General features: G+C 43.0%; 132 protein-coding genes, 3 tRNA genes, 4 pseudogenes and 2 other annotated features (1 of these 141 cut by a window edge). Of the genes and pseudogenes, 118 read left to right on the forward strand and 21 right to left on the reverse strand.

Annotated features, from left to right (window positions below; all coding sequences use genetic code 11):
• Positions 1-111: 111 nt before the first annotated feature.
• From LJE72_RS08680 to LJE72_RS08760, 21 genes and pseudogenes are all read left to right on the forward strand, one after another.
• The gene (locus LJE72_RS08680) at positions 112-1,257 is read left to right on the forward strand and encodes an IS3 family transposase (protein WP_229247224.1); all 1,146 of its coding nucleotides are present in this window, start codon (positions 112-114) and stop codon (positions 1,255-1,257) included.
• A gap of 282 nt (positions 1,258-1,539) precedes the next feature.
• Complete coding sequence (locus LJE72_RS26195) at positions 1,540-2,358, forward strand: xanthine dehydrogenase family protein molybdopterin-binding subunit (RefSeq protein WP_312038908.1); 819 nt, start codon at positions 1,540-1,542, stop codon at positions 2,356-2,358.
• 17 nt (positions 2,359-2,375) lie between these two features.
• A complete protein-coding gene (locus tag LJE72_RS26200) occupies positions 2,376-3,161 on the forward strand; it encodes a molybdopterin cofactor-binding domain-containing protein (protein WP_396390710.1) in 786 nt (261 codons plus the stop codon).
• A gap of 136 nt (positions 3,162-3,297) precedes the next feature.
• Positions 3,298-3,417 (forward strand): annotated as a pseudogene (locus LJE72_RS26720) (helix-turn-helix domain-containing protein); the annotation flags it as partial.
• Between the two features lie 75 nt (positions 3,418-3,492).
• Positions 3,493-3,957 carry an IclR family transcriptional regulator gene (locus tag LJE72_RS08690; protein ID WP_229247225.1) on the forward strand — a complete coding sequence of 155 codons (465 nt, stop codon included), beginning with the start codon at positions 3,493-3,495 and terminating at the stop codon, positions 3,955-3,957.
• Positions 3,944-4,018 carry a hypothetical protein gene (locus tag LJE72_RS26725; RefSeq protein WP_396390779.1) on the forward strand — a complete coding sequence of 25 codons (75 nt, stop codon included), beginning with the start codon at positions 3,944-3,946 and terminating at the stop codon, positions 4,016-4,018. Before LJE72_RS08690 ends, LJE72_RS26725 begins: the two co-directional genes overlap by 14 nt.
• A 153-nt stretch (positions 4,019-4,171) precedes the next feature.
• Entirely contained in the window at positions 4,172-4,624 is a 453-nt protein-coding gene (locus LJE72_RS26205; RefSeq protein ID WP_312038913.1) for a nucleotidyltransferase family protein, read from the forward strand.
• A gap of 214 nt (positions 4,625-4,838) precedes the next feature.
• Complete coding sequence (locus LJE72_RS08700; protein ID WP_229247227.1) at positions 4,839-6,467, forward strand: ABC transporter substrate-binding protein; 1,629 nt, start codon at positions 4,839-4,841, stop codon at positions 6,465-6,467.
• An 11-nt stretch (positions 6,468-6,478) separates the two neighbouring features.
• Positions 6,479-7,441 (forward strand): ABC transporter permease, encoded by a 963-nt coding sequence (locus tag LJE72_RS08705; RefSeq protein ID WP_229247228.1) that lies wholly within the window; start codon positions 6,479-6,481, stop codon positions 7,439-7,441.
• Entirely contained in the window at positions 7,438-8,238 is an 801-nt protein-coding gene (locus LJE72_RS08710; protein ID WP_229247229.1) for an ABC transporter permease, read from the forward strand. The genes LJE72_RS08705 and LJE72_RS08710 overlap by 4 nt, the downstream gene beginning before the upstream one ends.
• A gap of 12 nt (positions 8,239-8,250) precedes the next feature.
• Positions 8,251-8,880, forward strand: a complete 630-nt coding sequence (locus LJE72_RS08715; RefSeq protein ID WP_229247230.1) for an ATP-binding cassette domain-containing protein — start codon at positions 8,251-8,253, stop codon at positions 8,878-8,880.
• Positions 8,881-8,935: 55 nt separating this feature from the next.
• Entirely contained in the window at positions 8,936-9,742 is an 807-nt protein-coding gene (locus LJE72_RS08720) for an ABC transporter ATP-binding protein (RefSeq protein ID WP_229247231.1), read from the forward strand.
• Positions 9,708-11,309, forward strand: a complete 1,602-nt coding sequence (locus LJE72_RS08725; protein WP_229247232.1) for an aldehyde ferredoxin oxidoreductase N-terminal domain-containing protein — start codon at positions 9,708-9,710, stop codon at positions 11,307-11,309. The genes LJE72_RS08720 and LJE72_RS08725 overlap by 35 nt, the downstream gene beginning before the upstream one ends.
• Positions 11,310-11,469: 160 nt before the next feature.
• Complete coding sequence (locus LJE72_RS08730; RefSeq protein ID WP_229247233.1) at positions 11,470-12,237, forward strand: MFS transporter; 768 nt, start codon at positions 11,470-11,472, stop codon at positions 12,235-12,237.
• Positions 12,238-12,312: 75 nt separating this feature from the next.
• Positions 12,313-12,450: pseudogene (locus LJE72_RS08735) on the forward strand (group II intron reverse transcriptase/maturase); the annotation flags it as partial.
• Positions 12,436-12,663, forward strand: coding sequence for a hypothetical protein (locus tag LJE72_RS08740; protein WP_229247234.1), 228 nt, complete (start codon positions 12,436-12,438; stop codon positions 12,661-12,663). The pseudogene LJE72_RS08735 and the gene LJE72_RS08740, both read left to right, overlap by 15 nt.
• Before the next feature lie 231 nt (positions 12,664-12,894).
• Positions 12,895-13,071, forward strand: coding sequence for a rubredoxin (locus LJE72_RS08745; RefSeq protein WP_229247235.1), 177 nt, complete (start codon positions 12,895-12,897; stop codon positions 13,069-13,071).
• A 291-nt stretch (positions 13,072-13,362) separates the two neighbouring features.
• Positions 13,363-13,557: a hypothetical protein gene (locus tag LJE72_RS08750; protein ID WP_229247236.1), complete on the forward strand. Its 195-nt coding sequence runs from the start codon at positions 13,363-13,365 to the stop codon at positions 13,555-13,557.
• Between the two features lie 18 nt (positions 13,558-13,575).
• Positions 13,576-13,689, forward strand: a pseudogene (locus LJE72_RS26210) (molybdopterin-dependent oxidoreductase); the annotation flags it as partial.
• Between the two features lie 10 nt (positions 13,690-13,699).
• The gene (locus LJE72_RS08755; RefSeq protein WP_282437883.1) at positions 13,700-13,924 is read left to right on the forward strand and encodes a molybdopterin-dependent oxidoreductase; all 225 of its coding nucleotides are present in this window, start codon (positions 13,700-13,702) and stop codon (positions 13,922-13,924) included.
• Between the two features lie 44 nt (positions 13,925-13,968).
• On the forward strand, positions 13,969-14,229 hold the full coding sequence (locus LJE72_RS08760; RefSeq protein ID WP_229247372.1) for a molybdopterin-binding protein: 261 nt from the start codon (positions 13,969-13,971) through the stop codon (positions 14,227-14,229).
• A 201-nt stretch (positions 14,230-14,430) separates the two neighbouring features.
• Here LJE72_RS08760 and LJE72_RS08765 read toward each other — a convergent pair whose 3' ends face one another.
• Positions 14,431-14,823 carry a nucleoside triphosphate pyrophosphohydrolase family protein gene (locus tag LJE72_RS08765; protein WP_229247237.1) on the reverse strand — a complete coding sequence of 131 codons (393 nt, stop codon included), beginning with the start codon at positions 14,821-14,823 and terminating at the stop codon, positions 14,431-14,433.
• Between the two features lie 183 nt (positions 14,824-15,006).
• On the opposite strand from LJE72_RS08765, the gene LJE72_RS08770 reads away from it, so the two are divergent.
• The 77 genes from LJE72_RS08770 (at position 15,007) to carB (ending at position 74,733) form a co-directional block, all read left to right on the forward strand.
• Complete coding sequence (locus tag LJE72_RS08770; RefSeq protein WP_073032235.1) at positions 15,007-15,489, forward strand: CarD family transcriptional regulator; 483 nt, start codon at positions 15,007-15,009, stop codon at positions 15,487-15,489.
• 227 nt (positions 15,490-15,716) lie between these two features.
• A complete protein-coding gene (locus tag LJE72_RS26215) occupies positions 15,717-15,845 on the forward strand; it encodes a hypothetical protein (RefSeq protein ID WP_282437884.1) in 129 nt (42 codons plus the stop codon).
• 61 nt (positions 15,846-15,906) lie between these two features.
• Positions 15,907-17,076, forward strand: a complete 1,170-nt coding sequence (locus tag LJE72_RS08775; RefSeq protein ID WP_229247238.1) for a PIN/TRAM domain-containing protein — start codon at positions 15,907-15,909, stop codon at positions 17,074-17,076.
• A complete protein-coding gene (ispD, locus tag LJE72_RS08780) occupies positions 17,069-17,758 on the forward strand; it encodes a 2-C-methyl-D-erythritol 4-phosphate cytidylyltransferase (protein ID WP_229247239.1) in 690 nt (229 codons plus the stop codon). The genes LJE72_RS08775 and ispD overlap by 8 nt, the downstream gene beginning before the upstream one ends.
• Before the next feature lie 159 nt (positions 17,759-17,917).
• Positions 17,918-18,400 carry a 2-C-methyl-D-erythritol 2,4-cyclodiphosphate synthase gene (gene ispF, locus LJE72_RS08785; RefSeq protein WP_229247373.1) on the forward strand — a complete coding sequence of 161 codons (483 nt, stop codon included), beginning with the start codon at positions 17,918-17,920 and terminating at the stop codon, positions 18,398-18,400.
• Positions 18,400-19,863: a glutamate--tRNA ligase gene (gene gltX, locus LJE72_RS08790; RefSeq protein ID WP_229247374.1), complete on the forward strand. Its 1,464-nt coding sequence runs from the start codon at positions 18,400-18,402 to the stop codon at positions 19,861-19,863. Before ispF ends, gltX begins: the two co-directional genes overlap by 1 nt.
• Positions 19,864-19,944: 81 nt before the next feature.
• Positions 19,945-20,157: a binding site (T-box leader), on the forward strand.
• A gap of 95 nt (positions 20,158-20,252) precedes the next feature.
• Positions 20,253-20,945 carry a serine O-acetyltransferase gene (cysE, locus tag LJE72_RS08795; protein WP_229247240.1) on the forward strand — a complete coding sequence of 231 codons (693 nt, stop codon included), beginning with the start codon at positions 20,253-20,255 and terminating at the stop codon, positions 20,943-20,945.
• Positions 20,896-22,341, forward strand: a complete 1,446-nt coding sequence (gene cysS, locus LJE72_RS08800; RefSeq protein ID WP_229247241.1) for a cysteine--tRNA ligase — start codon at positions 20,896-20,898, stop codon at positions 22,339-22,341. Before cysE ends, cysS begins: the two co-directional genes overlap by 50 nt.
• Before the next feature lie 3 nt (positions 22,342-22,344).
• Complete coding sequence (locus tag LJE72_RS08805; RefSeq protein ID WP_229247242.1) at positions 22,345-22,722, forward strand: Mini-ribonuclease 3; 378 nt, start codon at positions 22,345-22,347, stop codon at positions 22,720-22,722.
• Between the two features lie 134 nt (positions 22,723-22,856).
• Positions 22,857-23,687: a thymidylate synthase gene (gene thyA / locus LJE72_RS08810; protein WP_229247243.1), complete on the forward strand. Its 831-nt coding sequence runs from the start codon at positions 22,857-22,859 to the stop codon at positions 23,685-23,687.
• 12 nt (positions 23,688-23,699) lie between these two features.
• Positions 23,700-24,191: a dihydrofolate reductase gene (locus tag LJE72_RS08815; RefSeq protein WP_229247244.1), complete on the forward strand. Its 492-nt coding sequence runs from the start codon at positions 23,700-23,702 to the stop codon at positions 24,189-24,191.
• Positions 24,192-24,281: 90 nt separating this feature from the next.
• Complete coding sequence (gene rlmB, locus LJE72_RS08820; protein WP_248286284.1) at positions 24,282-25,022, forward strand: 23S rRNA (guanosine(2251)-2'-O)-methyltransferase RlmB; 741 nt, start codon at positions 24,282-24,284, stop codon at positions 25,020-25,022.
• A gap of 298 nt (positions 25,023-25,320) precedes the next feature.
• Positions 25,321-25,971, forward strand: a complete 651-nt coding sequence (gene sigH, locus LJE72_RS08825) for an RNA polymerase sporulation sigma factor SigH (RefSeq protein ID WP_143187687.1) — start codon at positions 25,321-25,323, stop codon at positions 25,969-25,971.
• A gap of 103 nt (positions 25,972-26,074) precedes the next feature.
• A tRNA-Thr gene (locus LJE72_RS08830) sits at positions 26,075-26,150 on the forward strand.
• A gap of 113 nt (positions 26,151-26,263) precedes the next feature.
• Positions 26,264-26,338, forward strand: a tRNA-Met gene (locus tag LJE72_RS08835).
• A 321-nt stretch (positions 26,339-26,659) separates the two neighbouring features.
• Complete coding sequence (gene rpmG / locus LJE72_RS08840; RefSeq protein ID WP_045575441.1) at positions 26,660-26,809, forward strand: 50S ribosomal protein L33; 150 nt, start codon at positions 26,660-26,662, stop codon at positions 26,807-26,809.
• Between the two features lie 81 nt (positions 26,810-26,890).
• Positions 26,891-27,112: a preprotein translocase subunit SecE gene (gene secE / locus LJE72_RS08845; protein ID WP_073032218.1), complete on the forward strand. Its 222-nt coding sequence runs from the start codon at positions 26,891-26,893 to the stop codon at positions 27,110-27,112.
• 41 nt (positions 27,113-27,153) lie between these two features.
• Positions 27,154-27,681, forward strand: a complete 528-nt coding sequence (gene nusG / locus LJE72_RS08850) for a transcription termination/antitermination protein NusG (RefSeq protein WP_073032216.1) — start codon at positions 27,154-27,156, stop codon at positions 27,679-27,681.
• Positions 27,682-27,715: 34 nt separating this feature from the next.
• The gene (gene rplK / locus LJE72_RS08855; protein WP_073032247.1) at positions 27,716-28,144 is read left to right on the forward strand and encodes a 50S ribosomal protein L11; all 429 of its coding nucleotides are present in this window, start codon (positions 27,716-27,718) and stop codon (positions 28,142-28,144) included.
• Positions 28,145-28,196: 52 nt separating this feature from the next.
• A complete protein-coding gene (gene rplA, locus LJE72_RS08860; protein ID WP_073032214.1) occupies positions 28,197-28,889 on the forward strand; it encodes a 50S ribosomal protein L1 in 693 nt (230 codons plus the stop codon).
• Between the two features lie 45 nt (positions 28,890-28,934).
• Positions 28,935-29,068: a sequence feature (ribosomal protein L10 leader region), on the forward strand.
• Between the two features lie 25 nt (positions 29,069-29,093).
• Positions 29,094-29,621, forward strand: a complete 528-nt coding sequence (gene rplJ, locus LJE72_RS08865; protein ID WP_229247246.1) for a 50S ribosomal protein L10 — start codon at positions 29,094-29,096, stop codon at positions 29,619-29,621.
• Positions 29,622-29,674: 53 nt separating this feature from the next.
• Complete coding sequence (rplL, locus tag LJE72_RS08870; protein WP_073032210.1) at positions 29,675-30,052, forward strand: 50S ribosomal protein L7/L12; 378 nt, start codon at positions 29,675-29,677, stop codon at positions 30,050-30,052.
• A 396-nt stretch (positions 30,053-30,448) separates the two neighbouring features.
• Positions 30,449-33,820 carry a DNA-directed RNA polymerase subunit beta gene (gene rpoB, locus LJE72_RS08875; RefSeq protein ID WP_229247247.1) on the forward strand — a complete coding sequence of 1,124 codons (3,372 nt, stop codon included), beginning with the start codon at positions 30,449-30,451 and terminating at the stop codon, positions 33,818-33,820.
• A 26-nt stretch (positions 33,821-33,846) separates the two neighbouring features.
• Positions 33,847-37,296 carry a DNA-directed RNA polymerase subunit beta' gene (gene rpoC, locus LJE72_RS08880; RefSeq protein WP_282437885.1) on the forward strand — a complete coding sequence of 1,150 codons (3,450 nt, stop codon included), beginning with the start codon at positions 33,847-33,849 and terminating at the stop codon, positions 37,294-37,296.
• A 49-nt stretch (positions 37,297-37,345) separates the two neighbouring features.
• Positions 37,346-37,597: a L7Ae/L30e/S12e/Gadd45 family ribosomal protein gene (locus tag LJE72_RS08885; RefSeq protein WP_229247376.1), complete on the forward strand. Its 252-nt coding sequence runs from the start codon at positions 37,346-37,348 to the stop codon at positions 37,595-37,597.
• A gap of 102 nt (positions 37,598-37,699) precedes the next feature.
• Positions 37,700-38,119 carry a 30S ribosomal protein S12 gene (rpsL, locus tag LJE72_RS08890; protein ID WP_229247248.1) on the forward strand — a complete coding sequence of 140 codons (420 nt, stop codon included), beginning with the start codon at positions 37,700-37,702 and terminating at the stop codon, positions 38,117-38,119.
• Between the two features lie 57 nt (positions 38,120-38,176).
• Positions 38,177-38,647, forward strand: a complete 471-nt coding sequence (rpsG, locus tag LJE72_RS08895) for a 30S ribosomal protein S7 (RefSeq protein WP_229247249.1) — start codon at positions 38,177-38,179, stop codon at positions 38,645-38,647.
• A gap of 39 nt (positions 38,648-38,686) precedes the next feature.
• The gene (fusA, locus tag LJE72_RS08900) at positions 38,687-40,765 is read left to right on the forward strand and encodes an elongation factor G (protein WP_229247250.1); all 2,079 of its coding nucleotides are present in this window, start codon (positions 38,687-38,689) and stop codon (positions 40,763-40,765) included.
• A gap of 93 nt (positions 40,766-40,858) precedes the next feature.
• Positions 40,859-42,061, forward strand: a complete 1,203-nt coding sequence (tuf, locus tag LJE72_RS08905) for an elongation factor Tu (RefSeq protein WP_073032197.1) — start codon at positions 40,859-40,861, stop codon at positions 42,059-42,061.
• A gap of 244 nt (positions 42,062-42,305) precedes the next feature.
• On the forward strand, positions 42,306-42,611 hold the full coding sequence (rpsJ, locus tag LJE72_RS08910; RefSeq protein WP_007778414.1) for a 30S ribosomal protein S10: 306 nt from the start codon (positions 42,306-42,308) through the stop codon (positions 42,609-42,611).
• 179 nt (positions 42,612-42,790) lie between these two features.
• Positions 42,791-43,420, forward strand: a complete 630-nt coding sequence (gene rplC / locus LJE72_RS08915; RefSeq protein ID WP_312038909.1) for a 50S ribosomal protein L3 — start codon at positions 42,791-42,793, stop codon at positions 43,418-43,420.
• Positions 43,421-43,443: 23 nt separating this feature from the next.
• Positions 43,444-44,067 (forward strand): 50S ribosomal protein L4, encoded by a 624-nt coding sequence (gene rplD / locus LJE72_RS08920; protein ID WP_229247252.1) that lies wholly within the window; start codon positions 43,444-43,446, stop codon positions 44,065-44,067.
• Positions 44,067-44,354 carry a 50S ribosomal protein L23 gene (gene rplW / locus LJE72_RS08925; RefSeq protein ID WP_073032191.1) on the forward strand — a complete coding sequence of 96 codons (288 nt, stop codon included), beginning with the start codon at positions 44,067-44,069 and terminating at the stop codon, positions 44,352-44,354. The genes rplD and rplW overlap by 1 nt, the downstream gene beginning before the upstream one ends.
• Before the next feature lie 33 nt (positions 44,355-44,387).
• Positions 44,388-45,215, forward strand: coding sequence for a 50S ribosomal protein L2 (gene rplB, locus LJE72_RS08930; protein ID WP_073032190.1), 828 nt, complete (start codon positions 44,388-44,390; stop codon positions 45,213-45,215).
• A gap of 18 nt (positions 45,216-45,233) precedes the next feature.
• A complete protein-coding gene (gene rpsS / locus LJE72_RS08935) occupies positions 45,234-45,515 on the forward strand; it encodes a 30S ribosomal protein S19 (protein WP_040411748.1) in 282 nt (93 codons plus the stop codon).
• 21 nt (positions 45,516-45,536) lie between these two features.
• Complete coding sequence (rplV, locus tag LJE72_RS08940) at positions 45,537-45,878, forward strand: 50S ribosomal protein L22 (RefSeq protein ID WP_073032186.1); 342 nt, start codon at positions 45,537-45,539, stop codon at positions 45,876-45,878.
• A 3-nt stretch (positions 45,879-45,881) separates the two neighbouring features.
• Entirely contained in the window at positions 45,882-46,544 is a 663-nt protein-coding gene (gene rpsC / locus LJE72_RS08945; RefSeq protein ID WP_073032184.1) for a 30S ribosomal protein S3, read from the forward strand.
• Positions 46,545-46,982, forward strand: a complete 438-nt coding sequence (rplP, locus tag LJE72_RS08950) for a 50S ribosomal protein L16 (RefSeq protein ID WP_073032182.1) — start codon at positions 46,545-46,547, stop codon at positions 46,980-46,982. It abuts the gene before it with no gap.
• On the forward strand, positions 46,972-47,175 hold the full coding sequence (gene rpmC / locus LJE72_RS08955) for a 50S ribosomal protein L29 (protein WP_014901242.1): 204 nt from the start codon (positions 46,972-46,974) through the stop codon (positions 47,173-47,175). The genes rplP and rpmC overlap by 11 nt, the downstream gene beginning before the upstream one ends.
• A 23-nt stretch (positions 47,176-47,198) precedes the next feature.
• Positions 47,199-47,459: a 30S ribosomal protein S17 gene (rpsQ, locus tag LJE72_RS08960; RefSeq protein ID WP_229247253.1), complete on the forward strand. Its 261-nt coding sequence runs from the start codon at positions 47,199-47,201 to the stop codon at positions 47,457-47,459.
• A gap of 35 nt (positions 47,460-47,494) precedes the next feature.
• Entirely contained in the window at positions 47,495-47,860 is a 366-nt protein-coding gene (gene rplN, locus LJE72_RS08965; protein WP_073032178.1) for a 50S ribosomal protein L14, read from the forward strand.
• A 27-nt stretch (positions 47,861-47,887) separates the two neighbouring features.
• Positions 47,888-48,241, forward strand: coding sequence for a 50S ribosomal protein L24 (gene rplX, locus LJE72_RS08970; RefSeq protein WP_312038910.1), 354 nt, complete (start codon positions 47,888-47,890; stop codon positions 48,239-48,241).
• Positions 48,242-48,261: 20 nt separating this feature from the next.
• On the forward strand, positions 48,262-48,801 hold the full coding sequence (gene rplE, locus LJE72_RS08975) for a 50S ribosomal protein L5 (RefSeq protein WP_073032174.1): 540 nt from the start codon (positions 48,262-48,264) through the stop codon (positions 48,799-48,801).
• A gap of 20 nt (positions 48,802-48,821) precedes the next feature.
• Positions 48,822-49,007 carry a type Z 30S ribosomal protein S14 gene (locus LJE72_RS08980; RefSeq protein ID WP_045574846.1) on the forward strand — a complete coding sequence of 62 codons (186 nt, stop codon included), beginning with the start codon at positions 48,822-48,824 and terminating at the stop codon, positions 49,005-49,007.
• Between the two features lie 28 nt (positions 49,008-49,035).
• On the forward strand, positions 49,036-49,434 hold the full coding sequence (gene rpsH / locus LJE72_RS08985) for a 30S ribosomal protein S8 (RefSeq protein WP_073032173.1): 399 nt from the start codon (positions 49,036-49,038) through the stop codon (positions 49,432-49,434).
• Positions 49,435-49,458: 24 nt separating this feature from the next.
• Entirely contained in the window at positions 49,459-50,013 is a 555-nt protein-coding gene (rplF, locus tag LJE72_RS08990) for a 50S ribosomal protein L6 (protein WP_073032170.1), read from the forward strand.
• Positions 50,014-50,067: 54 nt separating this feature from the next.
• Positions 50,068-50,436: a 50S ribosomal protein L18 gene (gene rplR, locus LJE72_RS08995; RefSeq protein WP_229247254.1), complete on the forward strand. Its 369-nt coding sequence runs from the start codon at positions 50,068-50,070 to the stop codon at positions 50,434-50,436.
• Between the two features lie 56 nt (positions 50,437-50,492).
• A complete protein-coding gene (rpsE, locus tag LJE72_RS09000; protein ID WP_373887458.1) occupies positions 50,493-50,963 on the forward strand; it encodes a 30S ribosomal protein S5 in 471 nt (156 codons plus the stop codon).
• Positions 50,964-50,975: 12 nt separating this feature from the next.
• On the forward strand, positions 50,976-51,158 hold the full coding sequence (gene rpmD, locus LJE72_RS09005) for a 50S ribosomal protein L30 (RefSeq protein ID WP_073032164.1): 183 nt from the start codon (positions 50,976-50,978) through the stop codon (positions 51,156-51,158).
• A gap of 18 nt (positions 51,159-51,176) precedes the next feature.
• Positions 51,177-51,617: a 50S ribosomal protein L15 gene (gene rplO, locus LJE72_RS09010; protein WP_229247255.1), complete on the forward strand. Its 441-nt coding sequence runs from the start codon at positions 51,177-51,179 to the stop codon at positions 51,615-51,617.
• Between the two features lies 1 nt (position 51,618).
• The gene (gene secY, locus LJE72_RS09015; RefSeq protein WP_229247256.1) at positions 51,619-52,905 is read left to right on the forward strand and encodes a preprotein translocase subunit SecY; all 1,287 of its coding nucleotides are present in this window, start codon (positions 51,619-51,621) and stop codon (positions 52,903-52,905) included.
• A 14-nt stretch (positions 52,906-52,919) separates the two neighbouring features.
• Positions 52,920-53,561: an adenylate kinase gene (locus LJE72_RS09020; RefSeq protein WP_229247257.1), complete on the forward strand. Its 642-nt coding sequence runs from the start codon at positions 52,920-52,922 to the stop codon at positions 53,559-53,561.
• Between the two features lie 5 nt (positions 53,562-53,566).
• On the forward strand, positions 53,567-54,313 hold the full coding sequence (gene map, locus LJE72_RS09025; RefSeq protein ID WP_073032156.1) for a type I methionyl aminopeptidase: 747 nt from the start codon (positions 53,567-53,569) through the stop codon (positions 54,311-54,313).
• Positions 54,314-54,353: 40 nt separating this feature from the next.
• Entirely contained in the window at positions 54,354-54,572 is a 219-nt protein-coding gene (gene infA / locus LJE72_RS09030) for a translation initiation factor IF-1 (protein WP_007778476.1), read from the forward strand.
• Between the two features lie 21 nt (positions 54,573-54,593).
• On the forward strand, positions 54,594-54,707 hold the full coding sequence (rpmJ, locus tag LJE72_RS09035) for a 50S ribosomal protein L36 (RefSeq protein ID WP_007778480.1): 114 nt from the start codon (positions 54,594-54,596) through the stop codon (positions 54,705-54,707).
• A gap of 93 nt (positions 54,708-54,800) precedes the next feature.
• Positions 54,801-55,172, forward strand: coding sequence for a 30S ribosomal protein S13 (gene rpsM, locus LJE72_RS09040; RefSeq protein ID WP_073032155.1), 372 nt, complete (start codon positions 54,801-54,803; stop codon positions 55,170-55,172).
• Between the two features lie 18 nt (positions 55,173-55,190).
• The gene (rpsK, locus tag LJE72_RS09045) at positions 55,191-55,580 is read left to right on the forward strand and encodes a 30S ribosomal protein S11 (RefSeq protein WP_007778485.1); all 390 of its coding nucleotides are present in this window, start codon (positions 55,191-55,193) and stop codon (positions 55,578-55,580) included.
• Between the two features lie 13 nt (positions 55,581-55,593).
• Positions 55,594-56,223 carry a 30S ribosomal protein S4 gene (rpsD, locus tag LJE72_RS09050; RefSeq protein WP_229247378.1) on the forward strand — a complete coding sequence of 210 codons (630 nt, stop codon included), beginning with the start codon at positions 55,594-55,596 and terminating at the stop codon, positions 56,221-56,223.
• Positions 56,224-56,292: 69 nt separating this feature from the next.
• Positions 56,293-57,240, forward strand: coding sequence for a DNA-directed RNA polymerase subunit alpha (locus LJE72_RS09055; RefSeq protein WP_073032151.1), 948 nt, complete (start codon positions 56,293-56,295; stop codon positions 57,238-57,240).
• 26 nt (positions 57,241-57,266) lie between these two features.
• A complete protein-coding gene (gene rplQ / locus LJE72_RS09060; RefSeq protein WP_073032149.1) occupies positions 57,267-57,605 on the forward strand; it encodes a 50S ribosomal protein L17 in 339 nt (112 codons plus the stop codon).
• Positions 57,606-57,696: 91 nt separating this feature from the next.
• On the forward strand, positions 57,697-58,482 hold the full coding sequence (gene truA, locus LJE72_RS09065; RefSeq protein WP_229247258.1) for a tRNA pseudouridine(38-40) synthase TruA: 786 nt from the start codon (positions 57,697-57,699) through the stop codon (positions 58,480-58,482).
• Between the two features lie 153 nt (positions 58,483-58,635).
• Positions 58,636-59,067, forward strand: a complete 432-nt coding sequence (gene rplM / locus LJE72_RS09070) for a 50S ribosomal protein L13 (RefSeq protein ID WP_073032145.1) — start codon at positions 58,636-58,638, stop codon at positions 59,065-59,067.
• A gap of 17 nt (positions 59,068-59,084) precedes the next feature.
• Positions 59,085-59,480 (forward strand): 30S ribosomal protein S9, encoded by a 396-nt coding sequence (gene rpsI / locus LJE72_RS09075; protein ID WP_045574862.1) that lies wholly within the window; start codon positions 59,085-59,087, stop codon positions 59,478-59,480.
• Positions 59,481-59,744: 264 nt separating this feature from the next.
• Positions 59,745-60,476, forward strand: a complete 732-nt coding sequence (locus LJE72_RS09080; protein WP_229247259.1) for an N-acetylmuramoyl-L-alanine amidase — start codon at positions 59,745-59,747, stop codon at positions 60,474-60,476.
• A gap of 101 nt (positions 60,477-60,577) precedes the next feature.
• Positions 60,578-61,087, forward strand: coding sequence for a helix-turn-helix domain-containing protein (locus LJE72_RS09085; protein WP_229247260.1), 510 nt, complete (start codon positions 60,578-60,580; stop codon positions 61,085-61,087).
• Between the two features lie 2 nt (positions 61,088-61,089).
• The gene (locus tag LJE72_RS09090) at positions 61,090-61,518 is read left to right on the forward strand and encodes an ABC transporter substrate-binding protein (protein WP_229247379.1); all 429 of its coding nucleotides are present in this window, start codon (positions 61,090-61,092) and stop codon (positions 61,516-61,518) included.
• A gap of 112 nt (positions 61,519-61,630) precedes the next feature.
• Positions 61,631-61,969 (forward strand): hypothetical protein, encoded by a 339-nt coding sequence (locus tag LJE72_RS09095; protein ID WP_229247261.1) that lies wholly within the window; start codon positions 61,631-61,633, stop codon positions 61,967-61,969.
• A 150-nt stretch (positions 61,970-62,119) separates the two neighbouring features.
• Positions 62,120-63,022, forward strand: coding sequence for an arginase (gene rocF, locus LJE72_RS09100; protein WP_229247262.1), 903 nt, complete (start codon positions 62,120-62,122; stop codon positions 63,020-63,022).
• A gap of 198 nt (positions 63,023-63,220) precedes the next feature.
• Positions 63,221-63,784 (forward strand): RNA polymerase sigma factor, encoded by a 564-nt coding sequence (locus LJE72_RS09105; RefSeq protein ID WP_229247263.1) that lies wholly within the window; start codon positions 63,221-63,223, stop codon positions 63,782-63,784.
• On the forward strand, positions 63,753-64,223 hold the full coding sequence (locus tag LJE72_RS09110) for a hypothetical protein (RefSeq protein ID WP_229247264.1): 471 nt from the start codon (positions 63,753-63,755) through the stop codon (positions 64,221-64,223). Before LJE72_RS09105 ends, LJE72_RS09110 begins: the two co-directional genes overlap by 32 nt.
• Positions 64,224-64,297: 74 nt before the next feature.
• Positions 64,298-65,470, forward strand: a complete 1,173-nt coding sequence (locus tag LJE72_RS09115; protein ID WP_229247265.1) for a M20 family metallopeptidase — start codon at positions 64,298-64,300, stop codon at positions 65,468-65,470.
• Between the two features lie 157 nt (positions 65,471-65,627).
• Entirely contained in the window at positions 65,628-66,653 is a 1,026-nt protein-coding gene (argC, locus tag LJE72_RS09120; protein ID WP_229247266.1) for an N-acetyl-gamma-glutamyl-phosphate reductase, read from the forward strand.
• Between the two features lie 75 nt (positions 66,654-66,728).
• On the forward strand, positions 66,729-67,988 hold the full coding sequence (gene argJ / locus LJE72_RS09125) for a bifunctional glutamate N-acetyltransferase/amino-acid acetyltransferase ArgJ (RefSeq protein WP_229247267.1): 1,260 nt from the start codon (positions 66,729-66,731) through the stop codon (positions 67,986-67,988).
• Between the two features lie 111 nt (positions 67,989-68,099).
• Positions 68,100-68,996 carry an acetylglutamate kinase gene (gene argB, locus LJE72_RS09130; protein ID WP_229247268.1) on the forward strand — a complete coding sequence of 299 codons (897 nt, stop codon included), beginning with the start codon at positions 68,100-68,102 and terminating at the stop codon, positions 68,994-68,996.
• 137 nt (positions 68,997-69,133) lie between these two features.
• Positions 69,134-70,339 (forward strand): acetylornithine transaminase, encoded by a 1,206-nt coding sequence (locus LJE72_RS09135; RefSeq protein WP_229247269.1) that lies wholly within the window; start codon positions 69,134-69,136, stop codon positions 70,337-70,339.
• A 109-nt stretch (positions 70,340-70,448) separates the two neighbouring features.
• A complete protein-coding gene (carA, locus tag LJE72_RS09140) occupies positions 70,449-71,549 on the forward strand; it encodes a glutamine-hydrolyzing carbamoyl-phosphate synthase small subunit (RefSeq protein ID WP_229247270.1) in 1,101 nt (366 codons plus the stop codon).
• Positions 71,539-74,733: a carbamoyl-phosphate synthase large subunit gene (gene carB, locus LJE72_RS09145; RefSeq protein WP_229247271.1), complete on the forward strand. Its 3,195-nt coding sequence runs from the start codon at positions 71,539-71,541 to the stop codon at positions 74,731-74,733. Before carA ends, carB begins: the two co-directional genes overlap by 11 nt.
• Positions 74,734-74,813: 80 nt before the next feature.
• Here the strand turns inward: carB and LJE72_RS09150 are convergent, their stop codons facing one another.
• Both LJE72_RS09150 and LJE72_RS09155 read right to left on the reverse strand, forming a co-directional pair.
• On the reverse strand, positions 74,814-76,043 hold the full coding sequence (locus LJE72_RS09150; RefSeq protein WP_229247272.1) for a cation:proton antiporter: 1,230 nt from the start codon (positions 76,041-76,043) through the stop codon (positions 74,814-74,816).
• Complete coding sequence (locus LJE72_RS09155) at positions 76,043-76,543, reverse strand: cation:proton antiporter regulatory subunit (protein WP_229247273.1); 501 nt, start codon at positions 76,541-76,543, stop codon at positions 76,043-76,045. Before LJE72_RS09155 ends, LJE72_RS09150 begins: the two co-directional genes overlap by 1 nt.
• Positions 76,544-77,210: 667 nt before the next feature.
• Between LJE72_RS09155 and argF the strand changes: the two genes are divergently transcribed.
• From argF to LJE72_RS09185, 6 genes are all read left to right on the forward strand, one after another.
• On the forward strand, positions 77,211-78,158 hold the full coding sequence (gene argF / locus LJE72_RS09160; RefSeq protein WP_229247380.1) for an ornithine carbamoyltransferase: 948 nt from the start codon (positions 77,211-77,213) through the stop codon (positions 78,156-78,158).
• 113 nt (positions 78,159-78,271) lie between these two features.
• Positions 78,272-79,480, forward strand: a complete 1,209-nt coding sequence (locus LJE72_RS09165; RefSeq protein ID WP_229247274.1) for an argininosuccinate synthase — start codon at positions 78,272-78,274, stop codon at positions 79,478-79,480.
• 83 nt (positions 79,481-79,563) lie between these two features.
• The gene (gene argH, locus LJE72_RS09170) at positions 79,564-80,946 is read left to right on the forward strand and encodes an argininosuccinate lyase (RefSeq protein WP_229247381.1); all 1,383 of its coding nucleotides are present in this window, start codon (positions 79,564-79,566) and stop codon (positions 80,944-80,946) included.
• A 656-nt stretch (positions 80,947-81,602) separates the two neighbouring features.
• Positions 81,603-83,075, forward strand: a complete 1,473-nt coding sequence (locus tag LJE72_RS09175) for a nicotinate phosphoribosyltransferase (protein WP_229247275.1) — start codon at positions 81,603-81,605, stop codon at positions 83,073-83,075.
• Positions 83,062-83,835 (forward strand): NAD(+) synthase, encoded by a 774-nt coding sequence (gene nadE / locus LJE72_RS09180; RefSeq protein ID WP_229247276.1) that lies wholly within the window; start codon positions 83,062-83,064, stop codon positions 83,833-83,835. Before LJE72_RS09175 ends, nadE begins: the two co-directional genes overlap by 14 nt.
• 1 nt (position 83,836) lies before the next feature.
• Positions 83,837-84,400: a 5' nucleotidase, NT5C type gene (locus LJE72_RS09185; protein ID WP_229247277.1), complete on the forward strand. Its 564-nt coding sequence runs from the start codon at positions 83,837-83,839 to the stop codon at positions 84,398-84,400.
• A gap of 68 nt (positions 84,401-84,468) precedes the next feature.
• On the opposite strand, the gene murC is transcribed toward LJE72_RS09185, so the two are convergent.
• From murC to LJE72_RS09205, 4 genes are all read right to left on the reverse strand, one after another.
• Entirely contained in the window at positions 84,469-85,821 is a 1,353-nt protein-coding gene (gene murC, locus LJE72_RS09190; protein WP_229247278.1) for a UDP-N-acetylmuramate--L-alanine ligase, read from the reverse strand.
• A 91-nt stretch (positions 85,822-85,912) separates the two neighbouring features.
• Positions 85,913-86,569: a cytochrome b/b6 domain-containing protein gene (locus LJE72_RS09195; protein ID WP_312038911.1), complete on the reverse strand. Its 657-nt coding sequence runs from the start codon at positions 86,567-86,569 to the stop codon at positions 85,913-85,915.
• Between the two features lie 96 nt (positions 86,570-86,665).
• On the reverse strand, positions 86,666-88,069 hold the full coding sequence (locus LJE72_RS09200) for a nickel-dependent hydrogenase large subunit (protein WP_229247280.1): 1,404 nt from the start codon (positions 88,067-88,069) through the stop codon (positions 86,666-86,668).
• A 10-nt stretch (positions 88,070-88,079) separates the two neighbouring features.
• Positions 88,080-89,198 (reverse strand): hydrogenase small subunit, encoded by a 1,119-nt coding sequence (locus LJE72_RS09205; protein ID WP_229247281.1) that lies wholly within the window; start codon positions 89,196-89,198, stop codon positions 88,080-88,082.
• 128 nt (positions 89,199-89,326) lie between these two features.
• Between LJE72_RS09205 and LJE72_RS09210 the strand changes: the two genes are divergently transcribed.
• Positions 89,327-89,401: transfer RNA gene (locus LJE72_RS09210), tRNA-Thr, on the forward strand.
• Positions 89,402-89,462: 61 nt separating this feature from the next.
• Here the strand turns inward: LJE72_RS09210 and LJE72_RS09215 are convergent.
• Complete coding sequence (locus LJE72_RS09215) at positions 89,463-90,842, reverse strand: tyrosine-type recombinase/integrase (protein WP_229247282.1); 1,380 nt, start codon at positions 90,840-90,842, stop codon at positions 89,463-89,465.
• A gap of 31 nt (positions 90,843-90,873) precedes the next feature.
• Entirely contained in the window at positions 90,874-91,050 is a 177-nt protein-coding gene (locus tag LJE72_RS09220) for a helix-turn-helix domain-containing protein (protein ID WP_229247283.1), read from the reverse strand.
• A gap of 955 nt (positions 91,051-92,005) precedes the next feature.
• Between LJE72_RS09220 and LJE72_RS09225 the strand changes: the two genes are divergently transcribed.
• The 5 genes from LJE72_RS09225 (at position 92,006) to LJE72_RS09245 (ending at position 95,613) form a co-directional block, all read left to right on the forward strand.
• Positions 92,006-92,458, forward strand: coding sequence for a helix-turn-helix domain-containing protein (locus LJE72_RS09225; RefSeq protein ID WP_229247284.1), 453 nt, complete (start codon positions 92,006-92,008; stop codon positions 92,456-92,458).
• A gap of 126 nt (positions 92,459-92,584) precedes the next feature.
• Positions 92,585-92,722, forward strand: a complete 138-nt coding sequence (locus LJE72_RS09230; RefSeq protein ID WP_229247285.1) for a hypothetical protein — start codon at positions 92,585-92,587, stop codon at positions 92,720-92,722.
• A gap of 595 nt (positions 92,723-93,317) precedes the next feature.
• Positions 93,318-93,830, forward strand: a complete 513-nt coding sequence (locus LJE72_RS09235) for a hypothetical protein (RefSeq protein WP_229247286.1) — start codon at positions 93,318-93,320, stop codon at positions 93,828-93,830.
• Positions 93,820-95,439 carry an AlwI family type II restriction endonuclease gene (locus LJE72_RS09240; protein ID WP_229247287.1) on the forward strand — a complete coding sequence of 540 codons (1,620 nt, stop codon included), beginning with the start codon at positions 93,820-93,822 and terminating at the stop codon, positions 95,437-95,439. The genes LJE72_RS09235 and LJE72_RS09240 overlap by 11 nt, the downstream gene beginning before the upstream one ends.
• Before the next feature lie 18 nt (positions 95,440-95,457).
• Positions 95,458-95,613, forward strand: coding sequence for a hypothetical protein (locus LJE72_RS09245; protein ID WP_229247288.1), 156 nt, complete (start codon positions 95,458-95,460; stop codon positions 95,611-95,613).
• Between the two features lie 54 nt (positions 95,614-95,667).
• Here LJE72_RS09245 and LJE72_RS09250 read toward each other — a convergent pair whose 3' ends face one another.
• From LJE72_RS09250 to LJE72_RS09260, 3 genes are all read right to left on the reverse strand, one after another.
• A complete protein-coding gene (locus LJE72_RS09250) occupies positions 95,668-96,780 on the reverse strand; it encodes a DNA cytosine methyltransferase (protein WP_229247289.1) in 1,113 nt (370 codons plus the stop codon).
• Between the two features lie 489 nt (positions 96,781-97,269).
• Positions 97,270-97,458 carry a plasmid mobilization protein gene (locus tag LJE72_RS09255; protein WP_229247290.1) on the reverse strand — a complete coding sequence of 63 codons (189 nt, stop codon included), beginning with the start codon at positions 97,456-97,458 and terminating at the stop codon, positions 97,270-97,272.
• 17 nt (positions 97,459-97,475) lie between these two features.
• On the reverse strand, positions 97,476-97,631 hold the full coding sequence (locus LJE72_RS09260; protein WP_229247291.1) for a hypothetical protein: 156 nt from the start codon (positions 97,629-97,631) through the stop codon (positions 97,476-97,478).
• Between the two features lie 323 nt (positions 97,632-97,954).
• Here LJE72_RS09260 and LJE72_RS09265 point away from each other — a divergent pair, with 323 nt between their 5' ends.
• Positions 97,955-98,290 (forward strand): nucleotidyltransferase domain-containing protein, encoded by a 336-nt coding sequence (locus tag LJE72_RS09265; protein ID WP_229247292.1) that lies wholly within the window; start codon positions 97,955-97,957, stop codon positions 98,288-98,290.
• 705 nt (positions 98,291-98,995) lie between these two features.
• Here the strand turns inward: LJE72_RS09265 and LJE72_RS09270 are convergent.
• The gene (locus tag LJE72_RS09270) at positions 98,996-99,232 is read right to left on the reverse strand and encodes a DUF2651 family protein (protein WP_229247293.1); all 237 of its coding nucleotides are present in this window, start codon (positions 99,230-99,232) and stop codon (positions 98,996-98,998) included.
• Between the two features lie 419 nt (positions 99,233-99,651).
• Here LJE72_RS09270 and LJE72_RS09275 point away from each other — a divergent pair.
• The 6 genes and pseudogenes from LJE72_RS09275 to LJE72_RS09300 all read left to right on the forward strand — a co-directional run.
• Positions 99,652-99,866: pseudogene (locus tag LJE72_RS09275) on the forward strand (IS1595-like element ISDess1 family transposase); the annotation flags it as partial.
• Positions 99,867-99,918: 52 nt separating this feature from the next.
• Positions 99,919-100,362: a DUF4362 domain-containing protein gene (locus tag LJE72_RS26035; RefSeq protein ID WP_229247294.1), complete on the forward strand. Its 444-nt coding sequence runs from the start codon at positions 99,919-99,921 to the stop codon at positions 100,360-100,362.
• A 287-nt stretch (positions 100,363-100,649) separates the two neighbouring features.
• Complete coding sequence (locus tag LJE72_RS09285; RefSeq protein ID WP_229247295.1) at positions 100,650-100,883, forward strand: hypothetical protein; 234 nt, start codon at positions 100,650-100,652, stop codon at positions 100,881-100,883.
• A gap of 314 nt (positions 100,884-101,197) precedes the next feature.
• A complete protein-coding gene (locus tag LJE72_RS09290; protein ID WP_229247296.1) occupies positions 101,198-101,563 on the forward strand; it encodes a GNAT family N-acetyltransferase in 366 nt (121 codons plus the stop codon).
• Between the two features lie 25 nt (positions 101,564-101,588).
• Entirely contained in the window at positions 101,589-101,996 is a 408-nt protein-coding gene (locus LJE72_RS09295) for a C-GCAxxG-C-C family protein (RefSeq protein ID WP_229247297.1), read from the forward strand.
• 135 nt (positions 101,997-102,131) lie between these two features.
• A complete protein-coding gene (locus LJE72_RS09300; protein WP_229247298.1) occupies positions 102,132-102,683 on the forward strand; it encodes an ATP-binding protein in 552 nt (183 codons plus the stop codon).
• A 434-nt stretch (positions 102,684-103,117) separates the two neighbouring features.
• On the opposite strand, the gene mazF is transcribed toward LJE72_RS09300, so the two are convergent.
• From mazF to tig, 8 genes are all read right to left on the reverse strand, one after another.
• On the reverse strand, positions 103,118-103,456 hold the full coding sequence (mazF, locus tag LJE72_RS09305) for an endoribonuclease MazF (protein ID WP_229247299.1): 339 nt from the start codon (positions 103,454-103,456) through the stop codon (positions 103,118-103,120).
• Complete coding sequence (locus LJE72_RS09310; RefSeq protein WP_229247300.1) at positions 103,450-103,683, reverse strand: AbrB/MazE/SpoVT family DNA-binding domain-containing protein; 234 nt, start codon at positions 103,681-103,683, stop codon at positions 103,450-103,452. The genes mazF and LJE72_RS09310 overlap by 7 nt, the downstream gene beginning before the upstream one ends.
• Positions 103,684-104,421: 738 nt before the next feature.
• Positions 104,422-105,063, reverse strand: a complete 642-nt coding sequence (yihA, locus tag LJE72_RS09315; protein WP_248286288.1) for a ribosome biogenesis GTP-binding protein YihA/YsxC — start codon at positions 105,061-105,063, stop codon at positions 104,422-104,424.
• 45 nt (positions 105,064-105,108) lie between these two features.
• The gene (locus tag LJE72_RS09320) at positions 105,109-105,354 is read right to left on the reverse strand and encodes a hypothetical protein (protein WP_229247301.1); all 246 of its coding nucleotides are present in this window, start codon (positions 105,352-105,354) and stop codon (positions 105,109-105,111) included.
• A 227-nt stretch (positions 105,355-105,581) separates the two neighbouring features.
• Positions 105,582-108,002 carry an endopeptidase La gene (gene lon / locus LJE72_RS09325; protein ID WP_229247302.1) on the reverse strand — a complete coding sequence of 807 codons (2,421 nt, stop codon included), beginning with the start codon at positions 108,000-108,002 and terminating at the stop codon, positions 105,582-105,584.
• A 79-nt stretch (positions 108,003-108,081) separates the two neighbouring features.
• Positions 108,082-109,830 (reverse strand): ATP-dependent protease LonB, encoded by a 1,749-nt coding sequence (gene lonB, locus LJE72_RS09330; protein WP_229247303.1) that lies wholly within the window; start codon positions 109,828-109,830, stop codon positions 108,082-108,084.
• Positions 109,831-110,098: 268 nt separating this feature from the next.
• The gene (gene clpX, locus LJE72_RS09335) at positions 110,099-111,364 is read right to left on the reverse strand and encodes an ATP-dependent Clp protease ATP-binding subunit ClpX (protein WP_229247304.1); all 1,266 of its coding nucleotides are present in this window, start codon (positions 111,362-111,364) and stop codon (positions 110,099-110,101) included.
• Positions 111,365-111,408: 44 nt separating this feature from the next.
• A complete protein-coding gene (tig, locus tag LJE72_RS09340) occupies positions 111,409-112,692 on the reverse strand; it encodes a trigger factor (RefSeq protein ID WP_229247305.1) in 1,284 nt (427 codons plus the stop codon).
• 260 nt (positions 112,693-112,952) lie between these two features.
• Between tig and LJE72_RS09345 the strand changes: the two genes are divergently transcribed.
• Positions 112,953-113,260, forward strand: partial view of a DUF421 domain-containing protein gene (locus LJE72_RS09345; RefSeq protein WP_229247306.1) — the beginning only. The gene runs 400 nt beyond the window's last position; 308 of the gene's 708 nt are visible here — the first part of the coding sequence; the start codon lies at positions 112,953-112,955; the stop codon falls past the right edge of the window.

A 113,260-nucleotide genomic window follows, 5' to 3' on the forward strand; every position in this document is an offset into this window, starting at 1 on the left:
GCTATTTAGAGGCCACTCCTGCAGCCCATTTTATTCACAGTTACTCAAAGAAGGGTATACTGAACCCCATAGGCGAGACAGTAAATTGAAGAATTAGGTTATACTGGTAACATGAGTAAAACGAGAAAAACCTTTACCCTAGAATTTAAAGCCCAAGTTGTTCTTCAATTACTGCGGGAGGAAACTACGGTTAATGAGCTAGCTGCCACGCATCAGATCAGTCCCGTCGTAATTGGTCGCTGGAAGACTCAGTTTCAGGAACGAGCGTTTGAAGTGTTTAAGAAAGGCCCCTCTGACGCCGAGCAGGTCCTTGTAGAGAAGGAAGATCAAATTGCAGAACTTGAGCGAAAAGTAGGCCAATTAACGATCGAAGTTGATTGGATGAAAAAAAATCTAGAGAATTACGGGGCAGATAGTAAGCGTATGGAACTTGTTGAACACCATCACGAGCATTTGACGGTGAAGCGTCAGTGTGAACTATTATCGGTTAATCGTAGTAGCACTTACAGGAAACCGAAGGTTACCGGTCCGGATGAGGAAACCATTGGAATAATGCACAAGATTGATGCGATCCATACCGCCCATCCCACGTTTGGGTATCGCAAAATTACGGATATCCTTTGTAAGGATGCGATAATCAATCGTAAGAGTGTACGTCGGTTAATGAAAGCAATGGATATTATTACAATTTATCCGAAACCCAATCTCAGCAAACGTTACCATGCCCAATATGTTAAACCCTATCTGTTGAGAAATCTTAAGATAGTACGACCGAACCAGGTTTGGGGCGTGGATCTAACGTACGTAAAGATGGAAAAAGGATTTATGTATCTTTTTATAATTATTGATTGGTACAGTAGGCTGATTGTGGATTATGAGCTGTCGAGCACTCTGGAGAAGGGGTTCGTTATGACCTGTCTAAAACGAGCCTTTAGTCGAACCAGGCCAGAAATCATGAATAGCGATCAGGGTAGTCATTTTACCAATCCGGATTATATCAAGCTTCTTGAGGATAACGGAATCAGAATCTCGATGGATGGCAAAGGCCAGGCCTTGGACAATGTCAGGACAGAACGGTTCTTTCGCAGTATCAAGTATGATGATATCTATATCAACGACTATCTCAACCCAAGAGAGCTGCGAAAGGGCATTAACGAGTACATAGTTATGTATAACACTTATCGTCCACATGATTCTCTTGGAGGTGAAATTCCGGTAAATGTTTATTATGGAAAGTCATCAACAGAAGTTGCCTAAATTTCGTCGTCTCTTGACCCAAAATCAAGGCTTTACATGGGGGCGGCGGATGCTACCCTTAATCAGGGAATGGGGCAACCCCAAAGGAATACATCATTATGAGCCTCATTCCTCGACCCATATAAGCATCCGACGTAGGGTCCCATGTCAAGCCTAACCCCAGAGGTCTATTCTCGAAATCTAACCTCAAACGTCCCTTAGTCAAACTCGATAAAATTTAATTGGAAAGGAGATAACTTAAATTTCGAAAATCGTGTCTTGACAATGGGGAACGGTATAATCGTGTATGCGAGTACTCAAACGGTTCATTATCTCCAACATTATCTAGCTAAGATATTTGATCTGAAAGAGGGAGATGTGCGGGTACTCAAAACAAATATTGGCGGTGGCTTTGGAGCTAAAATGGATCCATCCGGCCTTGATTTTGCCGCGGTGGCTCTTGCCAAGAAGACCGGTCGGCCGGTAAAAATGTTTTTTGACAGGGAAGATATGTTTTTTAATAACCGTGGCCGTCACCCCATATTTATGGAAGTTAAGAGCGGGGTGACCAAAGAAGGTAAACTATTAGGGGTGCATTGCAATTTTGTCATGGAAGGAGGGGCTTATACGGGTCTTGGAGTCGTTTCCGCCTATTATGCAGGGACATTGCTCACAGTTTTATACGATTTTGATAATTATAAATTTGATATGCTGAGGGTTGTAACCAACCTTCCGCCAAACGGTGCCCAGCGCGGTCATGGGCAGCCGCAGCCCAGGTATGCTTTCGAAAGCCATCTGGATAATATAGCCAAAGAACTGGGGATTGACCCCATAGAAATACGCTTCAGAAATGCCCGCCGTCCCGGCACGGTAACAGTAAACGGTTTTAAAGTGGATTCCTACGGTTTGAAGGAATGCCTGGAAAAAGCCCGTGACATTTCAGGCTGGCGGGAGAAAAAGGGCAAGTTGCCCTGGTGCCGGGGCATGGGGATAGGAAATGGCGGTTTTGTTTCAGGAGCAGGTTATGCCATCTACCGGACAGACAAACCTCACTCAATGGCTATGATTAAGGTAATGATGACGGAACTTCAGCGATTCTATACATTGGGGCTGTTGAAATAGGACAGGGTAGTGATACGGTGCTTGCTCAAATGGCAGCCGAGGCCATGGGCTACCCCTATGAGTGTATGAAAGTTGTGGCTGCTGATACAGACTTGGCGGCCCACGACTTGGGAGCCTACGCCAGCAGGCAGACCCTGATGAGCGGCTGGGCCGTAAAGCGGGCAGGGGACGAAATTAAAAAGCTTATTTTGGAAACTGCCGCGGGTATGATGGAAGTTAAGCCCGAGGAACTGGACTGCAGGGAAGCGATTGTGTTTGTTAAGGAAAATCCCGAAGTTACAAAAACCTTTGCCGAGGTAGCACAGAAATATTTTGCAACTACGGGCCAGCTCATAGGACAAGGTTCGTACAAACCGCCAAAGCTTGGGGGAGTTCATAAAGGTTCTGCAGTGGGGACGTCCCCGGCATATAGTTGCGCTACTCAGATTGCAGAGGTTGAGATCGATGAGGAGAGCGGAGAAGTGGAAGTCATAGGGGCCTGGGACGTTCATGACAGCGGGATGGTAATTAATCCGGCGCTGTTGCACGGGCAGGTACATGGTGCCTTTTATATGGGCATAGGTGAATCCATTTGGGAAGAAGTCCTTTTTGATAAGAATGGGAAGCTCTTAAACGGGAACCTTGCTGAATACAGATTGCCTACGGCGCTGGATATGCCTCCGGTAGCCTCGGAACTGGTCGATACTGTGGACCCTAATGCCCCTTGGGGAGTAAAAGAGGTTGGAGAGGGAGCTACTACTCCGACGCTTGGTTGTATATCCAACGCTATCTTTGATGCCATTGGAATCCTGCTGTTGCAATAGTGAGGAGAAATAATTTGTGGGGGCGGTAATTCGCCCCCGTATTAAGAGCAAGCATTGAATAAAACTTGTCAGTTGGGACGGAGAATTATGATTAAACAAAACCTACAATGCACCGGTTGTATATAAAACTTTTCTCATTTTAGAAGAAATCGCTAATTCAGATAACGAGCTGGGCATTAGTGACCTATCCCGCAGGCTAAATATCCACAAGAGTACTGTTCTAGGGATTACTCAAGCCTTAACCAAAGTTAGGGCGCTACACCAGAATACGAACAAAAAATTTAGGCTGGGTTCTGCCCTGGCCCGGTTGGGTTACCAGGTCAAGTTGGGGTTGGATTTAAGAACAATTACCTGCCCATTTATGAATGAACTTTGCAGAAAATATCAGGAAACAATACTTTTGGGCGCTTTTGATGAACAGGGCATCACCATTATCGAAAAGGCCGAAAGTCCAGTAGAATTTAAAATTACAGCACAGGTAGGTGCAAGGATCCCCTTATTTGCTGGGGCGACAGGAAAAGTTTTTCTTTCTGGATTACAGGAACTGGTGATCAGGGAAGTCATTAAGGAAGACACCTTGCCCAAATTTACCGAAAATTCCATCACCAACAAAGATGATTATTTTAAAGAGTTGCTAATGGTACGCGAAAAAGGTTTTGCCACTGATTTTGAAGAGTATATACGGGGAGTAAATGCCATCAGCGTTCCGCTCAACGGTCCATTGGAACGACCGGTAGCAGCATTGTGGATGGTGGGTTTTAGCCGCGGGCTATTCGTCCAGGATGGGAGCGTTTAAACCTTTATTGCCTTTGGGGAGACCACGGTTATTGAAAAGGCGGTTAGCAGTTTTCTGGTAGCAGGTATTCAAGATATAAGAGTGGTTGTTGGTCACCGGGCTGATGAGGTTATCCCCTATTGGACCGCCTGGGAGTAAAAAGCATCATTAATGATTGTTATTCCAGTGGAATGTACTCGTCGATAACGGCCGGGGTAAGAAGTTTGAACCTGAGGTGCAGGCGGTTTTTCTCCTGCCCGGGGATAACCCGCATGTTAAACCACAGACTATCTTGGAGCTAATTAAGTTCTATAAGGAGAGTAAGGCGGGGATTATATATCCATGTTTCAAAGGATTGCGGGGACACCCACCGCTCATCTCTGCTAGGTATATAAAAAGTATACTTGCTTGGAATCAGCCGGGAGGGTTAAGGGTGCTGCTGAGTAATTATGCAATGGATGCCCTGAAAGTGGAGGTGGCGGACCAGGGAGTAGTGCTAGACATGGATAATCCCACGGACAGAAGGTGTTGGAAAACTGCACCTATTAGGGAAAAATCTAATATTGCGCACCACCTCTTCCCCGGTTGGATTGAGTATTACAGGGAAAGAGAGCTCGATTTCGGGCTCTCTTTTATTACGCTTATATTACGGCTTGAACGTGCTGAGCAGATTTTCCGAAATGGGTAAAGTCCTATTTCTCGTTTGACTCCACCAAATACATAACTATCTAATTATTAAAATGCATATGTTTACACTTATAATAATGTATAATATAATTCAAGAAAGATGAAGGAAAGGAGGAAAATGCCAAATGCCTTAGATAAAAATGTACATAATCTAGAGGAGATATACCTAGATAGAACTTACGGAGAGTAATCGTAGGATGGGAGAGTAGCTCAATATGAGAAAAGATTTTCGTCACTTTACAGCTGTACTTATTATTATATTATTATCCTTGTCTTCAATGGCTTGTTCAACAAACACGGTTCAAAACCAATCTCAACCTAAATCAACAGAAGAAAAAGTCCTGCGTATGGACGAGGAAAACTTGGGTTATCCCTCTGTATACACTGTATCTTCACGGGGCAGAGGGTATTTAATGATGAGCTTTATTTTTGACACTTTGACTTGGAAAGATGAAAAGGGAGTTATCCCACTGTTGGCAGAAAAGTGGGAGGTGACGCCTGATCAGAAAACGTGGACCTTCCAGCTTGTTAAAAATGCCAAGTTTACGGATGGTAGGCCACTCACTGCTGAAGATGTTAAGTTTTCCTTTGACTACATAAAACAACACCCTCACCCTTGGGTCTATCTAAACATGCTTGACGAAGTCAAGGTGATCGACGAATACACGATCCAAATCAGTCTTAATCAGATCTATGCACCCTTTATTACGGATGTGGCTGGAAACGTCCCCATTATACCAAAGCATATTTGGCAGGATATCAAAGAACCTCAAAACTTTGATACCCCGGAAGCGGTGATCGGTTCAGGACCTTTCACGCTAGCGAGTTACGACAAAACGGCAGGGACTTATATCTATCAAGCGAATAAAGATTATTTCTATGGTGAGCCTGTTGTCGATAAGCTCATTTTTAGTCTTAGCCAAAATCCGAAAGAGGCTCTTAAAAAAGGCGAACTCGATGTTGCCCAGAGAACGAAATACGGTGAGGCCATCCAGCTTCAAAAGGAGGGAAAGTTTAAAGTTATCGAAGGACCGGGTCTGTGGGTTGGCAGGATGTATTTTAACTTTGGAGTACCAGAGTTTAACCAACGTGAGCTGAGACAGGCTTTATATTACGCCATCAACCGTCAAGAGTTGGTCGAAAAAGCGTCTAAGAATAGTGCCATAGCGGGCAATCCTGGGCATATTCATCCCGATTCTGAATGGTATTCTAAAGATGTAAAGCAGTATGAATTTAATTCTGATAAAGCGAAACAACTCTTGGATGTAGCGGGAATGAAGGACGTCAATCAAGATGGCACGAGGGATTTCCTGGGTAAATCCATGGAGTACGAATTCATCGTCACGGATGATCGGGTTAATGAAGCAGAAATGATTAAAAATTATTGTTCTGCAGTAGGGATTAAAATAAATGTTAAAGCCATGGATGGGCAGAGCCTAGATTCCTTAATGAAGGAAGGGAAATTTCAGTTAGCCCTCAATGGGCATGGTTCCTTTGGTGGAGATCCGGTGTTACTTGCCAGGTTTGCTTCGGAAAAAGTTACTCAAGGGTCTACGCCCAAAATAACAACTCAGGGCGGAAAAGGTTGGTCTAATGATGAATTTGATCAACTCTTTACTGAGCAGTTACGGGAAAATGATCACTCTAAGCGCTACCAAAAGGTTGCCGAACTGCAAAAAATTATTGCCGAGGAACTGCCGACGTTAACCTTATATTATAAGAAAATTACCTTTGCCTACAATCAGAATAAATTTGACGGTTGGTTCTTCACGAAAGACGGGGTCGCTATCGCTGTGCCCACGACACAAAACAAGCTGGTCTATATTAAGGGACAGTGGAAATAGTACGGGGATCAATGATGAAGATTCTAAAGAAGACGATTATTTATGTAGTTCTGGTAGCTTCCATAAGTTTTTTACTGCCCAGGTTAATCCCGGGTAGTCCTTTCTTTTTTTTCCATTCGGATATGTATGTGCTCAATACCATGATGCCGGAAGATAGCTTTAACTCCTTTGTCCAATACTATCACCCAGACAAACCTGTACCAGAGCAGTTTTTGGTGTATCTCAAAGATCTCTTGAAGTTTGATCTGGGGAGGTCCTTCTATTATAAACTGCCTGTTGCTGAGTTATTGACGGGGTGCTTGGGTTGGACAATTTTCTTATCCTTTGTATCCATTGGAATTTCATCCGGTATAGGAATACCTTTAGGCTTATTTTATGCGGTTAGGAAGGGTGGAAAAAGGGCAGTTTGGCTGAACGTTTTTACTGGGCTAAACTCTGTGCCGGTTATTGTAATAGCTATCCTTATACAAATGTTGTTAAGTTATAAGTTTGACCTGTTTCCTTCGAGTGGAGCATACACTCCGGGAATCAGCGTTAGTGACCCTGGTTGGATACTGGATGTAATAGGGCATGCTATTTTACCTTTATGGGTACTTGTTTTGGCTGAACTGCCTCCAATTTTTATCTTGACTTATAATACCTGTTCTAGAACCAAGAACCAACCCTTTGTGGAAATGGCCCAGTATCTTAATATTCAAGAGCACGTTATAAATTTTAAGTACATCTTGAAGAACACCTTACCCGAGATTCTGAGCAAGATAAATATTCAGTTTCTCTACGCTATCTCGGGAGTCTTATTTGTCGAAGTGGTATTTTCGTATCCGGGTATCGGAACCCTGCTCAAGACCGCCGCCTACAGCAGGGACTACCCACTCTTGCAGGGAATTCTGCTGGTCACGGGTATTTACGGAATTGTGATTAATTTAATCTTTGAACTAATCATCAAAAGGTTAAACCCGAGGGTACAGGCATGATAATTTTTCGTTCAAATAAAGGATCCTGGATTATTATACTGGTCATGGCTCTGATAGGATTAACCTACCCGTTGATTTCTCCCTACGAGGCCGGTGATTTTAGTTTTGATTCCTTAGTGTCCCCATCTTTCGATCATTTTTTGGGAACCGATGAAATGGGCCATGATATTTTATCCATGCTCCTCGTCGGCTTCAGGGTATCGATCGGAATTGCAATAGCTGCATCAGTATTAGCCACGTTAATCGGGACAGTCCTAGCGATCATAGCCGCTTACTATAAAGGCTTAGTCGATCGGATGATTGTGAGGATGACGGAAGTGTTTATTCTTGTCCCGGAAATTGTGGTCTTGCTTTTTATTACGGCGATTGCCAAGCCAACGGTTTATAACAGCATTCTGGCGATTGTTTTTTTTTCCTGGAGTAAAATCACTAGGATTATCCGAGCCAAAGCTCTCAGTGTTATTGAGCTGGAAAAGGTTCAATACACCCTGCTTTTGAAAGGCAACATCTTTGATATTACTCTAAAAATGTGGCGAGAATTGTATCCTGCAGTTGCCACGATGTTTGTTTTCCTGTGTGGGAAAGCGGCTGTGTATGAATCCACCTTGGCCTTTTTCGGGATAGGAGACCCTCTGGCCAAATCCTGGGGGCAGATTATGCGGAATGCTTTAGATTATGAAGGGATTTTTAGTGGCAATACCTATTTATGGTATCTTCTGCCGCCGCTCCTTTGTATTTTGATTTTCGTGTTGGCTATTTCTAGGGTTGCCTATAACGTTGATGAAATTAGAAGTTAGAAGTGAAACATAATGATTTTGAAGGTTAGTAAGTTTAAAGCAAGGTATTCTAGTAATTTTTCCTGGTGGAGTTATCCAAAACTTGAACTGAGGAAGGGTATGTGTTTGGCGATCATGGGCAAAACCGGGTGTGGTAAGACCACCTTGTTAAATGCCCTTTTTAGTCATTCTTTCACAGGCATGGTGGAATACGACCTTGCTGAACTAATGGGGAAGGATCTGCGGGTCTGGGGGAGGGAGCGGTATCAAGCCATCAGTTATATGCCCCAATATGCCCAAAACGGCTTAAACCCGACATTAACCATCGGAGAACAAATTGAGCTGGTTAAAAGAAGCTGCAAGGTACCTGACTCAAGGCTGGACTTATTTTTTCAAGATCTAGGCTTAGAGAAAGAGATCAGTCGTTTATACCCTTTTCAGATTAGTGGGGGAATGAAGCAAAGAGTGATCATTTTAATGGGATTTATCAAACAGCCTCAGCTCTTTATCTTGGATGAACCTTCCTCTGCCTTAGATTTTATGACCTTATCTAAGACCATGGATTTTCTTAAAAAGCGAAAACATGAGGGAGCGGGCCTAATTGTTGTGTCCCATCATTTAGGGTTTGCAACGAGTATCGCTGACAAGGTGATTGAGCTGTAGCATACTCTCTAACCAATGGAAATTGAGTAGAGCTGAACTCTATCAGGAGGTTAAAATGTCTGAACTGTTAAAAGGGAGGAACCTGAGCAAATCCTTTGACACTCCTTTTGGGAGAGCGGTGATCCTGAACGGAATAAACCTGAAGCTAGAGGAAGGGAGTATTATTGCCCTAATCGGGGAGAGTGGCGGGGGCAAAACCACGCTTTGCAGAATCTTGATGGGTTTGGAAACAGCAGATTCAGGCAGTGTATTTTTGCAGGGAAAAGAGGTAGGAGGACTTAGAAAGCGCAGTTTTGCAGAATGTGCGTCTATTCAGTATGTCTTCCAGGATCCTTACGCCTCCATGGCGGATGAAGCAACGGTTATTAGCACCCTGTCTGAGCCGGCAAGACTCTGTAAACGAAATCATCGAGATTACTTGGAACCTGAGGAAGCACTTGTTTTAGCAGGGCTTTCTGGGGAAGAATTTATGGACCGGAAAATAAAGAGCCTTAGTGGCGGGCAAAGGCAAAAAATCGCCATAGCCCGTGCCTTGATTACACGTCCTCAAATTATTATTGCGGATGAAAGCACGTCTATGCTTGACGAAGGTTCTGCGCAGGAAATGAGTTCGATTTTTAGCAGAGTAAATAAACTGCTGGGGATTAGCTTTATTATCGTGACTCATAACAAAAAGATATTGTTTGATTTATGCACCTTCATACTTGTCCTTTATCAAGGGAAAATCGTAGAAGCAGGGCTGAAAGAAAAGGTCTTGACCTCACCCCAAGCGGAATATACGCGTCAATATTTGGAGTGCATGTTAAATATTGAAGGGAGAACTGACGTTGAGCAAAGTAATGTACGTAAATCTTACGGCTGAAACCTTGGAAGAACGGGAATGTAATGATGCAATCAGTCAATATTATGGCAGAGGGCTGACTTCCTACCTTGTTAAAGAAAATGTGCCTCCACATGTAGGGAGACATAGTGCGGAAAATTGTCTTATTTTAGTGCCGGGGCTTCTATCGGGAACCTTTGCGCCAAGTACTGGGAGATTGAGTATTGCAGCAAAGAAAGCTCAGGATTCCGGAATACAATACCTGAACTTAGCGGGGCCTTTTTCACAAAAGATGGCTTGTTTGGGCATTGTGGCCATTGTGATTACGGGTAAAAATCTAGAAGCTATTCCAGCTGTTATAAGCTTCGACGAAGGTGGGGGGCAGATCCTAAAGGTCACTTGTTTAAAGGAAAGAGAAATATCTGAGACCATCAGCTATATTCGGAATAATATCGGAAGGGGAAAGGACACAGCGGTCATCGGGATTGGTTCTGCAGGGGAACATTTATTGCCGATTGCTTCTGTGTTCACTACCTATCCCGAAGGTAATCCCCTCTTTAACTGTGCCAGGGGCGGAATGGGAGATGTTTTTGGCTCCAAAGGCTTAAAGGCAGTGGCAGTCACGACGAAAGCTAACTTTACCAGCAAGGTCGTTAATGTCACTGAAATGGAAAGAGCATCTAAAAGGCTGGCCAGAATCATTATCGATCATCCGGTATGTGGGGGAGCTCTGCCTGCTTATGGTTCAATTACTTTAATGAAAATGATGAAGAGTAACAAGTTAAATCTTAGTTCGATCAAAGAGACTCCTCAGAGTAAGATCATAGCAGAGAACCAGAGGGTTGATCGGCCTAAAGTGGGTAGCCCCAGAATCAACCGCACTTGTGCCCCGTTATGTGTTGTGGGCTGTCTAAACCGTCATGCCCGCGGCAATGAAACCCTGTTGGCATCCCCAGCTGAGAGTGAGGTTTCGGCAGCCCTGGAGGATTTTGGTATAGAAGACGCTACATTTGCCTCGAAGTTTAATAGAATAGCCTTTGAACAAGGGATTGATTCAGTTGAATTTCTATTTTGTTGCACCTTATATTACAAAATCAAGGATATCAAGGCAGGTAAAGATGAATTATTAGCGGCTCTCAATGAAGTGAAAGAGCTAACCGATTTGGGCAGAATTCTGGCTTCCAGGACGGAAGGATTATATCAGCTATATCATGATCACACCAAGTTGTTGCCGATGGTCACCCGGCCCTCCATTGCTGAGGAACATAACTTTAATATAAAATTAAATTTTAAAGTTGCAGGGTGTGAGGATTTAGAGGACAAACAATATCTATATGCCAATATGCTGACCTTAGGCAATCTGGGCATTTGTCTTTTTACCTCATTTGCGATTATAGAAAGTCGTGAGGCCATGGACCTGCTTGCGGTCTTGTTTCAGGCTAAAACAGGACGTAAGCTTGTGGCCAACGATCTGATCAGGTATTCTGTTGATTGCCTTAAGGTTGAGGAGGACTATGAAAAACAAGCCAAGCTACTAAGTCTGCAAAAAGAAATACCTGAGTTCGTTAAGGTCCTCCATAGGTATTTTGGCAAAGGCGTGAACGAATGAAGGATAAGCTATCCGTTGCGATTCTGCCAATGGCTCTCGGCGCTTTTTCTGCAGCCTTGGACAACAATGTCTTAAATATCTGTCTGCCCCTATTAGCCAAGGAATTTGAAACAGATCTGGGTACGGTCCAATTTGTGTCATCTTCTTATGTATTCGCTATTTGCAGTTTATTGTTGTTTTTTGCTATCTCTCAGCATCCAATGGCAGAAAATACGTTTTTAGTACAGGGACTACTTTGTTTTCACTGGGGAGCTTGGCCGCGGCCTTTTCTCCTAATATTTTTATGCTTATTCTCTTTAGGATAATTCAGGGGATGGGTGCTGCTATGTTCATGGCCAACGGTATGGCCTTGATAAACTCCCATTTCAGTAACGAGGTGAAGGGAAGAGCGTTTGGGATTATCTTTACTGCCACATCTGTTGCCAGTATTATAGGTCCAGTTGCAGGAGGGGCTATTGCCAAAATCTGGGGTTGGCGTGCAATTTTTTTCTCAATAACCCCGATGGGTGCTTTAGCTGGGGTGATGGCTCTCAAACTATTAGACAAAGAGGATCAAAAACCAATAAAATCCTTTGATTTAATAGGGTCAGTTTTGAGTATTCTCGGTGTATTCGCCTTTTTTAGCTGTTTTTATCTTGTGAAGAGCAGGTATCCATTGCTCGCTCTTGTTGCTTTAGCAGGGGCTGTTGCTCTATTTTATTTTTTCAGAAACAGTCAAAGAGGAAATTCGAATCCTGTCCTAAACCCAAAGATCTGGGACCTAAAAAACTTTCGCCAGGCAAATATGCAGTCTGGATTGATCTTCGCCATTATGATGGCAGTTTCAGTCGTTTTACCTTTCTATTTTCATAATGTTTTTGGGTACTCTTCCGCCTACTCAGGCATGTTTCTGGCTACTATGGCCCTTTCAATAGTAGCTGTTTCCTAGTACGCCCAGCATGGACGCTTACTAGTCGGTGCAAGTCCGATACGGGGGTTGATAGTGCCAACCGTTAGCTAAGGGCAAAGCATCACTCACTTTATTGAAGAAAGGCTAAAGCTAAAAGTCAATAAAGAAAAGAGTGCAGTAGATAGACCGTGGAAATTAAAATTCTTAGGGTTCTCGTTCTACCACAAGAGAGGTGGAATGGGGATAAGAATCCTATGCAAAGTGTGCCCCAGGAATTTGCGGCTATGGCAGCAAGCCTCAATGTTCTTTCACCCCAATGCCGGAATTGCGATTGGGATTGCTTTATCAGGAATAGGATATAGTGCTTTTATAAGTTTTGATTTACCATCGGATATGGCGGACGCCAGTGTATTAGGATTGTTTCTATTTGTAAATGTCTTAGTTCGAAAAATAGAGGTTCACTAATATCATTCTGCCAGTAAGCAGTAGTTGTATGCGCCTAAGTAAAGATTGGAATTATTGAGTCCTCTGCAGACAAAGAGTTTACATATGTTATACAATCCTTTGAACAAACTGGAAAATGAGTTTGTTCAAAGGATTTTCTTTTCAATAGGTATTATTGCAATAAGAATTATCACTCTTTAATTGGAATCCATACTAATTAATGATAAAATCAGACAAGGGGTGAGTGGAGAAATGAGTGAAGATAATAAAATGTGGCAATGCCAAATCTCAAGTTGTGGATATATTTATAATCCAGATAAAGGGTGTAAGAAAAGTAAAATACCTAAAGATGTTCCTTTTGAGGATTTGCCGGATACTTGGAGATGTCCATTATGCGGGGCTGGTAAAAAGATGTTTAAACCTGTGTAAATAGATTAAGATTGGTTGGTTTTAAGGACCAAGCGCTTAAATTAATGATTTTAGTGCTTGCAGGTACTTGTTGTATTAAACGAGTACCTTTTTTGCGTTCGCAGTTATAAGGAATTAAGCTGACAGATTTCTGTATTTCCATCGTATGGTATAAATGTATAAAAGAAAGTGGATTGTAAAACATATATTATTGATTGTGTTGAGTGCAATCGTGCCTGCTTTATGTATTGTCAGGCAGTGATTTGGTATGTATTGGAGCAAAATAAGTTCTTGAAAGCAGAGGGAGGCAAAATGCAAAACCAAGATTTACCCAGAGGAATGAATGACAAACCGGGCCTAATACCTAGGCAAGTGATGCCGGAAAATCTGGAATCCCTGATAAACAACATCCTGAGTTGGATTACGCCTACCGAAATGTATTACGCTTCGGAACCATCTCTATCCGACGATACAGATGCAATCTTGGGCTTTAGGTCTGGGCGGTGAAGTGGAAAACCGTTTAGTTTTACTTATGAGGATCTGAAAAAAATGCCTTCGGTTAGCAAATTTGTAACGACGGAATGCTCAGGCAATAAACGTGCTTTTATGGAACCGCCAGTCCCTGGATCGGCGCAGTAGGCAATGTCAAATGGACAGGGTGCCCCTAACTTATCTCCTAGATCAGGCGAAACTTAAGGATTCAGCCGTAGAGCTTATTTTTACAGGGGAAGAAACTGGAATTCGCCCCGATATGGATACTCCGGTCAACTATGAGCGAAGCTTGCCGTTAGACAGATCGTTGATGGCTGAGTGTATTTTGGCCTTGAAAATAAATGACGAACCAATACCTCCAAAGGGGAAAAGATTCATCTAGGGCAACATACCGTCAGGGGGCTTGCTTGGACGGGAAAAGGGACTATTGATAAAGTAGAAGTAAGTTTAGACAACGGTATGACTTGGAATTCTGCACAGTTAAAGAGCTCGGAACATGAGCAATATACTTGGACCTTATGGGAATATTCATGGAATATTACTGCTCCGGGTCATTATTCCTTATTAGCCAGAGCTTTTGACAGTTACGGAAATGTTCAACCTAAGGCGGCTCCTTGGAATGCCAAAGGGTACGGAAATAATTCGATTCACCAGATTAAGCTTATGGTACCTCAAATCCTCCATTAATTACAGGCGGTTTTATCTTGATTATTCATGGCGGGAGATACTCTCTCTGCTAAAAGCAGTCGGTAGAAGCTGACTGCTTTTGGTTTTAAGGGTGAAATAAAATTTAGGACAGAAGGAAATTTGTTGTTTTTGAAAATATTAAAGCTCCTGCAATGCAGGAGCTAAATTACATAAAGGTATTTTACATAACGGGGTAAAGTCTTAAGTCAGATTGAAAATCGTTAGAGTTTGCAACTTTTTAAGTTCTTGGTCAAGGACGTCGCTTAGAGAAATATCTAGGGCGTTAGCTAAAGCCGCTATGTAAAACAGTTGTTTTCCCAATTCTGCAGCAATTATATCTTGGCAGTTATCACAAACGAATCCTTCGAGTTGGCTGTCCAAGAGCTCCTTTAAGTCAGCGAGGCTTGCATCAGGGGGGATGGGTTTTTTGCGTGCATTTACTGCGTGGCAACCACAACTAGTCACAGATTTGACGACGGCTCGGTTAACACGCGCTGAAGTTTCTTGTCCTTTGGACAAGATATCCAGAATGCTTTGATGCCGGATTAAGAGGGATTTTACCGTGTCTTGGAATTGGTCAGTGAGTTGCTCCATGTGTGCTATCCTCACTCCTTTCTGCCATCTCTATTATACCGAGGTGGCTGGTCAGTTGTCAATTTTCAACAGTAACAAGGCTAAAAAAGGTAAATTGACAGGCTAAAGACTTGTATGATATAATTTTAAAATTTTGACCCGGGCTACGTTCCTTGCTATAATAATAGATAAGGGGGTGGCCGAATGTTTAAGGTTGGTGACAAAGTTGTCTATCCGATGCACGGTGCCGGAATTATTGAGTCAATCGAAGAACGGGAAGTTCTTGGAGAAAAAAGCCAATATTATGTCATGCACTTACCAGTAGGGAATATGAAGTTGTTTATTCCCTTGAACAATGTGGAGAACCTTGGCTTAAGGCAAGTTATTTCTCCCACTATGGTCCAAGACGTATTAGAGGTACTTAGGACCAAAGATACGGCAGCTACCTTAGCTTGGAATCGGCGCTATCGGGCAAACTTAGAGAAGATCAAGAGTGGAAACATTTTCGAAGTTGCCAATGTTGTTCGAAGCCTTGCTCAAAGGGACAATGAAAAAGGACTTTCTACTGGGGAAAAAAAGATGTATGAAAATGCTTGTCAAATTCTTATTAGTGAACTCGTTTTGACAGAGGGATCAGAAGAAGAAGCTGTCAGACAATGGCTTTCATCTGCTTTGATTTTGGCTTAGATTTTTTTTGATTGAATTATTGGCGTCTTATTGAGGTCATGGCTGAAAAGTATTTCGTTGCACGACTCGAATTAAGATTCGATGAAAGCGCCGCACTTAAACAAGGATTTGTTGTAAGATAACTGCCATGACTTAAACTGGACGTTCATGAGTTAAGCGTCGCCATCAACCACGTATTACTAAATCAAATGAGCTGGAACTTAGAACACCGCCAGGACTCATCAGAGATGGTTGAGATTAAAACACCGGCATGGATGGCAGGTGTCGTATTGGCAAGAGTTCGCAAGGAAAATAGATTTAATGTCGAGCAAAAGAATCGCTTAAAAAGGGTTAAATTGCCTTTGGTTGAAAAATAATGAAATCCAAAGTATAATTGGAAAGACTTTTAGTCAAAATAGGTTAAAAGGAGGTGAAAAGATGATTCGCAATTTGATACGCGGGATCATCACTCTGTTATTAGGGGCAGTAGGATTTTATCTGAACTATATTCTTTTTAGCCTCGGCTTTTTAAAAACCCTTGGATGGGATGGGTCGCCTGTATGGACATACGCCATAATGAGTATTTTATTTGGTATTATCGGATTTTTAGTTGCTCCTTTTAGTATCCGATCTTTTCTTGCTTTAATGCGGTGGATGGATGCGAGGTTAACTAGAGTTCCTACAAATGATCTTATGGGTGGGGCCATCGGGGGGATCATTGGACTTATTATTGCAAGTTTATTTGGAAATTCATTTGTCAGTATCAAATTCTTCGGACCGCTTTTGGCAGTCCTGCTGAGTCTGTTTCTAGGTTATCTGGGTTTGACAATTGGAATGAAACGGAAAGAAGATGTCCTAAGTTTTCTTAATTTTTTCCCTAGATTTCGTGATCGAGGAGACAAGGCAGATAAAGGGGACAAAAACAAGGACGGAAAGGCTGGCCGTTCCCAAGAGTCGGTAAGCTACAAAATTCTTGATACCAGCGTAATTATTGATGGACGGATCGCAGATATCGTTAAGACTGGATTTTTAGAAGGAGTTTTGTTAATCCCAAGTTTTGTGCTCGAGGAGCTTCGACATATTGCGGATTCTTCAGACTTACTAAAACGAAATCGAGGGCGCAGAGGGCTTGATATTCTTAATCAGATTTCCAAGGAAACTGTCATCAAAGTGCATATTCATGAACAAGATTTTGATGATATAAATGAAGTTGACAGCAAACTCGTCCGGTTAGGGCAAGTATTAGGGTCGCCTCTGTTGACAAACGATTATAATCTTAACAAAGTGGCCGAACTTCAGGGAGTTAAGGTTTTAAATATTAACGAATTAGCCAATGCGCTTAAACCCATTGTATTACCAGGGGAAGAAATGTTGGTTCAAGTCATGAAAGAAGGAAAAGAGCCTGGTCAGGGTGTAGCTTATCTTGATGACGGAACGATGATCGTTGTGGATATGGGGCGGAGGTTCATGGGGCAAAACGTTGTTGTTTTAGTGACAAGTGTTCTTCAAACGGCAGCCGGGCGCATGATTTTTGCCAAGCCAAAAGCTACCTTGGAAAAAAAGCCGATGGGCCTTCGTTCGACGGATGAGGTGAATGCGATTGGCTAATATTGGGATCGTCATTCCGGCAGCCGGTCAAGGTAAACGGATGGGGGCCGGATACAACAAGCAATTCTTGATGTTGATGGAGAAACCAATTTTAGCACATACGGTAAGGCTCTTTGAAGAATCTGATTTTGTCTCGGAAATTGTAATTGTTGGGGCAGAAGGTGACATCTCGGTTATTAAAGAACTTGTTTATTATCAGGAGTTTCACAAAGTTGCGGCGGTCTGTACAGGTGGAGTGCTGCGACAAGATTCCGTTCGTGCAGGGGTTCGAGCTCTAAGTCCTACTATTCAACGGATAGTGGTGCATGATGGGGCGAGGCCCCTTTTAACATTACAAGCATTTCATAAATTTATTGAAGAAACACGAGAGTACTCTGCCGCCATTATGGGGGTCCCTATTAAAGATACGGTAAAGCGAGTTGACATATCAGGAAAAGTCCTTGATACTTTGCCGCGAGATTATTTGCGTGCCGTCCAAACCCCCCAAATTTTTGACCGAGAAATATTGGAAGAAGCACATCAGCAAGCGGCTTCCGTAGGATACTATGGTACAGATGATGCATCTTTGTTAGAATGGATGGGGCATCCTGTACAGATGGTAGAAGGTATGCAGGAGAATATTAAGGTGACTACACCGGAAGACTTGTTGTTAGCTGAACGGATACTTATGCAAAGGCGATAGCGCAACTCGATATATTAGATGTTAGATATTCAGAGTGTGAGGTACGACATGATATGCGAGTTGCAAAGTAAGCTTGCTATAGAAAAGGGACGGTGAATTGCCGCATCGGCTAGGCAGTCGAACTGCAAACCGCAAGTATAGAGAAGGGGGTGGTTAAGTATTAAAGTAGGAATCGGTTATGATGTTCATGCTCTGGTGGCGGAGCGGTCATTGATTCTTGGTGGAGTGGAAATTCCGCATGAACGTGGGTTATTGGGACACTCGGATGCGGACGTGTTGGTTCATGCGATTATGGATGCGCTTTTAGGCGCTTTGGCCTTGGGAGATATTGGAGTTTATTTTCCAGATCATGATCCAAAGTATCGAGGCATTTCAAGTCTTGCATTATTGGAGCATGTCATGAAACTTATTGAGTCACAGGGTTATCGCGTCGGAAATTTAGATAGTATCGTTATGGCAGAGCGCCCTAAGCTTGCCCCGTTTATCTCTAAAATGCGGTTTAATCTTTCACGTACTATGCATATCGAAGAAGCGTGTGTTTCAGTGAAAGCGACAACTACAGAGCGGTTGGGATTTGTGGGAAGAGAAGAAGGAATTGCTGCCCAAGCGATTGTTAGCTTAAAAAAGGTGGAGGAAGAATGATGAAAATTCGTGTTCGATTTGCACCCAGTCCAACAGGTCCACTTCACATCGGAGGAGCAAGATCGGCTTTATTTAATTATTTATGGGCTCGCAAAAACAAGGGGACATTTATTGTTCGGAGTGAGGACACTGATTTAGAACGCTCAAGCAGAGAATCTGAACATAACATTTTGGAAGCGCTTCGATGGCTGAATATTCAATGGGATGAAGGGATTGAAGTTGGCGGTGAGCATGGTCCTTATCGTCAAACGGATCGCTTAGGACTTTACAGGGAGTATACAGATAGATTGCTTGCCAGTGGGCACGCTTACTATTGTTACTGTACGGAAGAAGAGCTGGAACAAGAGAGGCAAGCATTAACTGCCAAGGGGGAGACTCCTCGATATTTGGGTAAGTGCCGTCAATTATCCGCAGAACAACGAGCTGCCTTAGAGCTTGAAGGGCGAAAGCCTGTGGTACGCTTCCTTGTTCCGGACGGACAGGCAATCCATATCCCCGATCAGGTTCGTGGGGATGTTGTATTCGAAAGTAACGGGATTGGGGATTACGTTATTGTTAAATCAGATGGAATTCCCACCTATAATTTTGCAGTCGTTGTTGACGATATTTCTATGGCTATTACGCATGTGATTCGGGGAGAAGAACACCTTTCTAATACCCCTCGACAGGTTCTCGTTTATGAAGCGCTAGGGTCTCCTGCCCCTCAATTTGCTCATATTTCTCTCATTCTAAATACGGAGGGAGGAAAAATGAGCAAGCGGGATGGGGATACTGCGGTTATAGACTATCAACAAAAAGGGTATCTTCCAGAAGCCATTGTTAATTTTATTGCCCTGCTTGGTTGGGCGCCATCAGGAGAAGAAGAGTTTTATACCCTTGATGAATTGGCAGACGTTTTTTCATTGGATCGGGTTTCTAAGAGTCCTGCCGTTTTTGATCGGCCTAAGCTGGATTATATTAACACGCATTACATTAAGGAGTCCTCAGCTGAACGCTTAGCAGAACTGGCTCTGCCTTATATAGATGAATTAGGCATTCTTCCCTATGAGGAGCGGTCAGCAGAACAACAGCAGTGGTTAATTAGCTTTATTAATGCTATTTCCGAGAAAATATCTCATCTGTCCGAAGTAAAGGATTTTATCCATTATTTCCATGGTGATATTCCCCTAAAGCCTGAAGGTGAAGCTTTAGAAGTGTTAAAAGGAGAACAAGTTCCTAGTGTTTTGACCCTATTTAGGGAGAAAGTGCAGGGAACAGAGTTGCTCTCTGGAGAAACTGTAAAAGTGCTATTGAAGCAAATGACAAAGGAATTAAAACTTGGGGGTAAATTTGTCTACATGCCTGTTCGGGTAGCTTTGACCGGGCAAATGCACGGACCGGAGCTCTATGATATCATCCCGTTGTTGGGGCTTAAGAATGTCCTGGGCCGAATTACGGTTACAGAGGCGAGATATTTAAGTTAGAACGGCCAACGCAGTGATTGACAGAGTTTGCAGACTGCCTTATAATGGGATACAAACTATAGTTTTATAACTCAATTATGATTTAGGACGATGATGAGAAAGAGTACAAAGAGGAATTGCGACTAGCGAGAATGGGATAGTGGAAGCCATTTGCAAGGAGTATTTGGAAGTGCGTCTCGGAGTTGATTGGAAGAAAATTGAAGTATTTCAATCCGTATTGGCTGCGTTAAAGCTTTGAGCTGGAACGACATGTCGTTCAAACAGAGTGGGACCGCGGAACCTTTCGTCTCTGGACGAAAAGGTTCCGCTTTTTTGTGTTGATTTAGCTCCATTATGAAGTCAAGTTGAAGTATGGTAATATATTCTAAAGGGAAAAGGGTGAAGCTAAGATGTTTGGACAGATGAAACGTGATATAAAAGTAATTTTTGAACGAGATCCTGCAGCAAGAAGTATTTGGGAGGTTGTATTTTGTTATCCTGGGTTTCATGCTGTGCTTTTCCACAGAATGGCTCATTGGCTGTACCTTCGTAATCTGATCCTCATCCCGCGCATGATCTCTCAGTGTTCCCGCTTTTTAACAGGAATAGAAATCCATCCGGGTGCAAAGATAGGCCAAGGGCTTTTCATTGACCATGGAACGGGGGTGGTCATCGGCGAAACTGCGGAGGTCGGGGACAATGTTACCCTGTATCAAGGAGTTACTTTAGGCGGGACAGGCAAAGAAAAAGGGAAAAGGCATCCGACTATAGGGAATAATGTAGTTATTGGAGCGGGGGCCAGGGTATTAGGTTCCTTTAAAGTTGGAGATAATGTAAAAATTGGAGCTGGGTCAGTTGTTAATAAGCCTGTTCCCAGTGATACTACAGTGGTAGGTGTACCGGGGCGGATTGTCCTCCACCATGGGGTGCCGATAAAAGATCCTGATTTAAGACACGATGATCTTCCGGATCCAGTCAATGAGATGCTGAGATGCCTAATGCAACGTGTGGAATATTTGGAACAAAGGTTAAAGGAAGAGGAGAGTCGATACAATGTCTTTGAAATTATACAACACCATGACCCGGCAAAAAGAGGAGTTTAAGCCCAGAGAGAGCGGAAAAGTTGCGATGTATGTATGCGGTCCGACAACCTATAATTACTTCCATGCGGGAAATGCACGAATGTTTGTTGTATTTGACATGATTAGGCGTTATTTTTTATATAAAAGACATGATGTTCGTTATGTCCAGAATTTTACGGACGTGGATGATAAAATTATTCAACGAGGTAACATTGAAGGGATGGACCCTTTGGCCTTGGGCCAAAAATATATTGAGGAGTACTTTAAAGATGCCAAAGCACTGAACCTGTTACCAGCAACCGTTCATCCCAAGGCTACAGAACATATTCCTGAAATGATCGAGATTATTCAAGGTCTTATTGATTCGGGCCTAGGTTATGAAGTGGAAGGGGATGTTTACTTTGCGGTAGATCATTTTCCTAATTACGGGAAGCTGTCTGGCAGAACGCTTGAAGATATGAAGGCAGGAGCAAGAGTTGAAGTCGATGAGCGCAAACGACACCCGATGGATTTTGCACTTTGGAAAAAGGCTAAACCCGGAGAGCCTTTTTGGGAAAGTCCATGGGGTGAGGGGCGTCCGGGCTGGCACATCGAGTGTACAGCTATGTCGTTAAAATATTTAGGGGCAGGATTTGACATTCATGGTGGGGGGGAGGACCTCGCATTCCCACATCATGAAAATGAGATTGCCCAAACGGAAGGTTATTTGAAAGGAAAGACCTTCGCTCGGTATTGGATGCATAATGCGTTTCTTACTATTAATCAAGAAAAGATGTCTAAGTCCTTGGGCAATTTTTTCACTATTCGCGAGTTATTAGTGAATTCTCCGGGAGAAGTCATTCGTTTTTATTTACTGGGAACTCATTATCGCAGTCCCCTGGATTTTAACGACCAAAACTTAATTATGGCCCAAAAGGGATTGGAACGTTTGCAAACCAGTGTCCGTTTGGCTCAAGAGGCTCTGGGCAGAGAAGGCTCTGCCAAAAACCAGCAGAGCCAAGCTGAGCTGTTAAAGGCTTCTAAAGAGGCGCGTGAAGCGTTTGAAAAGGCAATGGATGATGATTTTAATTCAGCACTAGCTTATGCAGCACTCTTTGATCTGGCCAAAACGATGAATGGGTATGTTCATGAGAATCCTGTACCTTCGGAAGAACTGGCGGAAGCCCAAGGGACTTTAGTGGAGCTTGGAGATGTTTTAGGTTTTGACTTGCTTCATCCGGCCCAAGTTCATATTGAAAACGATGAGATATTAACCCAGGTTATGGATGCCGTCTTGCAAATCCGTTCAATATCACGCCAGAAAAAGGATTGGGAAATGGCTGATTTTATTCGCGATGTTCTGAAAGAAAAAGGAATTATTATTGAGGATACACCGCAAGGTGCAAGGTGGCAAATAAAAGAAATAATTGAAAGGTGACTTATGCGAAATTGGCAGGAAATGAATGCCTTAACTCTAGCTTATTTGGGAGATGCGGTCTATGAACTTTGGGTTCGTACACATTTGTTGGAATTAGGGCATGAAAAGGTCAAGGAACTTCATGAACAGGCGATCAGCTATGTTCGGGCCGGTACTCAAGCCCAGGTTTTGCATGTGCTTCTGCCCGACCTTAATGAGGTTGAACAGCAGGTTGTTATGCGCGGGCGGAATACCAAGAGCGGGCATCCTAAAAATGTAGATGTTGTAACCTATCGACATGCAACAGGGTTTGAAAGCCTAGTGGGTTATTGGCAATTAAGCGGACAAACTGATCGAATGCGTTGGGCGTTTGATAAAGTGGACGAAATTGCTTCGTCATGAAGAATTGCCTAAACCTAAACAATCTATGGGAGTATTCCTGATGGAGTAAGCTGGATAAAGGGATTTAGTTAGGAAGATGATCGGGAAGGGTTGGCGTGCAAATATAATTATTACGTATGAGTGAGGGGTCTATAGTGAGTAAGGCGGATAATATTTTTATTGCGATGTGTACTAATATCCTTGAAAACGGGATTTCTTCTGAGGGTGAGGTTGTCAGAGCCAAATGGGATGATGGCACACTGGCTAATACTGTTAAGAGATTTGCCGTAATTAATAGATACGATCTTTCGGAAGAGTTTCCAATTCTTACATTGAGACCCACAAACTTAGTGGCAGCGATTGATGAGTTACTATGGATTTGGCAGAAGAAATCCAATAATATCAAAGATCTGAACAGCGATATTTGGAATAGTTGGGCTGATGAAGATGGGTCAATAGGAAAAGCATACGGATATCAATTGGGTGTCAAACATCAGTACAGTGAAGGGGAGTTTGATCAGGTCGACAGGGTACTGTATGACTTGAGACATAATCCGTATAGCAGAAGAATTATGGTTAATATGTACAATCACAATGATCTGCATGAAATGAACTTATATCCTTGTGCTTACAGCATGACCCTAAATGTTACTGGAAGGAAGCTTAACGCCATATTAAATCAACGATCTCAAGACATACTGGTTGCGAATAACTGGAACGTATGTCAGTATGCGATTCTTGTACATATGTTGGCTCAAGTTAGTAACCTGGAGGTTGGAGAATTTGTACATGTTATTGCTGATGCCCACATATACGACAGGCATATACCGTTAATTACAGATTTGATTCAAAGGGCCCCATTTCCAGCACCCAAGTTATTAATTAACAAAGATATAAAAGACTTTTATGACTTTAAAGTTGGGGATTTTGTGTTAGAAGGTTACCAAAGCGGTCTACAAATTAAAAATATTCCCGTTGCGATTTAAAAAGGAGAGTTTATGAAAGCTATTGCAGCCGTAGATTTGAATTGGGGAATTGGGTACAGAGGAAATTTGTTAAAACGAATTCCCGACGACATGAAGTTTTTTAAGCAAATGACTTTAGGTAAAGTCGTGATTATGGGAAGAGAGACATTTGAGTCATTGCCGGGACAAGAACCTCTGAAAGACAGAGTTAATATTGTTCTAAGTAAGAGCGAGCGCTTTGACAACGAAAGGGTAATATTATGTCGTTCTCTGGATGAACTGTACTCTGAACTGGAAAAGTATGATACGGACGATGTTTTTGTCGTGGGCGGGGAATCGGTTTATTCTCAGCTTTTAGCATCTTGTACTGAAGCGTATGTAACTAAAATTGAGGAAAAATATGTAGCAGATAAATATTTCGTTAATTTAGATAAGAATAAGGCGTGGAAATTAGTATCTGCCACCAATTTGCAAAACCATGAAAACATTGGTTATAAGTTTGTAAAATATGCATTAGTTGGCTAAATACAGTTTGGTGAAGAAACTGGAGTTTGTCGACAAGGCGTCTGTAGTTGTGGAAAAATGAAAACCCTCGAATAGAAAGAAGTGGACTACTTGAACGAAGAAATGGTTTATGGGAAGAATCCTGTGGTGGAACTTCTGAAAAGCGGGAAACCCGTTAATAAAGTTCTTCTTGTCACGGAAGGTGCGGGTAGCCGAAATCAAGAAATTATCTCGTTATTGCATGAACGAAATATTCCTTACCAATTTGTGGATCGTCAGACTCTTGACCGTTTAACAAATCGTGAACGGCACCAGGGAATGCTGGCCTATGTTGCAGCGAGGGAGTATGCAAGTATAGAGGACATTCTGGCCTTAGCTGAGGAGCGGCAAGAGGCCCCGTTTATCTTGATGCTTGATGAGATCGAAGACCCTCATAATCTGGGGGCGTTATTAAGGACTGTAGACGCTGTAGGAGCCCACGGGGTTATTATCCCCAAGCGGAGAAGCGTAGCCTTAACAGGAACGGTAGCCAAGACATCCGCTGGGGCTGTTGAACATGTCAGGGTAGCCCGCGTTAGTAATTTGGTTCAAACTTTAAACGATTTAAAGAAAAAGGGATGTTGGGTTTCTGGCGCTGAAGCAGGAGGAAAAGATGCTTTCAAGGCAGATCTCACAGGTCCGCGGGTAATCGTAATTGGCAGTGAAGGTAAAGGGATAAGCCGTTTACTTCGAGAAAATTGTGATGAGATTGTAAGCCTGCCCATGAAAGGAACGATCACTTCCTTAAACGCTAGCGTTGCTGGATCTGTCATGCTTTATGAAGTTCTCAGACAGAGAATCCACTCCAATTAGAAGTTATTATTGCTTGAATTACCAAAATATGAGTTAGCTGAACTTTCCCAAGGAGATATGGCAAATGTGAATTTATTGTGTTCTTCCGCGCTATTTGCCATATCCAGAAGCTCTATTTTTCACATAATTTGGAACCTTGAATTCGTATCTCGATCTAGGACCTCACGAATAGCGACAGAACAACCAAAACTTCGCCTTGACGCTTTTCTTTAGGGTCGAGTATAATGAGGGTGTTCTCGTGGACGAGGGCTAGCTGAGATTGCGTCTTCTTCGTGACGACATTGTAGGGGGGATCAACTTGACTCTTCAAGCCCAACCAGAACTACCGGAGTGCGAAATCATCGACGTTATCGTGGATGAAGAGGTGGTTGAGCTTGCCAAGGAAGGCGACGCTGCAGCACTGGAGTATCTAATTAACAAATATAAAAACTTTGTTAGAGCTAAAGCACGTTCTTACTTTCTTATTGGCGCTGATCGTGAAGATATTATCCAAGAGGGTATGATTGGACTCTATAAGGCAATACGAGATTTTCGCGGGGACAAACTCTCTTCCTTTAGAGCCTTTGCTGAATTATGTATCACACGACAGATAATTACTGCGATCAAAACTGCGACAAGGCAAAAACATATTCCGTTAAACTCATATGTTTCCTTGAACAAACCCATTTATGACGAAGATTCGGACAGGACTCTGCTCGATGTAATCTCGGGAACCCGAATCACAGATCCTGAAGAACTAATCATCAGTCGGGAAGAATTTGACGACATTGAAGAAAAAATGGGCGAAATCCTTAGTTCTTTAGAGTGGAAAGTACTTATGTCATACTTGGAAGGCAAATCTTATCAAGAGATTGCTGTAGACCTGAGAAGACATGTGAAATCAATCGATAACGCGTTGCAACGGGTTAAGAGAAAGCTTGAACGATATCTTGAGCGGCGAGATGGTTAAAGTTACATATTTCTTTATTGATAAAAAGACTTGCATTATCAATAAAGAAATGGTAAACTACGTAAGTGCCTTGGGGTGATGATTGTCGCACACGGGAATTAGTGCCGATGTAGCTCAATTGGTAGAGCAGCTGATTTGTAATCAGCAGGTTACAGGTTCGAGTCCTGCCATCGGCTCCATGACTTAATGAGGATTGCATGACATAGTTTAGCAATAAACATTTATAACTGCATGGTAACTTCACAAAGGCTGACAAGTGTAGTGATCACACAGGAGAACTAAAGCGGTACGTCGCGGGGTGGAGCAGTGGTAGCTCGTCGGGCTCATAACCCGAAGGTCGTTGGTTCAAATCCGGCCCCCGCAACCAAGTCTGATTTAGACAGCGAAGCTGTCTTTTTTGTTATACTGGGTTAGAAGTATAACAAATCGCCATCCCGGTACTTTGCCATTCATGGCGGTGTTCAAATCTCAACTACATTGGGTGAGTCATGGTGGTGCTTAATCTCAACCGTTACTTGGTTGAGTCTTGACTACAGGGGCACTCGTCCGTCCTGAGCGAGTCAAGCCAGCGCCAGCCAAGTTTTCTTCACAAGATGTTTTTTCTTGACAGTAAAATTATCTTATGATAAAGTATTTTGAGTAATGGAAAAAATACAGCGTCCTACCGTTGTCCGGGAGGTGTTCGTGAATGCGTGTTGGCATTATTTTAGCGTGTACGGATTGCAAGCACCGTAACTATGCTACTATGAAAAATAAGAAAAATAACCCAGATCGCTTGGAAACTCAAAAGTTTTGCAAGTTTTGCAAGAGCCACACTCTGCATAAGGAAACAAAGTAATTTTTTTTTGCAAAGGTTTGTGTACGCCAGGAGGCGTTGTCACGGAGTCGATGATATGGATGTCTGTAAGGATGTGAAGTGATGGGCGAGTTGAAGAAACCGGCCAATACTCTGCGACAAAAAGATAAGGCGATGGAGTATTTCCGCGGGGTTTTGAGCGAACTCAAGAAAGTTCATTGGCCAAGCCGCAGGCAGTTGCTTACCTACACAGTAGTTGTGTTTTTTGCGGTAGCAATTGTATCCATTCTGATGTGGATTGTTGATAGCGGTTTAAGTGCGGCCTTGACCAAGCTGCTGCCCTAAACATAAGTTTCAACGGCAGTGTCTGAGGAGGTCCCTGAGAAATGGCAAAAGATTGGTTTGTGATTCATACCTATTCTGGCTATGAGAACAAGGTTAAGATGAATCTAGAAAAACGTGTTGAATCTATGAACATGGAAGAAAAGATTTTTCGAGTGCTTGTTCCCATGGAAGATGAAATTGAGTTCAAAAATGGCAAACAAAAGATTACAAAGCGCAAGGTATATCCGGGTTACGTCCTTGTCGAGATGGAAATGACGGATGACTCATGGTATGTTGTTCGTAATACTCCGGGAGTGACAGGGTTTGTTGGCTCTGGGACTAAGCCTATTCCGTTGCTTGACAGTGAGGTTGTAACCATTTTACAACAAATGGGGATGGATGAAATTCAAACTCGGATTGATTTTGATATTAATCAAAGCGTCCAGGTTATTGCTGGTCCGTTCAAGGATTTTGTTGGGGTGGTTCGAGAAATCCTTGCTGACAAAGGAAAGCTTCGGGTTGAGGTATCTATGTTTGGAAGAGAGACACCCGTTGAACTTGAGTTCGCACAGGTTCAAAAATTAGACTAATAAATGTTATCCTAACAAGGGGGTGTAAATGACAATGGCAAAGAAAGTAATTGGGTTGGTAAAATTAGCGATCAATGCAGGAAAGGCAACACCGGCACCTCCGGTTGGTCCAGCTTTGGGTCAGCACGGCGTTAATATTATGGGCTTTTGCAAAGAGTACAATGAACGTACTAAAGATCAAGCTGGGCTTATTATTCCGGTAGAAATTACAGTATACGAAGATCGTTCCTTTACCTTTATTACCAAAACTCCACCAGCAGCAGTGTTGCTTAAGAAAGCTGCTAATATTAATTCGGGGTCTTCTGAACCGAATCGCAAAAAAGTTGCAGCTGTTCCTAAATCGAAGATACGCGAAATAGCGGACATTAAGATGAAGGACTTAAACGCAGCAAGCATTGAAGCGGCAATGCGCATGATCGAAGGAACAGCGCGGAGCATGGGAATCGACGTAGTCGAAGGTTAAGTGAAATTTTGTGGGAGGGCTAAGCCCGCATAACCACAAGGAGGTTAATAGAATGGCTAAAGTAGGGAAAAAATATCAAGAGGCTGTAAAATCGTTTGATCGTATTGCACTCTACGAACCAACAGAGGCTTTATCAATTGTAAAGACTAACGCTAAAGCTAAGTTTGATGAGACTGTGGAAGTTGCTTTCAAATTAGGCATTGATACCCGTCATGCAGATCAACAAATTCGGGGTGCCATTGTTCTTCCGAACGGAACAGGTAAAACCCGCTCCGTGTTGGTGTTTGCTAAAGGGGAAAAGGCCAAAGAAGCAGAATTGGCAGGAGCAGATTTTGTTGGAGCCGAGGATATGATTGCTAAGATCGAACAAGGTTGGTTCGGTTTTGAAGTAGTGGTAGCAACACCAGACATGATGGGAATGGTTGGTAAATTAGGTCGAGTACTCGGACCTAAAGGCCTTATGCCAAACCCGAAAACTGGAACGGTTACCCTTGATGTAACTCGTGCGATCAAAGAGATTAAGGCTGGTAAGATTGAATACCGTGCAGATAAGGCTGGCATTATACATGCACCAATCGGTAAAGCCTCATTCGGTGTGGAACAACTACTGGAAAACTATCGCGTGTTAGGAGAAACTTTGCTTAAAGCGAAGCCTGCAGCTGCCAAAGGTCAATACATGCGGAGTGTCACAGTGTCCTCTACAATGGGACCGGGCGTACGCATTAACCCTGCAAAAGCAGTCTAAACACAGGTATGCTTGACAGTGTTCTATAAATGGGATAAACTTATCAGGAATTTAATATGTCCGCTGTAGAAAGCAGGTGCCGAAAGGCTTAATGTCCTGCCGAGGTTGGAAGATTACGCCGAAAGATATTCATTTGGCATTCTTAACCTCTGCAAGCGCGGAGGTTTTTTGCTGGGTTTATCTATAGGGAAGGAGGTACACAGAATGCCTAACATCGAAGAAAAAAGTCTGGTAGTCTCGGAGATTAAAGAAAAGTTTCAACAGTCTTCAGGTATAGTTTTAGCCGATTACCGCGGTTTAACTGTGGCCCAAGTAACGCAATTGCGTTCTCAACTGCGTAATGCTGGAGTCGAGTATCGGGTTTTGAAAAACACCCTCGTACGTCGCGCCGCTGATGAGTTAGGGGTAGAGGGGCTTGATTCCTATCTTAAAGGACCGACAGCACTCGCCTTTAGTGCAGATCCTGTTGCTCCGGCCAAAATATTAATGGACTTTGCTAAAGCAAACAAGCTCAAAAAGTTCCAGATTAAAGCTGGAGTATTAGAGGGGAAAGTTATCGGAGCTGAGGGCGTTAAAGCTCTTGCTGATCTGCCTTCTCGCGAAGTCTTGCTCACTATGGTTCTAAGAGGTATGCAAGCTCCTCTTACAGGTATGGTTAATGTTCTTCAAGGACCGATCCGTAAAATGGGGTATGCGTTGGAAGAAGTACGTAAACTTAAGGCTGCTCAATAGTTTTATTATCTAGATAACAATAATGTTTTATAATTTTAAGGGGGAAATTAAAAATGTCTAAAGTAAATGAAATTCTCGAAGCCGTAAAAGGCTTAACTGTTCTCGAATTGGCTGAACTTGTAAAGGCTTTTGAAGAGGAATTCGGCGTAAGCGCTGCTGCTCCAGTAGCGGTTGCAGGCGTAGCATCTGCAGCTCCTGCAGCAGATGCAGCTGAAGAAAAAACCGAGTTTGATGTTATGCTTATGAACTGCGGAGCTTCCAAAATTGGCGTTATTAAAGTAGTTCGTGAAGCAACCGGCCTTGGGCTTAAAGAAGCAAAAGACCTCGTAGACAATGCACCAAAACCAGTTAAAGAAAAAGTCTCAAAAGACGAAGCTGAAGCTTTAAAAGCTAAGTTAACTGAAGCCGGTGCAACCGTCGAAGTTAAGTAAGAGTTTATAGCAGAAGGTACTCTCTTGTAGAGAGTACCTTCTTTATTTTGGATAGGCAGTAAATTTGAACAAATTTGCACTTTTAGAATAGAATAGTAAAATACTGAATTCAAGCCTAAAAACTAAAATGTTTTCTTGACAGAGGGGTTCCGTTTTGTTATACTTTATAAATGTTACTATATGTAAATGGAATTTATTACTTAATCTATTCATGCTATGGTAATAAGTTAAAAGCATTAGATAATAAGGAGATATTATCTTTGAAATTGTCGGAATGATAGCGGAACATCATAAACAGTTAAGCGAGGTTCTTTTAAAGGCCTTGCTTTTGGCTGTATATGTCAATATATTATTAGACCTCAATGAGAGAAAACCACACTGAGGGGTGAAACGTAAATGTTCTATCCTGTTAAGGTTGGGACGCGAGAGCGCTGGAGTTACTCCAGAATCCGTGAAGTTCTCGACATGCCAAATTTAATTGAAATCCAGCAAAACTCCTATCGATGGTTTCTTGATGAAGGGTTACGCGACATGTTTCGCGATATTTCACCGATTCAAGATTTCACAGGCAATCTCGTTCTAGAATTTGTTGATTATAGCCTGGGAGAGGCTAAATATCAAGTGGAGGAGTGTAAAGAACGCGATGTTACATATGCCGCGCCACTCCGCGTAAAGGTTCGCCTGATCAACAAAGAAACTGGAGAAGTGAAGGAACAGGAAGTCTTTATGGGGGATTTCCCGTTGATGACAGACAAAGGTACCTTCATTATTAATGGAGCCGAACGTGTTATTGTCAGCCAACTTGTTCGATCGCCGGGGGTTTATTATGCCGAACAAATCGATCCCAGCGGGAAAAAGCTCTATGGAGCTACAGTTATTCCAAATCGTGGGGCTTGGCTAGAGTTTGAGACGGATGTTAACGATAATATCTTTGTAAGGGTTGACCGAACTCGTAAGCTTCCGGGCACTGTTTTAATTCGCGCCTTAGGATATGCCAGCAACGGTCAGATCTTGGAGTTATTTAACGATAATGAATATATCCGCGCTACTTTGGAAAGGGATAACTCAGAGTCGACAGAAGAAGCTTTGGTTGAAATCTATAAAAGATTAAGACCAGGTGAACCGCCGACGGTTGACAGTGCACGCTCATTATTAGAAGCATTGTTTTTCGATGCTAAACGTTATGATCTTGCTAAGGTTGGCCGATATAAACTCAATAAGAAGCTAGGCCTAGATATCCCGATGGATGTACGACATCTAACTCGCGGAGATATCGTAGCCAGTGTTCAGCGAATGCTCGCCTTGATGGAGGGTGAAGGGCATAAAGATGATATTGACCATTTAGGCAATCGGAGGTTGCGCTCTGTAGGAGAGTTGCTTCAAAATCAATTCCGAATTGGATTATCTCGTATGGAACGCGTAGTACGCGAGCGAATGACGATTCAAGATGTTGAAGTGATTACTCCTCAAGTATTAATTAACATCCGACCTGTTGTGGCTGCCATTAAGGAATTCTTTGGTAGCAGTCAGTTATCTCAATTTATGGATCAAACAAATCCGCTGGCAGAGCTAACGCATAAGCGGCGCTTAAGTGCTTTAGGACCTGGAGGATTGAGCAGAGAACGTGCCGGTTTTGAAGTTCGTGACGTCCATCATTCTCACTATGGCAGAATGTGTCCAGTGGAGACGCCGGAAGGACCAAACATTGGTCTGATTGGATCCTTAAGTACATTCGGACGCATTAATCCTTATGGCTTCATTGAAGCCCCTTACCGCAAGGCAAATAAGGAGAGCGGAAGCGTTACTGATGAAATTCATTATTTAACGGCTGACGAAGAAGAAAAATATGTTGTAGCACAGGCTAATGCGCCACTTGATAAGGATGGCAATTTTCTAGGGGAGAAAATTGATGGTCGTCATGGACCGGATTTTGTGCATGTGTCTCCGAACCAGGTTGACTATATGGACGTCTCTCCAAAGCAAATGGTATCCATCGCTACAGCACTTATCCCCTTCCTAGAGCATGATGATGCAAACAGGGCTTTAATGGGTTCAAACATGCAACGGCAAGCAGTACCGCTATTGCGAACGGATTCGCCTTATGTGGGGACTGGTATGGAATATAAGACTGCTAAGGACTCCGGTGTTTGTGCAATTACTAAACGAGCTGGGGTAGTTGAGCGGGCGACCGCTGACGAGATCATTGTCCTGGGTGATGACGGGATGACAGAAAAGCATAAACTGCTTAAATATTCTCGTTCCAACCAAGGAACCTGCATTAACCAGCGACCCATTGTTATGAAGGGGGAGCGGGTAGAGGCCAGCCAAATTATTGCCGATGGTCCATCAACTGACCATGGAGAACTTGCTTTAGGCCGTAACGTTTTAGTAGCCTTTATGACATGGGAAGGGTACAACTACGAGGATGCTATCTTGATAAGCGAAAAGCTTGTTCGAGAGGATTATTATACATCCATTCATATTGAAGAATACGAATCAGATGCCCGTGATACTAAGCTTGGACCAGAAGAAATCACTCGTGACATTCCGAATGTTGGGGAAGATGTTCTGAAAGATCTTGATGAGCGTGGAATTATTCGTATCGGAGCTGAAGTTCGTCCGGGAGATATCTTAGTTGGTAAAGTGACACCGAAGGGTGAGACGGAGCTAACGGCAGAAGAACGTTTACTTCGAGCTATTTTCGGGGAGAAAGCACGTGAGGTGCGCGATACTTCTTTACGTGTACCCCATGGGGAAGCTGGAAAAATTGTCGATGTCAAAGTGTTTACCCGCGAAAACGGGGATGAATTATCCCCTGGTGTTAATCAACTTGTTCGTGTCTATATCGCCCAAAAACGAAAAATATCTGTGGGCGATAAGGTAGCAGGACGCCACGGTAACAAAGGGGTAATTTCTCGCATTATGCGTCAAGAGGATATGCCGTTTATGCCGGATGGAACGCCGATTGAAGTAGTCCTTAATCCATTGGGCGTTCCTTCTCGGATGAACATTGGGCAGGTGCTTGAGACTCACTTAGGCATGGCGGCAAGGGCCTTAGGGATACGTATTGCAACCCCGGTCTTTGACGGTGCTACTGAGGATGATATTTTTGAAACGTTAGAGAAGGCCGGCATCTCAAGAGATGGGAAGACGATGTTGTATGATGGACGGACAGGAGATCCCTTTGACAGCAAAATCACTGTTGGCTATATGTATGTTCTCAAACTTCACCATTTAGTTGACGATAAGATTCATGCCCGTTCCACAGGTCCATATTCCCTCGTAACCCAGCAACCCTTGGGCGGTAAAGCTCAATTCGGTGGGCAACGCTTTGGAGAAATGGAAGTTTGGGCGTTGGAGGCTTATGGAGCAGCTTATACTTTACAAGAAATCCTAACGGTTAAGTCAGACGATGTCGTTGGACGTGTAAAAACATACGAAGCGATTGTTAAAGGAGAGAATATTCCTGAACCAGGAATCCCCGAATCGTTTAAGGTTTTGATAAAAGAAATGCAGAGTTTGGGACTTGATGTTAGAGTCTTGTCAGCAGATGACAGGGAAATTGAGATTCATGATACCGATGAGGATATAACGGAAACCGCAAAGGAACTTGGCATTGATCTGCATGAGGAACTACCGCTTCCTTCAACCCGAATAGTTGGGGCGAAGGATGAGGAAGACACCATGGTCGACGAGGAAGATCCTCTCGATGAATTAAATGTTGAAGTCCTTGAGGAAGAAGATATAGATCTAGGCGATCTCAAATAGTCCCCGGACGAAAGGAGCGATAAGGATTGCTAGACGTCAATAACTTCGACCGTATGCGTATCGGTTTGGCTTCCCCGGATATGATTCGTGAGTGGTCATTTGGAGAAGTAAAGAAACCTGAAACCATTAACTATCGGACCTTAAAGCCGGAACGTGAAGGTCTGTTTTGTGAAAAAATCTTTGGCCCTACTCGAGATTGGGAGTGTCATTGCGGAAAATATAAACGGGTTCGTTATAAAGGGATAGTCTGTGACCGTTGCGGTGTTGAAGTAACCCGTTCAAAAGTTCGCCGTGAGCGTATGGGACACATAGTACTTGCTGCACCGGTATCTCATATCTGGTATTTCAAGGGAATTCCAAGCCGGATGGGGCTGCTTTTGGACATGTCTCCTCGCGCTTTGGAAAAAGTCCTTTATTTTGTCTCTTATATCGTGACAGACTCTGGTGATACGTCTTTAATGAAGAAACAGCTTCTGACAGAAACAGAGTACAGGGAATATCGTGATAAATATGGGGATCGTTTTCAAGCCAGCATGGGAGCGGAAGCGGTTAAACAATTACTCGCCGAGATGGATTTAGACAAATTAAATGAAGAACTGCGAGTAGAACTAAAAGAAGTATCCGGACAGCGGAAAATCCGTGCCATTCGCCGTCTCGAGGTTGTGGAAGCCTTTAAATCTTCAGGAAACCGCCCGGATTGGATGATTATGGATGTTGTTCCTGTGATTCCTCCCGAACTGAGACCAATGGTCCAGTTGGATGGGGGTCGTTTTGCAACGTCGGACCTCAATGATCTTTATCGACGAGTGATTAATAGGAACAACCGCTTAAAGCGTCTCTTGGATCTTGGTGCACCGGATATTATCGTGAGAAACGAGAAACGGATGCTCCAGGAAGCGGTCGACGCATTGATTGACAATGGCCGTCGCGGACGTCCTGTGACTGGGCCGGGAAACAGACCGCTTAAGTCCCTCAGCGATATGTTAAAAGGAAAACAAGGCCGTTTTCGACAAAATCTCTTAGGGAAACGTGTTGATTATTCTGGACGTTCCGTTATCGTTGTTGGTCCAAATCTTAAGCTCCATCAATGTGGTCTGCCCAAGGAAATGGCCTTAGAGCTCTTCAAACCCTTCGTGATGAAAAAGCTTGTCAATGAGGGCCATGCACACAATATAAAAAGCGCTAAACGCATGGTTGAGCGGGTGCGTCCTGAGGTGTGGGATGTTCTCGAAGAAGTAATCACGGATCATCCAGTTCTCTTGAATCGTGCACCAACTCTTCACCGCTTGGGTATCCAGGCATTCGAGCCAATCCTGGTTGAAGGCAGAGCTTTACAGATCCATCCGTTAGTTTGTACAGCGTACAATGCAGACTTTGATGGTGACCAAATGGCTGTACATGTTCCGTTATCAGCAGAGGCTCAGTCTGAAGCAAGATTGCTTATGTTATCCGCGCATAATATCCTTAACCCAAAAGACGGACGACCGGTGGCCACTCCCACTCAAGATATGGTTTTAGGATCGTATTATTTAACTATGGAACGTCCGGGCGCTTTTGGAGAAGGGAAAATATTTAAAGACTATGATGAAGCTGTTTTAGCTTATGATTCTAAAGCAGTTCACTTGCAGGCTAGTATTAAAGTTCGCCGGGACGGAGAACTCTTGGAAACAACCGTTGGTCGATTGATCTTCAATTCCGTCATTCCTTCACAAATTGGTTATTTCAATGAAGTAGTTGGTAAAAAGGGACTTGCCGACATTGTAGCTAAAACCTATCGCAAGGCGGGATATGAAGCGACTGCTAACTTGTTAGACGGGCTAAAGAGTCAAGGGTTTAAATTCTCCACCAGAGCTGGGATGACTGTCGGGTTGACTGACATTACCGTTCCCAAAGAGAAAACCGAGATTCTTGGCAAAGCTGACATTGCGGTTGCCAAAACCGAACTGCAATATAGACGCGGTTTGATCACGAATGAAGAACGTTATAATCTGGTCATTGATACGTGGGCTAAAGCAACCAAAACCGTAACACAAGCTTTGATGGACACTTTAGATGTGTTTAACCCGGTTTATATGATGGCGACCTCAGGCGCGAGAGGAAATATTCAACAGTTGAGACAATTAGCAGGAATGCGGGGACTTATGGCAGATCCGTCTGGACGGACCATTGAGTTGCCTATTAAGGCTAATTTCCGCGAGGGGCTCACAGTTTTAGAGTACTTTATTTCTTCTCACGGTGCACGTAAAGGCCTGGCAGATACTGCTTTGAGAACAGCTGACTCAGGTTATCTGACCCGTCGATTGGTAGATGTCTCTCAAGACGTGATAGTGCGTGAAGAAGATTGTGGAACATTAAACGGCATTATGGTTGAGGATATTAAGGACGGTCCGGAAATAATTGAACCTTTAGTAGATCGTCTTGTCGGCCGCTTTGTATTAGAGGAGTTACTCCACCCGGAAACGGGAGAAGTGCTTGCTGTACCGGATACTGAAATGACAGAAGAACAGGCTGCAGAAATTGCTAAATGCTTTGATACAGCCATAATTCGTTCAGTCCTAACCTGCAAATCACGGTACGGAGTCTGCAAGAGATGCTATGGTCGCAACCTGGCTACAGGACGTCCAGTAGAAATGGGAGAGGCAGTAGGGATTATTGCTGCCCAATCCATTGGAGAACCTGGTACTCAGCTGACCATGCGTACGTTCCACACCGGAGGGGTTGCGGGAGACGATATAACCCAAGGTCTTCCGAGGGTAGAAGAACTTTTTGAGGCACGTAAACCTAAAGGGCAAGCGATCATCTCAGAAGCAGTTGGAAAAGTGTCAATCAGCGAAGTTAAAGGGAGACGTGAAGTGGATCTCCTGACTGAAACTGAAGAACACATAGTCTATACGATTCCTTACGGTTCGCGCCTTTGTGTCAAGGAAGGCCAGATGGTCGAAGCTGGAGACGAGTTGACTGAAGGAAGTATTAATCCCCATGATATGCTGAAAGTTAAGGGTCAGCGTGGTGTTCAAGTCTATCTTCTGGGAGAAGTTCAACGAGTTTACCGACTCCAAGGGGTAGATATTAACGACAAGCATATTGAAGTAATGGTACGTCAGATGTTACGCAAGGTAAAAATCGACGATGCTGGGGATACAAGTCTGCTTCCTGGTGGACTGATAGACGTTTTTGATTTCCAAGATGAGAACGCACGAGCTATTGCTGAAGGCGGAGAACCAGCGGTTGCGCACCCAGTACTTTTAGGAATTACCAAAGCCTCATTGGCTACGGACTCATTCCTTTCAGCGGCTTCTTTTCAAGAAACGACTCGTGTTCTAACTGAAGCGGCTATAAAAGGAAAAGTAGATCCTTTGCTTGGATTAAAAGAAAATGTCATTATCGGAAAGTTGATTCCTGCCGGTACAGGTATGTTAAGATATCAAAATGTAAAATCTTTGGAAACAAATCCGACCGAATTATTGACACGCTAGAACTCAAATGCTAAACTACTATAGTGTGATTAAGGGGGAAAGCATTTTGATGCTTGATGAAACCTTCAAACACGCCAAACAAAAAACAGTTGGGTTAAAGCAAACCCAACGAGCCCTTGAAAAAGGGCGCGTTCGGCGCGTTTATATGGCCAAAGATGCCGAAACGCATGTTCGTCGTCCTATTCTTGAATGGTGCGAGAGTCATAGCGTGGAGTGCGTTGAAGTACCCACTATGAAGGAATTAGGGAAAGCGTGCGGGATTGAAGTAGGTACAGCAATAGCAGCCTTATTGCAAGAGTAACGCCCGTATGGCTACCCAATAAAGCTGAGTTTGGAATTGCTTGTTAAATGCTGCAGCAAGCAATTCCTTGTATATTGATTTCATTAGAAAGGAGGCGGAGACATGCCGACAATTAATCAACTTATCCGTAAGGGACGTGCCACAATCGAACAAAAATCAACAGCTCCGGCTTTACAGTGGGGTTATAACTCACTTAAACGTAAGCAATATCCCTCAGGAGGATCCCCTCAAAAGCGAGGAGTTTGTACTAGGGTTTATACTACTACTCCTAAAAAACCTAACTCAGCACTCCGGAAGGTTGCTCGTGTGCGTTTAACTAATGGGCTTGAGGTAACCACCTATATTCCTGGAATCGGACACAACTTACAAGAACACTCCGTGGTTCTTATTCGTGGCGGTCGTGTTAAGGACATTCCTGGTGTGCGTTATCACGTTATTCGTGGTGCTTTGGACACAACTGCTGTTCAAAAACGCTCACAAGGTCGTTCGAAGTATGGTGCAAAACGTCCTAAGAAAGCCTAATAAGGACTCTTGAATTGTCTCAAATTGTTAATATTATGATACAAAGGAGGTTACCAAATGCCACGTAAAGGATATGTTGCCAAACGCGATGTTCTGCCAGATCCGATTTACAAGAATCAAACTCTAACCAAGTTTATCAATCAAATTATGTTAGATGGTAAAAAGGGAACGGCTGAAGCAATTTGCTACGGTGCATTTAATATGATTCAGGAAAAGTCTGGCAAAGATCCCCTAGAAGTCTTCAGTACTGCGCTAAAAAATGTTATGCCGATATTGGAAGTAAAGGCACGCCGTGTTGGGGGAGCAAACTATCAAGTCCCTATCGAAGTACGTGCTGAGCGTCGTACTACACTAGCTCTGCGTTGGCTTGTCGCTATGGCTCGTAAAAGAGGCGAGAAGACAATGCAAGAGAAGATTGCCGGAGAGTTACTTGATGCCTCTAACAATACAGGGGGTTCAGTAAAGAAAAAAGATGATATGCACAAAATGGCTGAAGCAAATAAGGCATTTGCGCATTACAAATGGTAATTTGAGACACACTGATTTTGACAGAAAGGGGGATTCTCAATGGCAAGACAATTTTCACTAGAAAATACACGTAATATAGGAATTATGGCTCATATTGACGCAGGAAAAACGACAACAACTGAACGTATCCTTTTTTATACCGGACGTGTGCATAAAATCGGGGAAGTTCATGATGGCGCTGCGACGATGGATTGGATGGTTCAGGAGCAAGAACGCGGTATTACTATTACCTCTGCGGCTACAACATGCCAATGGAAAAACAACCGGATTAATATCATTGATACACCAGGGCACGTGGACTTCACTGTGGAAGTTGAACGCTCCTTGCGTGTACTAGACGGTGCTGTAGCAGTGTTTTGTTCAGTCGGCGGCGTGGAGCCTCAATCGGAGACAGTTTGGCGTCAAGCGGATAAATACAAAGTTCCGCGGATCGCTTTTATTAACAAAATGGATCGATTGGGCGCGGATTTCTTCCGCGGAGTTTCCATGATAACTGACCGATTGGGTGCTAATCCTGTACCCATCCAACTGCCGATTGGTGTTGAGGAAAACTTCAAAGGAATCGTCGACTTAGTGACAATGACATCGACAATCTATACTGACGACCTAGGTACGACTGAAGAGCATAGTGCGATCCCAGAAGACCTAGCTGAATTAGCGAGTGAATACCGTGAAAAGTTAATTGAAGCGGTTTCTGAAACAAGCGAAGAGCTCATGATGAAGTATCTTGAAGGGGAAGCACTCACAGAACAAGAAATTCGCGACGGCATACGCCGCGGAGTCATCGGGAACAAATTTATCCCGGTCATTTGTGGTTCTGCATTCAAGAACAAAGGTGTTCAACCTTTGCTGGATGCTGTAGTTGATTATATGCCATCTCCATTAGATGTACCACCAATTAACGGAGTACATCCTGATACAGGTGCAGAAGATCAGCGTACAGCCTCGGACACTGAACCTTTCTCCGCTTTGGCTTTTAAAATTATGGCTGACCCGTTCGTGGGTAAACTTGCATTCTTCCGGGTTTATTCTGGAGTATTAGGTGCTGGTTCTTATGTCTTCAACTCAACTAAGGGCAAGCGCGAACGCATCGGACGGATCCTTCAAATGCATGCCAACCACCGCGAAGATATACAAGAAGTGCGTTCAGGTGATATCGCTGCAGCCGTCGGCTTAAAGGATACCTCGACAGGGGATACCTTATGCGACGAGAAGACTCCAATCATTCTAGAGAAAATGGTATTCCCGGAACCTGTTATCTCTGTGTCGATTGAGCCTAAGACTAAAGCCGACCAAGAAAAAATGGGCGGGGCGCTCGGCCGTTTGGCTGAGGAAGATCCGACCTTTAGAATGCACACCGATACAGAAACTGGGCAGACGATTATCGAAGGAATGGGTGAACTTCACCTCGAGATTATCGTTGACCGCTTACAGCGGGAGTTCAAAGTACAATGTGATGTCGGTCGTCCACAAGTTGCTTATAAAGAAACCATTCGGAAGACTGTTAAGTCCGAAGGGAAATTTGTTCGCCAGTCTGGTGGACGCGGTCAATACGGCCACTGTTGGATCGAGTTGGAACCTCTTGAACCTGGTAGCGGTTTCGAATTCGTTAACAAGGTAGTCGGAGGAGTTATCCCTCGGGAATACATTAATCCGATTGGAGCCGGTATCGAAGAAGCGATGCAAAATGGTATTCTTGCTGGCTATCCGCTGCTTGACATGCGTGCAACAGTGTATGACGGTTCTTATCATGATGTTGACTCTTCAGAAATGGCCTTTAAGATTGCCGGATCTATGGCATTTAAAGCCGGTGCCCTCAAAGCTGATCCTGCAATCATCGAACCGATCGAGAAAATCGAAGTGACAGTTCCTGAAGAATATATGGGAGATGTCATTGGAGATATAAGCTCGCGTCGGGGTCGGATTGAAGGAATGGAAGCGCGTGGCAATACTCAAGTTGTACGTGGATTTGTTCCGCTTTCCGAAATGTTCGGATATTCAACCGACTTACGCTCGGCAACTCAAGGCCGTGGAGTCTATGTGATGCAGTTCGATCACTATGAAGAAGTCCCAAAAGGCATTGCGGATGGTATTATTGCTAAGCGCCAAGGGTCATAGGCGAAGTTTGAGGCTCGAAGCACGAGCTTTTGTTCGGGCTTCGTAACCTCCCTGAATCATATAACTTTATAGTATATTAAAGGAGTGATAAAAATGGGAAAAGCTAAATACGAACGTACAAAACCACATGTTAATGTAGGAACCATTGGTCACGTTGACCATGGTAAAACTACTACGACAGCGGCAATCACCGTTGTTCTTTCAAAACACGGCGGCGCTGTAGCTACAGCGTTTGACCAAATCGACAAGGCTCCTGAGGAACGCGAACGTGGAATCACCATTTCCACTGCACACGTTGAGTATGAGACTGACAATCGTCACTATGCACACGTGGACTGCCCAGGACACGCTGACTATGTTAAAAACATGATCACTGGTGCTGCTCAAATGGACGGAGCGATCCTCTGTGTTTCTGCAGCTGACGGCCCTATGCCACAAACCCGTGAACATATTCTCTTGGCTCGCCAAGTAGGTGTTCCTAGTATTGTAGTTTGGCTTAACAAGGTAGACATGGTTGATGATGAAGAATTAATCGAGCTCGTTGAAATGGAACTTCGCGAACTCTTAACTGCCCAGGAGTATGATGGTGACAATGTTCCTATCATTCCTGGTTCTGGTCTAAAAGCCCTTCAGTGCGGTTGCGGAAAACGTGATTGCGAATGGTGCGGCAAGATCTGGAATCTCATGGATGCTGTTGATTCTTATATCCCAACGCCTGAGCGTGACACTGACAAGCCTTTCTTAATGCCTGTCGAGGATGTCTTCACAATTACTGGACGTGGAACGGTTGCTACAGGTCGTGTTGACCGTGGTAGAGTTAAAGTCGGTGACGAGGTTGAAATTGTCGGTTTGACGGACACTGCCCGTAAGACTGTCGTAACAGGCGTAGAGATGTTCCGTAAGCTCCTTGATTCAGCTCAAGCTGGAGATAACATTGGAGCTCTGCTTCGTGGAGTTGAGCGTAAAGATATTGAACGCGGACAGGTTTTGGCTAAAGCCGGATCAATCAAGCCTCACACCAAGTTCTCTGGTGAAGTATACGTTCTTAATAAAGAAGAAGGTGGTCGTCATACCCCGTTCTTCCATAATTATCGCCCGCAATTTTACTTCCGCACAACAGATGTAACAGGAGTAATCACTCTTCCAGAGGGTACCGAAATGGTTATGCCTGGCGACCGTGTAACGATTGAAGTTGAACTTATCACTCCAATCGCTATGGAAGAAGGACTTCGCTTTGCTATCCGTGAAGGTGGCCGTACTGTTGGTTCAGGTATCGTTGCAAAAATTAACAGCTAAGAAATATTTTTTAGGCTTAATGATGAGAGAAAAAGTCACTTTTCCTCTCATCATTAAAATCCCGTCAGCAGTCGCCAGCTGACGGAAGGTTGGATTAAACGAGAAACACACTTATCCGACTTCCGGCATCTGGCCTCTGACACCAGGAATGGCGTAAAAGGTTGCTGGACGAGTGACTCCGCTTGGTCAGGGAATTTTTACGCTCGAAACCCGTATAACGGGAATTATGAGGAGGTTGTAACTTATGAGCCAAAAGATCAGAATTCGGCTTAAAGCATTTGATCACAAAACACTTGACCAATCAGCAGAACGCATAGTTGAAACTGCAAAACGTACGGGCGCACAGGTTAGTGGACCAATTCCTCTTCCAACAGAGAAAAGCATCTACACCATTTTGCGCTCGCCACATGTCAATAAAGATTCACGGGAACAATTTGAGATGCGCACTCATAAACGCCTAATTGATATTCTTGAACCGACGCCTAAGACGGTGGATGCGCTCATGCGTTTAGATCTGCCGGCCGGTGTGGATATCGAAATTAAGTTGTAATTGGCTAAAATTAGAGTAGCAAATCACTTAACTTTGTGATATACTATCGTTATGTTTGTTGTGCGAAACACCCGGTAGCGTGGAGTTGCTGCCGGGTGGCTGGCATAATATAAATAAAATAGCGCTCTCGTGCTCTAGAGGAATCTAGCGCACTTCAAAGCGTTTAGGAGGTGGCATTCGTGTCAAAAGGAATTTTAGGTAAAAAAATTGGTATGACTCAGGTTTTTACAGCTGAAGGACGTGTGATTCCGGTTACTGTGGTTGAAGCGGGTCCTTGCCCGGTAGTGCAGAAGAAAACGATTGCAACAGATGGCTACAACGCTATCCAAGTGGGTTTTTCTATCCTTCGTGATGGCTTGAGCAATAAGCCTCGAAAAGGACATTTTCAAAAGGCTTCTCTTAAGCCTATGAGATATGTTCGTGAGTTCAGAGTCGCTGATGTCGAGAGCTATGAGATTGGGCAAGAAGTGACTGTAGATCTGTTCACAGTTGGCGACAAAGTTGATGTTGTAGGTACTTCGAAAGGGAAAGGGTTTGCCGGTATGATCAAGCGTCATAACGCAAGTCGCGGACCGATGGCACATGGATCCAAGTATCATCGTCGTTCAGGTTCCCTTGGCGCGAAAGGCCCGGCTCGAGTATTTAAAGGTCGTGAGTTGCCAGGACGTATGGGCGGCGAACGTGTAACGGTACAAAACCTGGAAGTTATCCGGGTTGATATGGATAAAAACTTGATCTTGATTAAAGGGGCTCTCCCTGGAGCGAATAAGTCGTTGCTCATTCTGAAGCCTTCTGTCAAGGCGAAGTAACACTGGGAAAGGAGGAATAAGCAATGCCGAAAGTTCAAGTAGTAAATATGCAAGGCGCAGCTGTCGGAGAAATTGAACTCAGTGAAAATGTGTTTGGAATTACTCCGAATGTCCACGTTCTTCACTCAGCAGTTGTCTCGCAATTAGCAGGAGAAAGACGGGGAACTCAGTCTGCTTTGTTACGCGGTGAAGTTCGCGGAGGTGGACGAAAACCGTGGCGTCAAAAAGGAACGGGCCGTGCACGTTCTGGAAGTACGCGCTCTCCATTGTGGAGGGGCGGCGGTGTAATCTTCGCTCCTAAACCACGTAAATATGGTTTTAAGTTACCTAAAAAAGTACGCCGATTAGCTTTGTACTCGGCTCTCTCTTCGAAAGTCTTAGAGCAACAGCTGATTGTCCTTGATGATTTAAGCATAAATGAGGCAAAAACGCGAGAGATCGTTCAAGTGCTCAAAGCTCTTAATATTGCTAAGAAGGCTATGATTGTGATGGATAATGCTGATGAGGCAGTATTCCGTTCAGCCCGTAATATCGAGGGTGTAAAAGCAATGGATGTAGCTGGAATGAATGTTTTCGACCTGCTTCATTATGACGTTCTAGTGATGACCAAAGCGGCAGTAACTAAAGCAGAGGAGGTGTTGGCGTAATGCGCGACGCACGAGATGTCCTCAAAAGTCCGGTGATATCTGAGAAGTCCGTAGGACTTGTTGAAGAGAATAAATACACCTTCTGGGTAAATCCAGCTGCGAACAAGATTGAAATAAAAGCTGCGGTGGAAAAGATGTTTAAAGTATCCGTAGTGGAAATTCGTACATTATCCGTAAAAGGTAAAATGAAGCGGGTTGGAAAATATCTTGGTAAAACATCGAACCGTAAAAAAGCGATTGCTACGCTTAAAGCTGGAGATAAGATTGAAAACTTCGCGGGCCTGTAAGCAGCTTGAAGCAAAGGAGGATAATGAAGACCTATGGCAATAAAGACTTATAAACCTACCTCTCCAAGCCGTCGGAATATGACTGGTTCGACGTATGAAGAGATTACCAGAACTGAACCTGAGCGCTCTTTAGTCAAACCCTTGACTAAGAAAGCGGGTCGTAATAACGACGGTCGCTTGAGTGTTCGCCATAAAGGCGGCGGACATAAGCGAAAGCTTCGTATCATTGACTTTAAGCGCAATAAAGATGGAATTCCTGCTCGTGTTGCGAGTATTGAATATGATCCAAATCGTTCAGCTAACATTGCATTGTTGTTTTATCAGGATGGCTTTAAAACCTATATTTTAGCTCCCAATGGTTTGAGCGTTGATCAGATGGTTGTTTCCGGTCCGGACTCTGACATTAAAGTGGGCAACTGTTTGCCGCTTCAGAACATTCCGGTCGGTACTTTGTTACACAACATCGAAATGAAACCTGGCAAGGGTGGACAAATGGTTCGCTCAGCTGGTGGATCAGCTCAACTTATGGCTAAAGAAGGATCTTATGCAACCTTAAGACTTCCATCGGGCGAGATGCGAATGATCCGTATTGAGTGCCGAGCAACCATCGGTGAAGTAGGAAATCTTGACCATGAGAACATTAATATCGGTAAAGCTGGTAGATCACGCTGGATGGGCATTCGTCCTACAGTCCGCGGATCTGTAATGAACCCTGTGGATCACCCGCACGGTGGTGGTGAAGGTCGTAACTCAATAGGTCGCAACCCATGTACTCCTTGGGGAAAACCAGCTCTGGGTGCAAAAACCCGCAAGAAGAAGAATCCGTCGAATCGCTTTATTGTGAAGCGGCGCAGTAAGTAGTCGAAAGGAGGCCCATGAATGAGCAGATCTCTGAAAAAAGGACCTTTCGTCGAATCTCGTTTACTCGAACGTGTAGAAGCGATGAACGAATCAGGTGAAAAACGCGTTATTAAGACGTGGTCCAGACGCTCAACAATTTTCCCGCAAATGGTCGGACTCACCATTGCGGTTCACGATGGACGAAAACATGTTCCTATCTATGTTACAGAAGACATGGTTGGGCATAAACTCGGAGAGTTTTCGCCCACGCGCACCTATAAGGGCCATGCTGGTAGCGAAAAATCCAGCGGCTTACGATAATTCGAGAGGAGGTTAAGGCACATGCAAGCAAAAGCAGTGGCAAAATATGTACGTATCTCTCCTCGTAAGGTACGCCAAGTTGTTAATTTGATTCGTGGCAAAAAGATCAGTGATGCGTTCGCAATCCTTCAGTTTACTCCTAATGGATCCACTGATGATGTGACCAAGGTACTGAAGTCTGCAGTCGCAAATGCAGGGCATAATTATGACATGAATGTTGATGATCTGTATATTACTGAAATATGTGTGGATCAAGGACCGACTTTAAAACGTATCAAGCCTCGAGCTATGGGACGTGCTGACCAAATCCGGAAACGGACGAGTCACATTACTGTGGTTGTAGGCGAGAAGAAGGAGGGCTAAACTGTGGGTCAAAAGGTTAATCCCAAAGGCCTCCGCGTCGGAATTATCCGGGACTGGGAAAGCCGTTGGTATGCAGATAAGAACTACATGGAACTTCTTCATGAAGATTTGAAGATTCGTGAGTTCGTAAAGAATAAACTTAAACAAGCGGGATGCCCTAAAGTCGAAATTGAGCGGGCAGCCAGTCGTGTTAAAGTATCTGTCTATGCTGCGAAGCCTGGTATTGTTATCGGACGTGGTGGCACTGAAGTCGAAAATCTGCGCAAACAACTTGAAGCCATAACAGGCAAGCAAGTAGCAGTGAATATCGTAGAAATTAAGAAGCCTGAGCTTGACGCCCAATTGGTTTCAGAAAACATTGCCCTACAACTTGAAAAACGCGTATCCTTTCGTCGGGCCATGAAGCAAACAGTTGGACGGACAATGAGGCAGGGTGCTCAAGGTATTAAAATTCAATGCAGCGGTCGTTTGGCTGGAGCCGAAATTGCCCGAACCGAATGGTATCATGAAGGAAAAGTACCCCTTCATACCCTGCGTGCAGATATTGATTACGGATTTGCCGAAGCCAATACCACGTACGGAAAAATTGGTATCAAGGTTTGGATTTATAAAGGTGAGGTTCTACCCGCCAAAAAGGCCGTCGCTCAGGTGGAAGGAGGAAACTAGATGCTAGTCCCAGCCAGAGTGAAACATCGGAAACAACATCGTGGACGCTTATCAGGTAAGGCTACACGCGGTAATAAAATCACGTTTGGTGAATTTGGCCTTATGGCTATGGAAGCAGGCTGGATTACGAATCGTCAAATTGAGGCTGCTCGTATTGCTATGACCCGTTACATTAAACGTGGCGGTCAAGTTTGGATTAAAATCTTTCCGGACAAGCCTATTACAGCTAAACCGGCTGAAACACGCATGGGTAGTGGTAAAGGGTCCCCGGAATATTGGGTAGCTGTAGTAAAGCCAGGCCGTGTAATGTTTGAATTAAACGGCGTAACGGAGGAACAAGCACGCGAGGCATTACGTCTTGCAATGCATAAACTCCCGATCAAGTGCAAGTTCGTTACCCGTGCAGATCAAGAAGGAGGTGACGCAAATGAAAACTAAGGATTTCCGAGATCTAACTAATGAAGAAGTATTAAAGGAAATCGACGAGTTCAAAACAGAACTGTTTAATTTGCGTTTCCAATTGGCAACGGGACAATTAGATAACCCGATGCGAATTCGTGAAGTCCGCAAAGGAATAGCCCGCGGTAAAACGATTCTTCGTGAGCGCGAGTTAAAGATTGAACGTGCCTAAGGTGAGAAAGGAGGCATTTTAACGTGGAAAGAGCCCAACGTAAGGTTCGATCTGGCAAAGTTGTCAGTGACAAGATGAACAAAACTGTCGTTGTGTCAGTTGAGATCACGGAGAGTCATCCGATTTATAAAAAATCAATCACACGCACAAAGAACTATAAGGCTCATGACGAGAACAATGAAGCCCGCATCGGGGATACTGTCACGATCATGGAAACACGCCTCTTAAGTAAGGATAAGTGCTGGCGCGTAGTTGAGATAACTCAGAGATCAATTGCTCTCTAAATCTTTGATATTTAGTTCGGAAGGGGGTCAATGGAATGATCCAAGTACAAACTAGGCTTAGAGTTGGTGACAACTCAGGCGCTAAAGAGTTGATGTGTATTCGTGTGCTAGGCGGTTCAATGCGCCGATATGCAACGATTGGAGATATTATTGTTGCTTCTGTTAAACAAGCAACGCCAGGGGGCGTTGTCAAAAAGGGAGACGTTGTTAAGGCTGTAGTAGTACGAACGAAGAAAGAAATTCGGCGTACCGACGGATCTTATATACGGTTTAGCGAAAACGCGGCAGTCCTCATCAAGGATGACAAAAGTCCTCGCGGCACCCGTATCTTTGGACCAGTAGCGCGCGAGTTGCGTGATAACTACATGAAAATTATTTCCTTAGCACCGGAAGTTATCTAAGACCCATGATGGGTGGAGGTGAAGAAAGTGGCTGCTACTAAGCATAAGGTACAACCTAGCAAGATACACGTTAGAAAAGGCGACTATGTCATGGTAATCAGCGGCAAGGATGCCGGCAAAAAAGGCAAAGTCATTGATGTGATTCTTAAGAAGGGCCGTATAGTGGTTGAGAAGGCCAACATGATCAAGCGTCATACAAAACCTTCTCAAAGCATGCCTCAAGGCGGCATCGTTCAAAAAGAAGCTCCAATGGCCAGCTCGAATGTAATGTTATATTGCCAAGAGTGTAAATCCGTGACTCGTGTCAGTTATAAGGTAATGGAAGACGGTAAATTCCGCGTCTGTAAAAAGTGCGGTGTGAATCTACCGGATAAACACTAATCGCGAAAGGAGGGACCTTAGTGGCTCGTCTGCATGATAAATATTTAACCGAAATAGCTCCTGCCTTACAGCAGAAGTTTGCTTATAAAAATGTGATGCAAATTCCTAAAGTTGATAAAATCGTTATCAATATGGGTGTTGGTGAAGCGGTTCAAAACTCCAAAGCGATTGATTCTGCGGTTGGCGATCTTATGAAGATTGCTGGACAAAAGCCGATTGTCACACGAGCTAAGAAATCTATTGCGGCATTTAAACTTCGCGAAGGAATGCCCATTGGTTGCAAAGTCACTTTACGTGGTCAACGTATGTATGAATTCATGGATCGACTCTTAAACGTGGCGTTGCCTCGTGTTCGAGACTTCCGCGGTATTTCAGCAAAGGCGTTTGACGGACGTGGAAATTACACGTTGGGAATCAAGGAGCAACTGATCTTCCCTGAAATGGAGTACGATAAGATCGACAAGCTTCGTGGGATGGATGTAGTCTTTGTAACAACGGCAAAAACCGATGAGGAAGCGCGAGAGTTGCTTCGCGGATTCGGAATGCCATACCGTGATTAGAGAAAAGGAGGTTCAAGAACGTGGCTAAGACATCAATGGTTGTCCGCCAAAATCGTGGACAAAAATTCGCAGTACGTTCGCATAACCGTTGCAAGCTTTGTGGACGTCCCCATGCTTACATGCGGAAATTCGGAATTTGCCGGATTTGCTTCCGGGAGTTGGCTCACAAAGGGGAACTTCCTGGAATCACGAAGGCCAGTTGGTAAAACATTGTAAGGAAGGGGGACGACTGAAGTGTCAATGTCAGATCCGATAGCAGATTTTTTAACTCGTATCCGCAACGCGGGAATGGTTTATCACGATAAAGTTGAGGTGCCAGCATCTCGTATTAAAAGAGAGCTTGCGGAATTGCTTAAATCAGAAGGGTACATCAAGGATGTAGAATTCATTGCCGACGACAAACAAGGCGTGATTCGGATGTATTTGAAATACGGTCCAAACCGTGAGCGTGTTATTACCGGGCTGAAGCGGATAAGCCGTCCGGGACTGCGTGTTTATGCGAAAAAGGATGAAATTCCGAAAGTCCTTGGTGGACTTGGAGTCGCAGTTATTTCAACATCCAAGGGGATAATGACAGATAAGAAAGCCCGAAAAGAGGGCCTTGGTGGAGAAGTAATCTCCTACATTTGGTAATTTTCTAAGGCGGAGGTGCAATGAATGTCCAGAATTGGCAAGCGCCCCATTGGAATACCCAGTGGTGTGGACTTCAAAATAGAGAGTAACGTTGTTACCGTTAAGGGTCCAAAAGGCACCTTAACAAGAGAGATTCATTCATTAATGAACATTGCCGTAGAAGACTCACAAATCATTGTTACACGGCCAGATGATCAACCTTTAAGCCGTTCTCTGCATGGACTGACTCGCACGTTAATCGCCAACATGGTAGAGGGCGTTACGAATGGGTTTACCAAGGGTCTGGATATGGTTGGGGTTGGATATCGTGCTGCGAAGCAAGGAAACAAGTTGGTTTTAACGGTTGGAAAATCACACCCAGTTGAACTTACTCCCTTTGAGGGGATTGACTTTGAAGTTCCTGCACCCAATAAAATTTTGGTTAAAGGAATGGATAAAGAACTCGTTGGTGCTTTTGCCGCTGTTGTTCGATCCGAACGACTGCCTGAACCCTATAAAGGCAAAGGTATTAAATACGAAGGGGAAGTCATCCGTCGTAAAGTAGGTAAGACAGGTGGCAAAAAAGGTGCCAAGAAGTAATACAAATTAGGCAAGGGCAAAATCTCTTGCCAACGTGAAAGGAGTGTGTTCCCTTTGATTAAGCGCATTGATCGTAAGGCTATTCGCTTGAAAAAGCATAAAAGTATCCGCAAGAATGTTATCGGAGTTGCCGAGCGTCCTCGCTTAGCAGTGTTTCGGAGCTTGAATCATATTTATGCTCAGGTTATCAATGACGAGCTCGGAGTAACACTTGTTGCGGCTTCTTCTCTCGATCCAGAGTTCAAAGCAGCAGAATTGTCAGGTGGTAACACCGCTGGCGCTCAAAAGGTTGGCGAACTGGTTGCGAAGAAAGCCCTTGAAAAAGGAATTACGCAAGTAGTATTCGATCGTGGAGGAAATATCTATCACGGCCGAATCTCAGCATTGGCGGAATCAGCGCGAGAAGCTGGACTCAGCTTCTAAGCTTGGGTAAAGGAGGAATTTTCAAATTGGCGAAGTTCGAAGCTAATAAATCAGACATGATTGAAAAGGTTGTTCATATTGCCCGTGTGGCCAAGGTTGTTAAAGGTGGACGCCGCTTTAGCTTTAGCGCTCTGGTTGTGGTCGGAGACGGCAACGGACGTGTTGGTGCTGGACTGGGAAAAGCTGGAGAAGTTCCTGAAGCAATTCGTAAAGGAATCGAAGATGCTAAAAAGAATCTCATAAGCGTTCCTATGCACGGAACCACTATTACTCATCCCATCAATGGAATATTTGGTGCGGGACACGTGCTGTTAAAGCCGGCTTCCAAAGGAACTGGAGTTATTGCTGGAGGAGCTGTTCGTGCAGTTCTCGAGGTTGCCGGAGTTCATGACATTCTAACGAAGTCATTGGGTTCAGCAAACCCGCATAATATGGTTAATGCGACGATGACAGCCTTAAAATCTCTCAAACGTCCAGAAGAGATTGCCAAACTCCGAGGCAAGACCGTAGCAGAAGTTCTAGGTTAAGGAGGGTTGGTCATGAAAATTAAAGTGACACTAACAAAGAGCCCAATCGGATATTCTAAAGCACAGCACAAAGTGTTACAAGCACTTGGCTTGGGAAAAGTTGGATCAAGTGCAGTTCATGAAGACAGTCCTGGGATTCTGGGAATGGTTCATAAATGCATGCATTTGGTAACGGTAGAAACACTAGCTCAATAGAAGGAGGTGTAGGCCAGCATGAAATTGCATGAACTAAAGCCTGCTGAAGGATCAACACATGCACCTAAGCGCTTGGGTCGCGGCATTGGTTCCGGACATGGTAAAACTTCCGGCAAAGGACACAAGGGGCAAAATTCGCGAGCAGGCGGTGGAGTACGTCCGGGTTTTGAAGGTGGACAAAATCCTCTGTTTCGCAGAGCGCCAAAGCGTGGCTTTAATAATATTTCCAGAAAAGAAATTGTTGCATTGAATGTTCGTGACTTAGAACGTTTTGAAGATGGTACCGAAGTTACGATTGAAAGCCTCTTTGAAATTGGTTTGATCAAAGCCGCTAAAGATGGCGTTAAGATTCTGGCAACAGGGGACTTGACCAAAGCACTGACCGTCAAAATTGACAAAGTCAGCCCAGCAGCGGCAAAGAAGATAGTTGCGGCGGGTGGAAAAGTAGAGGTGGAGTAGGATGGCTGTCGATTCCCTGAAGAATGCATGGAATGTAGCGGATCTCAGGAAGAAAATCGGTTATACTTTGCTGATGTTCTTGATTTTTCGTATCGGAGCACATATTCCAACTCCCTTTATTGATCGAGAAATGCTGAACCAAATGTTTGGTTCGGGTGCCATGATGAATTTCATGGACACGATTTCTGGAGGATCCTTTAAAAGTTTATCTGTATTTGCTTTGAGTATTACCCCCTATATTACCGCATCCATCATTCTTCAGCTTCTGACGATTGTCATTCCCTCGCTTGAACGGCTTTCTAAAGAGGGCGACTATGGGCGTAAGAAGATAACACAGTATACGCGATATAGTACCGTTGCTCTGGGATTCATTCAAGCATTTGGACTTACCTACGGGATCAGGGCTGCAGTTAATATCCCCAGTCCAGCTATGAAATGGCCGACATTCCTGCTGATAGCACTTGTTCTAACAGCTGGAACCGCCTTTCTAATGTGGCTCGGAGAGGCAATCACCGAGAAGGGGATTGGAAACGGTATCTCACTCATCATCTTTGCAGGAATTGTTTCAAGAGTCCCATCAGCAATTACATCCTTGTTTGAGATGTTAAGGGTAGGGGAAATCAATGCTCTCTCACTTATCGGATTGTTGCTCATCGTTGCCTTTATCACAGCGGGCGTTATTTATGTTCAAGAAGGGCAACGCCGTGTAACAGTTCAATATGCGAAGAGAGTAGTCGGTCGTCGAGTGTATGGAGGCCAAAGCAGCCATATTCCGCTCAAGGTTAACCAAGCAGGGGTTATCCCAGTAATTTTCGCAATGTCCTTGCTTGCTTTTCCACAGACGATTGCGTCTTGGACGCCGACATCAGGTTTCGCAAGATTTGTCAACACATGGTTTACTATGAATGGCAGCATTACCTCAATCCCATACCTACTGCTCTACGGTGCGCTCATATTATTCTTCACGTACTTCTACACTTCTATCACCTTTAACCCAATTGATGTAGCTGATAATCTGAAGAAGTATGGGGGATTCATTCCCGGCCTTCGACCTGGGCGACCAACGGCAGAATATTTGTCTAAAGTATTAAACCGTATAACTCTCGCAGGTGGTTTATTTCTAGCTTTGATTGCAGTCCTACCGACACTAGTTATTGGACTTACAGGACTCAAGAACATCTATTTTGGTGGAACATCCCTTCTGATCGTGGTTGGGGTTGCGCTCGATACGATGAAACAAATTGAATCCCAACTTATGTCGAGGCATTATCAAGGATTTATGAAGTAAGAGGAGGAAGAGCAATGAAGATAATATTAATGGGTGGCCCAGGTGCAGGTAAGGGAACGCAGGCAAATCCGCTCGTGGAACGTTTCCATTTCCCACATATTTCAACAGGGGACATGTTTAGAGCAGCTATTAAAGAGGGAACTGCCTTAGGCCTTAAGGCTAAATCCTTCATGGATGCAGGCGGCTTGGTTCCTGATGAAGTGACAATTGGGATTGTTGAGGAGCGGTTAGCACTGCCTGATTGTGCGGACGGATTTCTTCTTGATGGATTTCCACGGACACTTGCTCAAGGCAGTGCTTTAGCTGGTATTTTAGAGCGCCTTGGCATGAAGCTCGATGGTGTTATCAACATTGAAGTTGACGAAGAGGTGTTAATTCCCAGATTAACTGGACGACGTGTATGCCGGAAATGCGGATCTTCTTACCATATGATCTTCAACGCTCCTAAGCAAGAAGGAGTTTGCGGTCAATGTGGAGGAGAGCTTTATCAGCGTTCTGATGACACTGTTGAAACAGCTAAGAATCGCTTAAATGTTTATAATACGCAAACAGAACCTTTGATAGCTTTTTACGAGGAAAAGGGACTGTTGAAGCGTATTAACGGGGATCAACCAATTGACCAAGTGTTTCAGGATATTCTGAAAGCTTTGGGCTAATCAGCATGATTGAGCTGAAAAATGCGAACCAATTAGTTCTAATGCGTAATGCAGGGCGGATCGTGGCTGAGACACTTGCCCTTATCCGTGAGCACGCTAAGCCCGGTGTTACAACACTGGAACTGGATCGCATAGCTGAGAAATATATTCGTGCGCAGGGTGCCATACCAGCGTTTAAAGGATATAATGGTTTTCCCGCAACGCTGTGTACCTCTGTAAATGAACAAGTAGTTCATGGAATACCCGGTTTAAGGATTCTAGAATCTGGAGATATTATAAGTATAGATTGCGGTGCACTCATTGAGGGTTACTTTGGAGATGCGGCTGTGACTTTACCAATTGGAGAAGTTGGTGAAGACCTCCAAAAACTTTTGAGAGTGACTGAAGAGTCCTTGATGCAGGGTATTGCACAAGCTAAAGTAGGCAATCGCCTTTATGACGTCTCTAATGCGGTTCAAACGCATGTTGAAGCAAATGGGTTTTCAGTAGTGCGCGATTATGTTGGGCACGGGATTGGAAAAGCCATGCATGAGGATCCTCAGATCCCGAATTTTGGCAAACCAGGCCGGGGGCCACGACTCGAGGTTGGTATGGCCTTGGCTATTGAGCCCATGGTGAACATGGGTACGTATGAAGTGCAGACGCTAAAGGATCGCTGGACTGTGGTTACGAAAGATAACCGGCCATCGGCCCATTTCGAGCACACAGTTGCAATTACGGAAAATGGCCTAGAAATTCTAACTCGATGTTAGGTGCGAGGCGTAGGGAATGCCAGAGGAGGGGTAAATAATTATGTCAAAAGAAGACGTGATTGAAGTTGAAGGTAAAGTTTTAGAGCCGTTGCCAAATGCCATGTTCCAAGTTGAGTTGGCAAATGGACACAAGGTATTAGCGCATGTCTCTGGAAAAATCCGCATGAATTTTATTAGAATTCTGCCGGGAGATCGGGTCACTGTGGAGCTTTCCCCTTATGATCTGTCTCGAGGAAGAATCACATACAGGTTTAAGTAATGACCAAAGGGAGGGATTACAGTGAAAGTAAAGCCTTCTGTTAAAAAGATCTGTGAAAAATGTAAAATTATTCGTCGCCATGGTAAAGTCATGATCATTTGTGAAAATCCGAAACACAAGCAACGACAAGGCTAAAAAGTTTCGGTTGCGCGGCTGATTGGGGAAAATCTCCAATGCACCGATTTTATATTGTTTCCAGAACTGAAATAGTGGAGGTGTAAATTTTAGATGGCACGTATCGCTGGAGTTGACTTACCGCGCGAGAAACGTTTAGAGATAGCTTTGACCTATATTTTTGGGATAGGGCTACCAACTTCACATAAGATTCTCGCTAAAACGGGTGTAAGCCCGGATGTCCGAGTGCGTGACTTGTCAGAAGATGAAGTCAGCAAGCTTCGGGAATTTATTGATAAAGAGATTAAAATTGAAGGCGACTTGCGTCGCGAAGTTTCCCTCAATATCAAACGTCTTATGGAAATTGGTTCTTATCGCGGGCTGCGCCATCGTCGCGGACTTCCGGTTCGAGGGCAACGCACGAAAACCAATGCCCGAACCCGTAAGGGCCCGGCTAAGACCGTTGGAGCAAAACGTAAAAAGTAATAAGGGGGGATAACCGAGATGGCACGTAAAGTTGTCCGGACAAAACGCCGGGAACGCAAGAATATTGAAAGTGGAATTGCTCATATCAAATCTACTTTCAACAATACCATGGTGACCATTACGGATACCAGCGGGAACGCACTCTCCTGGTCCAGTGCAGGTTCTCTTGGATTTAAGGGTTCTCGTAAGAGTACACCTTTTGCAGCCCAAATGGCTGCCGAAACCTGTGCTAAAGTTGCAATGGAACATGGCTTAAAAGATGTTGAATGCTATGTAAAAGGACCTGGAGCTGGACGAGAAGCTGCTATTCGAGCCCTGCAAGCTGCAGGTTTAGAAGTTAATTTAATTAAAGACGTGACACCGATTCCACACAATGGCTGTCGGCCACCGAAACGCAGAAGGGTATAGGAGGTGTGTAATCATGGCTAGATATACTGGACCAGTCTGTCGCTTATGTCGTCGTGAAGGAATAAAGTTATTCCTTAAAGGAGAACGCTGTTATACTGGTAAGTGCGCGATCGACCGTCGTGCTTACGCCCCTGGCCAACACGGCCAAGCCCGTGCAAAGAAGCCCACTGAGTATGGTCTTCAGTTGCGAGAAAAACAAAAAGCACGCCGCATGTACGGCGTCATGGAAAAACAATTCCGTAGTTATTTTGACGAGGCTGCCCGTCGTAAAGGGGTAACCGGTGAAAACTTGTTGGTTCTGCTGGAACGTCGACTTGATAATGTCGTTTTCCATTTGGGTTTTGCATCATCGCGCCCAGAAGCTCGTCAACTCGTTAATCACGGTCATTTTACCGTAAATGGTAAAAAAGTTGATATCGCTTCCTATTCGGTACGTGCTGGTGAAGTCATTGCTGTCAAAGAAGGCAGTAAGAGCTCGCCACGTATTAAACAACTCCTCGAAAACCTGGGTTCCCGAACAGTCCCCGGTTGGTTGAGCTTGGATGCCAATACTGCTGCTGGAACTGTAGTTGCACTGCCTACTCGTGAAGATATTCAACTGCCTATCCAAGAACACCTCATCGTGGAGAAATACTCCCGTTAATGTTGACGTTCAACCCATTTGGGTCGGATGGTTTGTATATCAAGTTCTCGAGAAAGAAGGTGCATTCCGATGTTAGAAATCGAGAAGCCCAGAATCGAGTGTATCGAGCGTTCTGAAGATAACTCCTATGCAAAATTCATTGTTGAACCTCTTGAGCGAGGATATGGGATCACCTTAGGAAATTCTTTAAGGCGGATTCTCCTGTCCTCTCTCGAGGGATCAGCGGTAACATCAGTCAAAATCGAAGGAGTACTACACGAGTTCTCAACGATTCCGGGTGTTTTGGAAGACGTTACAGACATTATTCTCAATTTGAAGTCTCTTGCTTTGAAGGGCTATACGGATGAGTCTAGGGTTATACGTATTGAAGCCCAGGGTGAAGGTGTTGTCTTGGCAGGAGATATTATAACTGACCCAGATATTGAGATTTTAAACAATGACTTGAAGATTGCGACATTAGATAAAGATGGTCGGCTATTTATGGAAATGACGGTAGAACGCGGCCGTGGCTACGTTCCTGCTGACAAAAATAAGAAGCCAGATCATGTCATCGGAGTTATCCCCATTGACTCCATCTTTGCCCCGATTTACAAGGTCAACTACACGGTAGAGGATACCCGGGTTGGTCAGATCACGGACTATGACAAGTTAACCCTTGAAGCATGGTCTAATGGCAGTATTTCACCGGAAGAAGCTACCAGTTCGGCAGCCAAAATCCTAAGTGATCATCTGCGCCTTTTCATGGGACTCACTGATAAACTCAATAGTATTGAGGTTTTGGTGGAAAAAGAAGAGGAAGCCAAAGATAAAATCCTCGAGATGACGATTGAGGAATTAGATCTGTCTGTTCGTTCTTACAACTGCCTGAAACGGGCAGGGATTAACTCTGTTGAAGAGTTGACCCAAAAAACGGAAGAAGACATGATTAAAGTACGTAACCTTGGTCGCAAGTCTTTAGAAGAAGTGGAATTTAAACTTAAAGACTTAGGTTTATCTTTCCGACCTGCTGAAGACTAATTCGGTGCAAAAGGAGGGGAATGTAATTGGCTTACCGCAAGTTAGGAAAAAACACTGGTCATCGCGGGGCAATGTTGCGTAACATTGTCACTTCCCTGTTAAGACATGAGCGTATTCAAACGACAGAAGCACGCGCCAAGGAACTGAATGCTATTGCTGAAAAGATGATATCACTTGGCAAGCAAGGAGATTTGGCTGCCCGTCGTTTAACAATGGCTTATCTGATGGATGAAGATGTTGTTACGAAGTTATTTGATACTATCGCGCCGAAATATGCTGACCGTCAAGGCGGCTATACTCGGATCATGAGACTCGGCTTACGTCGAGGAGATGCTGCCACAATGGTAATCATCGAACTCGTTTAATGCGGTACTTAAGGGCTGGGTTTGCTTACAAGGTTAAGCATGCCCAGCCTTTGCGGTACACCCTTAGTAAGTAGCGGAGGCTATGCTTATCATGCGAAACATTCGTCTAAAACTAGCCTATGACGGAACAAACTATCACGGATTCCAACGACAGGATGAAGCCCATGGGCCCACAGTTCAGGGAACCTTGGAAGCTGTATGGGCAAGACTCGTCGAGGAAAAGATAACTCTAGCTATGGCAGGTCGGACGGATGCGGGGGTGCACGCCTCCGGTCAAATTGTGAATTTCATGACTGCCGCCAGAATTCCCGAGGAAAAAATTCCTAAGGCATTTAACAGTCTGCTTCCAAGGGACATTCGCATACTTGAGGCGGAGTGTGTTGCGGACGACTTTAATGCCCGATGGTCAGCAAAATGGAAGCGCTATGATTATCTGATTGATAATAAGCGTATACCGGATATATTTAAGCGTCTTTATGCATCCCATATGCCCATACCCTTAAATACTGACCACATGCAACAAGCGGCTGCCTTTCTGGAAGGACGACATAATTTTAAAACCTTTGCAGCTGCAGGTGGTGATAGTAAGAGGTTTGAACGAACGATTTATAGGTGTCAAGTAAGAGAAGAAGACAACCGATTAATTAGAGTATCCTGCGTGGGAGATGGGTTTCTATACCACATGGTCCGCATTATTGTTGGAACACTCATGGAGGTAGGTAAGGGACGTACTCTCCCTGGAGAGATTCCCGAAATTATTGCCAGTCATGATCGGAAGCGCGCTCGCGTGATTGCACCTGCACACGGCTTAACCCTAGTCCATGTAAATTATACGGATGAAAGTCCATTTGAGGTTTTTAAAGTGCTTTTCAAATAAAGCTTGACATTAGGTTCAATTTCAAATAATATATCAATATGAGTTTTTATGCCTTGGATATGATTGAGCCCCATGCCCCTGGCATACGCAAGCATGATTGAGCCCCATGCGAGTGAGGAAAAACAGCAAAACTTCTAAATTGGAGGGAAAGTCATGTCCACGTTTTTTGCGAAAGCACAAGAACAGGAGCGTAAATGGTATATTATTGACGCTGAGGGAATCCCCTTGGGTCGTATTGCTACTGAAGCAGCACGTCTCCTGAGAGGTAAACATAAACCGACATTCACCCCTAATGTTGACACGGGGGATCATGTCATTATTATTAATGCTGCAAAATTAGTTTTAACAGGTAACAAACTAAACGATAAAATGTATCGTCGTCACTCAGGATATCCTGGCGGGTTAAAAGAAGTTCCTTACAAAAAGTTAATGCAAATCATGCCAGAACGAGCTATGGAACATGCTGTGAAGGGAATGCTTCCTCATAACAAGTTGGGCGCCCAAATGTACACTAAGTTAAAAGTGTACAAGGGAGATACACACCCCCATCAAGCTCAACAACCTGAAATTTGGACAATTCAGTAGGAAGGAGGAAGTAAAACATGGCAACTCAATTACAATACGCAGCGACTGGACGACGCAAAAATGCAATTGCTCGTGTTCGTCTTATTCCCGGTGAAGGAAAATTCATCATTAATAAGCGTGAATTAGCGGAGTATTTTGGTAAGAAAACTCTGGAAATGATTGTTCAACAACCATTTAATATTACAGATACACTTGCTAAATATGATGTTATTGCTCTCGCTCATGGGGGGGGAACTACTGGCCAAGCTGGTGCGATTCGTTTAGGGATTGCTCGCGCTTTGTTAAAGGCAGATATTAGTCTCCGTCCAAGTCTTAAGAGAGCTGGCTTTCTTACACGTGACCCACGTATGAAAGAGCGTCGCAAATACGGCTTGAAGAAAGCTCGTAAAGCTCCACAATTTTCGAAACGTTAATACAGTGCAATTCAAAGGAAGGGATTTATCCCTTCCTTTTTGTATTAGGAAACATATATTTGCTCACAATAGAGTTATCCTTTCACTTGTAGATTGGATACTTAAATGTTAAAAAATAGGCCCAATGTCGGCATGCTAATATTCTTTTATCCGAAAAGATAATAGTTTGAACTGGGTTGGTAAAACTTTTTGTGACAAGCCAAACGAATATTCTGAGGGTCTCCCCCATAAGGTAAGACGGAATAGACTAGGGGAGGGATAGGAATGAAACCGATTTGGGTTATAAGTGTGAAACGACGTAAGATATTTTTAGGAATTGTGCTTACACTTTTTTTGACGTTAGCTCTTGTAGCTGGATTTAGTGGACAGGACAAAGAAATATGGAGTTGGACCTTGGGAGATCGAGTCATGGTAATTGACGCAGGTCACGGAGGTGTGGACCCCGGTGCAGTTGGAATAAGCAAAGTATTAGAAAAAGATATTACCTTGGCTGTATCCAAACGCTTGCAAGCGCTGGTTCAGCAAAGTGGAGCTAAGACAATTATGGTTCGCGAAGATGACCGAGACTTAGGTACTTCTCAAGGACATTTGAGGCGGAAGAGAGAGGATTTAGCCCAACGCATCCAATTGGCGATGGACTCTCAAGCTGAAGTATATTTAAGTATTCATGCCAATAGTTTTCCCGATGCAAAACTTACAGGAGCGCAAACGTTTTATCATTCAGATTCTCCGGAAGGAAAGCTCTTAGCTCAATCGATTCAGCAAGAGCTAAACAGTATGACAGATACCAAAAGAGTTGCTAAAGGAAATCAAGATATTTATGTCTTAAAGAAGGCAAATCAGGCAGCCGTGACTGTCGAACTAGGCTTTCTTTCAAACCTTCAAGAAGAACAGTTATTGACCACTCCCGAATATCAACAAAGGTTAGCAATTGCAATCTTTCAAGGGGTAAGTACCTATTTTAGTAAACAAGCTGGTAATAAAGGTTCAAGATAAATTGGGGAATTTTGTTGAATAATATTAGTTTTGCAGGGAAATCATTTTCTTTTCGCGAATGTGTAATCAAATAAACATATCTGTGAAAGTAGGGAACATTTGTGGATATTCTGCCCATTATATTATTTCTTCTTGGCGTTTGTTTCTTGTTTTTGGGTTGGCGTTGGCAGAATCCACCCAGCGAAGAAGCCTTGACAGCCTTGAAAGGGTTAGCGTATTTGAAGAGAGAAGTTATTCGGGTACAAGATCAGGTTTATGAGCTCGAAAGTAAACTGTTAGAAGCTAGGGTGAAAGATATTCAAGAAGTTGAAAACAGAGAAATTATATCTATAGAACAAGAATCCAATGCGGAGGAACCTAGCCCTGCGGAACTTGAAGTTGGAGAAATACAAGCTAAAGAAAATCATGATTTTAGTTTGTTTAAAACGCAAGAAGAGATAATGCATAGTGAAGTTGAATCCCACCCCCATCTCTCACCAAAATACCAAGAAGTATTGGAACTTGCCGCAAACGGGCAACGTATACCGGAAATTGCTCAACGCTTGTTTTTAAGCCAAGATGCGGTAAGGATGGTATTGAGAATGCAAGCAGATGGAGGTAAGAACAGTTGAAAGTGACACGATCCTTTTGGCTTGGGTTAGGTTCAGGACTTATTTTGAGTGCTATGCTGTCTCTGTTCTTCTCTCCTCAGCAGAGGCCCTCAGATGGTCAATTAAATCCGCAAACATCGCTTCCAATAACTGAGGAGACAAAAGAACCTGATCCTGCGCCGCCCGTTCAGCCCGCCGAATCTGATCCAAAAGAGAGTTTGCCGCCTGACCCCCAAGTTTCGCCCCAAATTGATCGAGATTTTGTAATCCCAAAGGGAGCCAGTGCTGAACGAATAGCTGATTTGTTGTTTGCTCAAGAATTTATTAAGGATAAAGAGGCGTTCTTAGCGCTTACTCGTCAAATGAGAGCAGAGCGGCGTTTTAGAGCAGGAACTTTTAAATTGTTAGTTGGTCTTAGTGAGGAAGAAGTGATTTTTAGGTTGCTAAAGTAGAGGACTTGTGTGACACAGCGCTCGGTGCTTACCACGCAGAGCAAACTAACCGTTTAAGCTCCTGGCTATGGAGAGCGGGGTTCTCGCCAGATGAGCCGTCCGCAGGCCATGGATGGCCAAGTGTCCCTGTAGACATGGACGGCGAGAAGGGACCGTGTGGCTCACTGGCGGCAGTGTACATCCGACGTCCAAGGATGGACTAGTGTCCCCGGAGCCAAGGATGGCGGGAGGGGACACTGTACGCTGCCTGCCTCTGGGGTCGGAGCTTAAACGGAAGGTTACTATTTCTGCCTTTCGTAAAGAGGTCGCGCTCGTGTCACACTGCGTCCTGGGTCTTGGGACGAAGGACGAGGGGAGCGTTGCTTTGGGAGAAGGCACATTTTATGTGCGCCTTCCAGCTTGGTTTTGTGTAGAACGTGTGCAAGCCGGGGTGGTCGTGATCTGGAATTGAATATATGCTTGCAAATTGTTTGCAAGCTTTTTTCTTTTTGGGGAACATTAATATGTATCGATAAAATGGGCAATATTTTGAACCAAGGGGCTTGGTATCTTGCCTCGAATCACTCGGAGTAGAAAATTAAAAGCAGGGAGTATAAAAGCTATGCAAAAAAAAGTCATTAGGATTATTGGAGTACCTATTGATTTGGGTGCAGATCGTCGTGGAGTGGACATGGGTCCAAGTGCTATTCGATATGCTGGTTTAAATGCCAGATTAAAGGGGTTGGGTTGGAAGGTTGAGGATTACGGCAATCTGGAGGTTCCGGTTCCTGAGACGCGTGAGATCAAGGACAAGCGTCTTAAGTATCTGGAGGAAATTGTCACGATTAATGAACGTCTTCATCTCATAGTTTCTGAGGCAATAAAGGAAGGGGTGGTCCCCTTAATCCTTGGTGGAGACCATAGTTTAGGAATTGGGGCTCTAGCAGGATTGGCTTTAAGTGAAAAATCGTTTGGATTAATTTGGTTTGATACACATGGTGATTATAATTCCCTTGATACGACTGAAAGCGGTAATATTCATGGTATGCCCTTGGCAGTAGCTAATGGGATCGGTGCTCCGGAATTAACCTCCATTGGCGGGGCAAAGAAAAAATTGCGTGAGGAAAATACCGTGATTATTGGAGCGCGTGAAATGGATCCTCAAGAAAAGGAACTGCTTCGGAAGTCGAAAATAACTGTTTTTACGATGCGAGATATCGATCAAGTAGGAATGACGGAAGTGGTCAAACAAGGGATTAATATTGCTTCACAAGGGACGGATGGGATTCATATTAGTTTTGATTTGGATGTGATTGATCCTGAGGAGGCCCCAGGTGTCGGAACGCCGGTAGCAGGAGGAATTACATATCGGGAGGCACATCTAGCGATGGAACTCTTGGCTGACTCAGGACGTATTTCAAGTATGGATGTCGTAGAAGTGAATCCGATTTTAGATAATCATAATAAAACAGCTAAGCTAGCCGTAGGGCTAATATGTTCAGCTTTTGGAGAACAAATTTTCTAAGGGGTGAAGTAAAATCGCAATTGAGATATTTAAATATAGAGTATCTTTTAAATTGTTCATTGCGAATAAAACAGGTTGTAGGTTAAAATGGTTATAGTATTTTGCTCAAATCCCCTTGAAACTTTTTAACTATTAAAACGTATTAAGGGTGAGAGGATAATTTGAGTTTAAAAGTACTCAGGATAGGAGCCTAAGTTAATGGAAGATGCCGAGGTCATTCGGCAAGTACTAGCAGGTCATCACCAACAATACGCTGTCCTTGTCCAACGTTACCAGGAGCCCTTGATTCATTTCTTGTGCCGAATCCTTGGTTCAGAAGAGGATGTTTTTGACTGCGCTCAGGATGCTTTCCTGGCAGCCTATCGAAATCTGAATCGGTACTCAAAAGAATATCCGTTTCGGGCCTGGCTATATGCCATTGCTCGCAATAGGGCGCTTGATCTTTTGCGTAAGAGGCGTAAAGAAGTTTTAATAACTTCAGATGAAAACACAGTTGATCATCAACCTGGCCCTGAGGAAATATTGTTGGCTAAAGAGCAGGCAACCCTTTTATCTGAGGTTTTACATGAACTTCCTGAACATTACACTCAAGCACTCTATTTGCGTTATCATCAAGAACTTTCGTACAAAGAAATAGCCGTAGTGCTGGAGGTTCCTGTAAGTCGAGTCAAAACATATATTCATCGAGGAAAAGAAAAGCTTCGCCAGAACCTGGAAAGGAGGGAGACTCATGGAGGAGAAGGACAACCTGCAATGGATTAAACTGTTTAGAGATGAACCTATTCCCAAAGCAGCTCTGGAAAATTTCCAAGCTCAGCTCATGGCTCAAATTGCAGCACAACCTGTTGATTTCGGAGCAGAAAGCCGCTTGGCTGCGCGGCGAAAGTGGGGGTTAGGGTTAGCTTTTAGCTTGATGTTTACAGGATTATTGCTTGGGACAGTTTTATGGTTCGGAAGCGAAATACTATATCAAGGGCTGAATTCATTGCTGGTTATGTTCGCAGAGTTCCCTTATGTTTCTGAGCTTCAGCAATTTGGACAGCGAATTCTAAAAAGCCTCATATTATTTAAAGAGCTAAAGATCGGGATAGATCTTCTCTGGGGTGTTGTTGCTTGGCCATTACTGGGGGTTCTGTGTATAATAGTTGTTTTTAGAAACCCTCATTCTATTTACGAAGATTCTACAATCAAAGAAGCATAATTATTAAATGAATATGAATGATTGATAGAGCTAAGTTACTAGAGATAGAATTTGAGAAAAGAGATGGATTACCCATGGATGCAATTAAGGCTTTTTTTAGAGATCAGGCCCTGCATTTACGCAAAGAAGTATGGGAAGTTGCCCGCCAGATAGGGGAGCGTCCTGAGCTTGGATATAAGGAATACTTTGCGTCCAATAGCCTATGCAGTTTTTTGCAGAAGCATGGGTTTACAGTGGATCGTGGGATTGCTGGGATGGAGACCGCTTTTTTAGCAAGGTTTAAGGGTCCGCGTCCAGGGCCGACAATCGCATATTTGGCAGAATATGATGCCTTGCCGGTTATAGGGCATGGCTGTGGGCACAACTTGATAGGAGCGGCCAGCGCGGGAGCAGCGGTTATTTTAAGTAAGAGTTTAGAGTTAGCAGGTGAGGTTTTAGTAATCGGAGCTCCAGCAGAAGAGACCAGTGGGGCAAAAGTAACGTTGGTTGAGAAAGGAATTTTTAAGGACGTCGATGTAGCGATGATGTTTCATCCAGGCAGTCAAAACGTCCCTGTCATTTCCAGCCTGGCTTTAGATGCTTTGGAGTTTACATTTCACGGACGTTCTGCACATGCTGTAGCAGCGTCTGGTTTTGGAATTAATGCTTTAGATGCCATGATTAACTTTTTTGTGGGAATCAATGCACTCAAAAAGCAGGTTTCACAGGATGTGAAAATCAATGGGATTATTACAGAGGGGGGGACAGCCCCGAATATTATCCCGGAACGTGCGGTGGCACAGTTTTATCTGCGTGCTCGAAAACGTAAAGAATTGGATGAATGGAGAGAGCAAGTAATACGTTGTGCCGAAGGGGCTGCTTCCATGGTTTCTGCAAAAATGACTTGGCATAAGTTCGAATTTTCTTATGATGAAATGCATACTAATCTAGCTTTGGCTGAATGCTTTACTAGAAATCTGGGGGAGATGGGTATCCATCAGATAGCTTCTCCTCAAACGGCTATGGGGTCAGTAGATATGGGAAATGTCAGTCGTGCTGTTCCGTCAATCCATCCCTATTTAACATTAGGAACAGGCACTGAGATTCCTCATACTCGAGACTTTGCCCAGGTATCGCTGTCACCAGACGGAGAAAGATTAGTTTTGTTGGCTATGCAGGTGCTAGCCTTTACAGGCTGGGATGTTTTAAGCAATAATAAGCTGTTGCAACAGATCAAACGTGAGTTTCTGTTATTGACTAAAGAATGAGAGAGCATAAATAGTAAATAAATAGGAATTATAAATAAAATAAAAAAAGTGATTAAGAAAGGGGATGGCCCTTTCTTTTTTACGATAATGGTTGAATGTTTATGCAATTATATGTATAATTATTAAAATAGAAATGATTAGAGAGGGTGTTCAAGATATGAAAGTTGGTATTCTTGGCGCTACAGGATATGCAGGACAGGAATTGGTGCGGCTATTACATCGCCATGAAGAGGTGAAAGAATTATATCTGGGCTCGTCCAGTGTAGCAGGAGAGGATTATGAAACAGTCTACCCACATTGGCTAGGTCAAAATATAGGGATTTTGCAAGACGAAAACATACCTGATATGGATGTTCTCTTTTGTGCTCTTCCTCATGGGTTGACGGCAGAAAGAACAAGCGCATTCTTGGCGCGCGGAATTAAGGTAATTGATCTGGGTGCCGATTTTCGTTTGAATTCAGCAGAGATTTACGAGGAATGGTACAAAATAAAACATCCAGCTTCAGAGTTACTCAAAGACGCAGTATATGGATTACCAGAGCTTTATCGTGAGAAAATTCAGGGACAGTCTTTAATTGCCAATCCAGGTTGCTATCCAACGGCAACTTTGCTGGCGCTCGTTCCCTTGTTGCGTAAGCAATTACTTCAAACAGGCTATTTGATCATTGATGCCAAATCCGGTGTATCAGGAGCAGGACGAGGGGTCTCGTTAGGTACGCACTATGGCGAGGTAAACGAGAACTTTAAAGCGTACGGGGTTGCAAGCCATCGTCATACGCCAGAAATAGAACAAGAGCTGTCTCGCGCTGCAGGGTTGCCTCTAACTATCAACTTTACGCCACATTTGGTCCCTATGACGCGCGGGATGCTGGTGACAATTTATGCTAAAGTATCAGAGGGGGTTCAAGAAGAAGACCTGCGAAGCTGTTGGTTAGACCAGTATAAGGAAGAGGAATTTATTAATCTTTTGCCGCCGGGGACTTGGCCCCAGACAAAATTCTCCAGTGGGAGCAACCATGCTTTTTTACAATTGACGTTAGATAAAAGAACCGGGAATGCGGTCATTGTTGCTACAATCGACAATCTATTAAAGGGTGCAGCAGGGCAGGCTGTTCAGAATATGAATCTCGCTATGGGTTGGCCCGAGGCGCAAGGGCTAAAGGCAACAGCACTATGGCCATAATACATCATATTGGGGGCCGGTTCTTAGAACAAGCAACGATTTTTGACGGACTAAGTGAAGGAGCGTGTGAAGTAAGTGGATAATTCTAAAAAGGCTTGGAAGTTAATTAACGGCGGTATAGCAGTCCCTAAAGGGTTTTATGCAACTGGTGTCCAAGCGGGTATTAAATATATGGATCAATATGATGTAGCACTAATTTTTTCCGAGGTGCAAGCACAGGCAGTTGCAGTATACACTAGAAATTTAGTTAAAGCCCACCCACTATATTTAACCCAACGCCATCTAGAAAACGGTCTGGCACGTGCTATTGTCATAAATAGCGGCAATGCCAATGCTTGTGTTGGCGAGTTTGGCGACCAAGCGGCATTTGCCATGGCTGAAGTAGCAGGTACGTTTTTGGCAGTACCGCCCGAGGATGTTCTGGTGGCTTCCACAGGCGTAATCGGGGTCGAAATGCCGCTTGATAAAGTCCTGAATGGTATTCGGGTGGCGAGCTCGTTGCTTCTTAATGATGTGGTCAAAGGCATTCGCGGTCAGAAGGAAGAGGCCGATGAAGGGGCGCATCGAGCAGCCCTGGCAATTATGACGACGGATACGATGGTTAAGGAATATGCCTATGAGCTTTCCTGCTCAGAGGGAGGCGTGATTCATCTGGGTGCGATCGCGAAAGGGTCTGGAATGATTCACCCTAATATGGGTACCATGTTAGGTTTCTTGACGACAGACGCGTTTCTGCCGTCAGAAGATTTACAACGTATCCTGCGTGAAGCGGTGGAAGAAAGCTTTAATATGGTGACCGTCGATGGAGATACGAGTACTAATGATATGGTTATCTTAATGGCAAATGGGGCCTCTGGAATAACTCTGAGCGTGGAAGACCGAACGAATTTTGAAGAAATGGTTAAATCAATGTGCATTGAGCTGGCAAAAGATATTGCTCGGGATGGAGAAGGTGCTACTAAGTTAATGGAAGTATCAGTTTCTGGAGCTAAAACCAAAGAGGATGCTCGTAAAATTGCTCGGAGTATTTGTGGCTCCAGCTTGGTTAAAGCTGCACTCTTTGGAGAAGATGCGAACTGGGGGCGTATTTTGACCGCAGCAGGATATTCAGGAGCTGAGTTCAATCCCAACAAAGTCGACGTCTTTTTAGGGAAATTAATTGTTGCTCAAGCGGGAAAAGGTGTCACTTTTTCGGAAGAAGAAGCTAAAGTGATTCTAGCGCTTAAAGAGGTTCATATAAGTTTAAATCTTCACAGCGGGGAAGAACAAGCAACTGCATGGGGGTGTGATCTGACCCATGAGTACGTCACGATCAATGGGAGTTATAGGACTTGATCTTGAGGTTCATAAGCTGTGATTAAGACTGAAGACTGAGGAGTAGTTCTAAGGTTATAAAACTAAGATCTTAAGTCAAGAAGTCAAGTGTTGAAATTGGAGGTAGAAGAGATGACCCCGATGGAACAAGGATTAGGGAAAGCACGGGTATTAGTGGAGGCCCTTCCGTATATCCAGAAATTCGCAGGAAAGACCGTCGTGATTAAGTATGGCGGACACGCAATGGTTGATCCAGTTCTAAAAGAATCGGTCATGTTAGATATTCTTCTTTTGCATTCTGTAGGAATTCGTCCGGTGCTCGTTCACGGCGGTGGACCAGAGATTAACTCTATGTTGAAGAAGGTCGGAATAGAAAGTCAATTTATACAGGGTTTGAGAGTCACGGACGCCCAAACTATGGAGATCGCTCAAATGGTCTTATTAGGGAAGTTGAATACTGAAATGGTTTCTCTCCTCAATCGCTTTGGGGGGAAAGGTGTTGGATTATCAGGGAAAGATGCTAAGTTGCTCATGGCCGTTAAGAAGCCGATGCAGATGCCAAATAGTCTAGGGAAAATGGAAGATGTTGATCTAGGGCTTGTGGGAGAAATCCAAACGGTTACTCCCGATATATTGAACACGTTATTGGGACAGGGATATATTCCCGTTATCTCTCCGGTTGCCAGCGGCGAAGAAGGGGAAACTTACAATGTCAATGCAGATACAGCTGCGGGGAAAATAGCTGAGGCTCTAAAGGCAGATAAGTTGCTTCTTTTAACAGATGTACGAGGAATACTGAGTGATGTTTCTGATCCTGGATCACTTATTTCTACGATTTCGGGAGGGGAAGTCGCTACCCTCAAGAAACAAGGAACATTAAGCGGCGGAATGCTGCCTAAGGTAGAATGTGCAGTCTCTGCCTTAGACGCCGGGGTTGGCAGTGTGCATATCCTTGATGGACGACTAAGCCATGCAATTCTACTGGAATTATTTACAGATGGCGGGATTGGCACAATGTTCATCCGATGACTAACCTCCACTAGACTCTCAGTATAATTAGAGATAAGTGGAGGTAAGTCCCTGGATAGGTTCAACTAAACTCCAGGTGGAGTGGAACTCCACTGAAGTAAGTTTCCTGTATTTGATAGATAGGGGGATGAAATGAAATGTTAGAAGGCTTAACAAGTGAAGCGATTATTGAGCGCGGAAAAAATGTGGTAATGAATACCTATGGACGATTGCCTATGACGATGGTCAAAGGGGACGGGGCATGGGTTTGGGATTCTGACGGAAAGCAATATTTAGATTTCGTAACGGGACTAGCAGTTAATTCCTTGGGACATAGCCATCCTGCGATTGTCCGTGCTATTGAGGAACAGGCTAAAGAAATTCTGCACACCTCAAACATCTACTGGATACCGAATCAAGTTGCTCTCGCTGAGCGTTTAGTGAAGCATTCCTTTGCGGATAAAGTATTCTTTTGCAACAGTGGTGCAGAAGCTAATGAAGCAGCCTTCAAGCTCGCTCGTAAGTACGCCAGGAAGAATTACGGTGAGCATAAATATGAGGTGATTTCGCTTGAAAACTCATTTCATGGGCGAACCTTAGCCACCCTTACACTAACTGGACAGACAAAATATCAGGAAGGGTTTGATCCACTTCCTGTCGGCGTGACTTACGCTGCCCTAAATGATATTGAGGGTTTACGAGCAAAGATCGGTGACAATACGGCAGCAGTCTTTGTCGAACCCATTCAAGGAGAGGGAGGGGTAATCCCTGCTTCGATAGAGTTTCTCCAGGCAGCGCGTGAGCTATGTGACCAACATGGAGCTTTGTTGATTTTTGATGAGGTGCAGTGCGGAGTTGGCCGGACCGGAAAGCTCTTTGCCTATGAGTCGAGCGGTGTGGTCCCAGATATTATGACTTTAGCAAAAGCTTTGGGCGGAGGAGTGCCGATTGGAGCAATGCTAGCCACAAATAAAGTTGCCAAAGCTTTTCAGCCGGGAGATCATGCATCAACCTTTGGAGGAAATCCTCTAGCCACTGCGGCAGGGTGTGCTGTTTTAGATGTAATGCTTGCAGACGGATTTTTTGAGGGAGTTCGAGAGCGTGCTGCATATTTCCAACAAGGATTAGAGCGCTTAGCACAAAAATATCAGACGGGCGGTCCGGTCCGAGGACAAGGATTTATTGTGGGGTGGCCCGTCTCCAAGTTGGGTCCCGAGATAGTCGAGGCCTGCTTGAAAAATGGGCTTTTGATCAACTGTGTTGGAGGAAAGATATTACGATTCCTCCCCCCGCTTACTGTTGAAAAGCAAGAAATGGATAAAGCTTTGGGGATTTTAGACGAAATCCTTTCGAAGATTTGGTAAACCAGAAATCGGAGGTCAGAAGCCAGAGAATCAGAGGACACGTGAGCTTATGTAAGCATAAGTGCAACTAAGGCAATCGCCAAGTTTTCTATATCCGAGGAGGGATGGAATGAAAGCAGCACTCATACTTGAAACTGGGAAAATTTTATTAGGGGAGTCTTTTGGGGCGACGGGAGAGGCTTTTGGAGAAGTGGTCTTTAACACTGGAATGACCGGTTATCAAGAGGTGTTAACCGATCCGTCATATGCTGGACAAATGGTGTGTATGACGTATCCACTCATCGGGAACTACGGGATCAACAAAGTGGATGACCAATCGGATAAACCACAGGTCCAAGGGTTCATTGTAAAAGAGGCCGCGCGTAATCCCAGTCATTGGCAGATGGAAAAGAATCTTTCCAGGACCTTGGCGCAATCCGGAGTTGTAGGGATAAAGGGGATAGATACCCGTGCCTTAACGCGGATTATTCGAGAGCATGGCGTATTGCGCGGTGTTATTACCACCGAGGCAGAGGGTTTAAATGAATGGGCCCCCCGCTTGAAAACGTGGTCTGTTCCAACCGATGTTGTGGCTAAGGTCAGTACTCCAAAGCAATACACCTTACCAGCTGTCGGAACCGAGAAGGAATTATTTCATGTCGTAGTCATGGATTTTGGGATTAAGAAGAATATTTTGCAGGCTATGCAAGAAAACGGGTTTCGTCTGACAGTTGTTCCGCATACAACCCCTACAGAGCAGATCCTTAATCTCCAACCAGATGGAGTCTTTCTATCCAATGGACCAGGGGACCCTAAGGAGGTCATAACGGGGATACAAACGATTCAAGGGCTGATGGGCAAACGCCCTATTTTTGGGATTTGCCTGGGACATCAACTTTTATCCCTCGCTTTAGGGGGAGACACCTATAAGATGAAGTTTGGGCATCGGGGCGGAAATCAACCCGTACAAGATCTAGAGTCCAAACGAGTGACGATTACTTCGCAAAATCATGGCTATGCCATCTCAGAGGAAAGTCTGGGACAGACTCCTCTTTACGTAACCCATCGCAATCTAAATGATCAAAGTGTGGAAGGCGTCAAGCATCGGGATTTACCTGTTTTTTCGGTTCAATATCATCCGGAAGCAGGGCCTGGACCGAGTGAATCCCTTTATCTTTTTGATGAGTTTGCACGATTAATGCAGGAATGGAGGGCTGGTTATGCCTCTTAATCCGTCGTGGAAGAAGGTCCTTGTCATTGGGTCTGGGCCGATAGTGATTGGGCAAGCCGCAGAATTTGATTATGCAGGGACCCAAGCGTGCAGAGCTCTTCGTGAGGTAGGGGTGGAAGTAGTACTGGTTAACAGTAATCCAGCAACCATCATGACGGATGTGCAAACAGCAGATATTACCTATATCGAACCCCTGTTGCCAGAAATTTTGGAACGGATTATCAGCAAAGAACGCCCAGATGCTTTACTCCCTACATTAGGTGGTCAAACCGGTCTGAACCTAGCTATGGAATTGGAGCGCGACGGGCTTTTAAAACATTATAACGTGGACCTCATAGGCTGTGACTCGGAAACCATTTACAAAGCAGAAGATCGAGATGCATTCAAGGAAACAATGCTCACGCTGGGAGAACCAGTGGCTGAAAGTGTAATTGTAACGACCCGCGAAGAAGGGGAGGAGTTCGCTAGTAAGCAAGGTTTTCCACTAATTGTCCGCCCAGCTTATACTCTTGGAGGAACAGGCGGCGGGATTGTCAAAAACGCCAAACAATTGGAGGAAATTTTGCAGAAAGGTCTGCAAGCCAGCCCCATTGGGCAATGCCTTGTAGAGCGGAGTGTGGCCGGCTGGAAGGAAATTGAGTATGAAGTCATGCGAGACGCGGCAGATAACTGTATTACGATTTGCAATATGGAAAATATCGACCCGGTAGGGATACACACTGGGGACAGTATCGTAGTTGCCCCGTCGCAAACCTTAAGTGATGTTGAATATCAGATGTTGCGTGCCTCATCCTTAAAGATTATTCGGGCTCTGGGAGTTAACGGAGGGTGTAATGTTCAATTTGCCTTGAATCCGCTAAATAAAGAGTATGTTGTTATTGAAGTAAATCCTCGGGTCAGTCGCTCAAGCGCACTCGCCTCTAAAGCGACCGGATATCCAATAGCCAAGATGGCTGCTCTTTTGTCCGTCGGCTTTACTCTTCCAGAATTGACGAACCCTGTGACAGGGCACACCAGTGCTTGTTTTGAGCCGGCCCTTGACTATGTGGTCGTTAAATTCCCCAGATGGCCTTTCGATAAATTTCCTGCCGCTGATCATCGTCTGGGTACACAAATGAAAGCGACCGGAGAGGTGATGGCGATGGAGCGGACGTTGGAAGCGGCCCTCCTAAAAGCGACTCGATCTTTGGAAGTTGGTACTGTTGGTCTTCGGATTAAGGCTTCCGGGGGCTGGACAGAGATGGAGATTGAAGACAAACTTACTACGGCAGATCATGAACGTTTTTTTGCGATTCCCGAAGCGTTTCGCCGAGATTGGACTATACTTGAAGTACAGATGCTCACCCAGATTGATCCCTTCTATTTGTATAAAATTAAAGAACTCGTTTTACTGGAACAGCACTTACAAAATAAACCATTAACCACTGAGTTACTGCGCCTGGCAAAGGTTCTAGGGTTCTCTGATTTAGCGATTGCTAAGCTTACGGGACGCTCGGAAGAGACGGTTCGTGCCATGCGTATGGACTGCGGGATTATTCCGGTTTATAAAACGGTTGATACGTGTGCAGCAGAGTTTGCTTCGGCAACCCCTTATTACTATTCCAGCTACGAGGAAGAAGATGAGGGCAAGGTAAGTACTGGTCCCAAAGTAGTAGTTTTAGGTTCAGGCCCTATTCGAATTGGGCAAGGAATTGAGTTTGATTATTGCTCTGTACATGCGCTTACAGCTTTGCAAGAAGCAGGTGTAGAAGCCATTATGATCAATAATAATCCAGAAACGGTATCCACAGATTTTGATATCGCAGATAAACTGTACTTTGAGCCATTGACCATTGAAGACGTGCTTCATGTCTTGAATAAAGAAAAAGCGGATGGAGTCTTGGTCCAATTTGGAGGACAGACGGCCATAAATTTAGCGGGCCGCCTGAAGCTTGCCGGCGTTCAAGTATTAGGAACCCCGGTTGATGCGATTGATATGGCTGAGGATCGAGAGCGTTTTGCTGATTTATTAAGTCGTCTTGGAATCCCTCAATCTGAAGGACGAAGCGTTATTTCAGTTGATCAGGCCAAGAAAATTTCTGAGGAGCTTGAATTTCCAGTGATCGTCCGCCCATCCTATGTGATCGGAGGTCGCGCCATGCAAGTGGTAGAGAACTTAGGTCAACTGGAAGATTATTTAAGGCGCGCGATCAACTTGTCTCAAGAACATCCAATCTTGGTGGATCGGTATTTGGACGGAAAAGAAGTTGAAGTTGATGCAGTTTCAGACGGAGAGACAACTGTAATAGCAGGCATCATGGAGCATATCGAACGCGCCGGCGTCCACTCGGGGGACAGTCTGGCAGTTTATCCTCCCCAGAGTTTAACTCCCGCTGAAATTGAACAAATTGAGGACTTCACATGTCGTTTGGCAGAAGGAATTGGGATTAGGGGGCTTATCAATATTCAATTTGTGGTCGTGCGAGGTAAAGTGTATGTTTTAGAAGTGAACCCTCGTGCAAGCCGTACAGTGCCGATTCTTTCTAAAGTCACTGGGATTCCCTTAGTCAACTTGGCGGTTCAAGTTGCCCTTGGCAAAACCTTAAAGGGAATGGGCTATGCTCATGGTCTTGCTCCTGAAGTACCGTTCGTCGTGGTAAAGGCCCCTGTCTTTTCCTTCGAGAAGTTGACTAAGGTCGAAACCTCCTTGGGACCTGAAATGAAATCAACGGGTGAGGTCTTAGGGATGGACACACAATTTGGGCATGCGTTGGCAAAAGCTTTTGCGGCCTCCCGTATTCCGTTACCTAATGATGGGAATATTTTAGTATCTGTAGCAGAAAAGGATCGCCCAGAAGCTATTACTTTGGCTCGACAGTTGGCTCAGTTAGGGTTCGGCGTCAAAGGAACCGGAGACACTGCCAAGGCTTTGGCCCTGTGCGGGGTAGGAGTCGAAGTTGTAAGTGAAGAAAGTGAAGCCCTTCAAGAAGCCATCAGGCAACGAGAATTCTCCTTCATCCTCAGTACGTCCACTAAAGGAACCCCGGAGAGAACGGGTTATCTGTTGAGGAGGTTAGCGGCTGAACACGGGGTGCCCTGTTTCTCCTCAATGGATACTGCGAAAGCAGTTGTTCGAGCGTTTCAAGAGATACGGAGTGACACCGCTCCTCAGGTGCTTTCTTTACAGGAGTATTTGGTTATGTAGGGGAAATATAGTTAATGGATACAAGAGGCTTTTAGCTCGGCGTATTTTTATGAAAAGTGCAGGTCAAATTGAGTGTGAACTCATTGACCTGCATTTTTTCTTAACTTTCTTCTATCTGGAATCTGCGGCCATTTCAGGAATGGCCTTAATCGGTTATAGACCCAACGTGATTCCTTCGTCAAGAGGGGTCCCAGAATGGCGAGAATAAGAACATACAAGGCGGCAAATGGTTGCAACGAAGTCAATAATCCGCCTGCTTTCGCAAGAGTGGCTAAAATGATAGAAAACTCACCCCTCGAAATAATAGTCAGACCAATATTGAGTGAGGCTTTGTAGGAGAGACGAGCCTTTCGCCCAGCCCAAACACCTGACACAACATTGCCTAAAAGGGTTAAAATGACAGCAGCTACGGCAGGCCAAACAGCCCCGCCTAAGGCAAAGGGGTCGATGCTTAGACCAAAACTAAAGAAGAAAAGGGAACCAAAAAAATCTCTAAAGGAAACAATTAAATGTTCTATGCGTTCGGAATGATCTGTTTCTGCCAGTACCAGACCAATTAATAAAGCTCCGATGGCTTCAGCAATGTGCAAAGTTTCGGAAAAACCCGCTACCAAAACCAAGATAGCAAAAATTACAAGCATAAAGGTTTCGTCGGAAGGGATATCCAACCAACGGTCTAGTTCTGGAACCAACTTATGCCCCAAAAACAAAAACCCGCCGATAAATAAAAGGGCCATTAGTGCGCTTGTTACTATCTCTGAAACGGAGGTTGAACCGGCAAGAACCAGGCCGGAAACAACCGAGAAATAAATAGCAACGAAGACATCTTGAAACATCATCAAACCCAAAATGATCTCAGTTTCATCATTAGCTGCTCTCTTTAAATCAACAATTACTTTCGCTACGATTGCGCTGGAGGAAATAGTCATAATCCCTGCCACAACAAGTATTTCCTTCACCGGCCAACCCAACAGTAAAGGAAATATAATAGCTATGGATAAGTTAATAACCATATAAATTATCCCGGTTCTGATTATGGATGGCCCCGCACTCAAAAGACGTTTAATCGAGAACTCCAACCCTAAGGAAAACAGGAGAAACAGCACCCCTAAACGTCCCATGAAGTCAATTAACGGGGCGCTCTGAATGAATCTAAAGTCAAAGACGCTTATGTGAGGTGCCTGTGGACCAACTACCATGCCAGTCAGAATTAGAATTGGCACAATAGAAATCCTGAGTTTACCAGCCAGAATTCCTGCACCCGCAATTAAAGCCAGTGCAAGCCCTATTTCCAGTATCAGGTGTTCCATTATTGAACACATCCGTGAAATAATAACTTTTTACACGCCTTAACCTGGTGCTTTTCACCAAGAATTACAACTGTAGCGCCGCTTTGAAAGGTTGCCTCGGGACCGGGATTGACTATTTTGCTCTGATCATGTTCTACTATTGCAATAACTGTCCCGCCAGTATCCTTTCGGATACGCATATTCCCGATGGTTTTTCCTATAGCATAAGCATCAGGCTCAATTTTGTACCATTCTATAAGCATATCGCCTAAGGCAACATCCACAGTCTCTAATGCTTTAGGGCGATAACTCATCCCTCCGAGTATAGCGGCTATATTACGCGATTCTTCGTCATCTAAAGTTACCATCGAGATAGAATCATCCGGGTCCTCACGATAAAAATGATAAATTTCCCTGCGTCCGTCATCATGTACCACAATAACGATCTTTTCTCCGCTGCGGGTTTGGAGCTGAAACTTCTTGCCAATTCCCGGTAAATCTATTTCTTTAATTAATTTCATGTTGTCAACCTCCATCATTAGTCTAACAAAAGGGAAGGCAGTAATTTCATATAAAATAGGCATTTTTTAAGGTCTTTGATTGTCGATTTAGCTAGGCTTAATTATATAAGTATTTTATTCATTACTCCTGTCATTAGCCTATACAATTCTGATTTTCCTGTCAACATTTAATGATTAAATTATAATTTTACCTAAATAACATGGGTGAAGCCTATCTCAAGTCAAATAACTGTAGAAAACCGGTATATCCGTATGTCTTTCTTAAAATGAAATGATAAAAAATGATTTTGTCACAATTTCGTTAGCTACATGAGAGAAATGGTGTCAGAATTAAAAAACAAGGCTATTGCTTAATTCGTTAGAGATAGTTATAAGTGGTTAAAGGTTTGAAATAATATAGCAATATCCCTCGAGCATGTCGCAAAGCTCCTAATAGAGTTCGTGTAGGAGCTTTTTAGTCTTAGTCAGTATAAACTGACTTTTGCCAGTCTGAAATAACTGCTTTTTTGAAGAACGATAAGCTTATAACTTATAAATTCACAACACGCCTAAAAGGCAATCCAACCAACCATTATTACGATAATAAGAGTAAGGAAAAAAGATTTAGCTATTGAATTATTATGCATATTCTTGTATAATAATTCATATTAAAGGAGTGGGTGCAATGATGAAAACAATCGATAGATCACTATTTAAAGGACGGGACTTTATTTCCTTTCATGATTTTAACCAAGATGAATTAAGTTTTATATTAGAAGTAGCTAAAGATCTTAAGGCAGAGCAAAGAGCTGGACGCCCTCATCCGATTCTTCAAGGAAAAACGCTGGGAATGGTGTTCACGAAGTCATCAACGCGAACTCGCGTTTCTTTTGAGGTTGGTATGTATCAACTTGGGGGACATGCACTTTTTCTAAGTGGACGGGATATCCAACTAGGCAGAGGAGAGCCTATTTCTGATACAGCACGTGTTCTTTCCAGGATGGTCGACGGAATTATGATTCGAACCTTTAGTCATCAAGAGGTCTTAGAGTTGGCAGAGTTCTCTACGATTCCGATTATTAATGGACTTACAGACCTGCTTCACCCTTGTCAAGTCTTGGCAGATCTCATGACAATACAGGAGCATAAAGGGCGCTTAGAGGGCCTGAAGCTGGCCTACGTGGGGGATGGAAACAATATGGCTCATTCTCTAATGTTTGGCGGCGCCAAGATGGGATTGCATGTTGTCATCGCTTCCCCTCAGGGTTATAAGCCCGATCCACTAATTATTGCCAAGGCTCAAGCTGATGCCAAGGATAACGGTGGTTTAGTAGAAGTTGTAGATGATCCCTCAGAAGCGGTAAAAGGGGCCGATGTGCTTTATACGGATGTTTGGGCAAGTATGGGTCAAGAAGCTGAGGCAAAGGAACGTATGGAGGCTTTTAAAGGCTATCAGATTAATTCAGATTCGCTGAAACGGGCCAATCAATCTGCTATTGTGTTGCATTGTCTCCCTGCTCACCGTGGTGAGGAGATTACGGAGGATGTAATTGAAGGAGCCCAATCCGTCGTCTTTGACGAGGCAGAAAACCGTCTGCACGCTCAAAAAGCAGTCATGGCGTTAGTTATGGCTTAATGTATTTCTCATTAACTTTTGATTTCTCGATGACTTGCGTGTAATCTGAAAAGTATAGTAGTATACTATACACAATACTTGGACATTTTTTTTAATAAAGAGGGAGATTAGAAATGAAAAAAGTTGTTTTAGCGTATTCTGGCGGATTAGATACTTCCATTATTATTCCTTGGCTTAAGGAGACATATGGGTATGAAGTGATTGCTATGGCCGCTGATCTTGGGCAAGGAGAAGAGCTGGCTCCCCTTCAGGAAAAGGCGATTAAAAGCGGTGCAAGCAAACTGTATATAGAAGATCTGAGAGAGGAATTTCTCACGGAATTTATTTTTCCAACGCTAAAGGCTGGAGCAGTTTATGAAGGAAGCTATCTCTTAGGGACCTCCTTTGCTCGTCCGTTGATTGCTCGTCGTTTAGTAGAAATTGCGGCAAAGGAAGGCGCGGTGGCGATTGCCCATGGAGCAACAGGCAAGGGGAATGACCAAGTCCGTTTTGAACTAAGTGTCAAAGCTCTTAATCCAGAATTGGAGATCATTGCACCATGGCGGATTTGGGATCTCAAGTCTCGTGAGGATTGCATTGACTATGCCCAAGCACGTGGAATTCCTGTTCCGGTGACTAAGGACCGTCCGTATAGCATGGACCGCAACCTTTGGCATTTAAGCCACGAGGGAGGGGATTTGGAAGATCCTTGGAATGAACCCAAACGTGACTTGTATTTATTAGGAGTTTCTCCCGAGGATGCACCAGATGAGGCAACCTATCTCGAACTGGGATTTGAACAAGGGGTTCCTAAATCTTTGGATGGTCAGAAAATCACCCCTGTAGCTTTATTGGAAACCCTCAACGAACTTGGCGGTAAAAATGGGGTCGGAATCATTGATATGGTTGAAAATCGGCTTGTGGGCATGAAATCGCGCGGTGTCTATGAGACTCCAGGCGGAACGATTCTTTATATGGCTCACCAAGCGCTGGAACGTCTCACGCTTGATCGTTTAACGCTCCATTATAAAGAACAAATTGCTTTGAAATATGCTGAAATCGTGTATGATGGAGTGTGGTATTCTCCGTTGCGCGAAGCCTTGGATGCCTTTGTTAATGTGACTCAGAAAAATGCTACAGGGACAGTACGAGTAAAATTATACAAAGGAAATTGCACTTTAGCAGGTGTAAAATCCCCTTATTCTCTCTATAATGAGGCATATGCAACCTTTGGAGAAGATGGTGTATATGATCAAAAAGATGCGGGAGGCTTTATTAACCTCTTCGGGTTGCCACTTAAAGTAAGAGCTTTAATGGAGAAAGAATCAGGGTTGCGTAAATAAGAGAGTGAAAGAGTAGCGCCGGAACCCGGCGCTTTCTTTTTAGTACTAAATGGAGAATACAATAGATGAAAGGGAGATGTAACGTGAAGCTTTGGGGCGGACGTTTTGAAAAAAGTACAGAGGGATTGGTGGAAGACTTTCATTCCTCAATTCGTTTCGATCAACGCCTGTACAAACAAGATATTCAAGGAAGTATAGCCCATGCAAGAATGCTTGGGAATGTCGGAGTTATCTCTGAAGTGGAAGCAAACCGATTGATACAGGGGTTGACTGAAATACTAGAAGAAATTCAAGCGGGAAAAGTGGAGTTTGAGATTGAGGCAGAAGACATTCATATGAATGTCGAGAAGCTTTTAACCGAGCGGATTGGGCCCGTAGGAAAAAAACTGCACACGGGACGCAGTAGAAATGATCAGGTTGCTTTAGACTTAAGACTCTTTTTGAAAAGTGAAATCGACCAAACTAAGAACCTGGCAGAACAGCTAATTCAAACGCTTCTCATATTATCAGAAGAGCATCTTGAAACATGGATGCCTGGGTATACTCATTTGCAAAAGGCACAGCCTATTACGCTGGCGCATCATCTGATGGCCTACGTGCAAATGTTTTTACGTGACTTGGGTCGACTTAAAGATACACGGAAACGGTTAAATATATCCCCACTGGGTTCAGGTGCTATGGCTGGAACGACGTTTCCACTTGACCGAGAGCAAGTGGCCATAGAACTGGGATTAGATGGAGTCACCTTAAACAGTCTCGATGGAGTGAGCGATCGGGATTTTGCGCTGGAATTTTTAGCAAGCGCGTCGATCCTCATGATGCATTTGAGCCGACTGTGTGAAGAACTCGTCATTTGGTCCAGCGGGGAATTTCAGTTTATCTCGATGGATGATGGATATTCGACAGGGTCTAGTATCATGCCGCAAAAAAAGAACCCGGATGTCGCAGAATTAGTAAGAGGAAAAACTGGACGCGTGTATGGTGATTTGGTGGCCCTCTTAACCGTTATGAAAGGTCTTCCTCTCGCTTATAACAAAGATATGCAAGAAGATAAAGAACAGGTCTTTGATGCAGTGGATACAATTCAAAAATGCTTATTGGTTGTAGAACCAATGATAAGGACTATGCAGGTAAATCGAGACACGATGGCCTTTGGGGCAAAAGGCGGGTTTACGAATGCCACAGATTTAGCAGATTACATGGCTAAGAAAGGGGTACCCTTCCGGGAAGCTCATGAGTTAGTCGGGCGCATAGTTTTACAGTGCAGCAAAAAGAGAATTGGCTTGGAAGACTTAAGTTTAAGAGACTACCAGGAACTCTCCCCAATTTTTGAAGAGGATCTGTTTAGATCGATTAGAATAGAATATTGCGTTCGTGCTCGAAAGATTACAGGCGGCCCTTCACCAGAAACAGTTGCTGAGGCTATCAAGGTTAGTCGTAAAGCTTTAGAAAACTTGCTTTGGTAGGGGGGTAATGACTTAGGTTACTAGGTCTTGTACTAAACGAATATTCGAACCCAAAAAACTAAATAATTGTTATAGAGGATATGCGGAAAATAAGTCTTAACTTGGAATTGTGTACTTAAAAGGAGTATTCATACCGGTATGAGGTTTTAGAAAAGTCTGCACGATGCACCATCAAAGAATATAGACCCATGCTTTTCAACAGAATGAGGATAATAACTGTGTACAGCGTGGATAAACCTGTGGATAAGATCGAAATTCAATGTATTTATGGTGGATAAGCATGGGATGGAAAGTGGACAATTAGACTTTTCTTGTGGATAACTATTTTTCTTGTACGCAAAAATCCGACATAAAAACAGAATAGCCTAAAGCAAGGTCTTTAGGTTTCCTTTTATATCTAGCATAAAGTAAAAGTTTACTGTTAACAGTCTGGAAAATATCACTTTTTTTGCTAGGATAGATGTAACTTGGATTAGCACTGGCGGTCCTTTTTTGTCGGCATAAAACGTTTCAAATTTCTTTATTTTTAGCGTAAAGCAGGAAAATCCTGAATAGAGGTCGAAATTCTCACGCATGATTTTAAAAAGATATTGCATCCTATAGTTAGATAGAAATGAATCGAACTATGTTTGAGAGTAGGAAGAGAGGCATAATCAATGGAAAACCGAACAATGCTCACAGATCTTTATCAATTAACTATGATGCAGGGTTATTTAGTTAATGGTTGTCAGAATAAAGAGGCAGTATTTGATGTTTACTTTCGCTCGTTGCCGTTTAAAGGGGGATATGCTTTGGCGGCAGGGCTTGAACAAGTCGTTGAATATATAGAGAACCTCACCTTTGGGGAAGAGGATTTGAAGTATCTGAGAAGCCTAAACTTATTTAACGAGGAGTTTATTAGTGAGCTGAGTAACTTCCGCTTCACGGGGGACATTGATGCGATTCCAGAGGGGACTCCAGTCTTTCCGTATGAGCCGCTATTGCGTGTTAAAGGGCGTATTTTTGAAACTCAGTTGTTGGAGACTACTATTCTTAACTTAGTTAATTTTGAAACTCTCATTGCTACAAAAGCCTCCCGTGTGGTTACGGCTGCAGATGGAGGCCCAGTGATGGAGTTTGGCTTGCGGAGAGCCCAAGGCCCAGACGCAGGGGTCTTAGGCGCAAGGGCAGCTTTTATCGGTGGATGTCAATCCACCTCCAATGTCTTAGCAGGGATGCGTTATGGTATACCTGTGGCAGGAACCCAGGCTCACAGTTGGATTCAATGTTTTCCAACAGAACTGGAAGCATTTCGAGCCTATGCCCATACTTTTCCGGATCTATGTTTGTTGCTAGTAGATACATATAATGTCCTCAAATCTGGAGTACCTAACGCGATTAAAGTAGGGCTTGAGCTTGAGGCAGAAGGGCATCATTTCCTAGGTATTCGTCTGGACAGTGGAGATTTAACGTATTTGTCTAAAGAAGCCCGTCGCATGCTTGATGAAGCAGGACTTAAGAATGCTATCATTGTTGCATCGAATGATTTAGATGAGGAAACTATCTTCGCCATTCGAGCCCAAGGGGCAGCAATTAATTCCTGGGGTGTTGGAACGAATCTCATTACAGCCAAGGATAACCCTTCTTTAGGCGGAGTCTACAAACTGGCCGCTGAAGGAGAACCGGGTAATTTCCATCCTCGTTTGAAGGTCTCGGAAAACATTACTAAGATCACTAATCCTGGAATTAAGAAAGTTGTGCGCTTTTACGATAGGGCAGGCAAAGCTATGGCAGATCTTATTGCCCTGGAAGATGAAGTCTTTGAGGAAGATAAACCGCTGACAATTTTCGATCCCATTCAGACGTGGAAAAGGAAGACATTAAAAAATTTCCGAACAAAAGAACTCTTGAAGCCTGTTTTTAGAGATGGAAAACGAGTGTATGATTTACCGAATCTCAAGGAAATTCAACTTTATGCTCGAAAAGAATTAGACTCTTTCTGGGATGAAGTGAAACGATTGACGAATCCGCACCGCTATATTGTAGATCTGTCGACCAATCTCTTTGAGTTAAAACACCAGTTACTTTTGACGATTCACAATGATATTAAAGAAACGAACAAGGAGTGGAGTAAGAATGTGGACAGATAATGAATTATCGGCACGAATTGATCAAACAGTGGAATGGTTGCAAGAAAAAGTAACCGAAGCCAACGCTAAGGGAGTAGTGGTGGGAATCTCTGGGGGGGTAGACTCTGCTGTAGTTGCGGGGCTCTGTAGTCGAGCATTTCCGGAAAATTGCATTGGAGTAGTTATGCCCAGTCACTCTAATCCAGATGATACAGAAGATGCACTATGGATTGCAGAGGGCTTTGAAATAAGAACAATAGAGGTAAACCTGAGCGGTGCCCATACACAGGTCATGGGGCAGGTCAAGAAGGGCTTGGAAAGTATAAGCTGTAATTTAGTGGCTGAAAAGATGAGCCAAGGTAATTTGAAGGCTCGTTTGCGTATGTCAACACTGTATGCCGTGGCTAATGCCATGAACTATATGGTAGTAGGAACGGATAATGCCCCTGAAAGTTACACCGGATATTTTACAAAATATGGTGACGGTGGTGTCGATCTCTTACCGATCAGTTCACTTACAAAGACAGAAGTGCGCGCTTGGGCGAGGATGTTGGGATTGCCAATGAGAATCGCTACCCGTGTACCGACTGCGGGGTTGTGGCCGGGTCAGACAGATGAATCTGAACTAGGAATTACCTATGATCAGATAGATCGCTATCTGCTGGGGGAAGAAGTCTCGCCTGAAGTTCAAGAACGTATTGAGTCTCTCCATCGTCAGAGTGAACATAAACGTAATATGCCGCCAAGCCTTGAGCTTCCGAAACTTGAGAGGTTAGATTAACGTGCGTATAGGAGTAGACATTGACGGAGTAATTTCCGATAGCTATCCAATTTGGTTACAGGAGTTAAATCGCCACTACGGTAAGAATATACCGTTTATCGATGATTATAATATGCATGTAGCTTTTGATGTAACAACTGAGGATATGAACGACTTTTTCGAGACTAATATAGAACGTTTGCTTATGATGCCAGAACCTGTACCGGGCGCAAAAAAAGGGATAGAAACTCTTCTTCAGGAAGGACATGAAATAATTTATATCACAGCCCGAACCCCTGAACAAAAGGATCTCACAGTGCGCTGGTTTGCGTTAAGAGAAATCCATCATAAGCATGTGCTCTTCACAGGGTTTGGCAGTAAGGTGGACTTCGTTAAAGAATGGGGAATCGAGGCCTTTATCGAAGATTACCAAGTAAATGCTAAATTAATAGCGGAATGCGGGGTGCCAGTGTTTCTATTAAATGCAAGTTATAATCAACAAGAGCTTCCTCCAGGTATTACCCGTTGCCATAGTTGGGAGGAAATAATTATGGGCATACAAGAACTCTGCCCGAAAAATTCCTAACGTTTAAAGGGCCTTTCCTCACTTTATTTTAGAGTGTGTGAAAGGCCTTGACTTTATTAAATCTAATATTAACTAACGATTTCTAATCCAACTTTGTAGATATCCCCAGCTCCTAAAGTAAGGACAAGATCCTCGGGCGCGAGAGTTTCATTAAGATAAAGCTTAATGTCATCCAACGTTCCGATGTAGCGGGCCTCAATACCTTGCTTTAAGATCATTTCGGCCAGATTTGGGGCAGAAACAGTGTAATGATCAAGTTCTCGGGCTGAGGCAAAGATATCTGCAATAACAACTTCGTCTGCTCCCTGAAAAGCTTGCGAAAACTCAAGCAAGAGTTTTTCCGTTCGACTAAAAGTATGAGGTTGGAAAATAGCACGGATGCGACGATCAGGGAAAGAAAGGCGAGCCCCCTCTAAAGTCGTGCGAATTTCTGTTGGGTGATGGGCATAGTCATCAACGATTAGGGCCCCATTGGTATTGCTGCCGACATGTTCAAAACGGCGTTTCGTCCCATTGAATTGGCGCAGACTAGATAAGATTTCTTTAATCGGTATGCCAATTTCATAGCATAGGGCAATTGTTGCCAAGGCATTTACAATGTTGTGTCTTCCCGCGACATGGAGATCCAGATTCCCCATATATTGGCCTTTTATAATGATTTTCATAGAGCTTTTCTCGTCTTTGAACAGGATTTCCGTTGCTCGTATATCTGCAGATTCAGACAAACCAAAAGTCGTGACAGGCGCATCTGATTTAAGGGATTTTCGGTTTGGATCTTCATCCCATACGTAGATATGACCGTGTTCAGGTACCTTTACAGCCAGTTCGGCAAATGCAGAGATGACATCCTCGAGATCCTTAAAGTAATCGGGATGATCAAATTCTATGTTCGTAATGATTAAATGTTCTGGAGAGTAATTAAGGAAATGGCGTCGATACTCACAGGATTCTGCTAAGAAAAATTCCCCTTTTCCAGTATGTGCATTTCCACCGATGCTGGGGACATCACTGCCGACAACAATCGTTGGATCGAATCCGGCTTTCAACATAACAAGGCCCATCATGGCTGTTGTTGTAGTTTTTCCATGCGTTCCGGTAACACAAATTCCGCGTTTTTTGGCAAGTAAATGCCCAAGATATTGTGGATAACTCAAGACGGGGATATTTAAATCCAAAGCCCGGGCGATTTCTGGATGCTGATTGGTGTAAGCAGCAGAGGTGACCACCAAATCAGCGTTTTCTACGTTGGTCGGAGAAAAACCCAAAACAGGAATATTAGCACGTTTTAAGACACTATCTGTATAAAAACTTTCTTCTACATCTGACCCGGTAATAGTTGCCCCGTCAATCTGAGTGCTGATTTGAGCTAAGGCGCTCATCCCGGTCCCTTTTATACCAACAAAATGAATATGTAATGCCAAGGCGAATCGTCCCTTTCATGTATAAAACTCTACCCCCCATTATACCCAAACTTTAAGCAAAAAGTATCATTTTATTTGAGGAAAATTTTTACTAACGGTTGTTTGGCGGGGATTTTCGTTCATAACCAGTGACCATGGCTTGAAGACGGCTAATATCCTCAGTTAGACTTAGATAAATGTGGATAGGTATTGTCGCTAGAAAATAGATTGTGGTAATAAACTTAGTCCATCGGAGTACCTGAAAACCTCCTATTAGCCGCCAAACCCATATAAGGTGTTCTCCTTGCCAATAAGACACTAGTCCTAGAAAACTTGACAATAGAAACAATACGAACCATGAGAAATAGATCAATAGTTGTCCGCTATTATACTTTCTGGCTGGCGGCGGAGAAGAACGCAGGAAAAAACAATAGGACATAAGTTGGGGGAAATGCCTGAGATCCTGGATTTTAGGGATCAAAGAATCGTCCCGACGGATAAAAGAGTCCGCAATACGTATTGCTAGAAATCCCAATGAAAACCAGCCAAAAACTATATGGGCAGTCAAAACTTTACTGAAATTTAAGGCTAAAAAGCTCGCGGGTTTATGTAACTGGAGGCCAGATAAAATTACTATAGTTAGACTTGCGGTGAATCCCCAATGAAAAATTCTAACCCAAAGGGGCTGAGATTGGACAATTGTTCCTTTTACGTTACTTTTCTTAAGCTGTTTCATAAGAGGTTTTCTTAGTTTGATATGGTGTTTCATACTACTACCTTGCCCTTATAACATACATTTGTTTGAATGAGCGATTTCAATACCAAAAGAAAAACTTCGCGGTGGAGGAGACATTAGTCATTCGGTTCAGACTCGGATTTTCAAGGTGCGTATTTGTTCTCCGTCGATAATATGGACGCTACAAGAAAAGCAAGGGTCGAAGGCACGTATAACACGGCCTGCTTCCTTAAGATCTTCAGACCCAATTTTTAATCCGAGTAACGATGATTCTCCGACACTGCGTGTTCCTGTTGCATCACGTGCACCAAAGTTAAGGGCAGAAGGCGTAACAATTTGATAATGTTTGACGCGTTTGTTTTTTACAGACACCCAATGTCCTAAGGTACCTCGCATGACTTCATGAAGTCCGATTCCTACCCCAGAATCCTGCTCCATTTTAAGATTTAGGGTTTCTGCCCCAGGTTCGAGACGGTTAAGCCATTCTAGAGTGGCTTTAGCCAGCTTTTTGAGTTCAAGTGCACGCGCCCATATCCGACCCAGGGTTCCAGTGCCGATAATTTCTTCCTTATTGACAATGGCTCGGGCCAAGGGTCCCACTTCTACGGGTTGGCCGCGGTAACGAGGAGATTTAACCCAGGTGTATCCTTTAGCTTGGCTACGGTCGGGAACCGTATCCTCTTCCATAGGATGTAGAGGACCATGGGGTTTATACCATGCGTTTGTAACATCTTCTGTGACATGTTTTTCATTAAAGTTCTCCCGCTTGCCTTGAAGAATAACCCCTTGAGAGAAAAGTGTGCTTCCCTCTGGACTGGGAAAGCCGCCGACTGACAGATAGTTACCAACCCCTTGGCCAAGTATAATGTACTCAGGGTAACGCTCCTTAATCAGAGTAATATCAGGAATCAGAACGTCGTCGATAAATCCGAGGATCTCCATCATATATCCCCGATAACGGCTTACGTTATCGACATTAACTTCCATACTAGCACCACCGGGAACAATCCCATGACCATGAGGGGCCTTACCTCCAAAAACCGCAAAGGCTGAATGGGCAATTCGCGCTATTTCAAAGGATTTGAAATAGTGTTCTGTTAATGTAGTATTTTCTTTTGTGGATAATCTTAGGTCGAACTCTGAATGAGGAATAAATGGAGCAATATCTGGTCCACGGAAGTAATCAGGCAGGGTATACAGGTAGATGTGACGAAGATGGTTCTGGATTAAATCACTGACCAGAATAAGATTGCGTATTAACAACCCATTGGTTGGAATGTGCATCCCTAGAGCCTGTTCCACAGCCAGTGCCGAGGTTATAGCGTGAGCTGAAGAACAAATACCACAGACGCGCTGGGTATAATAAGGCATATCTAAAGCGGATCGACCAATGAGAATTTGTTCAAATCCTCGATAAAGTGTATCAGAGATATAGGCGTCTTTTATTTCTCCGTTTTCGAGCCAAGCTTCCAGTAACATGGGATTATGAATTCGGCTCATCGGAAAGATGGTTCTTTTATCCAGAATGGTCACTCCAATTTTTTCAAGATTTTTTGGGCCAATACTGATGAAAGGTCTTAACCTTTTTAAGGGCAGGACGATGTTGAGCTTTGACAGAGGTCTTAAGTAAATTCTTTTGGATGCGCCCCTTAAAGAGAGATGTCGTGATATGACCGGTAATAGCTATAGAGGTTAATCCTAAAACTCCAAGACCGATGGCGTCAGTATTAACTTTTGTCCCTCCAGGGAAGGGAATGTCAGGTAAGTGAGCGGTAAAAGGTGACATCAAATCTGGATAACCAGGTTCTGTGCACCCAATACATGGCGTGTTACATCCAATCGGCCAATTGAACCGATCGTTCCAGCGCCGAATCGGGCAGTCCGCATAGGTAACTGGCCCTTTACATCCGACCCGAAAAAGGCATTCTTTCTGGCCTATTTCTGTGGCAAAGATTCCTTGGTCATAATCCTTCCTGCGAGGGCAGCGATTATGTACGGTTTCACCGTAAAAAAGCTTTGGCCGTCCAAATTTTTCAAGCTCAGGTTCACCATATAAAGCCAAATGGAGTAAGGTGCCCATGATCCAGTCTGGATGAGCAGGACAGCCAGAAACGTTAATGACTCTTCGTTCAGGAAGAATATTTTGTACACCCGTTGATTGGGTGGGATTTGGATAACCAGAAACCGGGCCGCCATAGGTAGCACAACTGCCGATGGCAACGACGTATTTTGCTTTGAGCCCTATGCGGCGAACAAGCTCGATACCTGTAATTAGCTTTCCATTTTCATATGCAACATGGTTATAATGTCCGGCATCTCGTTGAATCATAGATCCCTGAACGATAAGAATATACTCGTTAGGCATATTTTCATAGGTATCTTGAAGAATTCTGTAGGCGGCTTCACCTTGTACTTGATTCATAGTCCAATCATAGCGCCAATCGAGTATGTTAGTGAGAATATCAGAGAAAGTTGGTGTCCAGATATTATCAAGAGAGATACTGTCACCGGTACAAGTGCCAGTCTCAATCATGACCACAGGAAGTTTTTTTACCTCACCAGCTGCTACGGCTTCTGCTAGAGGAGGAGAGATAAGCTGATAAAAATTTCCTAATATAGCACCTTTGACTACTAATTTTAGAAAGTCACGTCGGCTTAACATGTTTAATCCTCCTTGGAAGGGTATTATTTCCAAAAAGAGAAGATTAAACTCAATTTTTAGTAAATTAAAGTGAAAATAATATTGACGAAACGAGTAAAATAAAGTAAGATTACTATCGTCCGTAAAATGCCGATGTGGCTCAGAGGTAGAGCAGCTCACTCGTAATGAGCAGGTCGTCGGTTCGATTCCGACCATCGGCTCCATAGGAAACTTAGACCCCGCAAGCGATTGCGGGGTTTTTGGTTTTCTTGTTAAACTATTAAATCACTCTATGACCAAATTTGGACCAAAAACCGTATTATTCTCCGCAAAAGCATCTTTTACCTTCGCTGAAGCATAATCAGGTAATTCTGCTATAGCAGACGCTTTAATTTCTGGAAAGACATGGCTGTATATGTTAAGTGTCACAGAAACATCGGTATGACCTAAGAGAACACTGACGGTTTTAGCAGGTACTCCTTTTTCAAATAGCATCGTGGCATAGGTATGGCGAAGTCCATGCAAATTAATTGGACTGACGCCAGCTTTATCCCTGATATTGTAAAAGGAACGGGTAAAATTTCTCGGTTCACGGTAATTTCCGTTTTCGATACAGAAAACCAAATCCTTGTCAATGTAGGCATCATCCCAATCTTCCTTTGCTTTCTCTTGTTTTTCCTTAAGTTTTATCAGTTCATTAACTATGAATTGCGGTAGTGGTATAACTCTTCGGCCTGCTCGCGTTTTGGGCGGACCTACAACTAATTCTGTCTTCTTGGGACCATTTGGAGTTTTCACTCTTTGAAAATTTTCGCGAATACGTATCTCTCCGCGTTCTAAATCAACGTTTCGCCATTTCAATGCCAACGCCTCACCAACCCGCATTCCCGTGTAAAGCATTACTAAAAGAGTGAGAAAACTTGAACTTTTCCTTGCTCTGTCTAGAAATGCCACCCGCTCATCAGGGGAAAACGCACAATAATCATCTTCATCAACAACTTCACCAAATGCATTCTTCTTTTCCTCTTCTTTGGGTAGTTCCACTAGCTGTGCGACGTTTCTTGTAATTTTGGTCTTTTTTACTGCATCTTTCAGTGAGGAGTGGATAATGGAATGCATTTTTCTAATCGTCCCTATCGATAATGACGTCCGTTCTAGTGTTTTAGCTATTCCCTCTGTTTGTTTTTGCAATTTTGGTATACGACCATATTTCTTTTTTTCGACATAAAACTTTTCCAAATCCTCTACACCAAGCTTCTGAATTTCGGTTTTCCCAACCTGTGAATCTTTTAAATGGGTTTCAATAAGACTTATATAGTCGCCGTATGTTTTAGGCTTAAGCTTATTTTTGTTATTTTTATCGTTAACCCACTTTTTCACCCAATCATAAAGCTTTATATAGCTGGGAACAACACCCGTTTGCTCAGCTTCAAATATCGCTTTCTTCAGCTTTTTCCTAGTTTTAGCCATAGCTTTTTTCCGAGATTCTTCATCATTGCAAGCCTTAGTTTTAAGATATACATATATGTTTTTACCATTGAACATTGCCCGTCCTTCTACTAAATTATCAGTTTTAAACCGAACGCTACCTTCACCATTAGACGTTTTGGGCCTCGTTTCATTATCATTGGAATTACCGTGGCTTAATGTTTCATTTTTACTCATAAAATCCAATATTTCCTCTCTTCTTGTATATTTACACACCATTTTTAATGAATTCATCTAATCTTATACGAGACATGAGCATTCTATTCCCTAGTCGTAGCACGGGTAATTGCCCACTACGAGCTAACTGATAAGCTAATCCACGGCTAATGCCAAGTATTTCGGCGACTTGTGGTATCGTTAATGTTAGAGTTTCTTTTGTAATCATCTATAAAGTCCTCCTTTATTTTTAAAGCTTTTTTATATGAATAGTAAAAGAGTTAATAGTATCTGTCCCTTGACAGCTTTAGGCAGATTTCGAAAATTCCCTTTCCATGTAGATTATTTTATAGAACCATAACGGTTCCCACCTGTTTGATTTCATTCCACAATTTCTTAATTACTCATTCGCACCGTTCCTTTCGACTTGATGAACAAAGAATAACAAATAATGCAAGAGATGAATATAGCGTTTATGTCGAACCTATGTCGAACCTAGTTACTAGTAAGTGGGCTTTAGACAGTTGTCATAACTTACAAGGCCCTCGTCGATAGTTATTGTGCATCAGAAGGCTCTCTGAGCGTTCGAAGACCTAAATATGAGGAATTGGGTCGCAGAGCCACAGAATGCTACTATATGCAGTTTTAAGGGCTTGAGGATGGATTTGTGTTAATCAATGAAATATCCTTATGGAGTCGAATAACGATTTTCGCAGACACACAGTCGGTATATGCTTGAACAAGTAACTAGATGAACAAAAAATAGAGGAGCTTACCCCTCTATCTGAAAAATTCGCAAAATAACAGCCTCCCCTAAGGGGCTTTTTTTATCGCCAATGAGTTGCTAGCACTAATTGTTCTTCATGTGTCTATCAGAGTCTTTACGTTCGTTCTTTTTCTCCATTAACTGGGCAAACATGGTATCCTATGACTTTACAAATTTTTGGACATTAGCATTTCTTTTTTCTAAGTTGGATTTAGAAATAATAACCTTGAAATCATTGTATATACAATGATTTCAAGAGTCTATAGATGAATGGTTCACGCTACTATATAACACATAAAAAAGAGATTTAAGATTTCACTATTACTTCATTACTTTTCCGTTCTATGAAGTGATAATAAACCTTATATTTTACTATAATACAAAGAATTTAAAATCAGAAGGGAGCTTGAAAAAGCATATGAACAAGGAAAAAGAAGAAAGGTCAGTCGACCCGAAGTTTGGACAAATCATAAAACTGAGGAGAGAACAAAAAGGGTATAGTCTGAAAGAACTGAAGGAAATGACTGGAATTAGTGAGTCATATTTAAACAGATTGGAACTGAATGAAAGAAAGAATCCGTCCTATCCAATTATGCAAAATATTGCAAAAGCTCTTGATTTCAACATCGCTGAGCTCCTAGAACTTTCCAATCAAAATGAGACTGATGATTTCGATGAAATTATAGACGTGATAGTAAAGAGCGATTTTTGTATAAATCATATTTTTGCTACTACGCAAATTAAAGATTTAATCATTAAACTGTTTGAGAAAATTATATCAGCGGATTGGAGTGAACCGAAAAGGTTTACATCAGGAGCAGAAATTTTGACGGTTGTTGGAGAAATAGAGGTCTTTTTAGGGAAGGCATAGGAGAGGGCTAAGCTCCAGGGTTTACGGGGGCTAGGAGTAAGAACTTGGAACACTAAAACTTGAACAGTTAAGAAGGAATCCAAAACTGGGTTCCTTCTTTATCTTGAATTGTTAGGAGTTGTTAATATGCCAAGATTTCGAATGGACGAGCAAAACATCATATACCTGCATCATATACCTATCTATATTAACCTTGGCTTGTTGTTTGTGCTTACAAAAGGAGGAGATAACCTCTCTTTCAAAGTTAAGCAACAGTACAGTTAAAAAAAATCCTCGCCTTTCTTTGGTGAGGATTTTTTCTAACTGTATTCCATCTTCTCAAAGGATATTTAACTTGAGAGTCTATAACTAACAGGATTATGCACCAGCAGGCTCAAAATTGCCCCATAAGGTCTTCTAGATACACAAGTGAGGATTCGCATGCCTTTGAAGATGTTCCGAGCTCTCTGAGGCATCAATGGCTGCCAAAACCCCATTTCACTTGAGACCTCTCTTCAACTCCTGATTAATCATCCCCAACTGCTTATTCATCCTAAAAAAAATAATTGCAGTCTCACAAACTAATCTCCAAATCAAGTTGCCAACAATAATAACCAAGATTCCCAGTCCAAATCTTTCTCTCATCATATGTACTTGCAAACTCCCAACTGTATTGCTCCAAAGGATATATTTAAGGACATAGGCTTATATGACAAAGAGGTTCATCATATTCCTTACCATTACTACAAAGCGAAAAAAACAATCACAATTTCAACTAATAATTTCACAATGGTTTAACATAATAACCTCATGAGGTGATATGAGTCAACCAGATGTAATGTAAAGTGAGACCGTAAGGTTTTTGGTAGGAGGCGAGAATGTGTCCAACAATGAACCCAACGATACTGAATTACTACAAAGTCTACTGAACAAAATTATCCTCTATCGTATTACAAGGAACATGGATAAAGTTATTAAAGACCGAAATATTACTCATGCCGAATTAAGTGGAAATACTGGACGAAGTGGCAACTGGTTTAACAAGATATTCAATGGACTAGAAGATATGAGGTTATCGACTTTTATAAAGGCTTATGTAGCTGTCTTGAAGATATCGGGAAACGAGAGTAAACATAACGATGTTGAAATTACCTCTGTATTTGATGAAGAATTATTTAGAATTACTTCAGTATCACTTGATCTATCCATAATAGACAATATTGATGATTTGCTTTCTTCTGATAAAGATTTATATGATTTCTTTTTTGGATTAAAGGTATACGTTGAAGCATTGAAAGGTCTTCGTGATGTAGTAACTCCTAATGAGACGGATGCATACTACAGAGTCTTAGAACGAGTAAGTCATGACGGGAGGAATAATAATGGCTTCTAGAAAGATTTGGTTCATTACGCGACCAGAACGTGATCCGAAATTCCATCGTGATGCACTCCTTGCATTATGTGATGCTACGGACGGACTTAGTATTAAATGGTCAGGGAATAGAGAAGCTCATCTTAACTTCGAAAGGAAACTAAACGAACAGAGAATCAAGCGTGAACACGTGAGCAACGATGGTTCTGGTGGACGAACATGGGCGGCAATGTTAAAAACCTTTGCTTACGTCTATACTGACGAAGTGGGTTTTCTTAAACTGACTAAGGTTGGCAAGGCGGTTATGGATGGTAAAAAGGTAAGAGAAAATGTTGCTAAACAGATACTCACTCTACAGATACCTAATGCTTATTTTCTTGAATCAGGCTTTCGTCCTCCATTTGAAAGTGGATTTCGCATTAGACCTGCAAGATTCTTAATTAAACTAACAAACCAACCCTCACTTAGTTATTTTTTAACCAAGGAAGAGATAACATTTTTCGCACTAACAGCCAAAACTGATGATGAACTTCCCGCAGTTGTAACCAACATACGCAAGTTTAGGCAAGGAGATACATTCGAAAAGGCACTAAGAAAGATTGAGATTGCAGAGAGATATGACCATCGGGAACGCTTAGACAATTCGGCAAGAAGTTATGAAATCGCACATGGGGATGTTGCTCATACCTTCATGCTTATCGCTGAGTACACAGGTCTTGTTGAATATTTTCGTGGAAAAGCACTTAGGATTGATCCTGTAGATAGCAAGAGGGTTTCGGAGGAAATTGATCGTTTTGATCAGAGATATCCCTATAATTCGAGATACATGATTTCGTTACAACGTATGGCAGAAAATAATGGACTAGATGTTGATAGTTACAAAGCTAGTAATTATGGTTCTGTCAAACCTGCCACAAACAAAGGCAAGACGGAGAACAAGATCAGAGAATTATTAATGGACTATCCTAATCCTGGAGGACTATCTTGTGATGAACTAACAAGCATATTTCTAAACGAGTTTTCTCAAAAGGAAGCCGAAAAATACGCTGACGAATTATCACAAACAGTTTATCAAACTCTTAACAATGATTTTGTTGAAGGCTATCTCAATGAACAAAATAATCTTCTGTTCGAAGACAAAACAGGTGAAATCTTTAAAGCTATTGGATTTGAGGTTGAGATGCGACCAAAACCAAATGCCAATGTTACCACAGAAATCGAGATTCTGCTGAAATATGGCGATAAACTCTGCGGTATCATTGATGCCAAAAACTACAGAGTGAAATTTGCTTTGTCAGCATCGCTTGCCTCCCATATGAGTTCTGAATATATTCCGAATTATGAAGGCTATAAAGACAGGAAAGTGTCTTTCTTTGGTTACGTTACTGCGGCAGGTTGGAGCGGTGAGAAGAATCTGGAAAAGATCAGTGAATTAGCAAAGCGTGTGATACTCGATCGGGACATAAAAGGTATCATGTTAAGTGCCAACGTCTTGCTTGGTTTTTTAGATTACTGCATTGATAATCAGTTATCCAAAATGGATCGAATTGAACTGTTCTTACAAGTTATTGACAATCGAGCATATTCTTCAATTGGGGAGTTCTTACGTCAAACAAAAATAACTACATAACGTAAGGATGATACAATAATGTTCCTATGTTCTTGCGGTGGAGTTATGCTTGTTTATGAAATTGAAAAGTACCCAGATGGCTTATCGTCGGCAGATGAGTTGGAATATGAACGAAAATGTACAGTAGAATGCCCTAATTGTAAGATGATATTATCTGATCAAAAGTATGATTAAAGGTAGTTATATGAGAATCCAAAAAGGAGCTTTTTATAGCTCCTTTTACGGTGGTTATTTACCTACCAATTCTAATTGGTTCTTCAATAGAAGATCATCGATATTCCATTTAGATTCAATACTGTCATATTCCACATTGGCGAAGGTCTTTAATATCGCTTCCAAAATTATCTTTGCCCCATCAGGAGGGACAGCCATTCCTATCTGCTGTCGGACTTTTTCTTTTCCACCAAAAAAGACAAAATCATCAGGAAACGTCTGAAGACGGGCACGTTCCCTATTTGTTAATGCACGATGTTCTTTCCAATGGTACATGTGGGTACCTCCGCCCCCACTTCCTGTAACAGTGTAAGCAGGTAGTTGTGGGTTTAGGCGTTTGTATATCTGACTCATTTTCGTATTTTTTACGTTAAGCCTTAGATGCTCTGGAATATTCTCGCACCAAGCGTTTTCACCTGGAGGAATATACTTTAAAAATTCAACAACTTTGTCTAAGTGCTTCGTGTATTCATGATTAGGTGCATCTACCGAAATAATGGGTTCATTTATCGCTTCTTTGGATGTTTTGTATGGTAATTTCCCTTCTCCATGCGTTGGAGCAGGAACTTTAAACTCTTTTTTAATGTCATCCCTTATTCCTACGATGATAATTCGATGACGAGCTTGAGGGATACCGTATTCTTCAAACTTATACAGATGAGGGGTAATATTATATCCTGATTCTTTTAAATCTCGGAGAATCCTAATAAAGGCTTGTCCATCATTGGAGCTTTTCAAGCCTGATACATTTTCTGCAATAAACCACTTAGGATGAAATTTTCTAAGCACTTTGACTCCATATTCATACAACTGTCCATAGTTGCCTTCTAAGCCTTTTTTCTCGCCTACAATACTGTAATCATTACATGGAAAGCCGAATGTGAAAGCATCAATTTCATCCAAATCTTTTTCTATGTCTAATTTACGCACATCTTTGTTAATTACAGATTCAGGCCGATCTGGGCAAATATTATGAATATACGTTTGACATGCAGATTCGTCGATTTCATTTGACCACTGATGCTCAATACGATATTCAATACCATCTTTATCCACTACCTTAGCCATTTTTGCTCCAAGAGCTATGCCTCCTGGACCGTTGAAAAATTCGCCTTTCTTAAATATCATATTTATCACCTCCAAAATAAAATCATACCCCTATTATAAAGCATATGAATAGAAATTGCAGCAATAAGTTTTGGATACCATCTTTATAAATCAGGTGTTGATATCAACCGAATCGCCGAAATGCTAAACCATTCTTCTACCAGTGAAACTTTGCGAGATGATATAGACCAAATTTTTGTATATTTAATCTATAAGTTTTTATAATAAAAAGTATCGGCACTTGCTTACGCACGGCAAGGGCGATACTTTTTATTCATAGTCAACTATTTAAGACTTTCTTTCCAATCCAATAGATCAGATATTACTTCCTCAAATCTTTGTCAAACGGATATTTCTCTGAAAGCTTATCAGAATGTGTCTCATCAATCATGTCCCATTTTTTACTCAACTTTATCTAAGTATCAATTGCTCCATTTAGTGCTTTCTTGAATTCATCTATGGCAATTTCCTTCTATCTTTTGGTTAGCGAATCAATCGCATAACAGGTGGCTAACTATTTTTTTCCTCCTCCACAAGAACCATGGCCCTGATATAATCTGAAACAGTTTTATTAGCAGAAACTGCTTTAAACTTTACTATGTCCCATTCATCGTCTGTGAATCTGACCGTTCTATTAGATGCTTTTACATGGGTGCGAGGTTTACGTCCTGCTCCCTCTCGTATACCGCCTTTACTCACGCACAAACCCCATTACCCTAGTCCTCCTTTGCCCAGATTTTGATATCATATCTTTGTTCACCATCAATTCCTGTTACTGCTTCTAGCTTGTGGCACTCTTCATCTTCTAGGTTTACATATAGTTCAATATCTCTTGCTAAGATATCATAGTAAGTCATGTCGGGGTTTCTCATTTTATCGCCTCTTCTATTTGTTTCTTCTGCTAAACATAGTATACTCCAGATTAATTAGATTACGCAATACATTATCAGAGAATAGAAAAATACAATGCACAAGAACATTCTCAAGAGGTTGTTTTGGAAGAAGACCTAGATATTATTATACATAATATGGAAGAACCTAAAGGGATGGATTTGAATACAAAAATAAAGTACTTTTACAACATAGACTACAGCTTATAGAAGAAACGCTGAAGAATAAACCAAATCGACCATATGAGTTAGAATTACGTCAAGAAAGAGACTTTTTGATTTCAGTTTTGGAAGAGGGGTTGAAAATGGAGGAACAAAATCTATTATCGATAAGATATTTTTGTACCCAGTTGCTTGAAAGGCTGAGTACCAATTTGATTGATATTAGACTTTTTGGTTCAGTCGCGAGTGGAACGGACACTGAAGAATCCGATATTGATCTATTTTTATTAGTAAAAGATGATGATAGCATCACACGTGATACCATTTTGGATGTCGCGTTCGAAGCTAACTTAGAATTCGATGTCCTAATTGTTCCGATAATAATGTCAAAGGAAGCATTCTCAAGACCGATTTTTATAGAAACACTCCTATATGAAGTCTTGAAAAACGCTGAATCTGTTATTAAAGATCATGACTGAGACTAAAAAACACAATTTTTATTGGCTAACTCAGAAAGACACAATAGATCAATAGATACGATTCAGAAGCTTATAGGGTTTCGTAGGATACTCACCGACAATTAGAAGTATGTAAAACCTAAGAAGATTTAATGATACTAGTAATTAGTACAATAACGGATTTGTAGACCATGCCCCACTCGTAAGCAAAAAAAGAAGGGTTCCCCCCTTCTTTTAGTATTGTATTCAACATATTCTGCTATTCATTGTCAGTAATCTTTGTTGCGACACTACTCTCAGTGTCAGAAATCTCCGTTGCGACACAGCTCAGTGCGGGAAATCCCGTCATAGCACTACTCAGTGTCAGTATCGTCTAAACGCCCTAAGGCTATAGTGAGGCTGGTTAGGGAAAGACATTGTGTCTATAATAGGAAATTATATTAACCTAATTTATACTTATTAGCAGGATAACTGGAAGGTCACTAAATGGGAGTTTAGTGAATGATGGAATTACTACTGTAATTAATAAAGAAACTAGGACAGGAAACATGCTAACGTCGCTCATTTATGCTTGACCGAATTACAGGTGAAAATTAGATAAAAGCAATTCAGTAACAATGAGTTATATAGCAGTATCTATTCTACTAATAATGCTAATGATTATTTTCAGCATGAAGAGGGACGGTATCGGGAATTTATAAGTTGCAGGTCCCAAGAGTTTTTTACTCAGCCTTTAAATTTAATGATCAAATCTCCAATAAGTGTTCCAATTAAAGAGATAAATGTATAAGGAAGAACAATTAAAAAACCTGATTTAAATATAGTCCAACTTATAATAAACCATCCTGCAAAACAAATATATAAAATGATTGCCTTTTTCTTTATTATAAGCTGTGCTATTAAAGATATTATAAAAACTAAGATTGGATATACCACTACAAGCATTACTAATGGTTCAAACATATCTATAGCTCCTTTTTAATCTATTTATATAAGCGTAACACAAATCACAGTATATTTACACGTGGATTACCAGTCAATTTCGCATCATCATTAGAGCATTGTTTAACAGAAAGAAAGAGGTTAATGTGATATTCGCACAATCAACCTCTTTCTTCGATCAATGTTTCTTGGTAATTGATTTTATTTCTCAAAAATATATAGGCTTATAATATATCTTGCAAAAGCATTACAAGTAGCTTGTATAACGACTTCTGATGGTTCAATTAATAGCTGAGGGGTGGTATCCGTTGGATAAGTTGCCTTTTGGAACAATGAGGGACCCAATGGATGTGTAAATCCGAGTATACCAACCATTAGGCCTCTTATTGCCTCAGTTAAAAGTTCCTCATTTGGAATGTAGCCATCAAAACCTATATACACATGTTAAAAAGGGCATCTACCATATCCAGAACGTATAACTATCATAAACGTCTTAAAAATTGGTTGGCACATTTTAATGGGGTTGCCAGAAGTACCAAGATAATTATTTGGCATGGTTTCGTTTCTTGGATTCCAAAGGCTTTATACTTCCTGTCTTTATCAGATGAGGGAAACATACAGGTCATCGCGTTTAGCAGAATTCATGGTTGCATAAGCCGTCAGAATATGCTTAGTATTAGGTCTATAATAAATATAGGAGTGATAGCGTGAAAAAGTTAAGAATCGTTTTCACAACGTTCGTCCTTGGATTGGTGGTGTCTGGCTGTTCTAACTCAGAAGAAACTCAACAAGTACAGCCACAAGAAGCGAAAGTCGTACAAGGTAATATCTTCGTTAGTCGAAATAATGAAGCTTCAGATATTAAGGATTTGGGGGAATTCTTAGAGGCTGTCAACAACGGGAAACAAGCAAATCTTCAAATAAGGCAAACTACCGATGAAGGTGACCCAACCTTTACAACGTTGGAATATAATAATGGCATTATTAAGTATACCTATGATAATTCACAAGATAAATATGCTGGAACTGACAAGGGTATCCAAACATCTGAGTATGCCAAAGCAATTAAAGAAGAGAACAATAATGGCGTATACGTTTCCCTTATTGATAAAAGTGGTGGCAAAAGAAAAGTATATATATCTCCTAAATAGGTGGTTACAAGGAATCCCTTATTTTATTGCCGAAAATCAAGAATAAGCTTAAATTAAACCCGAGAATTAGAGGTTTCACTTTAAATATTACTAATCGTTAGTATTTGTGTGCCAACAAAGTAAAAAATAGCCCGATAGGTTGAGATTGAAGATGAGTCAAGGGGGAGAAAAATATTAATGACCTCGATAACCTTTCTCACATAAAGTTTTTCGGTATTGGCATTTCTGAAGAAGGGAAACTGGCCACGACTGAAGATGAAGTAGAAGTAGAAGTTCGGAGGTTAATTATGTCTATTAAACCAGTAGATGCCGATGCCGAGGTGGTAGACAAAATAAATTATGATGGAAATAAAATTGTTATGTACTTGTTAGATGGCAATAGAACTGAATTTACTGGCGTCGGACAAGGCCAGGTTCAAATCGCTCAAATAAAGAATAATGTATCCCATAAACTAATTGTTGAACAACCAGAATTAAGGACTCTGTTGGACAAACTTTCCGTATCTCACAACCCATTATAATCGGCTCTAACTTGTCATACTACTAATACGATTCTTCTTATGATGCGTCGTATTGGCAGTAATGCCAGCTTCCAGTTATTCTTAAACCCAGTAATATAAATGCTGTCCAACCTCTATGTAGTTGGACGGCATTCGTAGGATTTAGGGAAATAAAGTAGAATTTATCTTTAAGTGATAGGAATGGGGTATCGTATATGAATTTAATGATTTCGAGTGCAGACGAAAATGAAAGCGAGATTCTTACCTCGATTTCATTCGCTTCAAAACGATATTGGAAATATCCCGAAGCATATTTTGAAATTTAGAAGGAAGAATTGACAATAACGCATGAGTATATAAATCAGAATCAAGTTTATGTGGCAAAGACCGATGGAAAGGCGATTGGATTTATTTCAATAGTCGAAGTTGAGGAGGATTTCCAAGCGGGGGAATTGACAATCAAAAAGGGTTATGGGCTTGACCATATTTTCATTCACCCCAATTATATAGGTAAAAATGTAGGTTCTGAACTTGTATCATTTGCTAAGGTATTATGTATGAAGAAAAATATCAGTTCTTTGAATATACTTTCAGACCCCAATTCCAAAGGCTTTTATGGTAAATTAGGGACGGAATATATAAGGGAAGTTCCATCAAACATAAAAGGAAGAACTGTCTCGTTATACAAACTTGCAATATAATTATTTTGAGTAACTGGAGGAATCTATGCAATATCATCAGTTTATAGACGAAGAAGTACACAGGTATTATTGGGATAATGACTTAAATTGTGCAACTACCTCGTTACTAACTCTTTCTGAGATATTTCAGACAAAATTAAGTTCTCAAATTCTTGACGCAGTAACAGGAATACCTGGTGCGGGAAGATATGGAGCACAGTGTGGATTGGTTGCAAGTGCATTAATGTTTATCGGAATTAAAGGAAAGGAAAAAGGATTACAACATAAGGAAATAGTAATTATGTGTAATGACTTTGCCAAAGGATTTGAGAAAGAGTTCGGAAGTTTAAATTGTAGAGACCTTCGCCCCCAAGGGTTCAAGCCAGACAATCCACCGCATTTATGTGAAGAGATAACAAAAAAGGCAGTTAAATTTACTCTCAGCTATATATAAAGAAGATGATTTATTTCGCATAATTCTTAAAACCATCAGTATCAGCATAATTTTTATCTTTACATGTTGTTGAACCTACACGTCCTCGATGGTAAATCCCCCGATGACAAAGAATTGAGACGGAGGGAAATAACAATGATAAAAAGAATTCATATTTTAGGTGCATCTGCTTCAGGGACAACAACTCTTGCGAAGGATTTATCAAAGGAAATAGGTTATTGTCATTTTGACACGGATGATTATTTTTGGACCTCCACTGATGTACCATTTACACAAAAGAGAAAAATAGAAGAGCGTCAAGAACTTTTAAGAAAAGATTTGAATAGTACATCTAAATGGATTTTGTCAGGTTCGTTATGTGGTTGGGGGGATATTTTCATCCCGTACTTCGATTTAGTAGTCTATTTGTCACTACCAAAGGAAATTCGGATAAAAAGACTAATTGAGAGGGATAGACAAAGGTATGGAATGGAAATAGAACAAAGTGGGAAGATGTATCAAATGCATAAAGAATTTGTAGAGTGGGCTTCGAAATATGATGAAGCTGGACCTGACATGAGAAGTAAGGCTTTACATGATCTTTGGCTTTCGAAATTACCCTGTCCAATTTTAAAAATAGAAGGCGACAAGACTGTAGAAGAACGTACGAATATAGTAAAGGAACACTTGAAACGGCTTGATATGTAAATGAATGCATTTATTCTCTTAAGTCATCTTATCTCAGGCATCAAAAAGAGCCTGAATTTCAGCGCCATCTTTCCTGTTGATGGGTATTTGTTGATTGCAATTCTGTCGTTTGAATACATTCCTGTTCATTTTAAACTCAAGAAAGTTGCCCTGGGTTTAAGGAGAAGGTTACTAAAATTTATTACCATAATTATTGTATTGGGGCGTAAACCACCGCGCCAGCGGTTTAGTGCTATTCTTAAAACCCACAGTACTTCAGTATAAAACGCCTCGCTATAGAGTTGATGGTATTTGTGGGAAACTATGTGATGGACTAAAAAAAGGATCTGCCACATCAAATAGTTGATATTTGGCACATTTGGAAGACGCAACGAAAACAAGTGTTAATAAGGCCAGGAATTGGGGAACTAACCAACTCCTAGCCGAATCACAACTTACTTTATGATCGCTTCTAATTTAAGAATAACCTCATCAATCGTTTCTTCCGGCACTTTGCATATAAAACTCACGTTTCTAACTCTCCAGTCTAGAGATTTAATTTGATCCGCTAACACAACGCCTCTGATTTCTAATTCCTCTGGAAGTTTAACTTCGAACGGAAATTCTTTTACCCGGCTGGTAATCGGGCAAAAAATACCCATCCCGGTCTTGCTATTATATTCCTTTACGGATATAACCAAAGCAGGTCTGGTCCCTTTCTGTTCATGCCCGGCCTGTGGATTCAAATGAATCCATACTATATCACCACGTTCCGGCACATACTTATTCACCATTTTTCCCCTCCAACCGGCTCTCCCCAATCTATTTCTTCCGGTTCATATTTATCAGGGATTTGGGCAAGTAATTCTTTTAAATCGTATTTTTTTCGAGTGACAATGATCTTATCTCCATCAAGTTCGATATCAATTGGGGTCCCGTCATTAATTTTTATCGAATTAGCCATTGAAGCCGGTATTCTTATACCAATGCTATTTCCCCATTTCCGGGCCATTGCCTCCATAGTGTGTCACCTCATTCTTTTTATTTAATTTATACAAAGTATAAACATTTTAATGAAATTTATCAACATTTGGCATTGAGTATGCCCAAAGCTATAATGAAGCAAAGAAAACCATATTTTGGGCTGGAGATTGGTACCCGATATCTCTTGGTGAGGTGTTTTACTCGTTAAGCTTCGTTCTAATTTAGCAGAGTTCTATATTTCCGATAATAATAGTTAGTTTTTCTATGTAACCTAGAAACGCGCTCTGTAAATCCAATTGCACTAAAGGCGGTAACTGAGCTTTTGTATCAGAGTCTTTAGTTTTTGGAATATATTGTCCCCATAAATCGTAGCTTTATCGACCATATAAAACAACTTCTCCATTTTTCCCTTCAATAAAACCATCTAAAGTAACTGCTAAATCTAAAATTATTCTTCTCTGTTTTACGTTATTTTTTGACATAAATAGGTTTCGATTTTATAGTTCTCAAACAATCAAACATTCGCGGACTAAAAGACACGCTTAGCAACATCTAAGCGTGTCTTTTTTAAGTACATTTTAGTACATTTACTAAACTCAAACGTTTGTCTGTTTACCAGAGTTTAGCTTGGTTTTAGTCCACTAATAACTATAGATTGGCATAGCTAAAACCGTCTACAATTAATTTTACTAAATTTCATCAAGGACCCGACGAATTTCCAATGATATTTTGGTTTTCCCTCTAACCCCTTAATCGCTACTAATAAGTAAGTTCCTTAAGAATCGCTCATCGCGGCTTCCGCTGCGGATTTTTCTGCACTTTCCTGGTTTAAGCCCAGGATCTCTTCAATAGCCTCATTCAGCTCGGTTTTACCAACCCCTGACTGTGCCGAAAAGGGCAGGATCAACGACACATCTTGGATATCTAACGCTTTGGCGATAACCTTCAAGTGCTTAGCCCACTGACCACGTGCAATTTTATCGACTTTGGTTGCCACGATCATGGTTGGAACCTGCATAGTTCGCAACCATTGCTGCATTTCGATATCTTCAACGCTCGGAGCATGGCGAATATCGACAATTTGAATGACCGCACGCAAAGGCTCACGCTTTTTGAGATAATGCTCCATCATAGGACCCCATTGGGCATTTACAGCCTTGGCGACCTTGGCATAGCCATAGCCGGGCAAGTCAACTAAAAACCAACCATCATTGACTCTATAGAAATTCAAGGTTTGAGTTTTCCCCGGTGTATTCCCTGTCCGCGCAAGGTTACGCCGTCCTAAAAAACTGTTAATCAACGATGACTTACCAACATTTGACCGCCCAGCCATCGCTATCTCCGGCAATCCATCAACAGGATATTGCTCATATTTTACAGCAGAAGCTACATACTCTGCCTTCTTAATGACTATCAAGATACCTCTTCCTTTCGTGCAAGTTTTCTTGACTTGCACTCTAACTTACATTCCTTTTCCCCTGGCTTCATTTTGGCACGACGAGCACACGGCTGAACAAGTGTGTCGCCACCCTCTCCCCAGAAAGGACCCTAAAACCGTCCCCCGTGCCTTCGTCATCAACCCAAGAGGATCGCGATCACACGGCGTGAATGCCTTTGCGTGAGTCGTAGCCAAACTCGGCTTTAATCCGCTTTCATCAAGCAGGGCGGAAAACAAGGACGTTTTCCGCCGGCCATGCGACAGGGTCACCTCCCGCCCTCCTGCAAGAAGGCTAATTCGTGCGAAGACAGTGTCTTCGGGCTACAGGGACACTTGGCCATCCATGGCCGGCGGACGTCGCATTGGCCGGGAACCCTGCTCTCCCGCATCCGGATTAAAGCCCTAGTTTGGCACGACGACCGCACGGCTGAACAAGTGTGACGCGACCCTCTCCCCAGAAAAGACCCTAAACCGTCCCCAGCGTCTCGCGACCCTCTCTAGCAGGTCGTCGGCCTCTCCTCTGATCTCGGCACCGTATCCGGTATTCCGCCCTGTCCATACACAGAATGAACCGGCATATCCTTCTGAACTTTATCAGAATGAGCCAGCGGCAAAAGCGCCAGCTTCAACACTTCCTCAATTCGGCTGACAAAGTGAAATTCCATGACTTTGCGGACATTCTCCGGAACATCTTCCAGATCCTTGCGATTTTCCTCAGGAAGAAGTACCACTTTAATTCCTGCCCTGTGGGCTGCCAAAACCTTTTCCTTTACACCCCCGATAGGCAATACGTTGCCGCGCAAGGTTATTTCACCGGTCATAGCCAGATCCGAGCGAACGGATCGCTTTGCTATGGCAGATGCCATTGCCGTGGCCATGGTAATCCCCGCAGAAGGACCGTCTTTAGGGGTTGCACCTTCCGGAACGTGGATATGCAGATCGGTTCTGTCATAAAAGTCTTCTTCAATATCCAGTTGCAGGGCATATGCCCGAATAAAAGTCCAGGCCGCCTGAGCCGATTCCTTCATGACATCCCCCAGTTGGCCGGTTAAGGTTAACCTTCCTTTGCCCGGCAGAGGGGTTACTTCTACTGTGAGAACCACACCGCCAACTTCCGTGTAGGCAAGTCCCGTTACTGCTCCGATTTCAGGTGCCTTCGCGGCTACTTGAAAATGATAACGGGGAACTCCCAGGGTGGATTGTAAATCTTCAACTGTTAAGGTATGAGGTTCCCATTCCTTCTTCACCCAGCGCACAGCTATTTTTCGACAAAGGTTGGCTACTTGTCGCTCAAGACCCCGTACTCCGGATTCTCTGGTATACCCTTGAACTATTTTGAGCAGGACATCCTCCTCCAAAGTAAAGACTTCTTTGGTAAGTCCGTGGGCTTCTAATTGTTTAGGAACGAGATAACGGTTAGCGATATTGACCTTCTCATCCTCTGTATACCCACTTAGAGTAATCACTTCCATCCGATCCAGGAGCGGTCGAGGAATCGTGTGTAAAGTATTAGCCGTCAACACAAACAGAGTTTGGGAGAGGTCAAAAGGGACTTCTAAATAGTGATCTGTGAAAGTACTGTTTTGTTCCGGGTCCAGCACCTCTAACAGAGCAGAAGCAGGGTCGCCACGGAAATCCGACGACATTTTGTCGATTTCATCCAGAAGAAAGACAGAATTACGGGTTCCGGCGGTACGTAACCCTTGAATGATTCGTCCAGGCAATGCCCCGATATACGTGCGTCGATGCCCCCTGATCTCAGCCTCATCACGCAATCCGCCCAATGACATGCGCACAAATTTGCGATTCAGTGATCTGGAAATGGATTTGGCCAAGGAGGTCTTCCCCACTCCCGGAGGTCCCACCAGGCAAAGAATCGGACTTTTCATTTTCGGTGTTAGTTTACGAATTGCCAAGAACTCTAAAATTCGCTCTTTGATTTTCTCCAGACCGTAATGATCCTCGTTCAGAATTTCTTCTGCCCGATTCAAATCGATTTTATCTCTGGAAGACTTGTTCCAGGGCAGGACTAAAAGCCAATCTAAATAAGTACGAACCACCGTGCCCTCTGCTGAAGAAGGAGGCATTTTCTCTAACCGTTCAATTTCCTTAAGTGCTTTTTCTTCAACTTCTTTGGGACATTTAGCCTTGGCGACTTTCTCTCGGTATTCTTCCGCCTCAGCTTGACGCTCATCTTTATCTCCCAGCTCTTTCTGGATTGCCTTCATTTGTTCCCGCAAATAGTATTCCTTTTGCGCTTTATCCATTTGCTTGCGAACTCTTTGCCCGATGCGCCGTTCCAATTCCAGCAGTTCAATCTCACGCATAATAAGTTCAGTTAACCGTTCCACGCGCAGCTCGACTGACATCGCTTCTAAAATAGTTTGTTTATCCGGTACCTTCAGGTTAAGATGGGATGCCACAATATCCGCTAATCGACCTGGTTCCTCAACGGCTAACACGGTTCCGATGGTTTCTAGGGGAACCCGTTTACCCAGTTTGGCATATTCTTCAAACTGATGGGTCATCCCTCGTACAAGAGTCTCTAACTCCGGCGTCAAAGATTTCTTTTCTTCTTCTAATTCCTCAATGCGCACTCTAAAATGCTCGTCTTCCTCAAGGAATTCCAGAATTCGGCCTCGGGAAATCCCTTCAACTAAGACCCTCATAGTGCCTCCCGGAAGTTTTAAGAGTTGCTTTATTTCAGCAATCGTGCCCATCTCATACAAATCATCCGGATTTGGTGAATCAATCTCCGTCTCTTTTTGGGACGTTAAAAGTATAATTCGATCATCGAGCATGGCTTTTTCAATCGCGGCCATAGACCGTTCTCTGCCTACGTCCAGATGAATGACCATATAAGGGAAAACAAGAATCCCACGTAACGGGAGTAATGGTAATTCACGTTCTTTTATCAAAAAATATCCCCCCATTTTGAAAAAATCTTGAAAAAAAGACACACTACAGCTTAGTGTGCCAAACTTATCTTGAACTATTCTAACATGTTTTGCCTTGATCAGGCAAATTAGCGACTATGTTTGTAACTGCCTTATTAACCACTCCAAAATCCAATCTGCTTAAAACCTCTTCAAGGGGAGGCCTGGTCTCGACTTTCTCCAGCTTAATTGTTGAGGTCAGCGCAAGATTCAGAACTTCTGAGAGTTCTTCCACGGAAATAATTTCTATCTCCTTCTTAAACTCCGAAAAACGTTCTTGATAATTCTCTTTAGGAATCAAAACTCGTTTGCACCCGGCCTGTTTGGCAGCCTCAATCTTAGCCGCAACACCCCCTATAGGGTTAACCCGCCCACGAATGGAGAGTTCCCCGGTCATAGCCAAATAATTGTCAACTTTTTCTTGGCGTATAGCGGACACTGTAGCGGTTGCAATGGCAATTCCCGCAGAGGGACCGTCTACCGGACCTCCCCCCGGAAAGTTGACGTGGATATCAAAATTTTTAGGCTCCACTCCCATTTGCCGTCTCAGAACAGTCAAAACATTTTCCACCGAACTTCGAGCCATACTTTTACGTCGAAACTTCTTCTCTGAATCCCCTTGTTCTTCTTCCTCCACAATCCCCGTCACTAATAGTTCGCCGGTGCCCGGAGTTACAGGAAGAGCCGTGACTTCTAACTCCAGAAGTCTTCCCATATTGGGACCATAGACGGCCAGACCGTTCACTACCCCGACACATGGCTCTGTCGGCACCTTTTTATCCGGCCGGGGAGCGTATTGGCCGGTTGCTACAACCCATTCTGCAATTTCTACATTGATTTCCGACAATTCATCGGTGAGGGCCACTCCTGCGGCAAGCTGAACCATATTTACGGTTTCGCGGCCATTACTGGCAAACTGTTTGATGACATCAACAGCCTCCGGGGTAATGGGCATTTCCATCTTGGCTGCAGCTACCTGAGCGATTTCTGCTATTTCATCCGGAAGCAATCCCCGGAAGTAAACCTCCATACACCGGGAGCGGATGGCAGGCGGAATTTGATCCGGGCTCCGAGTGGTTGCCCCCACAAGTCTAAAATCCGCCGGCAGACCGTTTTGAAATATATCATGAATATGTTGTGGAATATTTAAGTCTTCCGAGCTGTAATAGGCGCTTTCCAGGGTTACTTTACGATCTTCTAAAACCTTTAAAAGCTTGTTGATTTGAATGGGATGAAGCTCCCCAATTTCGTCGATAAATAAAATTCCGCCATGTGCTTTGGTGACGGCTCCCTGTTTAGGCTGGGGAATTCCCGCTAAACCCATGGCACCAGCCCCCTGATAAATGGGGTCATGAACCGAGCCTATCAAAGGGTCTGCAATTCCCCTCTCATCAAAACGTGCAGTTGCACCATCAATTTCAGTAAAATGGGCACTTCCTTTAAAGGGAGACAGAGTATTGTTCTTAGCCTCTTCTAAGATTAACCGAGCAGCAGCCGTTTTGCCGACACCGGGAGGCCCATAGATGAGTACATGCTGTGGATTCGGGCCGCATAAGGCAGCTCGCAAGGCTTTAATTCCCTCTTTTTGCCCAATGATTTCCTCAAAATGTACGGGTCGAGTCTTCTCTGATAAAGGGGTGGTTAAAGCAATCTTTCGCATGGTTTGCAGTTTTTCCAGTTCTTTGCGTGATTCTCGTTCTACGGAGACTTTATTTCCCTGTTGAGACTTGAGCATTCCCCAAAAGTAAAGCCCAATCACAACGGCAAATATTAACTGAACCATCATGACTATTCCGCTGAGTCCATTCATGCACAAATTTCCCTCCTAGCAATCTCTCTTATTTTAGTATTGCCATAAAGTAGGGAAAAAACCCTTAGAAAGGAGGACAAGCAAAAAAACACCGGGGATGCTTATATTAAGCAACCCGGTGTTTAGTATTTTTCAACTGAACTTTATTAGATGCCCAGTAAACTTACCAGGCAAAATATTCAATGTGCAATGTCGATATACAACTTCGACACACGTAACTAACCTTCAGTAAATGTGAAGCCTTAAAAACTGTATACTCACACTTTACTTAAGCCGATTCTTCTTTTTTACCCTTTTTAACCTTATCCGTCATCACTAAAAGGGGCTCTTCTTTCTTCATGACCACTTCCGGTGTAACGACACATTTAGAAACGTCATTACGCGAAGGCAAATCATACATGACGTTGAGCATGAGATCCTCAAGAATTGACCTAAGTCCTCGTGCTCCCGTGTTCCTGCGAATCGCTTCGGCAGCGATGGAGGTGAGGGTTGCATCTTTGAACTCCAGGGTTACCCCATCAAGCTCCATTAACTTTTGATACTGCTTAATGAGAGCATTCTTGGGCTCCGTCAGTATTCGAACCAAGGCTGCTTCATCCAGAGCCTCAAGGGTTACAATGACAGGTAAACGCCCAACAAATTCAGGAATCAATCCAAACTTTTGAAGGTCAATGGGCAGTATTCCTTTCAGAGTTTCACCTACATTCAAATTGACCTTGTTGGGAATCGTAGCGCCAAAACCCATGGTTTTTTGTCCGGCTCGGTTTTGAATGATTTTTTCAATCCCGTCAAAAGCTCCACCGACAATAAATAAAATATTCGTGGTGTCTAACTGAATAAATTCTTGGTGGGGATGTTTGCGACCGCCTTGCGGAGGTACACTGGCAACCGTTCCTTCAAGAATCTTCAGCAAGGCTTGCTGAACTCCTTCGCCGGAGACATCTCGGGTAATGGAGGGATTTTCAGATTTGCGGGCAATCTTATCAATCTCGTCGATGTAAACAATACCCTTTTCTGCTTTTTCCACATCGTAGTCAGCAGCTTGAATTAATTTCAAGAGGATATTCTCAACATCCTCACCTACATAGCCTGCCTCCGTCAGTGACGTAGCATCTGCGATGGCAAAGGGAACATTAAGAACCTTAGCCAGCGTCGAGGCCAACAACGTTTTTCCTGAACCCGTGGGTCCCAACATGATAATATTTGATTTTTGTAATTCAACATCATCAATTTTCATGCCCAAGTTTATTCGCTTGTAGTGATTGTAGACTGCGACTGAAAGTGCCTTTTTCGCTTGTTCTTGACCAATAACATATTGGTCAATGACCGCCCGAATTTCTTTAGGTTTAAGAATGTCTCCAATCTCAACGCCCAAATCATCCGTAAGCTCTTCCTCGATAATCTCATTACAAAGTTCAATGCATTCATCACAAATATAAACGCCCGGACCAGCAACTAATTTTTTGACTTGTTCCTGGGTCTTGCCGCAAAATGAACACTTGAGTTGATTTTTGTCTTCGGTGTACTTTGCCATCCTCTCACCTCTATACCTCAGAATTCCCCCCAAGGCGTCGGGTTTTAGGTGTTCTGTTCTACTAAGAAGCTGACAGTCTTCTGACTAGTCATGCTTTGTTTATAGAACGGGAGCTCCCCACGCGCTATAAGGGTCTGTTTGAGCAATGCAGCGTCTTGACCGTGACGCTCACTTACTTTCTTGATCTCTTCGTCTACTTCGTCTTCCGTGACCTCAATTCCTTCTGCTTTAGCAATAGTTTCTAAAACTAAATCCATTTTGACGCTTTCCGCAGCTTGAGGGCGTACTTGCTCCTGCATAACCTCCTCGGTTGAGTTCGTATACTGATAATACTGCTCAAGAGTCATGCCTTGCTGGGCAAGATTGCGGCTTAAATCATCCAACATTACTCTGATTCGTTCAGTAATCATAACTTCAGGAATTTCGACGCTGGCATTGTCTACCACTTTAGCGACGATGGCTTTTGCATGTTCGTCTTTAACTCTTACTTCGGTGGTCTTCATTAACTTATTCCGCAAATCGGTTTTCAATTCATCCAGAGTCTCAAATTCGCTGACATCTTTTGCAAATTCATCATCTAGTGCTGAAAGTTCTTTGCGCTGAATTTTTTTGATGACTGTTTTAAAGACAGCTTCTTTTCCTGCAAGCTCTGAACTATGATATTCACCGGGGAAGGTAACGTTGACATCAACAGGTTGTCCTATTTCAGTACCAATTAAACCCTCTTCAAAGCCCGGAATAAAGGTTCCGGATCCGATGACAAGTTCATAATTCTCTGCTTTACCGCCAATAAAGGCAACTCCGTCAGTAAACCCTTCAAAGTCTAAGGTGACAGTGTCATCATTTTCCACTTTGCCCTCTTCGAGGGTGATAAGGCGAGCGTGCTGTTCCTGCTTGCTTTTCAGCGCTTCCATTACTTCTTCTTCAGTGACAACAGCTGCCCCTTGTTCGACCTCAAGTCCTTTATAGTCTCCAAGTTCAACTTCCGGCTTGACCATGACTTTTGCTTTAAAAATCAGGTCTTTACCCTCTTCGATTTGAACTAAATCCACACTCGGACGATCTACGGGATCGATACCGCTTTCGATAACTGCTTCAGCATAGGCTGGTCCAACCAAATGATCTAACGCTTCATCATAAAGGGCTTCTTTTCCAACGTGTTGTTCGACCATGCGACGTGGAGCTTTACCTTTGCGAAACCCTGGAACATTCACTTTTTTAGCTAATACTTTGGCTGCTTGATTCACCGCACTGACAAATTTTTCGGCTTCAACAGTAACTTCCAAAGCTACAACATTTTTTTCTAACTTTTCTACTGAGACTGACATATGTTCTCCCCCTTAAACACTGTTTAATATATGTGCAAGGCAGCTGTGGATACTTCGTTAGTCTTGCCGTTTTTTTAAGACTACAAACCCCCGCTTAAGCCAAATACATCTATAAAATTCACTAGTCAATTATACCAGACTTACTTCTTCTAATCAAATGATCAATCTTGAGCCATGCGTCGTCACGGATAACTCTAACTATTCAGGGTAAAATAATCTTTATAACATTAACACCGCAGCATGAAAGAAAGGAGAACAACATGCTTATTGTTGTAGTCAGAACCCTTATTTTATACATTGTGGTCATCATAGCTCTGCGCCTAATGGGAAAAAGGGAAATCGGCCAATTGCAGCCTTTTGAGTTAGTTGTTATTCTCATGATTTCCGAGTTAGCTGCCGTGCCAAGTGAAAACATTGGGGTTCCACTCCTCAGTGGCATTATACCCATTCTGGTTCTCCTCACTGCAAGCCAAACCTTAGCCTACATTTCTTTAAAGAGCGAAAGGGCTAGAGACATAATTTGCGGCAGACCTAGTATCCTCATTGATCACGGAAAGATTTCGGAGAA

Source organism: Desulfosporosinus shakirovi (genome assembly GCF_020595055.1).
Classification (GTDB): domain Bacteria; phylum Bacillota; class Desulfitobacteriia; order Desulfitobacteriales; family Desulfitobacteriaceae; genus Desulfosporosinus; species Desulfosporosinus shakirovi.

What these genes read in the sequence shown, in the direction of transcription:
- LJE72_RS08755 (WP_282437883.1), top strand. Translation starts at nt 13,700, where the DNA reads ATGGACAGGGTGCCCCTAACTTATCTCCTAGATCAGGCGAAACTTAAG.
- LJE72_RS08805 (WP_229247242.1), top strand. Translation starts at nt 22,345, where the DNA reads ATGCGAAATTGGCAGGAAATGAATGCCTTAACTCTAGCTTATTTGGGA.
- LJE72_RS26215 (WP_282437884.1), top strand. Translation starts at nt 15,717, where the DNA reads ATGGTTGAGATTAAAACACCGGCATGGATGGCAGGTGTCGTATTGGCA.
- rpsS (WP_040411748.1), top strand. Translation starts at nt 45,234, where the DNA reads ATGAGCAGATCTCTGAAAAAAGGACCTTTCGTCGAATCTCGTTTACTC.
- nusG (WP_073032216.1), top strand. Translation starts at nt 27,154, where the DNA reads ATGGCAAAAGATTGGTTTGTGATTCATACCTATTCTGGCTATGAGAAC.
- LJE72_RS09285 (WP_229247295.1), top strand. Translation starts at nt 100,650, where the DNA reads ATGTCTATTAAACCAGTAGATGCCGATGCCGAGGTGGTAGACAAAATA.
- rplM (WP_073032145.1), top strand. Translation starts at nt 58,636, where the DNA reads ATGTCCACGTTTTTTGCGAAAGCACAAGAACAGGAGCGTAAATGGTAT.
- tig (WP_229247305.1), bottom strand. Translation starts at nt 112,692, where the DNA reads ATGTCAGTCTCAGTAGAAAAGTTAGAAAAAAATGTTGTAGCTTTGGAA.
- secE (WP_073032218.1), top strand. Translation starts at nt 26,891, where the DNA reads ATGGGCGAGTTGAAGAAACCGGCCAATACTCTGCGACAAAAAGATAAG.
- LJE72_RS08765 (WP_229247237.1), bottom strand. Translation starts at nt 14,823, where the DNA reads ATGGAGCAACTCACTGACCAATTCCAAGACACGGTAAAATCCCTCTTA.
- argB (WP_229247268.1), top strand. Translation starts at nt 68,100, where the DNA reads ATGACCCCGATGGAACAAGGATTAGGGAAAGCACGGGTATTAGTGGAG.
- LJE72_RS09265 (WP_229247292.1), top strand. Translation starts at nt 97,955, where the DNA reads ATGGAGGAACAAAATCTATTATCGATAAGATATTTTTGTACCCAGTTG.
- rpsE (WP_373887458.1), top strand. Translation starts at nt 50,493, where the DNA reads ATGATTGAAAAGGTTGTTCATATTGCCCGTGTGGCCAAGGTTGTTAAA.
- rpmD (WP_073032164.1), top strand. Translation starts at nt 50,976, where the DNA reads ATGAAAATTAAAGTGACACTAACAAAGAGCCCAATCGGATATTCTAAA.
- LJE72_RS09055 (WP_073032151.1), top strand. Translation starts at nt 56,293, where the DNA reads ATGTTAGAAATCGAGAAGCCCAGAATCGAGTGTATCGAGCGTTCTGAA.
- cysS (WP_229247241.1), top strand. Translation starts at nt 20,896, where the DNA reads ATGTCTTTGAAATTATACAACACCATGACCCGGCAAAAAGAGGAGTTT.
- rpsD (WP_229247378.1), top strand. Translation starts at nt 55,594, where the DNA reads ATGGCTAGATATACTGGACCAGTCTGTCGCTTATGTCGTCGTGAAGGA.
- LJE72_RS08770 (WP_073032235.1), top strand. Translation starts at nt 15,007, where the DNA reads ATGTTTAAGGTTGGTGACAAAGTTGTCTATCCGATGCACGGTGCCGGA.
- rplL (WP_073032210.1), top strand. Translation starts at nt 29,675, where the DNA reads ATGTCTAAAGTAAATGAAATTCTCGAAGCCGTAAAAGGCTTAACTGTT.
- rpsL (WP_229247248.1), top strand. Translation starts at nt 37,700, where the DNA reads ATGCCGACAATTAATCAACTTATCCGTAAGGGACGTGCCACAATCGAA.
- gltX (WP_229247374.1), top strand. Translation starts at nt 18,400, where the DNA reads ATGAAAATTCGTGTTCGATTTGCACCCAGTCCAACAGGTCCACTTCAC.
- rplO (WP_229247255.1), top strand. Translation starts at nt 51,177, where the DNA reads ATGAAATTGCATGAACTAAAGCCTGCTGAAGGATCAACACATGCACCT.
- rplJ (WP_229247246.1), top strand. Translation starts at nt 29,094, where the DNA reads ATGCCTAACATCGAAGAAAAAAGTCTGGTAGTCTCGGAGATTAAAGAA.
- fusA (WP_229247250.1), top strand. Translation starts at nt 38,687, where the DNA reads ATGGCAAGACAATTTTCACTAGAAAATACACGTAATATAGGAATTATG.
- LJE72_RS09270 (WP_229247293.1), bottom strand. Translation starts at nt 99,232, where the DNA reads ATGTTTGAACCATTAGTAATGCTTGTAGTGGTATATCCAATCTTAGTT.
- LJE72_RS09155 (WP_229247273.1), bottom strand. Translation starts at nt 76,543, where the DNA reads ATGAAATTAATTAAAGAAATAGATTTACCGGGAATTGGCAAGAAGTTT.
- LJE72_RS09250 (WP_229247289.1), bottom strand. Translation starts at nt 96,780, where the DNA reads ATGATATTTAAGAAAGGCGAATTTTTCAACGGTCCAGGAGGCATAGCT.
- rpsJ (WP_007778414.1), top strand. Translation starts at nt 42,306, where the DNA reads ATGAGCCAAAAGATCAGAATTCGGCTTAAAGCATTTGATCACAAAACA.
- LJE72_RS08710 (WP_229247229.1), top strand. Translation starts at nt 7,438, where the DNA reads ATGATAATTTTTCGTTCAAATAAAGGATCCTGGATTATTATACTGGTC.
- LJE72_RS09105 (WP_229247263.1), top strand. Translation starts at nt 63,221, where the DNA reads ATGGAAGATGCCGAGGTCATTCGGCAAGTACTAGCAGGTCATCACCAA.
- rplF (WP_073032170.1), top strand. Translation starts at nt 49,459, where the DNA reads ATGTCCAGAATTGGCAAGCGCCCCATTGGAATACCCAGTGGTGTGGAC.
- LJE72_RS09165 (WP_229247274.1), top strand. Translation starts at nt 78,272, where the DNA reads ATGAAAAAAGTTGTTTTAGCGTATTCTGGCGGATTAGATACTTCCATT.
- rplD (WP_229247252.1), top strand. Translation starts at nt 43,444, where the DNA reads ATGCCGAAAGTTCAAGTAGTAAATATGCAAGGCGCAGCTGTCGGAGAA.
- LJE72_RS09230 (WP_229247285.1), top strand. Translation starts at nt 92,585, where the DNA reads ATGCCAAGATTTCGAATGGACGAGCAAAACATCATATACCTGCATCAT.
- mazF (WP_229247299.1), bottom strand. Translation starts at nt 103,456, where the DNA reads ATGGTGAATAAGTATGTGCCGGAACGTGGTGATATAGTATGGATTCAT.
- LJE72_RS08745 (WP_229247235.1), top strand. Translation starts at nt 12,895, where the DNA reads ATGAGTGAAGATAATAAAATGTGGCAATGCCAAATCTCAAGTTGTGGA.
- LJE72_RS09300 (WP_229247298.1), top strand. Translation starts at nt 102,132, where the DNA reads ATGATAAAAAGAATTCATATTTTAGGTGCATCTGCTTCAGGGACAACA.
- LJE72_RS09240 (WP_229247287.1), top strand. Translation starts at nt 93,820, where the DNA reads ATGGCTTCTAGAAAGATTTGGTTCATTACGCGACCAGAACGTGATCCG.
- LJE72_RS09225 (WP_229247284.1), top strand. Translation starts at nt 92,006, where the DNA reads ATGAACAAGGAAAAAGAAGAAAGGTCAGTCGACCCGAAGTTTGGACAA.
- rpmG (WP_045575441.1), top strand. Translation starts at nt 26,660, where the DNA reads ATGCGTGTTGGCATTATTTTAGCGTGTACGGATTGCAAGCACCGTAAC.
- LJE72_RS09215 (WP_229247282.1), bottom strand. Translation starts at nt 90,842, where the DNA reads ATGAGTAAAAATGAAACATTAAGCCACGGTAATTCCAATGATAATGAA.
- clpX (WP_229247304.1), bottom strand. Translation starts at nt 111,364, where the DNA reads ATGGCAAAGTACACCGAAGACAAAAATCAACTCAAGTGTTCATTTTGC.
- tuf (WP_073032197.1), top strand. Translation starts at nt 40,859, where the DNA reads ATGGGAAAAGCTAAATACGAACGTACAAAACCACATGTTAATGTAGGA.
- rplV (WP_073032186.1), top strand. Translation starts at nt 45,537, where the DNA reads ATGCAAGCAAAAGCAGTGGCAAAATATGTACGTATCTCTCCTCGTAAG.
- LJE72_RS09195 (WP_312038911.1), bottom strand. Translation starts at nt 86,569, where the DNA reads ATGAAACACCATATCAAACTAAGAAAACCTCTTATGAAACAGCTTAAG.
- rpsI (WP_045574862.1), top strand. Translation starts at nt 59,085, where the DNA reads ATGGCAACTCAATTACAATACGCAGCGACTGGACGACGCAAAAATGCA.
- carB (WP_229247271.1), top strand. Translation starts at nt 71,539, where the DNA reads ATGCCTCTTAATCCGTCGTGGAAGAAGGTCCTTGTCATTGGGTCTGGG.
- rpsK (WP_007778485.1), top strand. Translation starts at nt 55,191, where the DNA reads ATGGCACGTAAAGTTGTCCGGACAAAACGCCGGGAACGCAAGAATATT.
- rplK (WP_073032247.1), top strand. Translation starts at nt 27,716, where the DNA reads ATGGCAAAGAAAGTAATTGGGTTGGTAAAATTAGCGATCAATGCAGGA.
- LJE72_RS09295 (WP_229247297.1), top strand. Translation starts at nt 101,589, where the DNA reads ATGCAATATCATCAGTTTATAGACGAAGAAGTACACAGGTATTATTGG.
- LJE72_RS09175 (WP_229247275.1), top strand. Translation starts at nt 81,603, where the DNA reads ATGGAAAACCGAACAATGCTCACAGATCTTTATCAATTAACTATGATG.
- rpsG (WP_229247249.1), top strand. Translation starts at nt 38,177, where the DNA reads ATGCCACGTAAAGGATATGTTGCCAAACGCGATGTTCTGCCAGATCCG.
- cysE (WP_229247240.1), top strand. Translation starts at nt 20,253, where the DNA reads ATGTTTGGACAGATGAAACGTGATATAAAAGTAATTTTTGAACGAGAT.
- argF (WP_229247380.1), top strand. Translation starts at nt 77,211, where the DNA reads ATGAAAACAATCGATAGATCACTATTTAAAGGACGGGACTTTATTTCC.
- LJE72_RS09260 (WP_229247291.1), bottom strand. Translation starts at nt 97,631, where the DNA reads ATGAGAAACCCCGACATGACTTACTATGATATCTTAGCAAGAGATATT.
- LJE72_RS09245 (WP_229247288.1), top strand. Translation starts at nt 95,458, where the DNA reads ATGTTCCTATGTTCTTGCGGTGGAGTTATGCTTGTTTATGAAATTGAA.
- truA (WP_229247258.1), top strand. Translation starts at nt 57,697, where the DNA reads ATGCGAAACATTCGTCTAAAACTAGCCTATGACGGAACAAACTATCAC.
- LJE72_RS09115 (WP_229247265.1), top strand. Translation starts at nt 64,298, where the DNA reads ATGGATGCAATTAAGGCTTTTTTTAGAGATCAGGCCCTGCATTTACGC.
- LJE72_RS09135 (WP_229247269.1), top strand. Translation starts at nt 69,134, where the DNA reads ATGTTAGAAGGCTTAACAAGTGAAGCGATTATTGAGCGCGGAAAAAAT.
- infA (WP_007778476.1), top strand. Translation starts at nt 54,354, where the DNA reads ATGTCAAAAGAAGACGTGATTGAAGTTGAAGGTAAAGTTTTAGAGCCG.
- nadE (WP_229247276.1), top strand. Translation starts at nt 83,062, where the DNA reads ATGTGGACAGATAATGAATTATCGGCACGAATTGATCAAACAGTGGAA.
- LJE72_RS09080 (WP_229247259.1), top strand. Translation starts at nt 59,745, where the DNA reads ATGAAACCGATTTGGGTTATAAGTGTGAAACGACGTAAGATATTTTTA.
- rplB (WP_073032190.1), top strand. Translation starts at nt 44,388, where the DNA reads ATGGCAATAAAGACTTATAAACCTACCTCTCCAAGCCGTCGGAATATG.
- LJE72_RS09020 (WP_229247257.1), top strand. Translation starts at nt 52,920, where the DNA reads ATGAAGATAATATTAATGGGTGGCCCAGGTGCAGGTAAGGGAACGCAG.
- LJE72_RS08720 (WP_229247231.1), top strand. Translation starts at nt 8,936, where the DNA reads ATGTCTGAACTGTTAAAAGGGAGGAACCTGAGCAAATCCTTTGACACT.
- LJE72_RS08680 (WP_229247224.1), top strand. Translation starts at nt 112, where the DNA reads ATGAGTAAAACGAGAAAAACCTTTACCCTAGAATTTAAAGCCCAAGTT.
- rplA (WP_073032214.1), top strand. Translation starts at nt 28,197, where the DNA reads ATGGCTAAAGTAGGGAAAAAATATCAAGAGGCTGTAAAATCGTTTGAT.
- rocF (WP_229247262.1), top strand. Translation starts at nt 62,120, where the DNA reads ATGCAAAAAAAAGTCATTAGGATTATTGGAGTACCTATTGATTTGGGT.
- LJE72_RS09150 (WP_229247272.1), bottom strand. Translation starts at nt 76,043, where the DNA reads ATGGAACACCTGATACTGGAAATAGGGCTTGCACTGGCTTTAATTGCG.
- lonB (WP_229247303.1), bottom strand. Translation starts at nt 109,830, where the DNA reads ATGAATGGACTCAGCGGAATAGTCATGATGGTTCAGTTAATATTTGCC.
- secY (WP_229247256.1), top strand. Translation starts at nt 51,619, where the DNA reads ATGGCTGTCGATTCCCTGAAGAATGCATGGAATGTAGCGGATCTCAGG.
- LJE72_RS09095 (WP_229247261.1), top strand. Translation starts at nt 61,631, where the DNA reads ATGGCCAAGTGTCCCTGTAGACATGGACGGCGAGAAGGGACCGTGTGG.
- argC (WP_229247266.1), top strand. Translation starts at nt 65,628, where the DNA reads ATGAAAGTTGGTATTCTTGGCGCTACAGGATATGCAGGACAGGAATTG.
- LJE72_RS08750 (WP_229247236.1), top strand. Translation starts at nt 13,363, where the DNA reads ATGCAAAACCAAGATTTACCCAGAGGAATGAATGACAAACCGGGCCTA.
- LJE72_RS09220 (WP_229247283.1), bottom strand. Translation starts at nt 91,050, where the DNA reads ATGATTACAAAAGAAACTCTAACATTAACGATACCACAAGTCGCCGAA.
- rpmC (WP_014901242.1), top strand. Translation starts at nt 46,972, where the DNA reads ATGAAAACTAAGGATTTCCGAGATCTAACTAATGAAGAAGTATTAAAG.
- LJE72_RS08740 (WP_229247234.1), top strand. Translation starts at nt 12,436, where the DNA reads ATGGGGATAAGAATCCTATGCAAAGTGTGCCCCAGGAATTTGCGGCTA.
- LJE72_RS08705 (WP_229247228.1), top strand. Translation starts at nt 6,479, where the DNA reads ATGATGAAGATTCTAAAGAAGACGATTATTTATGTAGTTCTGGTAGCT.
- rpoB (WP_229247247.1), top strand. Translation starts at nt 30,449, where the DNA reads ATGTTCTATCCTGTTAAGGTTGGGACGCGAGAGCGCTGGAGTTACTCC.
- LJE72_RS08715 (WP_229247230.1), top strand. Translation starts at nt 8,251, where the DNA reads ATGATTTTGAAGGTTAGTAAGTTTAAAGCAAGGTATTCTAGTAATTTT.
- LJE72_RS09310 (WP_229247300.1), bottom strand. Translation starts at nt 103,683, where the DNA reads ATGGAGGCAATGGCCCGGAAATGGGGAAATAGCATTGGTATAAGAATA.
- rplW (WP_073032191.1), top strand. Translation starts at nt 44,067, where the DNA reads ATGCGCGACGCACGAGATGTCCTCAAAAGTCCGGTGATATCTGAGAAG.
- LJE72_RS08700 (WP_229247227.1), top strand. Translation starts at nt 4,839, where the DNA reads ATGAGAAAAGATTTTCGTCACTTTACAGCTGTACTTATTATTATATTA.
- rpsM (WP_073032155.1), top strand. Translation starts at nt 54,801, where the DNA reads ATGGCACGTATCGCTGGAGTTGACTTACCGCGCGAGAAACGTTTAGAG.
- rplN (WP_073032178.1), top strand. Translation starts at nt 47,495, where the DNA reads ATGATCCAAGTACAAACTAGGCTTAGAGTTGGTGACAACTCAGGCGCT.
- LJE72_RS08815 (WP_229247244.1), top strand. Translation starts at nt 23,700, where the DNA reads ATGAAAGCTATTGCAGCCGTAGATTTGAATTGGGGAATTGGGTACAGA.
- LJE72_RS08775 (WP_229247238.1), top strand. Translation starts at nt 15,907, where the DNA reads ATGATTCGCAATTTGATACGCGGGATCATCACTCTGTTATTAGGGGCA.
- map (WP_073032156.1), top strand. Translation starts at nt 53,567, where the DNA reads ATGATTGAGCTGAAAAATGCGAACCAATTAGTTCTAATGCGTAATGCA.
- LJE72_RS08885 (WP_229247376.1), top strand. Translation starts at nt 37,346, where the DNA reads ATGCTTGATGAAACCTTCAAACACGCCAAACAAAAAACAGTTGGGTTA.
- carA (WP_229247270.1), top strand. Translation starts at nt 70,449, where the DNA reads ATGAAAGCAGCACTCATACTTGAAACTGGGAAAATTTTATTAGGGGAG.
- LJE72_RS09205 (WP_229247281.1), bottom strand. Translation starts at nt 89,198, where the DNA reads ATGTTAAGCCGACGTGACTTTCTAAAATTAGTAGTCAAAGGTGCTATA.
- rplP (WP_073032182.1), top strand. Translation starts at nt 46,545, where the DNA reads ATGCTAGTCCCAGCCAGAGTGAAACATCGGAAACAACATCGTGGACGC.
- LJE72_RS09110 (WP_229247264.1), top strand. Translation starts at nt 63,753, where the DNA reads ATGGAGGAGAAGGACAACCTGCAATGGATTAAACTGTTTAGAGATGAA.